This is a genomic window from Mucilaginibacter sp. GW821-FHT07G05 (assembly GCF_059418565.1).
On record NZ_JBWKQC010000002.1, the window covers coordinates 115,344 to 230,686 of the forward strand.

The following is a 115,343-nucleotide window of genomic DNA, read 5'->3' on the forward strand; positions in this document are numbered from 1 at the left end:
AGCAGCCAATCCTGGAAAAAATCTGAATTAATGAAAGTTAAGTTTTTAAAAGAGCAGAATTATCCCAATTGTTTCCAAATTGCTTTCAGAAACTGATGATCATTTAAAAATGTATAGTAAATTGATGAGCATTATCAATATACCTGTAACCCACTTCCATTTTCATGAGATCGGTGATCTGCCTTACAATTGCCAGCCCTAAACCTACGCCGTATTTACTTGCTTTATTTTTACCGAAACGGGTAAAAAGAATTTCTTCATTAAAATTCAACGGAGCGCCTGAGTTTTGTATATGCAACGAGGCATTAGTAAGAATAATTGCTATAGTTCCTTTTGCAGGCGTATGGTTAACAGCGTTGCTTAATAAATTGGAAAGGCATATTTCGATCAGCATGGGGTTTCCGTTCAGCACTTTATCCGTATAATATGATTTGACCACGACGATCTCTTTTTCTTTAATAGCCTCTTCAAGGTGCTCTAATATTTTATCTACCAGTTCTTGTAAGGGTATTATTGAAATTTCATCAAATTGATGGTTTTCAATTTGTGAAAGGAGCAACAAACTTTTGTTCAGGTGGTTCAAACGTTCTATCGCCTCATATTGCGATTGCAGATAACGGGCTTGTTCAGCGGTAAGGCCTTCAGATACGATAAGCAGGTCAAGTTTGGATTGTAATATAGCCACCGGGGTTTGCATCTCATGGGAGGCATTTTCGATAAAATTCTTCTGCTGAATAAAAATTCCGTGGTTTTTTTGGATCAGATCGTTTACCACTTCATTTAGCGTGTCAAACTCTGAAATGCCGGATGATGGAATACCTGAATTAGGATCTTTACCCATCTCATAACGTTTCAACCAATCAATGATCCTGTCAAAAGGGCGCCAGATGCTGCGTGAGGTTTGCCTGTTAATGATAATCCAGCCCCCAAAAAGAACGATCAATAGTATCGCCTGGGCTTCGGCAATTCCCACAATAAGATCCTCACTTTCTACCAACGAACGCCTGATGGTTGCCTGGTAGGTTATATTGTTAATTTTCAGGGTTGTCCGAAGTTCCCTGTACGGCTCCATTTCCTTAGCCAGCGTATCGAGATATACTTTTGCATAAATTGTATCCTTTTGTATTCCTGCCGCCGGTAATGGATATAACCTGACTTCCTGATCAATCCCCAGCCATATTTTTAGATCATGGTCGTTATTCAACTTTTGGGTGCGGATCAGTAATTCACTTTTTTTTAGCCTAAGCGCGTCGTCAACATCCTGGTAATAAAGCTGCTCAATAATAAAATAAAAAACAGGAATACTAATCAACAGCACCACACAAGCATATCCTAAAAGGTTACGGGAGGTTTTAGTGAGCAGTTTCATACAATTCAAATTTGTAACCTACACCGTAAACCGTTTTTATATAATCTTTACCGCCAGCTTCTGATATTTTCTTTTTTAGGTTTTTCATGTGCGCATATACCACATCCTGACCCCGGTAATAGCCGGATTCATTTTGGGACAGATGTTCTGAAATAGCTGATTTTGAAACAATTCGATTTTTGTTGGAAACCAGGAAAAGCAATAGATCGAGTTCTTTTTTATTTAGCACCAATGGCTTACCATGTACCAACACCGTTTTGTCATCAACGCTCACTTGTAATTCATTGAACACAAATGTGCTGGATCCCTGAAAATTGCGGCGACGGATCACAGAGTTCAAACGGGCGCTTAGTTCAGGAAGGTGAAATGGTTTTGCTAAATAGTCATCCGCGCCAAGATTTAAACCTATTAATTTATCATTTAGTGCGCTATTGGCAGAAATAACAATGATTCCATCGTTTCTTTTCATGCTTTTGATCAGTTTAATTAGTTCCAGACCGCTACCACCAGGCAATCCAATATCGATGATAACGCAGTCGTATTGAAAATCAATGATCATAGTTTCTGCCGCGAAAAAATCGGCCGCAACTTCACAGCGGTAATTTTCCTTTAGCAAATAAGAAGCAATACTGCCTGACAACTCGGACTCGTCTTCCACAATTAAGATCTTCATTTCACGTTGTTAGTTTTCTTTAATAAAACCTTAGCAATGCTCCCGTTAAATTCTGAAATAAATCTGAAATAGTGTTATTAATTTAAAATCCAATTGTATCGTAGTTTTTCAAATGCCAATGCTGCTAATTCAAAACACAGTGCATGATATCTAATCTTACATGAGTAGAGTGTTTAATCATGTAAGATCTTTCCATTTACGATAAAATCCTGCAATTATTCGAACTGCTCGGTAACGATAGCATCAAGTAGAGAATAAACATTGTTAACGGCATCCAAAAAAGGAACAATTAAATATCAGCGCAATATTTATTGCCATCCCCCGCCCAAAGCACGATATAAATAAACTATGGATTGCAGCTGCTGTAACCTGTCGTTTACGCTATTCAATTGCGCGGTTAGCAAGCTTTGCTGGGCGGTTAGTACTTCGGTATAATTGGCTGAGCCATACCGTACCAATTGTTGTGTATAATTAACCGATTTGGCCAGGTTATCTAACTGGCTGATTCTTGTTGTTGCCTTTTCGCCGGCTGTTTGGTATGACATTAACGCGTTTGATACTTCCTGCCCTGCATTTAAAACGGTATACCTGAAATTGAGTAAGGCCTGCTGCTGTTGTTCGCGGGCTGCTTTTAAGCGGGCTTTATTGGCACCTTGCGCAAATATGGGTTGGGTAATACCTGCCGCTAAATTACCAATAAGCGAACCCGCTCCAAAAAAAGAAGTATAGCTCGAATAGCTGCCTGTGCCGCTCAATGTAAAAGAGGGGTAAAAGTAGGTACGTGCTACGTTGGTTAATTCAAAGGCATTTTTAAAACTATATTCGACGGCCATTACATCCGGCCTGTTAGCTACCATTTGCGCGGGTATGCCGGGTGTTAAAACAGAGAGTGGTTGCTGCTGATCTATTTTTGCCCTGTTAACCGGCCCCGGTACACGGCCTAATAACAGGTTAATGATGTTTTCGGTTTGCCAAATGGATTGCTTCAAATCGGGTATGGTTACCTGAACCGCGTATTTACTGGCTTCGCTTTGCACAACGGCAGCGCCGGTTACCACATCAGCAATTTTTAACGATTTCATGGTGTTAACGGTAGTCTGCCAGTTTTTTACACTTTCTTCGGTAATAAGCAACTGTTGATCAAGCGCCATCAGGTTATAGTAATTATTGGCGATATCGGCAATCAATTGGGTTTGCACAGCACCGGCATTGGCCGATGATTGCAGTAAAGCGGCCAGTTGCGCTTTTTTCGCGCTTCGTAGTTTCCCCCAAATATCGGCTTCCCAACTTGCGGTTAACTGCGCGCTGTATACCCGGCTTTTGGTGGTGCCACTAAAGTTTTTCGGGTTAGATGATCCGGCTAAAGAAATATCAGCCCCTGCATCAACAGCGGGATAAAATGCCAGCTTGCTTTGATCAAAGTAGGCCTGTGCCTGGCGTGTTACCGAATAGGCCTTCTGAAGATCGATGTTGTTATTGATCCCTTCCGTTATCAGGTGTTGTAAAATTGTGTCGGTAAAGATCTGGTTCCAGTGGAGCTTGGCTATAGAAGCCGTATCGGCACTGTTTACATCTCTGAATAGTTTCAAATTGGTAACATCCGGTTTTTGATAGGGCTTAACTACATGGCAGGCGGCTAATAATGCGAGCGCGCCTGTTAAAAATATATTTTTTATGATGGTTTTCATGTTAATCTCTTTTAATTTCAGTACTCAGGTGTGCGGCCAAGCCGCTGTGAGCCGACGTTAATTTGTTATTCGTCTTTTTAACTTTTTCCTGAAGTGTTTGGAAAATGATGAAAAGCACCGGGGTAACAAAAATGCCGAACACTGTACCGATAAGCATACCGCCTACCGCGCCCGTACCTATAGACCGGTTACCGTTAGCGCCTGCGCCTGTGGCCAGCATCAGCGGCAGCAGCCCGAGTATAAAGGCAAACGAGGTCATTAATATTGGCCTTAACCTGGCTTGGGCTCCATGCATGGCGGATTCGGGTATGCTCATGCCGTCTCTTCGCCGCTCAACCGCGAATTCTACTATCAGAATAGCATTTTTAGCCAGCAGGCCTATCAACATAATTAGCGTTATCTGTAAATAAATGTTATTGGCAATGCCGAAAAAATAGGCGAAGATGAATGCGCCTGCTATACCTATAGGTATGGTAAGCAAAATAGCGAGCGGCAGTATATAACTTTCGTACTGACCACTCAATATGAGGTATACAAACACCAAACAAAGCAAAAAGATATAAATGGTTTGGCTATTGCCTGAAAGCTCCTGCCGGGTGATGCCTGAATATTCGTAACCGTACCCCTGCGGCAACTGTTGCGCGGCCACTTGCTGAACCGCGGTAACGGCCTGCCCCGAGCTGAAACCGGCGTTTGGCGTACCGTTTATATTAATGGAGTTGAATAGGTTGAAACGGGTGATGGCTTGTGGGCCGTAATCTTTATTCAGGGTTACAAACTCCGTTATAGGCACCATATCGCCTGTGGCATTTCGCACAAAAACCGAATTAAGGCTTTCGGGCGTTGTTCTGAACTCGGGCGAAGCCTGTACCATTACCCGGTATTGCTGGCCAAACTGCGTTATATTAGAGGCGTAAAGGCCACCAAAATAACCCTGCATAGCGCCTGTAATATCAGTGACGTTAAGCCCGGCTTCCTTTATCTTCGGTACATTGACGGTCATCATGTACTGAGGGAAATTGGGATTGAAAGAAGTGGTAGCAAATTGTATTTCGGGCCTATCACTTAATGCCGACAAAAAATCCTTACTTACCTTATAAAACTGGGCTATATCCCCGCCGGTTTTATCCTGTAACTGAAACGCGAAACCACTGGTAGCGCCGAAACCCTGTATAGTTGGCGGAGTGGTAAATTTTATTTCGGCTTCGGTAATGCCTGCCGCCTTTGTATTGAGTTCTGCTACAATGGCCTGTATATCTCTTTTGCGCTGGTCCCAGGGAATAAGGCGCGATATTACCATGCCATAGTTACTGCCGCTGCCCGATAGTGGGTTACGGCCGTTCACCCCTAAAATATTATTAACCTCGGGAATAGTACGGGCTATGGCTTCAACTTTTCGGGTAACTTTATCGGTACGGTCAAGCGATGCCCCCGGCGGTAAAGAGATGCTGCAGGTAATAGCGCCAAGATCTTCGCTGGGTACAAAGCCGGTAGGCGTTGCTTTGGATATAAAATAGAGCAATGCCCCAAAAACTAAGAGCATTGAAATCGGGATCCATTTTTTGCGGTTAAAAAAGTCTATAGCCTGTACATAGCGCTTACTCATCCGCTCGAACCCGGTATTAAAGGCGAGATAAAACCGCTGGATAAAATTTAACTTTTTGTTCTCTTTATCATGCCCTCTTAAAAATAACGCGCACAAAGCAGGACTAAGTGTAAGCGCGTTTATAGCCGATAAAATAATGGCTATTGCCAGCGTTAAACCAAACTGCTTGTAAAAAACACCGGATGAGCCACCGATAAAGCTTACCGGGATGAACACTGCCGACATAACCAGCGTGATTGACATGATTGCTCCCGATATTTCGCTCAGGGCATCAATACTGGCCTCTTTGGCCGAGTGGTACCCCGCATCAAGTTTGGCGTGTACTGCTTCAACCACTACAATGGCATCATCAACCACTATACCGATGGCCAGTATAATGGCAAACAGCGTAAGCAGGTTAATGGTAAAGCCAAACAACTCCAGAAAAAAGAAGGTGCCTACAATGGCTACCGGTACGGATATAGCCGGAATAAGCGTCGACCGGAAATCTTGCAGAAAAATAAATACAACGATGAAAACCAGTATAAATGCTTCCAGCAGGGTGTGCAAAACCTTGTCGATAGAGGCATTCAGAAAATCATCGGTGTTTTGGAGTGTAACGTATTTAATGCCCGGCGGAAAGCTTTTCGATGCTGTTTCCATGGCTTTAACTGTTTCCTGTATTACCTGGTGCGCGTTTGAACCCGCAATTTGTGATACATCTATTGATATGGCCGGGTGTCCGTTCATACGGGTTGAATTAAAATAGTTGAGCGCGCCCAGCTCTATGCGGGCTACATCGCGCAGGCGAAGCACCCGGCTGCGATCGTTAGCTCGTACCACAATATTTCCAAACTGTGTGGTATCGGTAAGCGTACCGGGGTATTTGATCACATATTGAAAGGCCTGCCCGCCGCGCTCTCCGAACTGGCCGGGTGCTGCCTGGATATTCTGATCGGCAAGAGCGGCTGTAATATCCGCTGGTACCAGGCCGTATGAAGCCATTACCTGGGTATTAAGCCAAATACGCATTGAGTAATCCATTTGGCTGGGCAGGGATGCATCGCCCACACCTTGTATCCGTTTTATAACCGGCAGTATATTGATATCGGCATAGTTTTGTAAAAAGGTTTGATCGTAAGCCGGGCTTTCACTATAAACCGAATAGGTAAGCAAACTGCTGGTTTGCTTTTTTTGTACGGTTACCCCGGCCTTGGTTACCTCCTGCGGTAACAGGGATGAGGCTCTCGAAACCGCGTTCTGTACGTTAACGGCGGCCAGGTTAGGATCGCTGCCTACCTTAAAGCTTACGGTAATGTTGGCTGTTCCGTCATTCCCGGCGGTTGAGGTAAGGTAGTCCATATTCTCAACGCCGTTAATTTGTTGTTCCAGCGGGATGATAACGGTTTTTAAAACCACATCGGCACTGGCACCGCTGTAGGTAGCCTGTACCTGCACGGTAGGAGGGGCAATGTCGGGATATTGAGAGATGGGCAGCGTAAATAAACCAACCAGCCCGATAGTTACTATAATGATAGAGACAACCGTTGATAACACCGGCCGCTCAATGAATTTTTTTAACATGATTTTTAGTTTTAAGTCAGGGCTTAAGGATTACGGTATACCGAATCAGCATTTAGCATTTGTGGTTTTATCTGTAAACCTTCCCGCAGCGAGGCAATGCCGTCAACCACTATTTGCTGGCCGATTTTAAGTCCGTGGCTTACTACGTAAAATTGACCCGGACTTGCACTGATAACCAACTCCTGCGATTTTACCTTACCGGCTCCATCAACCACGTAAACAAATATTTTACCCTGTATCTGGTATGTCGATTTTTGGGGTACCATTACGGCATTTGTAACGGTTTGCGGTATACGTACAATAGCGCTGCTGCCGCTGTGTACCAACGCACCGGGGTTTTTAAACGTTGCCCGCAGGTTTATAGAACCGGTTTGCGAATTGATGAGGCCGCTGGCCGTTTCAACTTTACCTTTATCGGCCAGTTGCGTGCCGTTTGCCAGTACTAATGCCACCGGCGGTAAGGTGCCAAGCTTTTGCTGCATGGTAGTGCCTTTAGCTGCCGAAAAAAAATCGAGCCCCTGCTTTTCATTGATGGAAAAATAGGCGTAAATGCTTTCAATATTTGAAACTGTTGTAAGCGGGTTTACTGTTGTACTGGTGATCAGGCTGCCAATTTTATAGGGTAGCATGCCTATTACGCCATCAGCCGGACTGTAAATAGTAGTGTAACTTAAATTAGTACGCGCGTTGTTCAACGCGGCTTTGGCCTGCGCCAGCGCGGCTTGTTTTGATTGTAAGGTGTATTGGGCCGATTTTAACTCGTACGCGCTTACAATATCCTGTTCAACAATGGGCCTCACCTTATCAACCTGCATTTGGGCGGCATTCACATCGGCTACGGCAATTTTAATGTTGGCTTGGGCCGTATTAACGTTCTGCTCATATTGAGGCGCGTTGATCTTAAACAGCAATTGCCCGCGTTTAACGGTAGCGCCCTCATCTACGTAAATGTTCTCAACGTACCCATCAATTTTGGGGCGTATTTCAATGTTTTGTATCCCTAATACAGAAGCAGGGTAATCTGAATTTACCTCCGCTTTTTGCGGAATAAGCTTCATTACCGGAAAAGCTTTAGCCGGTGGCGTAGTTACAGTTGTATTGTTACCGCCGCATGCCGCTAATATGGTTATACCTAAGAACAGCACGGGCGAAATAAATTTAATAGAATTCATAAAAATGAAAAATGATGTTGGCAATAGCAAAGTGTAAGCTTACATAGGTTCCTGAAAGGGAACTTTAGCCTAACTATATGCTTATTTAAAAAACAGAATCTGAAAGTGGTTTAGATAAAAGCCGGCGGGCCTCTTAAAAAGAAAATACTATGTGCATTAGCGCAAAGTAGAGGTGTGTCAAAACTGTAATGTTTGGATAGGGGGAGGTTGAGCAAAGGCCTGTTAAAAACAAAATACTGCTGCAGGGGCAACCCTACCGGGTGGAGCTTTTTGGTAAAGCATTGCAGTTTTACCAGTTGCTGTTGTTCGGCAGTTTTTTTTGTGAGGATTAAATGATGTGACGCGTTCTTCGACCGGAAGATCTGCGCGTAACGCATGATCACTTCGCCCTGGAGGGAAAAGAAGATCAGCGCTACCAAACTTAGCCTGGCTGCGCGATTGAACAAATTTATCCGGTTACACTCTGTCATTAACTATCAAGTATCAATAACAAAATTGCGCGGCAAATCTGTAGAAACTTTGGAGTTGTGTTTTGATATGTTCAGAAAAATGGGTTTACAACCGTTATAGCGAAATGGAATTATATTTTTTTTCTTAAATCTCTAAAAATCAGAATCTAAACAGAATTCGGTCATAGTTTCAAATTATGAACAGCCCGGTTAATTATAAAAGGGTAACATAAAAATGAACTAACATGACAATGATTTTTGAATTTATTGAACAGCACAAAGAAGCGGCGCAAATTTTCTTATTCGCCATAGTTATCACATCAATATGGCTTGCCGAAGTTGTAATATCCGGCTGGAAACCGAATGGAAAACTAAGGCACAACGCGGTTAACTTTTTGTTTATTAGCACTGCCTTGCCGTTGCAACTCTTTTTCTCGGGTATTGTTATTGTTGTTTCGGTTTGGGCCACAAGCCATCATTGGGGTTTGATCAACTTTATTCCCTTCCACAAAAATTTGTGGGTTTACTATATCACGCTTTTCTTATTGCTTGATTTGGGTGAGTATACCTATCATGTTATAATGCATAAAACCCATGTACTATGGCGTTTTCATCTGGTGCATCATAGCGATATGCATGTTGATGTATCAACCACCGTTAGGGAGCATCCGGGGGAAACCTGTATCCGCTTGTCTTTTTTAATAGTATGGGTATTTATTTACGGTCCGCTGGCCAGCGTTATTGTATTGAGGCAAACTTTTCAGTCTGTTTTTAACTTGCTGTCGCATGCCGAATTCCGCTTGCCTTCAAAGTTGAACCGTGTACTGTCGCTTGTTTTTATAACACCCAACCTGCACCATGTGCATCATCATTACCAATTGCCCTATACCGATAAAAACTACGGCGATGTATTGAGCATTTGGGACCGCTTGTTTGGTACCTACGCCGAATTAAATGAAACCGAAACCCGGTTTGGGATTGATACACACATGGATAAAGCGGTTACCGGCAAGTTTATCAATGCTGTTAAAATACCTTTTATGCCTTTTCGCAAACAGAATTAATAATAGGTATATGAGATACAGATATATGATTGTGCCGTTTTTATGCTGCTTGTTTGCAAAGCATGCCATGGCACAAAACGAAGGTTTTTTTACAAGGCTTTACTTGCCGGCAACTATAGGTATTGATGTCCCTTTCAAGCAAAATAATTTATCGGTAAAAAGCGGTATTATATTTAATACGGCAATGGAGTACCGCCCACAGTTTAATCCCAATCTTTTTTACAGGCTGAATTATGATGCGGTTACCTATGCCTATAATACCTTAAAAAGCGAAGTGCCGGTAAACGTAACGCAAGGTAAACTGCATTTGGCTGATATTGTTGGCGGGGCAGGCTACCGTACCTTTGGCCGGCATACAGCGTTGTATGGGCTGCTGCAAACAGGGGTAGCCATAAGTAGTTTTGATAATGTGCAGTCAAATGCATCATCGGTAATAGTAACAAACGTAGCCAAGCAAAATATTTGCGTTAAACTAACCGGCGGTTTTGAGTATTATATTAAACCGCATTTTGCTTTAACTTTTGAACAGGCCTGGTTGTTTATACCTAAAAACAACCAGTATAAGCCTGTTAATGTAAATAATATGAGCTTTAGCGCAGGTATTATAACTATGCTTTTTTAGTTGAGCCCGCGGTTAATTAACCGCGAGCGATATGGTTTTGGTTGCGCCTATTATCACTTTGCCTGTTGGGTTTGATGGGGTTGTGTTCCAAAGGCACTCCCGTACGGTAAGCAACTGTTTCCCGGCATCTAACGAGATCAGCTGGAATGATAATTTCTTTTCGTCAACAGATGAATATTTTCCCTTCATAGGCGAATCAACCCTGAATACATTCAGGTTTACATCATTATCGGGACCGTGGTATTGATAATATTCGTTCCAATTACTATTGCCATGAAAATAGGCCTTAATGTTGGGATGTTGCTTTAAAAACGAAACCCAGCCACGTTGTTCTATATCTGTAGACGCGTTTTTCGCTGCCGCGGAATTGCCTTCTTTATAATATTCGGTTGTGAGGTTTTCAAATTTGGTATCGGCGGTTATATGGTGGGGAGGTACCGGGTTGGTAAAATGTTTTGCCTCGCAGGTAGGTTGGTCATGTGTAAAAAGTATTACCGGTGTGGTGTTTTTAACAGCCTGCAAGTCGGCCTTCATCCATACACGTTCGGCCGAATCGGGCCACAAGCTAACAAACATAAAATGGATACCCTGTATATTGTAGGAGTAGTGTATCTTGTTTTTTGCAAAATTGTAGGTGTTATTGTTTACGGGCTTAGCCGGTTTAAGCATCAGGTTGTAAATATTAACCATTGCCGTAGGGTCTGTTGCGGGTTTCATGGGTTTGCCGTAACCAATAGCGTTTGATATATCATGGTTGCCTGCCAGCAATAATAGTTTGGCCGGTTTATGATTGCTGCCGGTGAGTTTAAGGTTGCGCGTAAAATCCTTCTGAAACTGTGTCCACGAGGAGGAGGCCGATTGCACAGGCGGTTCCATCCTGTTACCTATATCTCCCGATACCATAACGTAGTCAACCGGGCCTGTTAAATTGCCACCGTTAACACCCGAATCAGCAGGTAACCGCAATTGCTGTATGGTGTTCATTTGAGCTACCATGGCCGCGTTTACCAGGTTAGCGTTCACATTGCTGTCGCCCCTGAAAGTGTGGCGCTTGATGCCATAATGCGTATCAGAGGTGTAAACGAATTGTACAATTTTATCAGTTGATTTTTTTTGGGCGGATACAAGGCCTGTGGTTAACCCTAAAGTAAGGAGTGCTAACACAAGCGATCTGGTAAATAACATAGCGTTCTTTTTATTGATAAATGAAATATTTGATAAGTGCGATAAGGTGATCGGTATCAATTTCTTTTATAAAAAGTAAGGGTGTTTAAGGCTCCGGCATAGCCCTTTATTTCTGATACGGTAAAATAACCGGAACCATCAGCCGCGAAATCGACAGCTTCGCCCTGGCGTTCATTTTGTATGTAAGGGGCATCCTGCGGCGCACGCAGCAGCATGTGTTGTATGGTTTCACCGGCGGCGCGTTTCCAATACCATATTTGCCCTGTATTTCTAAACAGCATTTCGCTGCCATCCGGCGAAATACTACCGGCTGTAAGTAAATCAAACGGCAATCGGGCTACCGGCTTTAAAGTAGTTGCAGCCGATGTTACCTGTGGAAACGGAGCCGTATACACGGTGCTTTGTCCTGATTGTTTTGTAGCGATATAAAGGTCTTTTGTTAAAGCGTCTATTAGTAACGTTTCGGCATTAACCGGTCCATCAGGGTATTTTAGTTCAATTTTATCAATAGCGGTAATATGTATGGCGGTTTGCGCGTTTGCTGTTGGCAAATCGGGCTCCAAAAAGCGGTAAACAAATACCGATGAGCTTTTGGCATTGTTATCACCTATGTTGGCTACATAAATATAATGTTTGCCATCAACCGGGCCGGGACCGGTAGCAATGTCTTCCCAGTCGCGGTTGGTTACACCATCTAAAATCAGCTTGCCCATATCGGCTCCGTTGGTATCGGTGATATATACTTCGTTGCTGTTGCCGCTGTCTTCATGAACATATAACCTGCCCGGATAGCTGAGGCTTGACGCTATGCCCGATATTTCCAAATACTGCTGGTTGGTCATAACAGTGCTTACACCCTGATTGGCAAAAAATGGACAAGGCGATAATAAACTTAAATTATAACCTGCAACCGGCACACTATCCGGCTTTACCGTTGGTGGTTTAACGGTATCGGTAACGGGGGGCTTTATAGCATCAGTAGTATTTTTCTTGCAGGAAAATTGCAGGGTACAGGCGGTAAATATTGCAAGCCATAACAAGCGTGCTTTCATAATAACGGGGGTATTAAATTTACTGTTAAAATTGAAAAGCCCATGCGGGCATGGGCTTTTCAATTATTTAATGTGTAATAATTAGTATTTGTGTTGGTTACCTGAACCATCAGTTGGAAACGCGCCCAGATCCTTATTAGGAGGGGTGATGTTTGCACCGAAGGTAGGATCGGTAGATACCCTTTTTTGAGGGAAACCATATTGCGTTAACAGCGGCGCGCTTGCTTTTGCAGGCAATGCGTTTTTACCTGAACCACCCTGGTAAACACCTGCGCCAATTGCCGGCGAACCTGCTTTTAAATGGAAGTCGGCACCTGCCGGTATAACCGAGTTACGGTAGTTGCGGCTTGTACTGTTAGTTGCAAGATTGTAGTTAACAAATTGAGGGTCGTATTTTAATGAATCGTTACCGTTATTTGAACCCGCGTTAGTGCCGTTAGCAGCAATTACACCGTTAGTGTAACCGTTAAGATCGGTAGGTTGTTTAAGCGTAAACTGGTTTGGCTCAATAAATATCATGTATTGTTGCGCCCCGCCCATTGGCGTACCACGGCCAATATAGGTAAGGTTATTACCGTACGATGTATTTAATGTATCGCTTGGTTTACCTTTTTCAGATTGGTATGATATGCGCAAACCTGCTTTGCTGTTAGCAATAATGTTATTATAAATATAACCGCCAGCGTTGGTTTCGGTATTGATAGAACCGTTACGGGTAGCTTTTAACTGTCTGAAACCGCAATTGATCACCGTGTTATTATAAATGTTAACCAAACAAACTTTACCTGCGGCGCCAGATGTTTTTAAACCGTTGGTGGCAATACCATAAGTTAGGTTGTAGGCCATATCGCCATACACACCATCCTTGATATTGGTTGCCTCGCCGCCTATGCCGCCCATTTTTGAAAATGTATTGCGCATAAGGCTCATGTAAGCATTTTGCGGCCTGATACCGTCATCTTTACTGCCCAAAAACCATGAATCTTCAACAATCAGGCTGCCCAATGTATTGTTAACACTGTTCATGTAGATAGAAAAACGCGGATCGCCTTCAACAGCGCCGTAATCAGCAGCGTTTGATCCCCATGGACCGCCGGTGTATTCAACATGCGTCCAGCGCAGCAATAATAATTTAGCAGTTGGGCCGCACTGAAAACCACCCCAATAGCCTTTGTAAGCAGGGTCGTTAGCCGGATCATCAGTATAAGTAGCATTTGTTTTTGGTACACCCGCAGTTTCAAATACGGTAAACCAGTTAGGGGCATCTTTTGAACCGTTGCTTACTAACGCGCCGTTCACATAAAATGCAGGGCTGGTAAGGGCCGATTTACCATCGCCATGTATAAGTACTTTAGCGCCCGGTTGCAGGTACAAGGTATCGCCGGCGTTAATGGTAACATCAGACATGATGTGGTAAGTTTTGCCCGCAAGCATAGTACCCTTTAACGGGATTGCGTTGCCGCTGGCGTCTTTTTTAGGCAATATAGTGTCACTGATAGACTGGCCTACTACTAACAGTGGTTTTGAGATCTCTACTTTTTCTGTGCCGTTTTTTTTGCACGAGTAAAACGTAGTGGTTGCTGCTATAAGTAAGCAACCTAACAATGTAACCTTTTTCATGATGGGGAACTATTAAATTATTGTTTGTATTTTATTTTTAAAGTATGTAGCGTAAACCAAGCTGATAGTTTTGCCCGTAAACGGTACGTTCGGCAAGAGTTTTACCTGCTGAAACATCCTGGAAAGGAACCGGTATGCTGTTAACAGGCGGCTTGTTGATATACACCTCGTATTTAGCATTCAGCAGGTTTTGAATTTTGGTGAATACAGCGAAACGTTTGGCGAATTTTTTCTCGGCAGAAAAATCAAATAAACTGGCTCCCTTTTGCCAATAGTCGAACCCGTAATAAGGGGCTACCAGCACAATACGCTTGCCTGTGTATTGCCATGTTAACTGCATATCCAAGCCTAAACCAATGTTTTTGTATAACAAAGCGGCATTGGCAATATGGGCCGACTGACCTTGCAGCGGTCGTTTTTCATCAATATAAACAGTGGTTGGGCTGCCGTTTTCTACCGTTGATGTAAATTTGCTTGTAGTAATAGATGAGTGCGTGTAGGTGTAGTTGGCCCTGAAACCAAAGTTGCGGATGTATTTTTCATACACAAACTCAAAGCCATAGTTGGTGGCATCGCCAAAGTTGTTTGGCTGGTAAATGGTTTGGCTTTGTACACCGGTAAACTGAAAACCGTATTCGATAGGGTTATGTATTTTTTTGTAAAAAGCGCCAACCAATATTTCCTCATTGGCATTCGGGAAAAACTCGTACCTGAAATCAACATTATTGGCAGTGGTATGCAATAATTCGGGGTTACCTCTTTCCGACCAGTTTTCGCCCTGAAAGTTATATGGCACAATTTCAAAGAAACCCGGGCGGCTGATAGACGCGAAATAGGATAACCTGAGATTGGTTTTATCGTTCAGTAGGTATTTAAAGTGCACGCTTGGCAACTGATCAAGGTAACTGATAGAGCCTGTTTTAGCTGCCTGGGTAACGGGTACGTCGGTATCAAAATTCTGGTTGGTATTTTCTAAGCGTAAACCGATAGTGGTTTCCAATTTTTGCACCTGGAACTTGATCATTGCATAGCCCGCCGTTATCTTCTCGTTAGCACGATAGTTGTTTGCCGCGCTCGGTGTTCCGGTCGGGTTAAATACCGACCAGTTAAAGTTGTCGATACCTGTCCACTCGGGGTTATTACCACCTGCATCGGGCACCGGCCTTAACTCATAATTTTCGTAGTAATTATCGCGGTGTTTATCGCGGTACATGCCACCCACTGTAACAGTGTAGGGTACCGATGCTACATTACCACCGTAAGCCAGGTTACCGTAACCTGCAAGGTCGCGATCGTTATTCTTCCACCAGGTGCGGTTAAAACTTTGGGTTACATTAGGATGCTGGTATGGCGCGGCATTTGGCGTTGCCGGTTCGCGGTAAAAGCCACCGTCATATTCATACTCTGCCCAATCGGGGATAAGGTTTGTAGCTTTTGAATACACGCCCGACCATGTAAACTTTAGTTTTTGAGGGATGATCTGATGCTCACCCTGTAAAGTACTGTTATAAATGGTTTGCCTTTGAAACCGCGAACGGGCGAAATAATTTACCTGTCCTGTTCCCTGCTCGGTTCTTGGCGCGGTTTGCAGCGAGTCGATCGTCATCCTGGTTTGGGTTTCATCCAGTATCGCGTAAAAGTTGTACAGGCTTATCTTGTTATTGTTGTTAAAACGATAATCAATTTTCGCGTTAAGGCCGGTACGGGTTAACTGGGTAGAGTAGTCGCGGATGTTGGAATGTTTAACATACAGTGATCCGCCTTCCTGAAACTCGGCAGGGTTAAAAATATTCTGATAGCCCCTGTACGTGTTTTGGTATGAGCCGCTTAGCATTACGCCCAAGCGGTTGTGAAAAAAACGATTGCCTATTGATAAGGAGGCCAGCATGTTAGGCTGCGCGTTTTTGTGGGTGTATTTGAGGTTGTCGCGGGTAAAATCGGCAGGTTGTGCCAGGTACGATGGGCCGTTTAGTTCGTAAGGCGATTTGCGGTTTATAGCGCTCGACGGAAAGTAATCGTAACCCTTGTCCAGCAATGTTTGGCTAACACCGGTTGACGCGCTTGCATTAATATACAACTTATCGGGCGCGTTCTTCATCACCATGTTTACAGAACCGCCTATGGCATCGGCTTCCATATCAGGCGTAAGGGTTTTGTTCACCTCAATACGCTCTACCAGTTCGGCCGGGAAAATATCCAGTGGCACATAGCGGTAGCGGTTATCGGGGCTCGGTATCTTAATGCCGTTTATGAGTGTATAATTGTAACGCTGATCCATTCCGCGGATAATAGCGTAACGTCCGTCGCCGCTGCCGCTTCTTTCAACCGATACACCTGAAACCCTTTGTAAAACGTTAGCCACGGTAATATCAGGCGATAACTGGATAGCCTTTGCCGATATGATGTTAACCACATTGGTTGAAAGCTGCTCGGATTTTTTAGCGGCCGATTCAGACTCGGCATTGCGCTTACCCGAAATTTGTACCGTGGTTAATGATGAGTACGACTGGCTTAATTGAAAATTTACCCTTGTATCGCCGGTAATGGTAACCGTTGTATCTTTTGATGTGTAACCAACAAAACTGCAATGTAACGTGTAGGTACCTGCCGGCAGGTTCTTTAAGGTATATGAACCATCAAGCGCTACACCGGCTCCGCGCGAAAGTTGTTTGTTGAAAATTGTAGCCCCGGTTAAAGGGGTTTTTGTTTCCGGATCAATTACCGATCCTCTGATAGAATACCCCCCGGACTGGGCATTCGCAGAGAGGCCGAATAAAAAGAAAATGTAAATAAAATATAAACTCCGTTGCATGTTATTGTTAAAATATGGTGCAAAAGAGTTTATAAATTGATGAAAAAAACAGGCTTGCAAGCAAGTTTAACTGAATGATAACATTAGGATAATATCATGAAAATTTAATGTTAAGCATTGATTATTAATTAGTTATAAAATTCATTTTTTATAAAAAATCCTAAATCTCTCCAGAATTGGTGCCGTAATTAGCATTTAGCAGATGCTGTGCACTGATCATCCTCATAAATCTCCTGGTGGTAATGGGGGCAATGGTCAAAAGATTATTCGGTTCCTGATTGAATTGACTAAAGAGTTCTAAAACCTGCTTCTATGCATCGCCACAATTTGCAAATCTTTATCAGTATATATGCCATTTCATGTCTATGCCAACGTGACCCAATGCTACAGCTACATGATCAACATTCATTTTGCATTTATTTCTCGCCACTGGAATCCATAAATTTTCTTTCCCCCTTGCGGTAGACGACATACTTCACATTGAAGGTGCCGTCAGATTTTTCATGGTGCGAATAAATTCTTGCACTTACGGTCGTAGCCATAATTTACATTAATTATGACGCCAAATCCCGTTACATATTTGTTACATGGAGGCGTCAAGTTCAACAAAAAACTATGTAAATCCCGTAACAAATATGTAACGGTCACGGTGCCGCGGGTGATCCTAACCCACTTTTGCAAGACAAAAAAACCCGCCCTACGTGCTGTAAAGCGGGTTTTTAACGATGTGCGCCCACCTGGCGCGAAAAGCATATTCATTATCAATTATTTAGAATGATGTAGCGAACCAATTATGATGTTTTAGATCGATCGATTTTAGAAAAATAACTCTGTATTCCAACTTCTACTTGTTTTAAAGTGTAATCACTTTTATGTACTGAATTAATTACTTTTGTGATTTTTTCGATATCATTTAATGCAGATTCGCGATCTATATTTTTATGGTTTAAATAACTATCCAACTTTGAACGCAGTCCCCCATATTCAACACCTGCTTGCATCGCATTTCTGACAAGTGATTTTGTAGATAATGATCGCATATAATTTTCTTCCATCGCACCAATCCATCGATCATAATCAGTACCAGGGTTGTTCAATTGTCTTACAATGCTCAGAATTTCATCCAATACATCCTCGTTTGACCGCTGTTCAATTACTTTGTCTATTTCGGGTGTGGCCTTTAATTCTTTTTCTAAAGAGGGCCAGTGAATGTCAATGTTCCTCGATAACAGTTTTTCATTAAGGTGCACTTCACCTTGATCTTTTAATAAATTATTAATATTATCTATTAGTTTAAAAATATCATCCTTTTCAAATTTCGTATTCTGAAATGCGGAAAGAGGGTTTGTAATATCCCGATCCGCTACATCATATAAAAAAATACAATTTCGGGACGAGTCATTGCTACTAATTGCCCCTGCTTCATAATGAATATATTGAGATTGAATATTGTCTTTGGTTAGACATATAATGCAGACCTTAGAGGATTTAAGTGCGTTTGAAAGTTCATCATTCCACTTTTGGCCTTTTTCGATATCAACTGATATCCATGGCTCCACGGCTTGTAATACTAATGGGAGCCAATCTCTTAATGTCGTTGCTATGTGCTTACTCCGATTACCGGACCAGCTTAAAAATACTTTCATAGTTTAGGTTATTTCAATATAAATCCGTGCTTAATAGCTTCCCCTTTGAAAGACGCAATCAAATCGCTCAATTTGCTAAGATCGTCCTGATCTGCATTAATCTTTAATGAAAGCGATAGCTCGATTGTATTTGTTGCTTTATCCAAGGTGCCAATCGGCTCCAGCGGCTTGTTTATTGTATTTAGGTCAACGTACCTTTTGCTTTTAGGCTCGAATACATAATTTGTATAGTCAAGTCCGGTAGCGTTTTTAAGTTTTTGTAAAAACTCTAAATCAAACGATTTTCTAAGATCAATTTGATTTATCGTTTGACGCGGTACTCCCATTCGCTCGGCCACTTTAGATTGGGCAATACCCGTTTCCTTTATAGCTTTTTTAATTATTTCTCCTAATGGGTGGACTGATCTACTTGACATTGAGTAAAAATATTGTACTGAATGTCAATTAATTAAGTCTTAATGTTAATCTATACATTGCATTTGTAATGCAAATGCTTGCATTTGTTAATCATTTGTATGACATTTGTAATGCACGAAGTTGTCATTTGTGCCTCATTTATACAATAACCTAATAGTGGTATGAACTGGACTAAAGAGGAATTACAAAAAATTAGAGAAAATCTGCCTTCCAGCGCAAGAAAGGAATTAGCTAATAAATTCAATATCAAGGCAGGAAGCCTCCGCAATATTTTATCTGGTATGGCCGCGAACGACGAAGTTATTTTGGAAGCGGTATCGATGGTAGAAGCCCATAAGCAAGCAATTCAGGCAAAAAAGCAATCATTGGCTTCACTATGATAACTCGGAATATACCTGCCGGCCTTTTAAATGATGATATTGAGTTTTTCAATAACCCTTTAGATCAGGAAAAGTGCTATTGCTTAACAGGCGGCAATGTGTATAGGATTAATGAGGCGCCGGAACCTATTAAGGTCCTAATTGATCATGACATGGCGGCAAATCCATTGAAGCTGGAGGCACTGGTAAATTTAGGCTACGAAACTCAAGACGAATTAAGAGAAAAGTACTGCAGCTGCTGCTTCGGTGCTTTTGATGGCGAGGCGGACGTTGTGAACGGCGTTTTTCGCCACACTGAATATTGGCCATGTCCTTTACGTGGCATCTGCCCTGCCGAAGGAAAGCTATGTGATGGCTTGAAAGTAGGAGAGGGCAGGGTATTAACGCGTAGGGAGATAGATGTATTGGCATGTGTAGGCAAGTGCCTTTACGATAAAGAGATCGCGAGTGAGCTTGCAATCAGTGAAGAAACAGTAAAAGTTCACCTCAAACATATCCGTGAGAAGTCCGGCTTGATGAACAAGCAAGACCTGGTAAAACTGGCCATTCAAAAAAACCTTATATGATTTACGCAGAAGCTACACCCATCGATCAATTCCATTTGCAATTGGTAATTAATTATCCCGACGGCCATAAAATTGACCCGGTGACTGTTGCAGATAAAAGCGAGGCGTTACGCCTGGTCTATTTCTACAATCGCTTGTATATAGCAGATACGCTTAAAAACTGGATCGGCCAAAGGATCAATGTTTTTAACCATGTGGGTGACAGTAGATCTATTGCTGCTGAAGCTTTAAAAGAGCGTATCGATAGCTACAGTAAAACCTCGCTAAAGCAAGTCTGCACTTTGGTTTTGCAAATCGAAGACCAAATCCGGCAGATTGCACCGAGCCAACGCTCAAGGCATCATAGCACCTATGTTAACCTAATCAGGCCAATTATTTATTTCTGTCATGAAATGAAAGGGGTGCCGCATGAATGAGTTATGGTTTGTGATCAACGGCTTGTTGCTACAACGCCGTGAGATACAAATGGTCTATTGCTATCGTTTCCCCGGATTGCGCACTCGGAGCCAGTACAAAGCCATAATCATTTACTCGAAAGGCCTTACCTATTGGAAAGACATAATGATTAAACACGGTGGTTTTACAGATGATCAGTTAAAAGCCCGGTTAGATCAAATAGAAATTGAGCTCGATGATGTGCTCGACCGCATTTATAAATATTATTAAGATACAGGTACTTGTTCTTTATTCATTAGATGTGATAAGGTTTAGGTTTAAAAGCCGGTTTGGTGCCGCCGGTATTCTATGGAAAGCGAACAGTGTGGAGGTTTTCCTACAGGGCGGGAGTGGTGGCCCGCCCTTGTTTAAGGCAAAATGACTGATGGGTAGTCATTCAAAGGGTTCGATTCCCATTTTGCCTCAACCCTTTCATTAGGGTTATGTGATAAGGTTTAGGTTTAAGCCGCTGCGGCGCAAGGCAACAGCGGCTTTATTTAAAGCGCTAATTAATTTAAACTATATATGGATTTTACTCAATTAAGCCCTAATGAACGTATTTACTATTCCGGTGAGGTACGTGCTGAAAGCTGGGAAGATTATCAGACAAGAAAATCTGCAAGTGCACCGGAAAGTTCTAAAAGACCGGCTAAAAGAATTGTACCTGACAGTACACCTGAGCCATTGTTTGCTAAAAAACGCAGGGCTGGTCGTAAAAAGTTAGATGCTGAAGCAATAAGGGCACGAGACGCGCGGCAGGAACAACGTAAAGTGCAGCAATTAAAAAAACGCCAACTACAAGCAAAAGCAAGGGCTGAAAAAAACGAGCAGCTGGCGGTATTGAAAGCAAATAAGCAGCGTAAGGCGCAACGAGAGGCATTTGAGAAAGAAGAAGCCCAACGCCGTTTAAATCGAATCTTAAATGCGGTAACGGTACCCGAAAATGTTTCATCTCGCATTACTACGTCGCTTAAACCTGCTGGCGTTCCTGCAATGGTTGGTAAGGTAGCAGTACGGGTAGATCATAAAACTGTGATCTACATTAAACAAGGCCGTGATCCGCAGGAAGCAATAGCAAATTATAAACTCCGCCATGGAATAGATAACTAAAGTTATGACACCACTTCTGATGATCATTATACTGGTAATAGTTGATGCGCTGGCTATAACTGTTACCGAGATAAACAGGCGGCAACGAAATCGCCATTTAAAAAAAGAGTACCAGAATTATAAAAACAACTGTAAGTAGTTATGTCCAAAACAGCCTTTAAAGCAATCGACAAGCGTAGATTCTTTTTTCGTTTTATTTTTATGATTGGCATCGGCCATGAGCGGTCTATCTTCAATAAGGATGGTTACATGATAACTGAAGTGGTGTATATCTATATTCCTTTTTGTGTGATAACTGTGGTGCAGCGCTTTCGACGAGTTGTTGGATAACTCGTAAATCTCCCCCCTCTAAACTAACCAAATTAAACCCAACTAACCCCATGCAGGGCAGTAACTATATTGATGCTAAAGATATTTTGAACGCTACCAATGGCGGATTGGATATAATATTTGCATTGTATCCCCAAGCCATAGGCAGCGATGTACAACGTTCACGAAAATTTAAGATACATGAAGAAAAAACGGCTTCGGCAAGCCTGAAAAAAGCTGATGATGGTAACTGGTTAGTGACTGACTTTGGTGACGACCAGGAGCCACGTAATGGTATTGGCTGCTATATGAAAGAAAAAGGCCTTGATTTTTTGGAGGCAATAAGGGAGCTGGCAGCCATTTACAATATCATCCCAATCGAAAAACAAGCAGAATTGTTCAGGGCTGAATATTCCGAAGCACCGGCGGCGCCCGAGGATCAGGAAGGAAAATGGAGTTGGGAAATCCGTGATAAAAGCCAATTTACTGATTTTGAAGTAGAGACAATTGTCAGTAAAAAAGTGCTCAGCAAATTGGGCTGGAAGAGCCATGACGAAAAATCGGCGAATTGGTCGGCTACTAAGATTGACGAGACTTTTAGAGAATACCACTGGCATCCGCTCGTAAGCTACTCACTTGTGAAAGACCGGCGTAAAATGACCTTTTCCGCTACGGATGCTTACCCTATGTTTTTGATCGATGAAGGTAGCCATCAAAAAATATATCAACCCAAACACCCGGATAAAGGTCGCCGCTTTATGTACGCCGGCGAAAAACCAAAAGATTTTATACATGGCCTGACTCAACTAAATAAAGTTTTTGATGAACGTAAAAAGCTGATTGACGAAGAACAAAATTCTGACGCTGAAGATGAAGATCGCGGAAATAGCAAATCAGATAAAAAGAAGAAAGACCCCAAACTTCCCGAGGTAATTTTATGCACCGGCGGATCAGACGCGATTAACGTTGCCTTGCTCGGCTATCGTGTTATATGGCTAAACAGCGAGACTGCTAAGCTTCAGCAATATCAGTTTGATAAGATCTCTATCATGGTAGAGAAGTTTTTTCAATTGCCTGATATTGACGCTACCGGCAAACGTGCCGCCCATGAGTTAAATATGCTTTACCTCGATATGTATTGTATTGAGCTACCGGAGGAGTTGAAAAAATATAAGGATGCCCGCGGTAGCTCTTGCAAAGATGTACGTGACTACCTCAATCATTACAAAGCTAAAGAGTTTAAAAAATTGGTGGAGGTGGCCTTGCCGTATCGCTTTTGGGAAAAACGGGCCGAATATGAAGGTAAGGGCGAAAACCGTTTTTTTGCCGGCTATAAATACGATTTTGATAACGTTCAGGCTTATAACTTTTTGGCTAAAAATGGGTTTGGCCGTTTGGCTTATGGTGATAAAAAAACCGATTGGGTATACATCAGGCAGATGGGAAATATTATTTATGAAACCGATGGTGATCAGATACAAGATTTCATACATGATTTTTTAGAAGATCGTTATTTCGATAAGGCCTTGCGAAACTCGATGATGAACACGAGCCGGCTTAATAACACCTCACTTACCAGGTTAAAATTCCGCAATATCAATTTTAATGATTTTACCCGCGAGAGCCAATTTATATTTTTTACTAATCTCACCGTGGAGGTAACGGCTGATCAGCTCATCTATCATAAACCCGGCGCTGTTGAAAGATATATTTGGGAGGAGGAATTACTGAAGCATCGCCTGGAGAAACACGTCGAAGAGCCTTTTACTATTACCCGTGATGAATTGGGTACTTATGATATTGTTATAAACGATAAAAAATGTGCTTTCCTTCAGTACCTGGTACAAACAAGTCGTGTTCACTGGAGGGAAGAGCTGGAGTATCGTATGGGCAACCTTTCACCCAAAGATCAGGAACAATACCTGATTGATCATAAATTCTCTATTGATGGGCCAAACCTTAATCCGGACGAAATTGAGGAGCAAAAGCAACATCTGGTCAATAAAATTTTTGCTATTGGCTTTTTGCTACATCGTTTCAAGGCACGCAACAAAGGTTGGTTTGTATGGGCACAGGATAATAAAATTAATGATGACGGCAAAAGCCATGGTGGCTCAGGTAAGTCGATTTTATTTGATATGGCCATGCGTACGATGTTGCCTAAAAACTTTTACATCAATGGTCGTAACCCCAAACTAACGGATGATCCGCACAAATTTGATGGCGCCTCGGAGCACCATCGCTATTATCTGGTCGATGATGCTCATGAATACCTGAAAATCGATTCTTTCTACACTGATATTACCGGTGACATGAATGTTAATCCGAAGGGTAAAAAGCCTTTTTCTATTCCGTTTGAAAAGTCGGGAAAATTTGCCTTTACTACTAATTACACGCCGCGCGACCTCGGCCCCAGTACCGAGCGCCGGATGGTTTATACTGTTTTCAGCGATTATTACCATAACAAAGGCGAAACAGATGACTATAAGGAGCTGCGTGATCCTACTACTGATTTGGGCATGACCTTGTTTACCGACTTTGATCATTGCCAGTGGAATAGTTATTACCTGGTGATGCTGCATTGCTTAAAGTTCTTTTTGGGTACCGACGAGAAAATACGGCCGGCAATGGGCAATGTCAACAAACGCAACCTGCTCTCGGTAATGGGCAACTTCCACGATTGGGCACTGGTATACTTCAGCGAAGAGAGCGGCCGCCTCGATACCTTTTTTGTTCGTGAAGAGGCGTATCGAGATTACCAGAAGTTCAACGGTAATAAGGTGACGCCGCAAACTTTCATGACGAAGGCAAAGGCATTTTGTAGGTATTACACCTATGTGCTTAATCCTAAGCAATACCAAAATACAAGTGGTAAGATCATTAAAAAGGTTGAGACAAAAATGTACGTGGAAGCTACTAACTCCTGGGAAGCTGTTCCGGGCGCGCAAAAAGTCACTAAAGAAATGTTTTTTATCCAAACTCGTAATGAGCTGCCGGCAGAGCAGGAAGTATCTGCCAATACAAATAACGAAGACGAATTACCCTTTTAACATAAACAAATGAGTACAAAATCTTTTACCGTTAATTATGGCCCTACCTGGTGGAAGTGCCAAGTATCTATCAACTTCGATTACGTAATCAAGGACGGTGATAAAATTTATAGCATCAAAGAGTTGATGCGAGAAATGATCATGTTTTGGGACGGTGGCAATGAGCGACTTAATGAAAATAACAACGATGTTGTAATCGCTTTTCTCAAACAGTTGGCCCGGGAAATTAATTACATCCAGGTAAACTCCACTGTTAACCTTGAAGGGCTTAAAAGTGCCTTCAAAAATAGAGAAGGCTGGTGGCCAATGGATGGTACTTGCGGAATAGAAATATTAGATGCCGACCTGTTTGTTTTTGAGTATGAAGATTATGAAGCTTTGGAGGATCCGCGATAATGGCACAAAAAGAACGACACAATTGGAAAGATAAAAGCCGCAGTAATTGGGGCTCAATGCTTGAACCAGGCGAAACTTTGTCTACAGATTATCTACAAACAGGTGCCATCATGCGTATCGCTGACGCGATTGAACTAATGGCGAAGGATCGGCAGGAAATGGAGACTAAGCTTAAATATAACCTTGATTATGCTAAGCGTTTGCGTGAAGAGCGGGATGCGTTGTTAAAGGAATTAAAAAGCCTGAAAGCCTCCCGAACCCGTTATAAATTAAATTATAACGCTGTGAAATTTGAATTAGATGAATTAAAGAAAACAATAAATGCCGGATAAGCCTATACCAACGCCTAATTGGTCGTCAATATTTCGAAAATATTCTTGGTGGCATGATTCAGTTAAGGGTAGGGATTTTGTGATTATACAGCGTTGGTTTAACGAAATAGGAGATTTGGAAAGTATCGAGCTTCTTGAAAAAAATACTGAATGGCCTCGATTAGTTAAAATCAATGAGATGGTTGGATTTTTTGAAAAAGAACTACTCTTGGTCGCAAGCTCGATTTCTATGGAACAAATAAAAGCCAGCTGAATAGTTGGCTTTTATTTGATTAACATCTGAGTCTTAATAATCAATCAGATGTTAGCTCGTCTCCATTGTCTTTCAGCAAATCTTTTAATTTCTTAATATCCTCAGGTGACATTGATTTTAGGAAATCACTTGGTGAACGTGGTTCTTCACCTATCTCTGTCTTGTAAGGAGAATTAGTACTAATAAGTTTTTGTTCTGGTGCCATAAGTTGTCTCGGACTATTTGTAGCATAGGTTTCCAATTCTGGGATAATAGCACCAGCCGATAAAAACTTGTCTACTCCATTTAGGACACCTCGTTTTAATAGCTCACAACTTTCAGGACTGAGCTTTCTCTCATTTTGCATTTCATGTATTCTATCAATTACTGGTAAAGATTTTGTAATTAATTCAATTCTCTCGGAAAATTGTCTTTCCCGATAGAAAACCACACGATCCCATAACGTTATAATTAGTTCCTTTACTTCTTGAATCAGTTTGGCTGCACCCAAAAAGTCAAAAGATTTGTCGCTTCCCGAATCAATTGCCACAACAGTCAAATCACTGTTATTTAGATCTAATATTGTTGCAAATACTTTGTAAAATTCTTCTACGGCTGTGAGCACATTTGTTAACCGGGCCGGTGTGGATTGTTCTGCTTCATTTTCAGGTAAAATCACCGTTAACATAATCTTACCTTCAATATCTGAACTTTCCTTAAGAACGTCATTGATTTCATTGTATTTAACATTATGCTGCTTCAGCAGCTCTACCACAGTTGGAAGGTATTCGATTAAAAATCTTAAACGTCTAAACACAGGAACAGGCCCGTTTTTATCTTGCATCAAATAACTACTCCAATTTCTTAATTCAAGGAGTTGGCCTAAATCCAACGCAATCATTACTTCAATTTCATTACGCCCAAATTTTGAAGTATGCATTTGGAAAGTCTGAAAACATTGAAGGAAAGACTCAATTGTAGGTTTCTCAGTGGAAATGACTTTTAATAAATCAGAATCTTTAATTGCGTGTGTTACCCGATTCACTGCATTGATAAGGTCAAGTCTTCTCATTATTTGAGGTTTAATAGTTATATGTTTAAGGTTCAAAACCAAATGTATAAACTTACTCCCATAACTTAAAATGAGTTGGTAGATTACAATTTAAAATAATGTTCATTTATATTATCCACACCGCTTGCAAATGCTAATATAATTAGCATGAATTTGTAATAAAATTATCATGCAATGGATTCGATAAAAAACATTAGCCCGCCTTTGTGCAGTAAAAAGGAAACTACCGGCAAGCCTTTTTATCCGCAATATGAAGAAGATCTTACCGAAGTGAATTGCTCCTTTGAACTTTGGGAACACCTTAGTCCAAAGGGTGATAGCAACGATAAATTGCCATTCTAATGATTATAAAAAAGTATCTAAAAGGTGAGTTGAAGAGGCCATTGGCAGGATTTTGGATACATGCAGCGTTTGAAAGCCCTGGCACCGATTATGAGGAGGATAGAATCAGCCTGGACGAATACGTGTCAAATCATCCCGAAGCGACATTTTACGTGCGGGTAACCGGTGATTGCATGCAATATTCCGGCATCGAGTCGCATGATCTCTTAGTGGTTGATAGGAGCTTAACGCCTTTACCTGGTGATATCATTGTGGCTGTTTTAAACGGACAACACATATTAGCTTGCTATATCGAGCATTTAGGTAAGGTTTATCTAATGCCTGATAACCCGAAGTATGGCCCGCACGTTGTCAAGTTTCGGCGAGAAAACCGATAGCTATAACATTATTGAAGATGCTTTATGCGCCTTTGTACAAAACTCCGCGCCCAAGCTTAGGGAGCAGGGTTCACTATGCGGGCAGATCCAAGTTTTTTTAATGACCAGTCAATTCGAGGTAGTAGATAAACTTAAAAGTGCAGCTCACACTATCGATTTTGCAATACCCTCTAATTTAACCCAGGATCTTATTCATTATGCTGTGCAATGCCTGAAGCGTATTTACAAGCCAGGATATCCATATCAAAAGGTTGGCGTATTTATGACAAAGTTAACACCCGCTGCTGCCGGGCAATTATACTTACTTGAAGACAATAATAAGCGCGAAAAGATGCTTAAGGCATCTAAACTGGCAGATAAGATTAATAAGGTAATGGGTAAAGACACTTTACGCTTTGCAGCTATGGGTTACGAAAAACCCTGGATGATGCGGCAAGGGTTTCTAAGTAAACGTTATACAACAAGAATAGAAGAGTTATTGACAATTGGTAGTTAGATCAATTATCTTCCTGAGATTTAATATTTAAGACAACGGGCAAGCTCACTTTGTTTTATGCTATTCTCAGGGCCTCCAAAACACCTTTCAGGTCGATTTAATACACACATCGTACTAAACTAACTGTGAAACGGCAGCGCCGTTAAACACCTTATACATTGCTGGGCGGCTTGGCCGCTTTTTGCCCCTTGCAACCCCTTGATTAAAGATGCAACTAAATTTATTAACTTCTTAACCGAAATGTAATTTCTATTTTAAACTACTGAAATCAAGGAGTTTAAAAGTTAAAGAGTTAATTAAATTTTATTAACTTTTTTAAAGAGTTAAAGAAATTTCTTAACTGAAAAGCCGGTTAATAAATCGAATGTTACCAGTTAATGATTTTTTTTGCTCCGGTTAATGAATTAACTGATTGTAAATCAGTATGATTTGTGCCGGTTAATAAGTTAAAGAATTGTATTAGGTTCAGGTTGTTACAGGGCTGGGAAAAGTTCTTAGAATGGCCTGATTAGTAGGTCTTGAGTGTATTTTTTTGTAATAAATATTATAATATATTTAAGTCCCTTTTAAGCAAGCTATGTACACTATCTCCGTACCGGTTAAACCGTATGTAAAGAAATTTATTGCCGCAAGATATCAGGAGGATGTCTGGCAGATAAGCAAGGAGGATCGTATTGGTAAGATCCTGTTTTGTCTCCTCGACAGGATGCCTGTCATCTACCAAAAAAGTAACCTTAACTACGGCGCTGTTCTAACGGTCGGGATCTGCCGTGACTATGCTTTTCGCAAAGGCCTATACCTGTCCAATAGTTCTATCGTGGAATTTAACGAGATGATCAAGCTCGAGCTGATTGAGGAGATCGCCATGTATTCGTGGCAAATCAAAAATCGAATCGGTTTAAAGAAATACCGGGAACTTTATATTAAGCAGAAAACTTCCAGCCGGCAGCGCATACAGGTGCTGCAAGATCCTGACCTGTATCAATACTTTGAAAAAAGGGAGATAATTTATGATATTTTAAAGGTTTATGATATCACTGAAGACGATCTTCCCTATGAAACGGTTTACAAAGCGTGCCAGCGTTTAAAGTTGCCACTGTTAAGCGCCTGATTTTATGCATTTTATACAGGTTTTGCGCAATTTGTCCGCTAATACAACCAATTTTAGCCCCCAACAGTAGGCTTCGGTCACTGTCCTTTATTACAAACCATAGCCATGGCACCTTTACACCATGGCAATTAACCGTTTCCTTGGTGAGAACTACGGCTCGCTCGTATCGATTGATTACGTGCCCTCATGGCAGGTAAAAGTATTCGCTCCTACTTCTGAATTAAAAATATCAGCAGCAGCTATTGAATTGTACAACGGCTACAGCTGGCAAAACATCTACTGCTCCCAGGATACAATGGGCCACCGGCAGCAGCAGGTAAATGATGTAAACGGCGAATATCAAAATCAATCGGTCGTTGGTTTTGTCCCTGGTGATGAGGACGAGATCGAAGAAGGCCTGCAGGATCTGCACACCAGGCAGCGCTATATACTTCGTGTTACCAGGCCTAACGGAATGGTTCGGATTGTAGGTACCCCAGAACAGCCATTAGATATAGGTATTGATAGTAATACCCAAAGTACCGTACCCGGGCGGAATGGAACTGCCATCAGTTTTGCCGGCAAAACAAGTAAAAGAGCCCTCCGGCTAATCCCATAGCTGTCCTTTTACGCAATTCAATACCCGGTATAATTGTACTATCCATGAGACTTAATAAACTCGCAATAACCCTTCACCGCAGCACCTGGTTACTTGATGACCGTGTTACCGGCTCTTTATACCAAATGGCGGAGCGTTTTTTAAACGGAGATCGCGTTGCCTGGTTCGAAGAAAATAAAAAAGCCGAGCGGGATGTTTTCGAAGCGCTGGGCTTCACTAAGGAAGGGGAAAAATTTGTTTTAAAAGCTGAAAATAGCCTGATATCAAATCAAGGCATATATAATGACGCTCCTGAAGGCTCTATAGCGGTAATCAATATCGAAGGCCCGATGATGATGGACGATTATTGCGGATCCCCCGGCACCGACAGTATTGGCGCCTGGATCAACGATGCAATGATGTCGCCAAGCATTATCGGCGTGATGTTAAAAATGAATACGCCGGGCGGTACGGTAGAGGGCACTAATGAGCTGTTCGATATCGTGCTGGCCGCGTCGTTACTTAAGCCTGTAGAAGTTTTAGTGACCGGAATGCTCTGCTCTGCCGGATATTGGGTAGCCTGCCCTTGCCGGATCACAGCCAGTTCAGGTACGGTCGAGATAGGAAGTATCGGTACTGCTGTAAATTATAAAGATTACAGCAAGGGAAGCCCGGTTGTTACCCATTACATCCCGGCGGATACATCACCCCATAAAAACGCTGATCAAATTGAGGCCCTGAAAGGCAATTATATCCCTATCAAAACCAATATAGTAAACCCTACCAATGAAATATTCATGGCCAAGGTGAGAGAATTGCGTGGAGATAAGCTGCAGCTCACCGAGCATAAAAATGATGCCGGCGAAACCTACGCCACCGAACCAATATCAGGCCAGGTCTATTTAGCACAAAAAGCCATAGATCTCGGCCTGATTGACGCGATCGGAAATCAGCAATCAGTACTTGATAGCATCAGGTCCCGCGCTGAAAGCGAAGAATTTGCAAATCAACAAAATTTAAATATGTCATTATTCGGATCAAAATTTAAGAAACTGACCGCAATAAAAACTAAGAAAGCCGAGGAGATCACCAAAGAGGAGATTGAAGGGGTTAACGAAGAATTTAAGGCGGAAGGACACGATAATGTGGTAGTGATCAGTACTGCCCATTTCGAGGAGGCAAATAACAATGCCGACGCTTTAGAAACCGGCTTAACTGCCATCAATGCTGCCCTTGGTAAAGGCAACGAAAAAACCACACTGGCCGAGGCCATCACCGCTTTAGTTGCTGATCGCAACAAAGAAGCCACAGCTCGTACAGCTGCTGAAAAATTAGCTGCTGAGTACGGTGATCAGCCCGGCGAAAAACCTACAAAACCAACATCTAAAAACCAATCTGAAGGTAAACCGATCGTAAAAGATAATAGCAATGCAGCTTTTATGAGCGATTACGATCGTGAGCTGGAAGCTGAATTTGAAGGGAGCGAAGAATAATGGCAAAAAATCCAAACGTAGCTGCATTGGCAGCGTGGGCAGGCACTTATCAAAAAGACCTGTTCGGTAAGCTTTACCGTGGTATAACCGCTGCAAAAGACCTTACCCTGGTTGAGGACGTAAAAAACAAGGTAAACCTCACCAAATTAACGATCGGCAATGGTGTTAAACCTGCAACCGGCGTTTTTAAACCTAAAGCGAACGATATCAACTATACTCCAAGGGTATTACAAGTTGAGGAGTTTCAGCGTGATATTCAGATATTCCCCAAAGATTATCGCAATACCTTTATGGCTGAAATGCGCGGTCGTGGTGAAGGTGCCAAGAATAAGCGTATACCTTTCGCTGATTATACGTGGGCTCAGGTTATCGCGCAGATGTCTTCGCAAATTAACCGTAAAACTATCTATTTCGGCGTTGGTAAAGCCGGTTTCAATGCGTACAACGCTGCTACGGTATACCAAATAGGTGACAAAATTAGCATTGCCAACCCGGATGACGGCGAGATTGAATACTGGCAATGTACTGCTGTAACTACAGCCGGGCAAACACCGTACTCAACTTCGGCAAAATGGTCAAACGCCAATATGCTTGCCATCTGTGAAGGATTCGCTCCAAAAATCGCAGCCGGTATCTCTGCAGGCGATTTAGTGCCGGTAACTACTGGTGTTATTAATTCCGGCTCAGGCGCATACGCGCAATTTAAAAAATTGTGGCGTGCACAGGACGAGGAGCTGCGAGACGGTGAAGTTCCAGTTCCTACATTCTGCTCCTGGACAGATTTTGACCTTTTGGTTGATGACCGTGAAGAAAAAGTGGGCAAATACACTGAGCGTGATCTTGAAACCGGTATCTATTACCTTAAAGACACCAACCGCATGAACCCAATTGTTCCTGCTTTATGGTTGGGTGGTAGCCGCAGATTAATCAACGCTCCGCGCGCAGAGATGTTGGTAGGTACTGATTTGTTGAATGACATCAACGAGATCAACACAATCGAGCAAATGTATCACCTGGATGCAGGTATAACCGGCCTGATCGGTACCCAGATCCGTGATTTTGATAAAGTAAGGGTTTCTGACCAGTTATAAAAATGGCAAACACTAAAATTTTAACGATCGGTGCCCTGGGGGCATCGATCGCTGCTCTGATCGCCAAAGCGGATGGTGATCAAAAAACCGGTCTCGAAAAGTTTTTAAAAGATCTGGAAGCATTTGGAGAGCAGCCGGTGCCAGCCGATCCCGCTATCGCGGTGCTCGAAAAAGCAAAATCGGATTTGGAAGCCAAACTTGTCGTTGTAAATAACGACATCGTGCTAAAGGATAGTCAAATTAAAACTTTGACTGATAACCTTGCCAGTTTCAAATCAGAAAGTACTTCGACCATCAAGGAATTGAAAGATAAGCTTAAAAAGGCTATCGAAGCAAAGGTTGAGAAATCAGAACGTCCAACGGTTGAGGTTGATGGCGTTGAGTACGAGGTGCATCACGGATCATGGCCGCATTCGGCAGCAGCATTGGCAGAAAACCCTGATCTCGCCAAAGAAGTACTCTTAATTTCAGGGCAAAACGCACTTAAACCGTTGTAAACATGCCATTAGATTTAGTTGATATGTTACACCAGGACGGGGTTGAGAATCCCTCCGGTTTAGCCACAATGCACGGAATAGCTTTAATGAGCTATTTTTCGCCTGCAGGTATCAAAAAACCTGTCGCCATAAATGATGCAGCTGCAACAGCCATCACCGCAGGATCAATAGCCACTACTCACACATTTGCAACCGGTAAATGCATGAAAAAAGTTTACGGTACCGAAAATAAGGGCGAGGCTAAAGATGACGTTGTTGGTGATACTGACAGCCAAAGCACAAAAGGCAGTGTTACGATCATGTGCCCTGGTTTAAAAGCGGAATACATATCTGCAAAAAGGATGTACAATGCTTCTACCGGTATCTTGTTCGTGTCAATGGCTGATGGCCAGGTTATGCAATATGGTTCTGAGCTATTCCCTTGTCACTTTAAGGTGAGCTGGGCCAGTGGTAATAACGAGGGCTACCGTGGTTATACAATAACCGCTTCTTGTTACGGTGATGGTATCTTATACACGCCCGGCCTGAACTTTACACCTGCTGCGTAATGGAAACGCCACTTAAACAATTATCCGCCGATATAAGCGGCAAATACCAGGTACTGGACGGCCACGGCGTTGGTGAGTACCATTGGAACGGCAATATAGTCCATCTCGACTATTTATCGCTGGACGAAGCTGATCGGCTTGTGGCCGGTGACTTTCCGTACCTGGTACCTATTGCCGCCAAAAAGGTAAGAGCATAAAGATCCTGTTAATTTAATTTTTGGTTTACTCATCATTAATCCCTGGCGCGAGGCCGGGGATTTTGTTTACTAATATTTTATAATATTATCTTTGGTAAACGAGCAATTATGAACATCCTAAATGAGTATCAGGAAAATGAGCGAATTGTAATCACTTCTGAAGAATTTATCAAAATTTGGCTTGGACATTACAAGTTAGATAGAAATTATGAATTGTTTTACGAGTTATACCCTGTTGATGAACAAGATCCTGATCTATTATTCAACATTTACAACGATGATTTTGTCAAATTCAAAAATTGTGACATAATTGGTGAGGTGAAAATTGAAGAACCGCTAATTGAATATCCAAAAGCCTTCATTTTAGATTGTAATTTTGAACTGCCACTTATTATATCTGGTGGGATTTTTAATGACATATTTATTAGGACTAATGACAGCTCTCAATTTGAATTAAGCATTTTCGAAGGTGATTTTCAGAAAATCACTTACGATTCTTCGAACTTCTCGCAAGTTAACATTGTTAGAATAAATGGAGGAAAGTTTAATCAAACTCTTAGTGTTTATGGACAATATAAAGGTTTAGAGATTGCCGGAGGCTCGTTTCTTGCAGGCTGTAAAGTGTCAGGAACGTACATTTATATTCTCATAACTGGCGGTATTTTCTTTCAAACTTTCGATTTTAGCTATATTTATTGTCGGGAAGAATTGCAAATCCTTGGAACCGGAGCGCAACGTTATTTTGAAGAAGGTAATTTCATTGATCATGATGCCTTAGATGCAAATACAGATTTGAAGGATGCAACTTTAGTGTTTCAAAATACTTTTTTTATTTCTGGAAATATGCTCATTTCTAATATTGAGCCAAAAGTTATACAATTTATGATATCAAGCACGCAAATGGATAATCACTTTTTCATTAATGCGCTTACTATTGTTAGCTTCTCAAATTCATTAATTTTCAACTCCCTAAGCAAACAACATTTTATAATAAACAATTTTATTATTGAAGATTGTGTGATTGCCAAAGATAAAATTTACAATTTTTATAAAGTGATTACTAACCAACTGACTTTTCTTAATCTGATAAATAATGGGGCAATATTTTTCAAAGCTATCAGATGTGTTTATAACGTATTTAGCTTTAGTTTTGAAAGCTTTTCCGTAGAATTTATTGAGCAAACACCCGAAAATGGTAGGAAAGTATTTACAAAGCCAGTATTAACTATACGTAACACAGATTTTGGAAAAGCAACTTTTATTGATTGCATATTCAATGGTTGTAAGTTTATATTTTATAATTCAAAAATTGTTGATGTTTTTTTAGCAGGAACTGGTATGCCTCAGAAAATTGAAGTTCTTGATAAGCGCGATATAGGTCAGGCCAGATTGGGCTATGGTCAGCTTCGTAAAATTTATGAAGCAAAAGGCGACTTGGTTACAGCTAACAAATACTTTGCCCGTGATATGGACGAATACATTAACGAGTTAAAATGGCAGCGAGAGAACTGGTCTGCTGACGATTCTGAATTACTGAATTTATATTTAAACAAACTAACGAATAACCATGGTCAAGATTGGGTTCGTGCTTTATGTTGTATTTTACTGTTAACTTTACCAGCCTATATCCTTTTTTGTTTATCGTTTGGCTTTAAAATATCCTTCGATAAAGCTTCGATGGCTAATTTTATTAGGCTGGTAGCATTATTTTTTGACTTCTTAAATCCTGTTCATCGTCCTGACTTTTTTACAGCTGTCACAAAAGACCATATATCATCTTTCGCACTTTTAATTGAGAATGTCTTTAGAGTTGTAAATGCGTATCTAATCTATCAGTTTATTCAAGCGTTTAGAAAACACGGCCGTTCATCAAGATAGCCGTAATCCTTATTCGTCTTTTAATACAAGCTTTACCTGCCTAATTTTGGACATTATTATTGAGTAACAAAGCCAGTTAACTCAAATAAATTATGTCTAAAATTCACTTAAAAACGCCGATTAGCTACTACGGCGGTAAACAAAAATTAGCAACAAAAATCCTTTCACTTATCCCTGATCACATTTTGTATTGCGAGCCATTTGTTGGCGGCGCTGCTGTCTTCTTTGCTAAGCCTCCTTCAACTATCGAAGTTTTGAACGATACAAATAAAGAGCTGATTAATTTTTACCGGGTGGTGCAGAACAAATATGTAGACCTGGAGAAAATGATCAGGGTAACACTGCATAGCCGGGATTTACACAAGAATGCCTCGGTAATATATAATTACCCGCATTTATTTGATGAAGTTTCCAGGGCCTGGGCAGTATGGGTATTAAGCACGCAAAGTTTCAGCGCTCAGCTCGGCGGTACTTTTGGCTATGACCGCACTGATCAAACTACAACTAAGAAGATCATTAATAATCGCGACCGGTTTACTGAAGACTATGCAATAAGATTGCAGAATGTCCAACTGGAGAGCGCCGATGCCCTATATGTAATTGGCAGCAGGGATTCGGAAAAATCATTTTTCTATTTGGATCCGCCTTATTTCAACAGCGATTGCGGCCACTATGATGGCTATTCTGAACAGGACTTTGAAAACTTGCTGGTTAAGATTGGTAATATAAAAGGTAAGTTCCTATTATCATCTTATCCTTCGCCAATATTATTGCGATACGCAAAACAGCACAATTGGAATATGTGGTCGGTCGAACAAAATGTGACTGTAAATAATAAAAGTGGATATTTGAAGCGGAAGATTGAAGTACTTACGGCTAATTATCCTATTTAAAAATAAAGCCCGGACGATATTGATATTGTTTTGCGAACGTTAACCACTACCAGGTGAAAAAACACCCATGTCCGGGCTTGTCTCTATTGAGGGTAACAAAGCCCAAATTCATGGATGTAGCAGTAAACGTTCGCGATGTAAAGTTAAGAATATTTTAAAATTTGTATGTTTATAATCTAAACTTATTACTATGACTAATTCTACTATTTCCCAAGACAGCCTTACTACGGCATTTCTAAATCTTGAAAGAATCAGTGCTTATAAAAAAGATATTGATGAACATAAAGTGCGTAAGATTTTCTACGCTACGTTGGCATTAGCATTATTGTTTGATTCAATCGACCCTACAATGCGAAATGAACATAGTCAAAATGCGGACTTCATGATTAATAATATTAGACAACTTTTCGAAAAAATTGCAAATGAGTATCGTGGTCCGAATCGCCCAAATAGCGCATTAATCAGCAGTCACCACTCGGAGGTTGATCAATATTACGGTCGATTGGTCGATGATGGAAGTGAATTTAAACATTTGTATCACCAGCTGCATCAAATGGGTGATGCAAATACTGCGTTAATTGATGCTGTCGCTGCTAAACAAGCTTATGAGGACTTACAGAGAAAAACTGAAAACGTAATTAAAGCTTATGAAGATATCAATGCTACAGAGGCTACTCAAAGATATAGTAAAGTGTTTTTGCAGGAAGCAAATTATAATTTATATCAATCAGTATTTTGGATAATCTCAATAATATTAAGCTTAATCGCCTTTTCTTTATTTATACCAAAAGAGAATGATTTTATAAAAATTGATACAAGTCACGGTCCAACGGTAATTACTTTAGAGTACCTTAAACGATTACTTATTATCAGTTTTTTCATTTTTATAATCACTTTTTTAATAAAGCAATTTAACGTTAGCCGCCATCTGCATACGCTAAACCGTCATAGGGCAAATACACTAAACTCCTTCGATTTATTTATTAATAGTATTGGAAGTTCGGACACTGAAGTGAAAAATACATTAATGATGGAAGTTGCAAAAGCGATTTATGAAAGTGGACAGACAGGATATTTAAATATTAAAGATTCAGATTCCGGCTCGTCAATAAGTGCAATAACTAATGTTTTAAAACCGGATAGTAAGTAAAATATTTTATGGTACTCATAGAGCGATGTTTATCTTCCAATGACTTTTTGAACTGGACATTAGGCGTATTACAATTTGTTGTTCTAATAATTACATTAATTTATAAGGGTGACTATTATGACCGGCGAAAAAAAATCTATCGTAGACTTCACTGGACAGTTTATTTAATTCTTTTTGTGACCTTTGTTCAAGTATTGCTGCTTATTAGGAAAGATAACAACGCTCAGGACGTCAATTTATCGGTTAATAAGAGTAAACAAGAAATATTGCGAGCTATTGAAAGAAAAGGTTATACTTATGATCCCAATTACAAAAGCCTGAACAAATTTTTAATCGAAAATTTGTCGAAGGATACGATTATAAAATACAAGTCGAGAGGAAACCCTCTTATAAGTAATCATTCCATCTCTCCATATTTTAAGGATACCGCTAACAAGGCTTCTCAAATAGTTTTTGCGATCTATAATTCAGGGCTTGGCCCCGCCATTAATGTGGAAATTAGAACGCATGTTATCGCTAAATTAGTAGATGAAGTTAGGAAAAGTAACTCAGTGATGAAAGTTGATAATGCTATTGACCCTGGGAAAGGAAATTCCATTTATTGTAATATGCCTTTTAGAAGAAGCCTTATACCACAAGATACCATTTTCATGCGATTTGATGTTATTTATGCAAATAGCTCGGGCAAAGCCATGCCAGTCTCCAAGTTATATTATTTCTATACAAAGGATTTTGGCATCGAATGGCGGATGCCAGGTGACATTAAGAAAAAATATATAGAAGATCAATTACCATAACTAATAAAAATGCTTTAAAGCATTGATGTCCTTTATTGCAATCTTATTTCATGGCATTTTTATACCATGGAAATTACCGCAACATCCTGGTTAAAAAGCAACCGTGATTACCAAGCAGGCCTGCAGATACTCATCGGCAGCGGGGCCTCTGAATTCTTGATCGACCTGTTATCTTCCGGACCGGATGAATACAACACGCCACGCCTGGTAAAGGAAATAGCGCAACTACCTGTCACCATTCCGGCGGCGGAAACATTCGTGCCGTCTGTCAAAGCCTCACCCGCTCTTCCCGAGGCGCCCACTTACAGCCCGGATGCTAACCTTGAGAAAACGCTCCGGATGAAAGAACAGATCAAGCAGTTGTTCAAAGAAATTTCCCACCTCAAAGCTCAACTTCCACTGATACCTGAAGGGCAAGCCCTTTTTGAATGCGCAAAGCAGATCGTGCTTAAAGACTTAAAAAAACAGGATTTATGGGAACAGCTCCATTATTATGAAACCCACGGGGTATGGTTTAACGATCTTCCCGAGAACCAACCTAAACCTTTTAATCTGGAGCGATCCATTAAGAACGCTATGGCAAATCGCTCGAAGGCAAATGCCAACCTAAAACGACCTCTGCCAGTGGTAAAGAAAAAATATTATGAGGGCGTAGTGGCCAAATGGGAGAAAATAATTGCGGACTTAATACAGCAGCGCGATGGCAGGTAAAAGACGCGCATTAAGAGTTGTGCCGGCCTATGATTCTGAAAACAATATAGGCGCCGTCGATCGCGTACGGTTCTGCCTTATCAATGGCCGGATGAATGATCTCACTCAATCAGAGCTCGAGCAAATCGATCGCTGGCGACAGATAGATGCCTGGATTAGATCTAACCGGTATAAAACGGTTAATTATGAGGGTAAAGAGATTGAAGCAGCTGTGCATGGCCATGCCGCTATTCGTGCCCTGGCTATGAGTTATTTCCGCATCTCATGGGATACAGCAGAACGGGACATTGCCAATACAAAAAACTTTTGTACCGCAGCCTATGATGATCAGGAATTCTACCGGTCGGTCTATATAGAAAAATATGAACGCATGGCCGACGAAGCCCAGGCATGCGGTAAGTATGCTGCGGCTGAGCGATTATTGTTCCGTGCCTCAGAACTGCGTGGTCACTTTGATGATGTGCAGGAGGAGATCCCGAATGATAAGATTGAGGCCTTCCAACTGCTTATTGATTATAATCCTGAAGCGGTCGGCCTTAAAACCGTTCCAGACAAAGAGGCCCATTTCGAGCGCTGGAGAAAAAAACGTAAAACAATTTCTGAGTCATTAAGTAAGGACGCGGAGGATATCGATTCGGAATAATGGATATCAAGCAGAAAATTATTCACTTCAATTACCCGCAGCAGCGCAGCTGGATAGTTAATGCAAATACCACCGTCGCAGTAATAGGGCGTGCAGGTGGCAAGGATCATGGTTTCGTGACACCTACTATACTCCGAAATGTAAAAGGCATGCCAAGGGGCGCTACAGCATTCGTTTCGCCAACTTTTATTAAAGCCAAAACGGATATGATCCCCGCGCTTATTAAGGCCCTGGAGAAGTTTGGTTTTTATGAAGAAATAGATTTTTGGGTGTTCAAAGAACCAAAGAACTCTTCCGACAAGTCAAAGCAGAAAATTAATTTTGTCAAGGCCTATGAACATCCCAGGGATGCGCAATATTCGATCTTCTTTAGGAATGGTCATGTGATCAGGGTGATCGGCCTCGATAATAAAAAAACGGCAAATGGCCAGTCCAATGATTACCTGCTGCTGAACGAAGCAAGGTTTATTAAGTACGAAGATTTTATCAGCCGGGTAAAACCAACCAACCGCGGTAATGAGGATACGGCGTTTGTAGATCTGCACTACCATCACGGTACCGGTATCTTCACCGATATGCCCAGGAGCGCTGCGTCCCAATGGATACTGGATTACGAAAAGAATGTAGACCAAGATCAGATTGATCTTATCGTTTCTTTTGATCACGAACAAAGGGAGTTGTTAAAAACCATAGCAGCACAGCTTGAGGCCATTGATCCAAAACAAGCGCAACAAATCCGCCACGATAAAGAAAGGCTGCTGGCCACGATGCGTGACCTGGTTGTTAAGGGTAAATTAACCGAAGCGCTGGAGAGGAGATTCCGTAAAGAGATCAAGCGTCTCGACGATTATCTTTTTGAGCTACGCAGGGAAGCCGTCTTTACTATCAGGGCGTCAACCCTGGATAACATAGACGCGGTGGGTGTTCGCTTCATTAACGAAATGAAGCGTGACCTGAGCGATAATGAGTTTGACGCTTCCATTCTTAATGAAGAGGTTAATGCAACTGATGAACCATTCTATAGCACATTCAATGATGAGAGCCATTGCTATGAAGCTATTAATTATGCGTACGTAGAGCAATTCGAGAACCCGCTCGAGATGCCGCGGCCCTGGAAGAAAGATGAAGATTTAGATCCTACCCGGCCACTTCATGCCGGCTGCGACTGGAACAAGAAAATAACCTGTACTGCATTTGGACAGGAGTTCCAGCGAGCTGTTAAAATGGTAAACAGCTTGTATGTGAAAGATCCTAAACGTATCAAGCACTTGGCTAAAGCTATTGATGATTATTACCAGGGATTCCCCACAAAAAAAATCATACACCATTTTGACTCAACGGCCATCGGCGAAGATGCGAGTCGAGAGATTCCTTATTATGTCGAGTTTCGGCTGGAGCTAAATGCCCTGGGCTGGGAAGTCGAGGATCACTACATCGGAGCAGCTTCTACTCACCGCTCCCGAAACAAATTATTTCTGCGCGTATATGCCCAGGACGATCCGGATACTAAACCGTTCTTAATTAACCGGACTAACTGCCCTGATATGATCACCTCGATATCCAATGCAGGATCGTATCAAAACGATAAGGGAATACAAAAGGATAAGAAGCCCGAGCTATCAAAAACGGTTAAGCCGGAGCATGCCACCCACTTATCTGATGCACACGACACTTTATACATCGGTATGATGCATGATCGTCTTGGTGCCGGAGACTATGAACCTGACGCAATTATGTAAAGTTGCCATATAATTAGTAATTGATTTTTTACTGATTTTATCTCCGCATCCATTTTTAGCTCTTCGGTTGATTTATACCATTTTAAGGGTCGCAGTTTGAGCAAAAAGTTTTTCCGTGTGCGAGTTGACCCCGCCACACGCTGTGGGCAACCGCAACTTTTCGAGATCGATTTCGATGATATATGAAAACGCACCCGGCCTCGTTGGCCGGTGTCGGGGCTGTGTCCTTTAATACAAGCCCTCCCGATGGCAACTTTGAATTAATGAATACAATCTCGTTAGATGAATTGCGAAAGGTGCTTAAGCAGACCGATGCCGATGGCAACTACCTGCCCTGCTCGCTCACAGTGGTAACGTGTGACCTTAATCGCAAGATCGGTGGGCAACGCATCACCTACAACAATGCAGTATTGGTCGATGCCGGCCGCGCTTCTTTCAAGATTAGAGCTAAAGGCAACCAGGAGATCCGCACTATCAATCCCTTACTCATAACACACTGCAATGGCAAACAAGTTACCACCTGAAGATAATGTGATATCACTGAGCGGCGGCGTAGACTTCCTGTCAGGCTCGAGTGTGATGCTGGTTGATCAGGACACGCCTGCTGGTAAACCAACGGTGCCGATCAAGCGGGACTATAGCAACCGCGAGGTGTTGAGCTGGAGCCCGTCCAATGATCTTCCGCAACAGGTAATAGCTCAGGCTATGCAATCACCTGAGTTGCTATCGCTGATAGAATTCATGGTTACCGTTATCTATGGCAGCGGCGTTGGTTATGAGGTATACGACGGACTCGATGAGAAAGGTAACCATAAGTTCAAGACTGGCTTTGATAAAGAGGTCGAGAGCTTTATGCGTAAGAACAAGATCCAAAAGTATGTTTACGAAAACGTACTCGATTTGGTATGGTTCAGTCACGCATTCCCTGAGCTGATCAAAAATAAGAGAGGCGACAAGATCGTACAGGTGACCCATCAGGAAGCTGCCTTTTGCCGGTTCAATGTACAAAATGTTAAAAGCGGTTATAACGACAAAGTATTTATCAGTGCCAACTGGCCGCATGCTTGTCCCGGAGATGAGTATACAACAGAAGTAGCGGCAATTAATCCCCGCGATATCAATGCTGCCGATTCAGCCAGGCTGGCAACTTATGATAAATTTATTTACCCGGTAAGCTTTCCATTTCCCGGAAACCTCGTTTATCAGCACTCTACATGGCATAGCCTTTTCGAATCAAAATGGTTTGATATCAACCGGCTAATCCCGATCCTGAAGCATGCATTAATGAAATTCCAGATGACCATCAAGTACATTATGGAAGTTCCGGAAGCATTTTGGGAGATACAGGCCCGCGACCGCAATAAAACATGGGAGACCATGACCCCGGCGGATAAAGCAGCGCTTAAGAAGGCTGTCAAAAAAGAGATGGACGAGTTCCTTACGGGTGCAGAAAATACCGGAAAAACCTTAATGACCACTTTCGGCTGGGATAAGATCAATAAAGTTAAAATCCCCGGTGTGTCGATAGTGGTGCTTGATGACAAACTACAGGATGGTAAATACATCATGGATAGCAAGGAAACATCAGGACAATTCACCAGGGCCTTCGGTGTTCCGTTGCCATTGATGGGGCCGATATCCGCCGGCGATATGGGCGCAGGCTCCGGTACCGATGTGCGTATGCATTGGAATACGCTCAATGCAAGGCTTCGGGCACGCAAGGATCAGGCTATCGAGGAGCTCAATTTTATTGCAGAATACAACGGCTGGACAGAACGCATGCCAGGCTTCCGCTTTATTCTTAAAGATATCGTGCTTGATACACTGGATGTCAATCACAGCACAAGCAATCCATCACCAACTTCACAACCGAGCAACTAATGGCAACTCTGATCAACGATAAAGAAACTCTAAAAGCTAATATTGGCGCCGTCGATGCCAACTTTAATTGGGACTCGATTAAAAGCTTCATTGAAGACGTTGAACGTGATGTAATCTGCGATAGCATTGGTGATGACGCGGTGGCATATTTTATAGATCACCCGACCGGCTTAACCGGTGTACAGGCAAAAGTGTTGCAGTTGCTGCAAAGGGCTGAAGCTTATATCGGAATTTATACCTGGAGCCAAACGGCGTTATACCGCTTTACAGATAAAGCGCTCTATGTCGCGAAAAGCAGCGATGGCGTAGTGATCAGCGACAAAAAGCTGCGGGATCTGCGTACCTACTGTGAAGAGACCGGCTTTAATTTTTTGGATAAAGCCATCAGTTTAATGGAAGTTGACCTGGATGAATTCCCTGCTTATGCGGAGAGCGGAACCCGGCAATCCATGATCACCGGCTTTATTAAAACAGCTGCCGATTTCAACAAGCAAAGAAGTATCGATAATAGCCGGCTCACCTTCCTGAGTATGCATGCCATGATGCTCGAGGTGCAGGATGATCAGCTGAGCGCTACTATGGGAAAAGCCTACTACGAAATATTCAAGGAAAAATACCTCGATAACGAGCTAAGTACCGCTGAAAAGGAACTGTTGCCGGTGATCAAAAAAGCAGTTGCCTACCTCACTATCGCGCAGGCCTGCAAAGAGCTACCGGTTAAAATCGGGAAAAAAGGTTTGCTGATCAATAAGTATAGTAATACTTCGGAATATGAGCAGGCAGATCCTGCGGAGGAGCAACGTGCGGAAAATATGAGTAAAGACAGCCGCGAAAAAGGCGACGCAAAATTACTCGAACTTTTGAATATCCTCAATGCTAACCCCCAATTGTATCCGGGCTATATCAAGCCTGTTGATACCGAAATCACAATTAACTGCCAGGATAGTGGCTTATTCATAATGTAAAATGGAAAATTGGAATTTAACGCTGTACCGCAAATGGTACACCAACAAAACTACTACCGGCGAGCTGTGGATCAATGGAACATTCTTTTGCTATGTGCTGGAGGATTTTTGCCGCGACCTAAACCACGATGGTGACCTTAATGATCCGGGCGAAGCGAAAGTATACGGTAAAACCTGCATCCCTTCAGGCCGCTACCAGGTGATCATTGACATGAGCACCCGGTTCAAAAAACTAATGCCTCACATTTTGAATGTACCAGGTTTCGCCGGCATCAGGATGCATCCGGGCAATTATGCCGAAGATACCGATGGTTGCCTGTTGGTAGGTTCATCCAGAGCGGTTGACTTCGTCGGCAATTCGAGGGATACCTATGCCCGCTTTATGATCCGCCTGGAGGCGCTGCTTAAAAACGGCAAAGTTTATTTAACCATCCACGATCAAGCTGTTACCAAGGCAGCATAACACCAAAATAATGTCTGCAAGCGAACAAGAAAAAGAGTTTACAACTTTCGGCTTTTTAGATAAGCGTTTAAGATCCGGCTTTATCATCGGGATCATAGTGGTATTGTTGATCACGATCAGTGTATTGTTCAAGCTACTGATCAATAGCCAGGATGAGAAAGCAGCGTTAACTAAAGAACTCTATCAGCAAATGCTCGATCGTGTCGATCAAAAGGTTGACGAAAAGCTTGATCAACCCGTAAGGGATATCAACGAAAGTGTTAGAAAAGTAAACAGCAGCGCAAGTAAGGTCGATTCGGTTGCCGACAGCGCAAGTGACCTGACCAATTCAATTAAAGAAAAACTCAAAAAGAAGTCATGAAAAAGGTATTAATTCTCGGCGGTATCATGCTGGTGTGTGGTGTCCGCGCCTCAAATCCAAAATCTACCTACATCGTTGCCGGCAAGGTTACGATGCCGGCAACCGTGGACAGCTTAAGTGCGGCTTCCAAAAAATTACAGCAAAGCACAGAGCGGTTAAATATTACACTATCTAAAATCAACTAATGAAAAACCTTATCATAATAGCTGCAGGCCTGATGTTCCTATCCGCCTGCAGCATATTTCGTTCCAGTAAGAGCACGAAGCAAACCTTTCAGCGCGATTCCGTTAGTGAAATAAAATCTAAGGTCACTACCGTAGACACCGGCAGCGTTATTACCACAGAAACTACGGATTACAACTTTATTTCACCAGGGTTTAAAGCACGCAGTGAAACGTTTATTGCCCCGGCAGATCTGCTGAATAGTTTAAGCAAAGGATTTTACCGGCTCGATACGGCAATGGAAGTAGTAGCGGTTAGCTATGACACCTTAAAAAAGTCGCTGATCATTGATTTAAATAAACGCCCTGAAAATGGAAATGTTCATCACACGAAAACCGTAATTGAGAAAAAGGGATCATCGACAACAGCAGCTACCACCATCAAACAGCAAACAACAATAAAAACAACTACGGCATCCGAACAAAAAAAGCCTGAGTATGGCTGGATATGGCCTGTGGGGGCCTTTGTCATTATTTACCTTGTAATAGCATACATTGTTCGGCCTAAATCTAAACTGCCGCGGTTATGATCGATTCACAATATTTTAATGGAGTAGTAATCGTCTGTACATTAATCATTATCGCTTTTATCGTGTATTGTTACTTTAAGCGCAAACCTGGTTACGATTTTTCTGAAATTGATAAACTTCCGGCATCATTTCCGCAAACCAAAGGATACATCGCATTACCTGGAGAGGGATATCAACCGGTCAATGATGTTAGCTCAAAAGCCCCCGGTTCCGATCGTTATCCGGATACACCGGTAGAACGACCGCAGCCGCGCTGTTAATGTCCTTTAATACAACCTTCGTGCATGGCAACTTCGTAATGTCATGCACAAAATCAAGCTAAAAGATCGCGTATTTACCGGCCCTTCAAAATGGGAAGAGCTGAATGCTGAAGGCCTGCTGCGCCTCACCGCTTGCCTGCACAACAGTAAACACCCGCACCTCATGCAGGATTACCTGATCAAAACACTTTTTAAAATACCGGTATCGCTATACATAAAATTGATCCTTGTCCAGCGCATTCAGCTGGTACCGCTTATACAATGGGCATTTACCGAAACCAAGATCCAAAACTGGCTGATCAAAACGATCAGACTGAGGGGCAGAAAATGGTATGGCCCGGCTGATCGGCTCGCAGATCTTACGGCCGAAGAGTTTGTTCAGGCCGAGCGCGTCTACGAGCGATACATAGATAAGCCTGGTCCCGAGCTGCTCGATAACCTTGTTGCAATTCTTTATAGGCCCAAACGGTGGTTTGCCATTAAGCGCCTGCCTTTCGATGAAAAGAAGCTGGCCGGCTATGAAAAAAAATTAGGTCGCTTAAATAGCTGCCTGAAGAAAGCCATCGCCATCAATTACGCTGGTTGCCGCAATTTGATAATTGCCAAGCATCCGGATATATGGAAAAAGTATCATCCGGACGAACACCCGAAATCACCGCCTAAACCGGGCGCCGCAAAATTTACCAATTGGGTGGGGATCATCATTGACCTGTCAGGCGACAAATTCGGCTGGTATGAACAGACCCAAAAGACTCCCATTTGGCTACTACTGGCCGATATGAACCAAAAAGCGAAACGAGCTGCGGAAATGGACTCAAAATTAAACAGTACGAAATGACAGAGCAGTTCCTGGAAGACTATTTTAAAGATTGTGCCGCGAAGCTCAAAGAGATCCGGCATACCGATGAGCAAAAGGCATTCTACCGAATGGCTGATGCTAACGATCTCGATGAGTTTGATAATGCGGTTAGAAATATGGTAAAGGGTGTTTGCCTTATACTGGAGATTGGATCGGGCAATATCGGCAACTGGGACAGTCAGCGGGATGAGCCACGCATTGGTTTGCATGCCCTGGTAAAAACTACCGAAGAAAGAAGCGCCATCAATGCTGCGCGGGATCAGGCCAAAGCCATACTGCTCAAAATTGTATCAAGGATGCGCCGGGACAGTAAAATATATGCCCCGGGAACACAGGTTATCACTGGTGTTTTAAAAGCGGCGGGCGTATCATTTGACAGCGCCGTAAAGTTCTCAAACATGACCGCGATCGACGGCAACTGGTATGGCAAATCATTCTATTTTGATTTTAAGTCGCCCATCAATGTAGAGTTTAACGAAAACGATTGGATCGAATAATATGGCAGTAACATTAACAATACCGCCGCCTAAAATTGCATTCAGTCGCAATCATCTTTTAGTGCAGGTAAATAGCGATGATTTTCGGGACGTTTATGGCAGCCCGGCAGTTAATTTTTTACGCTTTAGCGGGGCTGTAACTGCAGGTGCTGTTTTTAAGCTCACCTGGGCCGGCGTGGATATCACTTTCACGGCCGCTGCGGTTCCCAACAATTCCGGTACCCAGTTTCCTACCGGTGATGGTGGTGCTGCTTACGTGCAATCGCTGATATCGGTGGTTAAGGCAAATTATTATGTGAGGCGTGATTTTACGGTAACCTACAGTTTTTACCTCGGTCAACATACATTGGTTTTTACCTCTATAGCCTATGGCACCAGGTACAATATGAACACCTACCTGGGCTCGATATCATTAAACCGAACTAATGGGCTTGATGAAATAATAAAATCAAATTTCGCGCACGCCCTGCAGGTTTGGTTTTTGGGCGTAGGCGAAGAGAATATCTATCAACGGAATTTAAATCTTGATTTTCCGGTAACCGGTACAACGACAAAAGATATCGCCGATATCCTTAACACTTACCTCGATTATGATATCCCTGAGCTTAATAAGGCTTGGCAGTACTGCCCTAAATCAGTACGCAATTACTTCCTGATCTACGGACAGTATTATGGCGACATCCCTGATTTTAAAAAGATGTACCAAAGTGAGGTGTATACAATATGCCTTGGCGGGTACAGCAATAAAGCGCTTTCACAAATTAGCGATGTCAATCACCTGGGCAATTATTTGCTGCCGGATCAGTCGCTTTACAAATATCAAAATTGGTTCGAGAGTTATCCAATGGATGATTTTGAGGTGAATACCAATCAACAGCAGTTCCTCTATTTCATGAACATGCGCAATGTGGCTGAGCAATTGGCCATAAAAGTTAATGTTGTTTATAGCGACCTGAGTGAAGGATCGTTAACCTTAGCCGGCGGCCTTGTTAAATCATACGAGAAAGTTTGTATTGGTTGTGGTTACAAGCAGTTAGGCCTGCATAATTTGACCAACGCTTCCAGGTTTGTAAGCGGGTATACCTTACAGATCATCGAAAGCCTCACCGGTGAAACACGGTCTAAGATCAAAACTTTTACAGTCAACAGGCAGCAGGAACTGTATTCCAGGTCAATTATCTACAGCGGCAGCGCAGGTGGCTTTAAGACATTAATTACTAATGGCAGGTCACAGGTTACTGCCGAAGTATCGAGCAGCCAGGGCGACCGTTTTGACGGCATCAACACGCCGAAAACTGGTAACCTCACCCGATATGATATCAAGATAATAGAAAATGATGAATTGAACAGCGGGTACATTAACGGAAACGTGGATGAGCTGCAGGAATTATTGCTTGCCAAATATGCCTTCAGGGTTTTCGGCGATACCCTCATACCCATTTTCATAACCGGCAAAAAGATGGTTCTTGCCGCCGATGGCCAAAACCTCAATGCCCTCAAAATAGAATACCGACTCGCATTTGACGAGCAAAATTATACAGGCAGCACCGGCGCGCTGATCGTCCCGGAACTAAATAAAATTCAAAAAGCAATCAACGATTTGTAGTATGAGCGATCTTATTGATGAATTAAAAGAAATTTTCCCAACCCGCGCAGAGACTTACGACAAAGAAGAAATAGGTGACCTGGTAGCTGATCTTGGTAATGGTGGTAAAGGCCCTGCTACAGTGGCTACGAATCCGGATGCAGATCCTGCAAATCCTTCAAAGGTCGGCGACCGGTGGGATGTAACCGCCGGTACCGGACCGTACCCATACTTCGGTGGGTTAAGCATACCTGTTAAAGACACTGCCGACGCTACTAAATACGTGACTGTTCCTTATTTTATAAAAGGATCCTCAGGATGGGAAGCTAAGTGGACGCCTATGCCGGCCCCTGACAATACTGCGGCAATTCAGGCACAGATAGATAAAAATGCGCTACCACTTGACGGGTACTTTGTCGATGTTTTGGTGGGAGATTCACCGATCGATGGCGTGGCCATTCCTTCAACCTACGTTCGCAGTAACGGCAACGTAATTGGTGAAGCCGGTAATGCACGCTTATTCGAGGCTTTTGCTAAAGCAGCCGGTACCGGTAAAATAAAATTCTACACCCAGGATGCCAGTTTTTTTTGGACAAAGGTTGGGGAAACGGCATCATTTGCTGTACCTGCAGCAGGCGCCTTTAGCGTCCCGATCAATATTGATGTCCAAGCCAACTGGGTTGCGGCCTTTTATCCAACCGGTGGTGCATCATTAGCGGGATCAGGAGCAAACGGCAGACGTAGTACTAACTCAACTGGAGAAGGTACAAATATTGGCACCAATACCGGCGACGCGGCATTCCCATATATGCGCCTTACTATTAAGGCCAGTAAGACGGTTAAAGCTGATATCTTAAATTTACAAGCCGGTATTGATGCCAACACTTCTAAGATCGGCTCGCCACTAAAAACCCGGATCATTGGCAACCCAAATCCGGTTTCTGCATCCGCTCCGAGTGATTCGCCATATTGCTTTGCAGACAGGGCGGGCAACACAGGTGTGGTTGCTGCTGTTACCGTTTATGGCCGCTCAGCAGGTAATATATACATTAAGGTTTTCGATCGTACTTATAGCAAGTTTGCCCAAAGCGGAGCCGACTACGTGTTACCTATCAAAGCAGGGCTTGGCACTTACCCCTTACTTATTCCCATAAAGAAAAATCAACATATTGGTGTTTATGGCGCCGGCAGGATCGGGTACACAGCAGGTGGCGTTGTGGGCTCACCAATATTCGGTGGCGGATCGGGTAACGTGTCCTCATTTACGGATAATGGCAACGGCAACGCCGGCAGGTATGAGATCGGGTTCACGATCATTGAGTTCAATAAGGATACCCGGTTAATAGATATAAGCACTTCTGATCTCATCTCAATCCTTGGAGATAGCTACAGCGCGTTTGCATTTGGCATACGAGGCAACAGCTGGCCCGCTATAGTTTCCGCCTGGACAGATTACTTGTTTGAAAATTTCTCGCAGTCCGGAGATGCGATTTATCAGCGCCTTAACGCGATCAGAAGCAAGTCTATACAGTTTGGCAATTTATCATATCGTGATTACGGTGCTGTTCGCGCATTCATTAAATGTGGCGAAAACGATGATGCATCCCGTACTCTCGCACAGTTTTTAGAAGATTTGCGACAAATTATTGAGACTACCAAAGGGCTTGGCGCAATACCGACGCTGATTAATGAGCACACTGTCACCTACGGCAATGGCGGTCAAAACTTATTTAAAAAGATGGCCGATGAGCAGGGAGTAGATTTTGTTAATCAGCTTCCCGATGCGGTACGCTATGATCCTACACCTAAATATGCACCATTTCACAATGGCGAACATAAAGGCACCCGTTCGATACAACTGCTTGCTCAAACTATGGAGCAATATGTTAATACCCTGCCCAGGGCTTCGCAGCTGATCAAAATATTCCGTAAACGGGAAAGTGTTGTTGTGGGGACTATTGCCGATCTATTGTTTGACTCGAACTGGGAGCGCAATCAACGCTTTAAAGAGGCGCAAATAGGTGAAACCGCCTTAACAGTTGCCAATGAAAACAGGTATGACGCTGCGAACACTATTAACGCATCCCATTATGAGAATGTGGCCAGTGAGTACCTGATGCTTAAAAATGGCATTGCCGTCACTTTTGGCGAGTATGCGCTGGTTGAAATAATATTTCCGGTACTGTCAAAGCATATTGATTGGGCGGAATTCAGGTTGTCTACTACCGGTGTGACCGTTTATGCGCGCAACATATTTGGTTCAATAGGAACTGATAAGCCTACCGGTGATTGGTATGAATTATTCGGAAGTGTCACCGGTGAATACCGTATTTGTAAAGATCACCTTAACCGGTCTGTAAAAGAGGATAAGATTAGCTTATTACTTTACAAAGCAGGTGGTTTTACCCTTACGCAAAGCCCGGTTATGGAATGGGGTGGCCAGCTCGTCCTTAAACCAAGGATGGAGCGCCCGGCATTAGCGCTACCGGAAGGAAACGAAATGCTGGCCGAAACATTAGTGGGTACAGCTGGCCAGCTCGCCAACTGGACGGTTATCGGTGCGCTGGCACAGGAAGTGCCGGTCGATACACCATTCCCTGGTACTACCGGCTTTGTTACAGTCGATGCGGTTAATAAACTCAAACAGACATTTAATTTTATTGCCGATCCTATTGAAGATCGCGAGATCGAGATTAGCGGAGTGTACCGGTATTTTCCGACTCCTTTTCCTTCTAACGGAAACTACCCGACAGCTGCTCCAATTAACCAGGATACCTTTAACTACCGCCGGGCTGTTATCTCACTGGAGACGGTAGCCGGTACGGTTGACATTAAACGCAAAGTGGGTACCTGGTTCAAAGCGGTGCGTGTCCGGGCTTTGCTGCCTGCAGGCGCTAATAGTCTGAACGTAATCTTTGGGGCCGAGGCTGGCCTCCAGTTTTGGTTAGGCTCGGTAAAACAGGTTAAGAAGCCATGATCAGGATCGTAAACAGTGCCGGCAGGACATTGGAACCTACGCCTGATCAGACCATCACCATTGAAAAACATAATCCGCTGTTTAACGACGCGGATAGTTTTTTTTCGGATATCAGCTACCCTTTTAATGCAGGTTTAAATGAAAATAACAAAGCATTCTTTAGTCTTGGGCATTTGCTCGAGTCGAGTAATTCGCTTTACGTGATCCCGGTGCAATTTTACGCGGAGGAGATCCTGATGGTTACCGGTAATATCCGGTACCGGATCAGCGCAAGTGGTTTTGAATGTAACCTGGAGCCCGATCAAACCGCGATAAACTACCTGATGAAAAATATCAGGCTGGCAGACGTTCGTACACTTGATCCGGATTTTACCACCGGTGACACCCCGGAAAAGCTTGATGCGCTGATGCTGAATACCTGCCAGTTCCCTGAGCGGTATAATTATATTTTTATGCCGATCAGGAATATCCATTTGGGCACAGATGGGGTTCCCAGCCGCGCGTATGTCAATTATTTCGATTATGGTGAACAGCGGTTTCTGAGCGGCCGGCCTTCGTCACCCTACTCTGTATCTAACTCGCCATTCTTTAAACTAAAATACATTCTTAAAAATGTAGCTGAATATTTAGGATTTACCGCCGAGGGTGCCTTTTTTACAGATCCTTATTACGACAACCTGTATATATTCACCTGGCTGGCATTTGAGGCGGGTATTATTTACCCATCAATGCGCTACATGCCCTATATGTTGTTGGCTGACTTTTTTAAACAGATCAGGCAGCGCTTTTATTTGGCAATTGATTTTAATCTTTCCACCGGAAAAATGAAAGTGGCAAGCTTCCGCAATATTAGTCGAAGCACGAATGTAACTGATCTTACTCCCTTTATTACCAACCTAATTGAACACGAGCTGCCGGAAAGCAAAGGCTACACGGTGAGCTTAAAAGTTGACGAGTTGGACGATGCCTTTGCTATTGGTACGGAGAGTAAGACATACCCGCCATTATACTACCTGGTCGTAAATGACGGAGCCACCAAAATAGAAATGGAAGCCGGCGCCCTCAAAGTTGAACAAACGATGAATGGAAGTCAGCCCGGTCCTGTACTGGCCTATGCCGACGGCTTGATGTCTAATTACAACACTGAAGATTTTATACCGGAAGATCCAACTAATCTTAATTCCGGTCATAAATGGCTGCTTCGTTTTTTCAGGTATGCTGGCATGGTTGAAAAAGAACCCGGCAAATTTTGGCCGGATGCCGCGAGTGCAGACCTTAATCAGGATGATATCGACTATTACCGTTTTCTTAATGATAGCAAGAAAATAACGGTCAATGCACTGATTCCACCCTATGTACTTGCACAAATGAGTACTACGGAGAAATTCTGCTTTCGCACCCAGGACGGCAATTTTGTTTACCTGATCATCGATCAGATCGCCTATGACAAAAAGGAAAATGAAGATTTTACGCCGACCAAGATCTATTGCCGTGTACTCAATAACGATTTGATCACTAAAGCAGAGATCATCGAAAATGATGCCGCGGTTTCAGAGAATCAGCTTTTAAAGCTATTTCGCTTCAAATCATACTTTGAATTCGAAAAGCATGGGTTTAATGAACTGCCAATAGAAATTTATGTAGGCCCCGCCGGATCCGGATACACGGTGCAACTGCCGAATATCGTAAAGCCAACAACTTTTAAGGGAACAGGCGGATCTATCGTATCGCTTTATGAGCGCCAAGCGCACCTTCAAACCCTTTTTGAACTAAGGATCAGGGTTGGCCAGCCTCAATATATTGAGTTTCTCGGTCTGCGATCTTATTTCACTTATGATGGTGCCGGCTATTACAAGGTTACCCTGGCCTTGGCCAGTTACCCACTCACAGATTTTTACTGGATAAAATTTTAGGCCATGGCAGATCTGAACGAACTACAAAAGCTCGAACTGGAGGGTGTGCTGCGCAAATGGTCAGAGATCACCATTGAACGGTTTCAAACCGCAATGGACAGGCTGAACGTCGGTGCTTCTGGATCACTATATCGAAGCTTTGTAAAAGAGCTGGTTAAAGTCGGTGGCGATGTCGAGGCGGTAATGATGAAATTCTTAAAGTATGGCCGCTTCGCTGATATGGGCGTCGGGAACGGTGTAAGCCTGAACGAGCTGTCACTTATGCGCCGTTTCGACCGGTACCGAGACACCCAGGGCCGCATGATCAACCCGATCAGACGGCGCGCAAAAAAATGGTATTCCAAGATCCTTTACAAACGAATCGCTGAATTAAGGTACATCCTGCCGCCTGAAATGGCTGATCAGGTAGGGTTTGCTATCCGTGAACAATTACAAAGCTTAAACTAATGGCAATAAGAGAAAGAGATACCGCTGTCATTAACCTGGTGATCAATGATCAGCAGGCAAGAACATCGTTAAGGGAAATGACCGGCGCATTTAATGCGGTAAGATCTGCACGCGCCCGGATGAACCAGGAAGAAAATCCGCAACGGTACCAGGAACTACTTAACCAGGAACGGGCCTTGACAGCTGCCATCCGGGCGAGGCGTGATGAAGTAAACCAGGGCACGAACGCACAGCGCGAATTTAGTAATGAATTTCAACGCGGCTGGTCGCAAATCAAACAGCAGATCGCCAACTTCTCGATCGGCGCAATGATCGTTGGCGGAATCACTGCAGGTATTGCTGCTTTCAAATCGCTGATGAGCGCAGTCATCGAAACTTATTCGGAATTTCAAAAATTCGACGCGGTGTTGACCAACACCCTGGGCGATAAAGGAAGCAGCAGGCGTGCACTGAATGGTTTATCGAAGTTTGCGGCCGAGACAAATTACGGATTGGCCGAGTTAACGGAAAGCTTCGTAAAACTGGCAAACCGTGGTATTATTCCAACCATGGAGGAGATGCGGAAGGCGGGAGATCTTGCCGCCTCCCAGGGTAAATCTTTCGATCAACTTACCGAAGCCATTCTTGATGCTACAACAGGTGAATTTGAACGATTAAAAGAATTCGGCATACGAGCTCAAAAAGACGGCGATGTGGTGCGGCTTTCGTTTAAGGGTATCACCACAGAGGTGCAAAATTCTGAAGAGGCCATTAAGAATGCTATTCTCAGCTTCGGTGATATGGAAGGCGTTGCCGGCGGCATGGAAAAAATTAGCAAAACCGTTGGTGGCGGAGTTGCCAATATGGGTGACAACTGGGATAGGTTGTTAACCACCATAGGTACAAATACCGGCGGTATGATCTATAACGCGGTTGGTAAAATAAATGAATATCTCGACTTTTTGGTTGAGGCCTTTAAGTCAACAGAACAGCGTATCCAGGAAGCAGCTGATCGTTATGCTGAAAAGGCTTTGGTGAGCTATAACAATAAGTCAGCCTCCGATCGCTTAGCGCTATATGAAGGCAGCAAGCTGGAGATCAAATATCTTGAAGACGAGCTGGACAAATCGCAAAAGCTGATGGATAAGCTAAAAACCATGCGCGGTACCGGTTCCCAAAGAGAAGATCTTCAGAAAACTATCGATGATTATACTTTAAGGATTGCAGAGGAGACATCATTTGTTGAAGCGGTTGATGCCGACCGTAAACAGAAAGAGGATAACGAAAAGAAAAAAGCTGAGCAGGAGCGTTTAAAAAAATTGGATGACGAGAAAAAAAATTCGGAAAAGTATAAAAGAGAAGCCGAGAAAGCAGCCCGCGAGTTTGATAAATATAAAAGTGACCTGCAGCAGCTGCTTGATCAGACCGATCAACTGATCGCTAACGCCAAAAAAGGAACTGCAGACGAAATTACCGCTCAACTGAAGGTTATCGATGACAAGTACGAAAGAATCATTGAAAAAGCCCAAAAACTTAGGAATGATAAAAATGCTTCGCCTGATGACGTTGCTAAGTTAGATCAGTCTATTGCTCAAAATCAGGACAATCGTTTGATAGAGCGTGCGAATTTTGAGGACGCAGCCGGCTTTAAAAATGACAACGGTGTGCTGAGCGATCAATATGCGGCCGAGCAAACCGCGCTTAAGGAAAAATACGCACAGCAGCTGATCACCGAAGCCGAATATAACCAGGCTAAAAATGACCTGGAAGCAAAGCAGCTCGAAGATGAATATTATCTCCGGATTGCCTGGTATCAAAATACTGCAGATATCGAAGCCAAGATGGCAGATAACAAGATCAAGCAGGAAAAGAAGGTTGCCGATGCCAAAATTAAATATATTCAGGATCAGCAAAAAGCAGAAAAGGACTACCTGCGTATACAACAGGATATCACCTCACAGCGAAACGAGCTTGCAGTTACCGGTGTTAATTTGCTGGGCACCTTATTGGGCAAAAGTAAAGGCCTGATCTTGGCTCAACTCGTTTTGGAAAAAGCCATAGCTGTCGGCCGGATCGTGGCGAACGAAGGTGTAGAGATCGCCGGATACTGGGCCTCCAATGCGATGCTCGGCCCCGCCGGTTGGGCAACCGCAGCGGCCATGACCACGGCGGCTAAGATCCGCGCCGGCTTATCGATTGTAAATATCGTCGGTCAGGGAATTGTTGAGGGCGCCAGCGCAATGAAATCTGATACCAGGGCGGCAAAAGGTGCTATGATCCCGCAAGGCCCGTCACATAGTGAAGGTGGAATAGATCTTTACAACAATGTCACCGGTGAGCATATTGCAGAGATGGAAGGCGGCGAACCAATATTTATTTACAGCAAGGAAACTTACCGCAATAACAAAGGTGTTATAGATCAACTGCTATTTAATAGCCTATATCGCAATGGCGCTTCTGTAGATGTTCCCATGGTCACCAAAGGTATTCAAATGGCAAAATCGGGCGGGGTATTTAACAGCGGCGCAAGCGGATCATCAGTGGGTTCAAGTCCTGCTGCACCTGGTGAAGCAGCTGAAGGATTTTCACTACATGATACAAATCGGTTGTTGGAGCTATTGATCGCAAAAACCGAAGACGTGGCAAGCCGGCCCATTGAATGGAATGATCGGGCTTACCAGGAGCGAAAAGATCGTATTGCAGAAATCCACAACCGGGCTAAAGCATCTTAACCTATAAATTGACTTTAATGTAATTAAATAGGTTGATGATGTCTCCTTTAAAAATAAAATCGTGGATCACGTTTTCGGTACCATGCAGTGCGCTGGTTATTTCAAGAGAGCCAAATTTAGCCGGTAGCTTTGGCTCTCCATTTAATAAATTAAATCGATTACCATGCCCCATTGCGTTTCGCAAATGTCTTAAAAATTCAAATTCGGGAGTCTTTTTATTATAATTGGAGTTTTTAATCATATCATGAATAAAAATTATAGCTAAAATTGGAGCGTTGTACATGAGCTTCAAATTGTTACGCTTATCACTTTTATATTTATCAATAAGAGTTTGTACGTTATAATCTACCATTCCCTTGTGTGAGGCAACGCCAACTGAATGGAATTCACGGCCAGTAACGATTTTTTCAATTTCGCTCCGGTTCTCATACAATAAAAAGGGCAACTGGTAGCCTTGTAACATGCAAAACATGATTTGCAGATCGATCGCTTCAATAATTTCTTCTTTTGTGACCATGGATGTTGAATAGGGTTAGTAATACAAATGTATTTAAAAGAGTTATTCGGTCACGACTCAAACAATGTGTCAAAATTATTCATGAGAGTAGCCTTCCTTGTATCGCTCATTTTTACATATATCATTGTTGTTTTGGTGCTCGAATGCCCCATTAGCTCGCTAAGGGATTTTACATCGCCATTCATTTCAATGAACATCGTTCCAAATGTATCGCGTGCGCAATGATACGTAAGTCGTTTATAAATGCCTGCACGAGCAGCAAGTAGTTTTAAAGTTTCATTAATGTATGGGTGACTGAACTGTTCAAATAACAATCCCTTTCGGCCTTCTATTAAACTTTTTGCAATGTTTGATAGTGGAATTTTTAATCGTTTACCTTTATCTCGTCCTTTATAGGCTACAAAAATAAGTACACCGTCAACTATCATTTGGCTATGAACAAGTGAACTATCCGATATCCTTAAGCCAGTTACACAGCTAAAAAGGAACCTTCGGCAAATTTCCCTTTCATTATCTGCAACCAAAGGATCTTTAAATACTTTATACAAACATGCTAATTCATCCTTGTTTAGGGCTTGCCTGTCACCATCAACATATTTGAATTTAAAAGTATCATAAGGACTTTTGGCGATATAGCATTTCCTTACAGCAATTCCGAGGTATTTTTTGATGTCCTTATGATAACCGGCAATAGTGTTGGGCTGCTTCTTTTTAACCTTAAGTGCCCAGGCATCAAATCGCTTTATAAAATCTACATCCATTTTGTTGATTGGAAGAACGAGGCCTCGGTAATAAGCTTTTAAAACATTGAGTGAAGCCTTATGGCGGTTCCAAGTTTCATACACAATTATATTGTCGTTGTAAAGTTCCTTTGCACGTTCCTCCATAAAAGTGAAGAAATCGCGGCCCTTACCAACGTCTTTAAATTCCTTAACTAAATCATCAATTGCAACATCGTCCTCTCTTAGGTAACCACTCAATTGGAGCCTGTGGGCAACAGCTTTATATTCATTTAACCTAAGATTGAAGGGAATCACATCAGGATCATCCCCAGCTCTGGGTATAAGCTGCTGGTTTTTATTATCGAAAAATTCACGCGGCCACCTGATGCCAGTGAAAAGATCACGCTTAACCCTGTTTTCCTTTATACGAAATATAATTTTTGATAAACCTGCCGGATTTACCCTGCTGTCAATAACAACATTGCATGAAATGCCTGATATCGCTTTTTTCATTGTTGCGAACCAATAAGAAAATGAAACAAAAAACTGCGAACAAAAGCGGTTGAATTACCCGATTTGCGAACTAAAAGAAGTGAGATGTGATGATTTGCGAACCATAAATGTGCCTTAACGATATCGTTAAGGCACTTTATGTGGTTTCGAGTGCGCCCACCTGGGCTCGAACCAGGGACCAAAAGATTATGAGTCTTCTACTCTAACCAACTGAGCTATAGGCGCCGGAAAACTTTGTTGTTTTTCGAGGCGCAATATTACATATTTGCCTTCAATTAACAAAAGCTAATTATGAAAAATATTAAAAATATAATCTTCGACTATGGTAACGTCATCTTCAGTATTGATTTTGCCAGGGCACAGCAGGCATGGAGTGCGCTGGGTATCAGTAACTCCGATCAGTTTTTTGGCCATTTACAGCAGGACGCCGTATTTGATGCTTTTGATAGGGGAGAGATCACTGCCGAAGCCTTTCGCGACAAAATAAGGGCTATAACCGGTAATAATACCCTCACCGACGAGCAAATTAACACCGCCTGGAACAGCATGCTGCTCGGAATTGCCGATGGCAACCACGAATTATTGTTAAAATTGAAGGCTAAGTACCGTACGTTTTTGCTCAGCAACATCAACGCCATCCACTACGATCATATTATGGATTACCTGAAACGGGAGTTTGGTTTTGATGGTAACGATCACCTGTTCGAGAAAACGTATTACTCGCACCTTACGGGCAAGCGCAAACCCGAGGCGGCCATATTTGAGCAAGTGTTGCAGGAGAACAATCTGGATCCGGCAGAAACATTGTTTATCGACGATAGTCCGCAGCATTTGGCGGGTGCAGAGAAACTCGGGATACAAACCTTTTTAATGACACAGCCCGATACCTTGCAGGCTTACTTTGAACGCAACGGTTTACTGTAGCATAAAACAACAGAGGGACTGTACCACAATTAATGCGGTACAGTCCCTCTTATTTATGTTGTGTGCTTATTATTTAATTTCTTCGGCAATAACAGCAGGCGCGGCAGCTTTAGTTTTAGCCGGTGCTTTTACTTTCTTGGGCTTGCTTTCTTTAATGGCAGCTTCGGTAATTACAGCTGCTTCGGGCTCAATAGCCTTATCTGCCGGGGCAGCAAGGGCTGTTTCGTCTATGATAACCTCTTTTGAAATTTCTTTTGCCAGTTTTTTGGCGCTTAGTTTAATTTTTTTATCCAGCTTGTCTGAATCTTTGGCTACTTTGGCGGCTACTTCTTTAAGGTTCTTGATTAAAATGGTCTGTATATCTCTTTTTGCGCTTTTACGTGCAGTTTTAATAAGTGATTTCAGTTTATGTTTTTTCATATCTCGCTGATTTATTGAGCAAAGATAGGTTATCTAATGGTTAATTCAATGTTATCTTTATGTTAACAACATAAAGGTGTATTAACAATTCTTACTGAAAATCTACTAACAGGGCATAAAAAAAGAGCACCTTGCAGTACTCTTAATTCTTTAACTATTTAACTGACCTCATTTATTGTATAAAGAACGGGTTGCAAGCGCAATAAATATGGCGCAAAGGTAACGGGGATACATCACGTCATTGTTAATAAATGGTTATTTCAATAGCAATGTGTATTATGTTGAAAAAATTAATAGCTGCAATGCTAAAAAGTACAACCGCGGTATACAAACATTGCCATTTGTACAAATTGCCCAAATAAACCCATTTAGCATTTGTTAAGGGTACAATTATGCAGCACTAAACCAAGGTGACATTTAAGCCGAAAACCGCAATTAAAGGCCATATAATGCTATTTTAATGCTTGATAAACCATACATTCCATTAAATTTGTTGCAATTATAGATCTGTACCCCGCATTTTCTTTCGCAGCCTTATCTTTTTAAAACTAAAAGACAGAGGCCTTTTTTACTATAGGCGTGTGTGGCAGGTTTTAAAAGCGTTTAGCGTACTAATGAGATCAAGGCACTATCTAATTCTTATATACACATTACTTTTAGGCTGTTTTATTACACCCGCTGAATTGTTGGCACAATCATACGGACTGGGCTTCTCATCTCATGAAACCGTGCAGGATAAACGTACCGGGTTTGATCTTAGTCCGGATAAAACGCTGTGCTTTAAGAGTGATTTTGAGATCGCGTTCGATTTTGCCTTTCTACCCAATCACGATAATTACTTTGGCTATATTTTCAGGCTGATTGATAACGACAAACAAAATATCGATCTGCTGTATGATCGCCGGCTGGAGGGCAATCATTTTAAACTGGTTATCGGCGATAAGTTTTCAAACATATCTTTCAATATCGATGAAAAGAAACTGCTTACCGGCTGGACGCGCCTGCGTTTAAAGTTCGACTTGCGCAACCGCATGCTAACCGTGTTTGTAAATAATGCGCCCTATAGTCAGCGTATCCAGGTGAATAAGAACGATTGCTTCAAAATACTGTTCGGCTCAAACGATTACCTCGATTTTAAAACCAACGATGTGCCGCCCATGAAGCTGCGCAACATCACCATCACCGAAGGGCAAAAACTTACTTACAACTGGTTGCTTAATGAGGGCGACGGCAATACCGCGCGCGATGAGGTGAACGGCAGCATTGCCAAAGTGGTTAACCCGTTATGGATTAAAAAGCTGCACTGTATATGGCAACCGGTAAAATCGTTCACGGTTAACGGGCCTGCGAGTATAGCGTTTAACCCCGATAGCGAGTCGGTTTACATTGTATCTAAAGATTCGCTGATCAATTATTCGGTAACGCTTTCAAAAACTAAATCATACGGATATTATTCGGGTAACCAGTTTCTGATCCGTGGTAACCAGTCGCTTTATAATACCGTGTTAAAAAAGCTGTATAACATCAATACCGACCGTAAACAGGTTGCCACCTTCAATTTCAAAACCCAAACCTGGGATTTGAAACATAATAACCTCGATTTTGAAACCAATTATTGGCACACCAATAAATTTTATCACCCTGCCGATTCTTCGCTGTATGTTATAGGTGGTTACGGGCAGTTCTTTTATAAGAACGAAGTGCAGCGTTATGACACACACAGCAAAATATGGGATAAGATAGACGTAGCGGGCGAAACGCTGGTACCCCGTTACCTTGCCGCTTTGGGCGTAACTGATAAGGGCGCTTATATTTTAGGCGGATACGGCAGCACTACCGGCCAGCAGATATTGAACCCGCGTAACCTGTACGATCTGCTTTATTTTGATGTAAAGGCCCGTACCTTTAAAAAGATATACGAGCTGAATATTAAGGGCGAAGATTTTGTTTTCGCCAATTCAATGGTGATCAATAAAGATCAGGATTCATATTACGCGCTTATCTTCCCCAAACATAAGTACAACTCGCGCCTGCAACTTATTTCGGGTTCGTTAACCAAGCCCGAGTTTAAAATGCTGGGGAATGGCATTCCTTATACTTTCCACGATATCAGCTCTTATGCCGATCTGTTTTACTGCCCGCTGAGCAAAAAGTTTATAGCCGTAACGCTGTTCTTTAATGGTAAAGGGCAAACGCGGGTAAATATGTATTCGCTGTATAGCCCGCCAATTGCAAATGAAGTGCCCGCGGTTAAGGCCAAATCGTACGTGGCTTATTGGCTGTATGGTATAATAACTTTATTGATCTTGTTAGCAGCCATAGTATTCTATCGTCGCAACAGAAAGCCTAAAGCCCCGACTGTAACACCTGAAAGTCACTCGCCCCAACTTCAACCTACAATACTTGCCGAAGTAATTGCACCGCCTGTATTGCCGGTAATTGAGGAAGAAGAGGAAGTGACCGACAACCGGAATTCCATTTACCTGTTTGGCGATCTGCAATTGTTTGACAGCGAGGGTACCGACATTACCCGCCACTTAACGCCGCTCACTAAAGAGCTCTTCCTGATCATTATACTCTATACCATCAGGTGGGGCAGGGGTATCACGTCAGAGAAACTGAAGGAGATACTTTGGTTTGATAAATCGGCCGAAAGCGCGCGTAATAACCGTTCGGTAAATATAGCCAAGCTTAAAAACGTGCTGGATAAGGTTACTTCCTGCCAAATCACTAAAGAAAGCGGTCACTGGAAAATAAGCATCGACCCGCAGGTGGTTAAAATAGATTATAAGGATTACCTTGATGTGGTGAAGGATAAGCGCCGCCTGGATAAACAAAAGATCTCGGGACTGGCAAAGATCATTCAGCGCGGTAACTTCCTGGCCGATGTAGAGTACGAGTGGTTGGATACCTTTAAATCAGAGATCTCGAACGAGATAATCGATACCTACCTGCACTTCGCAAGTTCTATCAATATTAATGACGACCCGGAGTTTTTGATAAAACTGGCCAACTACATCTTTTATTTCGACCCGGTGAATGAAGAAGCCATGGTACTGAAATGCAAATCGCTTATTATTTTGGGTAAGCACTCCATTGCTAAAAACGCTTACGACTCCTTTTGTAAAGAATATAAAACCATTTACGGCGAAGACTACGATAAGGATTTTAATACCTTTTTAGAGTAGAAGGTAAAAATTTTACCAATATTTTCAATAAATAATAGCTTAATGCGGCAGATAAATTGATTTTACCTGCCGCATTAATAGTTTATTAAGCAATTATTAATAGCACAACGGCAAATTTGGCGATAGTTATAAACCATAACAACACTGCCTCATTTTGTAAACACACCGGCATTCACCGTAATGCCGTAACACCGTTTTGTTGATTTAATAAGCGTATGAAAATAAAATTTACTTTAATTATTCTGTTATCAGTATGTATGGCCCCGGGTAGTTATGCCCAGCTAAAGCATAGTAAACAAACCCTGTATCCCGAATACAAAGGGTTGGTAATGGCCGGTTACCAGGGATGGTTCAGGGCTGAGGGCGATGGTTCAGGCGCTAAGCGATATGCTTACGGCAACGAAAACCACACTGGTATTGATATGTGGCCCGATGTTACCGAATACGAAAAAACCTACGATACGCCTTTCAAATTGTCTAACGGACAAACGGCTAAGTTTTTCAGTTCGTACGATAAAAGCACTGTCGACCTGCATTTTAAGTGGATGCAGCAATATGGGGTAGATGGTGTATTTATGCAGCGCTTTTTCGGCAACGCCAAAAATCATGATAAAGAATCACTTACCGTATTACAGAACGCCTTTGAGGCGGCCTCAAAATATGAGCGCGCCATTGGGGTGATGTATGACCTGTCGGGATTGAGCGGCGCTAATGAGGACTGTTCAGCGTTGATCGAAGACTGGAAATACCTGGTTGACCAATTGAAGGTAACCAACCAGCCCGGCAAAAAAACATATATCCATCATAATGGTAAGCCACTGGTAACTATATGGGGTGTTGGCTTCCCTGACAGGCCGTATAACATTCGTAATATTGGTTTGGAGCGGTTGATCGATTTTTTGAAGAACGACCCTGTTTATGGCGGCTGTACCGTAATGCTGGGCGTACCAACCAACTGGCGCAACCTCAATGCCGATTGCATTAACGACCCCTACCTGCACACCCTTATCAAAAAAGCCGACATTGTACTACCATGGACGGTACAACGCTATTCGCCATTACTGCATAACGATATGGACAGGCTGCGCGATAACACCATAGATGATATGAAATGGTGTGCCGATAACAACATTGCCTACGTACCCTGCGTGTATCCGGGTTTTAGCTGGCACAATTTGAGCCGCTATGAGTTTCCGGATGATGTGAAACCTGTTAACTCTATACCAAGGCAGGGCGGCCGTTTTTACTGGCAGCAAATAGCCACTACGCTTAACGCGGGCGCTACCATGTTATATGTTGCCATGTTTGATGAAGTGAACGAAGGTACCGCCATTTTCAAAGGGAGCGACAACCCGCCGGTGAGCACCGTAACTTCCTTTATTAATATGGATGGCAAACCATCCGACCATTATTTATGGCTCACGGGCGAGGCCGCCAAAGCGCTGCGTAACCAAACACCGCTCACTATTAAAATGCCCGAGCGAAAGCCTTAGCCGGTGTGGCAGCCGCCACTCCATTTATGGAGCTGAATAGCGGTAAAGCGTTTGTTTGACAGTTATAAGCCACTCATTATCAATCAGGAGAAAAAAAATAAAAAAATTTAACTTTTTATGCAATCGATTGCATAAAAATGAATTAATCATCGGTTTTTAACTGTTTTCAAGCTGAAATTAATGTTTTGTTAATGTTTTATTAGTTGCCTCCACGTTTAATTGCATCATATTATAAACCCCGTACAATCCAATATTCGCCTGCCTTAGTGCAATAAGGAGTGTATATCAAATAACCAATTGAAATATGTATAACTACGAAAATATTCCGCCGTGAATATGCTGCCGCTTACGCTAACTATTACCCTAACCAGGTAACCAAACAATTTAAACTTAAACATAAAAGAGAAACAGTATGAAAATATTTAAATACTTACTTATTATAATTCTTCTTTACCCGCTCAGTTTGCTCGCCCAGCAACCTGTAGTTGTTACAGGTAAAGTAACTGACGCGGCCGACGGCTCGGCCCTGCCGGGGGTAACCGTTTTAAGTAACGGTACCGGCGCAACCGCCGTAGTTACCAGCGTTACTGGCGAGTACAAAGTAACATTGCCGGCCAACGCCACCCAAATTACCTACACCTTTGTAGGCATGGGCACCGTTACCGAAAAGCTGAACGGTCGCTCGGTAATTAACGTTACGTTATCATCGGCCCAATCGGCTCTTAGCGAGGTGGTGGTAGTAGGTTACGCCACGCAAAAGCGCGAAACCATAACCGGTTCGGTATCTACCATAAAAGGTAAGGATATCGTAGTCACCAAAAACGAAAGCGTTGTAAACATGATGACCGGTAAAATACCCGGTGTACGCATTGTACAGCGAACATCAGAACCGGGTGGTTTTGCTAATGACTTGAACATCCGTGGTTTTCAAACCGCGCCCCTTATTGTAATTGACGGAGTGATCAGCGGTACCGATCAATCGGTATTAGGCCGTATGGACCCTAACGAGATCGAGAGCTTATCGATATTGAAAGATGCCGCGGCTTCTATTTACGGTATCAGGGCATCGGGCGGTGTTGTGCTGGTAACCACTAAAAAAGGCGATAAGAACGGCAAGTTCGATATCAACTATTCGGTTAACCAGGCTTTCCAACAATTTGTGGGCATGCCCGAAGGTGTTAACGCGATCGACTTTATGATGCTTACTAACGAAAAGAACAAACATAATTTTGATAATAACTTTGTAAGCGTACAACCGCCAACTTATACCTATGCTAACTTTAAACCATACCTGGATGGTACTTATAAATCATCCGACTGGATAGGGCTGGCCTTTAAGGATTGGGCACCGCAAATACAGCATAACCTCAACATTAACGGCGGTACCGAAAAGATAACCTATTTCTTTAACTTCGGTTACCAAAAGCAGGATGGTGTATTTAAAAGCGGTGATATCAACTACAACAAATACAATTTCCGCTCAAACGTAACGGTTAACATTACCAAAGGCTTAAGGGCACAGATACTGGCATCGGGCTGGATCGACGAAAAGAACCAACCTTACCAGGATCAATGGACCATTTACAAATACGCCTGGAACCAGATTCCGATCAAGCAGATCTTCGCTAATGATAACCCATTATACCCGGCTGTTATTGATGATAACATGAACCCGGATGTGGTTACTTATGCCGATAAAGGTGGTTTCAGAAAATTCAAGAAAAAGAACTTTACAGGCCAGTTAAACCTGCAATATGAAATACCGGGCATAAAAGGTTTAACTGCTAAAGCGTTGTTCAACTTTGATACGGGTAATGATGATAACGCTGTAATCAGGCGTGCCTACACGTTGTATAACTATAATGCCGAAAACGACACTTACATGCCAACAGTTGCGCAAAGCCCTAACAGGATTTACCGCGACTACTATACAAGGCAAAATACCCAAAGCCAGTTATCATTAAGTTATGCCAATACCTTCTTTAAAGATCATAACGTAGCGGCAACGTTGGTATACGAGCAAAGTCACCAAACCGGCGACGATTTCTTTGCACAGAGGGATGCTGAATTACCTATCGATTACCTGTTTGGCGGTTTGGCCAATAATCAGCAACAAGGCGGTATGTATACCGGTGGTTTGTATGATGTTGGTTTCCGTAGTATCATAGGCAGGTTCAATTACGATTATAAAGGTAAATACCTTGCCGAGTTCATCTTCCGTCGTGATGGTTCTAACAGGTATCAACCGGGGCCTGATCAGTGGGGCTTCTTCCCGGGCTTGTCGTTAGGCTGGGTGGTTACCAAAGAGTCGTTCTTCCGTGAGCTGGTTCCGGAGAATATATTAACCAGCCTGAAATTCAGAGGATCATGGGGCCAAACCGGTGATGAGCGCGGCTCGCCGTTTAACTACATCAATGGTTATAACTACCCTGTTGGCTCATACATATTTGGCAGCGGCGCGGTAAACGGTTCTACTCAAAAATTGGGTAACCCGGGTTTAAGCTGGGCTATCAACACCAAAAAGAACTTAGCGTTAGATTATGTTTTGTTTAACGGTACCGTTGATGGTAGCGTGGAGATATTCAGAAGCGACCGTACCGGTTTGGAAGCAACTCCTGCAACAGCCTTACCAGGAACAGTAGGTGCAGATGTGCCACAGATCAACTATAACAGTGATAGGGTACAGGGTTTAGATTTCAACATAGCCTATCATAAAAAAATTGGCGAGGTTGGCCTGAACTTGAATGGTAACGTAAGCGCAACCCGCGCGCAAAGAAGGATCATTCTTCAGGGGCAGTTTGGTAACGAAATGGAAAACTGGAGAAACAACCAGGCCAACAGGTATACCAACATCTGGTGGGGGCCAACTTATGCCGGTCAGTTCACTACTTACGATCAGATCTATAACTACCCGGTTAATACGGGCGGCGGTAACAACGGTGTAATACCGGGCGATTACTACTATGAAGACTGGAACGAAGACGGCGTGATAGACGGTAAAGATGACCACCCTATAGCAACGCAGGACATCCCGCTGTATAACTACGGTTTAAATATCGGTGTTACTTATAAATCGTTTGATTTGAGCGTGCTTTTGCAAGGAGCATCAGGTGTTTACGTACAATACGGCGAGCAGTTTGCCGAACCGCTGATGTACAACCGCAGCGCCTTAACCCGTTTCCTCGATAGCTGGCACACCGTTAACCCAAGCGATAATATTTACGACCCTAACACACAATGGGTACCGGGCTTTTACCCGGCAATGGGTTCGCCGGTGGCAAAGGGTACAAAAGCGATACAAAACGCGAGCTACCTGCGTGTAAAAACACTGGAGTTAGGTTACAGCTTACCAGCCTCGCTGCTACAAAAAATAGGTGTTAAAAGATGCAGGGTTTATGCCAACGGCTATAACCTGTTAACCTTCACCGGTCTTAAGAATTACGATCCCGAACATCAGGGGCCAAGGCCGGGTCAGGATTTTGGTGTAGCCCTGGGCGGTTATACCTATCCAATGAACAGAACTTTTAACATAGGAGCTAACGTTTCCTTTTAACTTATTGAAACATGAAAAGATTACATAAATTAATTATAGCGTTATCTGTTACGGTTGGGGCAAGTATTACCTCATGCCAGCGGTTAGATATACCTCCAACCAACATTGTTGGCCCCGATGTAATATTTGGTACCGAGGCGGGTGTAACGTCGTTTTTAGCCAATATTTATACCGGCCTGCCCATTGAGGATTTTAAATACAGGCCCGATGGCGGTTTCAGAACCGGCGGTAACGATTGGGAGAACTTTTATAATTCGGCCTCGGTTACCGGCGAAGAAGTTGGTCCGTTTGGTGGTATGGATATAGGCGGCGGCTTCGGCTACTGGCCTTATGGCGATATCCGTAAGGTAAATATCCTGTTAGATGAACTGCCTAAACACACTGCCGAACTTACCCAGGTAAAGGTTGACCAGCTGATTGGTGAAGGACACTTTTTAAGAGCCTACTATTACTTCGGTTTGGCTAAACGTTACGGCGGCGTGCCAATTATCAAGGTAGCGCAAGATCCGGGCGCTCCGTTAGAAGAGTTACAGGTACATCGTGATAAAGAAGAAGATGTATGGAACTTTATTGGCGAAGAGCTCGATTTAGGTTACCAGATGATGCCCGAAACCAGTCCGGCCGGTCGTGCTAATAAATATGTGGCAGCAGCCTTAAAATCAAGGGCTATGTTATATGCCGCTACCATTGCCAAATACGGTTCGGTAAATTTTGTTGACGGACCTGCCCGTGCCGAAGGTTTTGTAGGTATAGGTGCCGATAAAGCCAATGGCTTTTTTACCAAAGCTTATGATGCCGCCAAACTGCTGGAAGGCCACTATTCATTATATGAAAGAAACCCGGACAAGCTGCAAAACTATATCGACCTGTTTTTGAAAACAGGTGACAGCCCGGAAGCCATATTTGTAAAACAATATTCAATATTAAACCAAACCGCGCATAGCTGGGATGCTACCATGTCGCCGCGTTATTTCACCGCGAACGCGCTTTCACGTTCCTACCCAACGCTTGACCTGGTGCAGCTTTGGGGCGATTTACCGGTAACCAATGGCGATGGTACACCGAAACGCTTTAACGATCGTGCCGAACTGATGCAGGGCCTTGAGCCAAGATTATTGGCAACGGTATATTTTCCGGGTGCTACGTTGAGAGGCTTAACCTTTGATATGCAAAGGGGCATCTATCCATCATTCAGCGGTACGGCTGCTGCCGAGGTTGCCAAGCCTAACAATTCCAGGAGCTTTATCCTTTCGGGCGATGTGAAAACCCTATACCAGGGCAAACAGATCATTGGTTTTACCGGCCCCTGGACCGGTGGCGACGAACTTACCCGTACCGGTTTCTACGTGCGTAAATATGTTGACTATAATAAACCACAGGCATCTGTTGACCTGAACAGGAGCGAGCAGCCATGGATGGACCTGCGTTATGCCGAAGTATTGCTGAATAGGGCCGAAGCCGCTGTTGAGTTAGGTAATACAGGCGATGCCTTAACCGATATCAACCTGATCAGGGTAAGGGCAGGTGCAACGCCTTATGCTTCTATCGACCTTGAAAAAGTACGTAAAGAAAGACGCATGGAACTGGCTTTTGAAAACCACTACTACTGGGATTTGAAAAGATGGAGAACTGCCGACATCGTGCTGAACAACGCGAGGTTTAAAGGCCTGATGCCATACTTCGTGTTCAACGAAAACAAATTCATCTTTTTGGCCGAGCCGGAATTGTTTCAGCGTAACTACAACTTCGATAAGCGGTTTTACTACGAGCCTATACCGGGCGGCGAGCTGGGCAAAAACCCTAACCTGTATCCTAATAACCCTAATTACTAACAATATAAACGTATAGAGACATGAAAAAACAGATTAGTAGAATGTTGTTAGGCCTAACCATACTGGCAAGTTCTGCATGTACCAAAATAGATAACTACCCGGAGCCCGATGCTTCATTTGAAGGTAACCTGATATCAACCGAAGGCGGCAACCTGCTTACATCGCAAGGCAGCAGCCAGATAAGGCTGGAGCAGATCAGCTGGAGTGCTACGCCATCTCCGCAGGAGATACCAACCAAGTTTGACGGTACTTTTAAAGATAGCAAACTGTTCAAAGGCAAATACAAGGTGATACCTAAAGGCGGAGCTTTCTGGCCAATTTATGATACCATTACGGTTGATATAAACAAAGGCACCAAGCACGATTTTACCGTAACACCGTACCTGCTTATCAAAAACTTTACGGCTACGCTAAACGGCACTACCTTAACGCTAACCTATGATATTGAGGCGCCTATTTCGGCAGGCCTGCCAACCATACTGGAAACGCAGCCATTCATCAATACCACTAAACTGGTGGGCGCGGGCGCTTCAATCAGGGATTACTCTGATGCATACCTCAAACGCATCAACAAAGAGTATGTGGACATGACGGATGCCGAAAAAACCATCAGCATTGATGTGGCGAATATGGTGCCCGGCCGCAAATTCTTCGCGAGGGTAGGTGTGCGCCTCAACGATAGCTTTAAAAGCTACAATTTTTCCGACATCATAGAAATAGATATCCCCAAACCATAATCAACAACGGGCATGCATACGTATTTTCGTGTGCATGCCTTAAAAAACAATTTTGCGGGCTACCACACCGCGTAATCTTTAAAAAGATAAATATATGCTGATGAAAAAGTTTAGGATACTCGTTTTGCCGGTTTTATTAACCGCGGCACTTATATCATGCTCAAAAAGCAAAGGCGAAGCCGAAATAAAACCGCCTGTTGAACCGCCGGTAACCAATCCGGGTAAAGTGTACGATACTACGGGCTTACTGTATAAATCATACACCGGTTTGGTAATGGCCGGTTACCAGGGTTGGTTTGCTGCCGAGGGCGATGGCTCACAACGCGGCTGGTACCATTACCAGGGTAACGGGGGCTTTTATCCGGGCAATACCAATGTTGATTTTTGGCCTGATATTACCGAGTACACCAAGCGCTATAAATCGCCATTTAAGTTCGCTAACGGCGATAATGCTTATTTGTACAGTCCGTACGATGAGGAGAGCGTGGATCTGCACTTTAAATGGATGAAAGATTACGGTATTGACGGTGTGCACATGCAGCGTTTCGTAGGCGAAATAAAATCAAGCAACGCGTCGGGCAAAAGGCACTTTAATAAGGTGCTGGCCAACGCGCTAAAGGCAGCCAAAAAGTATGGCCGTGCTATCAGCGTAATGTACGATTTGAGTGGCTGTTCAAGTGCCGATGTAGCCTACCTGGAGCAGGACTGGAACGAGTTGCAAACCCTTTTCAAACTGGCCGATAACAAGGTTAACCCAACCTATTTGTACCACAATGGCAAACCGCTGGTAACCATTTGGGGCGTAGGGTTTAACGATAACAGGCGATACACCATTGAGGATGTAAACAAGCTGGTTGACAAAATAAAGGGAACCAACAACAAGTTTTCGGTAATGCTGGGTGTGCCTTTCTACTGGCGTACACTGGGTAACGATACCGAAAAATCACCTGCCCTGCACGCGCTTATCAAAAAGTGCGATATCATAATGCCATGGGCTGTGGGTAGGTTCGATTCGAAAGGATACAACCAGCAGGTGGTGTATGATGATATACAATGGTGTAAAGCCAATAAGGTTGATTACGTGCCGCTGGTATTTCCCGGTTTTACATGGGGTAATATGCACAAGGATCCAAGTATTTATTACGCTATACCACGCCTTAAAGGCGACTTTTTATGGCAGCAGATCGCCGGGGCCAAAACGGTAGGTGCAAAATCATTATACGTAGCCATGTTTGATGAGATTGATGAAGGTACCGCCATTTTTAAAGCCGCTTTAGAGAAAAATACACCACTGAACGGCGATGCAGGTTTACGGTTTGTAGGGATCGAGAATGATCTTACATCCGATTATTACCTGTGGTTAACCGGGCAGGGGGCTAAGTGGTTTCACGGTGCAACAGGGTATACCCGTAATAAACCGGCACGGTAGGCTATGCTATACTAATACCAAATAAGAAATAAGGGCGCTTTACAGCATCCTAACCCAATTTTAAACTTTAAAAACTTAAAGGAAATGAGATTAATGAAATTGATGATGGTATGTTCCATCGCTGTAGCCGCGCTTACTATGGCCGGCTGCAAAAAAGAGAAGTTCAAATCAAGGGACACCAGCCAGATAGTACCTCCGCCCGATGTACCTGTTGATACGGTAGTGGTTGATCCTTCTTTGGTACTGTTCGCCAGTGCCGATGACGCGGCCGATTGGTCAACCGTTGGCGCGGTAAATATCGAAACCGAAAATAAAAAAGAAGGTACCGGTTATATCAAAAATACCATCACTAATGGTAACGATTTTATGCAGTTCATTTACAAACCTGCTACCCCGCTTGATACTAAACTGACAGCAACCAACGGTCAGTTCATGTTTTGGTGGTACCTTTCAGATCCTTCATTGGTTAAGGCCGATGGCCAGATAGAAATAAATAGTGTCGGCGACTTTGATAAGGAAGAGTATGGCTGGTCTATAGCCGCCCTTAAGCCAACCCTTAAGGCAGGCTGGAACGAGATCAAGCTAAACTTTAGCGCTGCCGACAAAGCCGGAGGCGATTTTAACCCGGCAAGTGTTAAGCAATTCCGTATCTTCTTTTTCACCGAAGGTAAAGATCATGCCGATCTCATCAGCGGTGTTGATGGCCTAAAGTTCCGGATTGCTCCGCCAATGCCCGATGTAAGCTTTGATAAAGCCGACCTGCCTGATGGCTGGGAAACTGTTGGTACGCCAACTATTGAAACCAATGGTAAAAAAGAGGGTATAGGTTATCTTAAAAATACCATCGCCAACGGCGGCGATTTTATGCAGTTCATCAAACAATTACCTGCCCCGCTTAACACCACTTTTACCGAAAATAACGGCCAGTTCAAGTTTTGGTGGTATATCTCTGATGTATCCTTACTTAAGGCTGATGGCTCTATCGAGATGACCAGTTCGGGTAAATCAGACGCTTTTGAGTCTGCCTGGGATATCGCGCCGTTGTTGCCAACACTTAAAAACGGCTGGAACGAAATTAAGCTCGACTTTAGCACGGCCATAAAAACCGGCGACGGTGGCGCCAATTACGCGGCTGTTGATCACTTCCGTATCTTCTTTTTCACCACGGGTAAAGATCACGGCGACCTCATCACCGGTATCGACGACCTGCGTTTCGGTCAAAAACCATAAGCCCCTATATTTTAACAACAAGTATGGCAGCAGTGTAAGCTGCCGCCATACTTAAAAACTACTGCAATGAATATCTGTAACTTATTAAGAACATCGGCCGCGCTGGTAATGAGTGTGTGTATGCTGCCGTGCGCTGCCCAAACTAAAAAAACGGATACCGTTCCGTCAAACCCTATCATCCGCAATATGTATACTGCCGATCCATCGGCACATGTATGGAAAGACGGTCGTTTATATATTTATGCTTCGCACGATATTGCCCCGCCACGCGGCTGCGATTTGATGGATCAGTATCACGTATTTTCAACCGACGATATGGTACACTGGAAAGACCATGGTGAAATACTGCGTGCCAGCCAGGTAGAGTGGGGCAGGCCCGAAGGCGGTTTTATGTGGGCGCCTGATTGCGCTTACAAAAACGGAACTTACTATTTCTATTTTCCGCACCCAAGCGGCACCGAGTGGAATGCCACCTGGAAAATTGGGGTAGCCACGAGTAAAGATCCGGCAAGTGGTTTTAAATCTCAGGGTTATATTAAAGGGTTAGAATCAATGATTGATCCATCAGTATTTGTTGACGATGACGGTCAGGCCTACTTCTATTACGGTGGCGGCGGTACCTGCAAAGGCGGCAAGCTAAAAGGTAATATGGTTGAAATTGATGGCGAAATGAAAAAGATGGAAGGTTTGGAAGATTTTCATGAGGCCAGCTGGGTACACAAACGCAACGGTATCTACTACCTGTCGTACTCTGATAACCATGATGTAGCGGGCAAGCACAACCAAATGCGCTATGCCACCAGTAAAAGCCCGCTTGGCCCGTGGACGTCAAAAGGTGTTTATATCGACCCTACAGATAGCTTCACCAACCATGGTTCTATAGTTAAATTTAAAGGGCAATGGTATGCTTTTTACCACAACAGCGCCCTCTCCAATCACGATTGGCTACGATCAGTTTGTGTTGATAAACTGTATTACAATGCCGATGGTACTATAAAAAAGGTTGTTCAAACCGGCGCTGTCAAAAAGTAAGCGCTTAAAAATACAAAGGAAGGAAAAAGGTAAATTGGTTACATGGCGGTTTTTGAAACGGGCCGTCATGCCTTCCTTTTGCCTGTACTTTTTGCCAATTACTACCAATTATGAAGAAGATATTGATCAATACCCTGCTTATTTGCGTGCTTGCCATGATGGCCGGCAGCTGCTCAAAAAAGAGCAGTAAGCCCGAAGCTGATAAGCCGGATAATACGGTAAAGGAAGAACCCGATACACTGGTTAATCCATTCATTACCCACATGTACACGGCCGATCCATCGGCGCATGTATGGGCCGACGGACGTTTGTATGTGTACGCTTCGCACGATATTGCCCCGCCACGCGGTTGCGACCTGATGGATCAGTACCACGTATTTTCAACCGACGATATGGTGCACTGGAAAGATCATGGCGAAATACTCCGCGCCAGCGATGTAGAGTGGGGCAGGCCCGATGGTGGTTTTATGTGGGCGCCTGATTGCGCTTTTAAAAACGGCATGTACTACTTCTATTTTCCGCACCCAAGCGGTACCGAGTGGAACACTACCTGGAAGATAGGTGTAGCCACGAGTAAAAGCCCGGCAAGCGGTTTTAAATCGCAGGGCTACATCAAAGGCCTCGAATCGCTTATAGACCCATGTGTTTTTGTGGATGATGACGGGCAGGCCTACCTGTACTATGGCGGCGGCAACGTTTGCAAAGGCGGTAAGCTGAAAGATAACATGATGGAAATTGACGGCGAAATGAAACCCATGCAGGGCCTGTTTGATTTTCATGAGGCCAGTTGGGTACATAAAAAAGATGGGGTGTATTACCTGTCGTACGCCGATAATTTCGACCAGGTGGGCAAGCACAACCGCATGAGGTATGCAACAAGTAATAGTCCGCTGGGGCCGTGGACGGCGAAGGGCATATACATCGACCCTACCGACAGCTTTACCAATCACGGCTCTATAGTGAAGTTTAAAAATGAATGGTACGCTTTTTACCACAATAGCGCCCTCTCGCATAACGATTGGCTGCGGTCTATCTGTGTAAATAAGCTGTATTATAATGCTGATGGTACCATTAAAAAAGTAGTGCAAACAGGTATGGCAAAAAAATAAAGGGTATGTAGGGTGATGGGGGCTTTTCAGGGAAGTATTTAAGAATATTGCACAACGGAATTGTGCGATTCCCCTCTTGAGAGCAAGCTGTCAACTTGAGGGCTAAAGCAAGGCGCATAGCTAACTCACCCGGTCTACGCTTCGCTGGACCACCCTCTCTGCTTCGCAAAGAGGGTGAAAAAAAAGCAAAGTCCCTCTTTCCGCTTGCGGAGAGAGGGGTGACGAGCGAAGCGAAGTCGGGGTGAGTTGATAAGCGGACATTTCATCGATCAATACTTAAGTCGACGGCTATGTTCTCAATAGAGCAATAAAACTTTAAAAAGTGATCTCCCGGCGAACCCTTGCAATACCTGCTTAATAATTTGTAACAGATTTTAAAACAGGTGGATATGAACGCAAACATTGTATTAGGTATTGATATTGGCGGCTCGCACATTACCGCCGCGCTGGTTGATATAACCAGGCGAAGTATTATTCAGGATTCGTACAAGCGGCAGCACATTAATTCGCGGGGAAACCGCGAGGAGATCATCAATAGCTGGTGTGCCGTAATAGGCGATGCTTTCAGGGGTACCTCATCAAAAGAAGAGAAGAAGATCGGCATTGGTATGCCCGGCCCGTTCGATTACAGTACCGGTATATCATACATCCAAAATACTGAAAAGTACGATGCCCTGTACGGCGTGAACGTAAAAAAGCTACTGGCCGAACGCCTGGGCATCTACGTTAACGATATCCGGATGATGAACGACGCGGCCTGCTTTCTGCAAGGCGAAGTTTTTGGCGGCGCGGCGCAAGGCTGTAAAACAGCCATCGGTATTACGCTGGGTACGGGCCTGGGCACTTCCTATTACTGTGACGGTGTAGCCAAAGACGTTAACCTTTGGAAGATGCCCTTTAAGGAAAGCATAGCCGAAGATTACATCTCTACCCGCTGGTTCCTGAAAATGTACCGGGCTCTATCGGGCAATACGGTAAACAATGTAAAAGATCTTACCGCCCTGCACAATACCGATTCAACCGTGCGCGAAATATTCAGCGAGTTTGCCCATAACCTGGCGCAGTTTATCAGCCTGTTTGTAAAAGATACCAATCCGGAAGTAATTGTACTTGGCGGAAACATAGCCAACGCGCATGCTTTGTTTTTTCACTACCTCAGCATCTACCTAAAAACAAATAAAATAAATATACCCGTTAAGCTGGCACAACTTAATGAGGAGGCTGCCATTGTGGGTGCTGCAAGCTGTTTTGAAATATAAATGCATTAATATCAATTTATTGTTGCGTATTGCTACCCGCATTAATGTTTTATTAAGCTTTTCTTAACTGTGCAGGCCTTTATTTGCCTTTAACCAATTGTACTGGCAGTGCTTTTAAATGTGCCGCAATACCAATATGATTAAATGAATAACACACTTTTAACGGTTCTCCGCAGAAGATGATGACGCGAAGACACTCAAAATATTATCCCCTAACCCCTTGATCAATTTAAACACCATCGGCTGTAATAATGCCGGTGGTTTTACAAAAACTTAAACCTAAAATCCTATTGTAAATGAAGGTAAGCATACGTTTTTTCAGCATAATACTTCTGTTCAGTTGTAGTATGGCATCCGCCCAAAAGCTCAACAATAAATGGACACCTCTTTTAACTGCCGACCTAAAATACTGGGACAAGTTTATCGGTGTACCGCACACCAGTCTTACATTGGAAGGTTACCCCAAAGGCGACGGAATGAACGGCACGCCGCTGGGTTTAAATAACGATCCGCTGAAAGTTTTTACGGTAGAAATGGTAGACGGGCAGCCGGTATTGCACATCAGCGGACAAATATATGGCGGCCTAAGCACCAAAGCCGAGTTTGAAAATTACCACCTGAAACTGGAGTTTAAATGGGGCGAAAACAAGTACCAACCCCGCCTGAAAGATAAGCGCGATAACGGTATCATTTATCACGCCACCGGTCCGCATGGTGTGTTTTGGAATGTATGGATGCGCGGCCACGAGTTCCAGATACAGGAGGGCGATATGGGCGACTACTATTCGCTATCAGGCGTAGGGATGGATATTCACGCGGGTTTAAAGCCCGGTACCACAAGGCCCGAGTGGATCTACGATCCGGCTGGTCCGCTGGTGCAGTTTACGTCAGACAGAACTCCCGCCAGCACCTGTACCCATCTTGGAAATTACGAAAAACCCAATGGTGAGTGGAATACTTTAGAGTTGTATTGCTATGGCGATAAAAGTATCCACGTAGTTAACGGGCATGTGGTAATGGTGCTGCAAAACTCGCGCCTGTCGCCTCATGAAGGTGCTGAAACAGGCTTTACCAAAGGGAAGATCCAGCTGCAATCTGAAGGGGCCGAAGCCTATTACCGCAACATCAGCATTAAAAAATTAGATAAACTGCCCGCGTTATAAGCAGGCATCATAACCGAAGTAAAACCAATTAAATACCCTAAATAATATATGAGAAATATAAACAAACTTTTACTGATGGGCTTGTTCGCCCTGGCAAGTTGCTCAAAAGGAGGCGGTAAGCAAGAACCTACGCCTGATAACCCCGACAACCCTAATAATGGGGGTGTTGATTTAACCCCTTCGCCCGTTGGTGATGTGGTGGGCAAGGTAGTAGTAGGCTACCAGGGCTGGTTTGCCGCCATTGGCGATGGTTCGCCGATAAACAGGTACTGGCATTGGTCGCACACGTGGGAGCAGCAGCCATCGCCAACCAATACCGCTATTAAATCGTGGCCGGATGTGCGCGATTATACCAGCACTTTCCCAACCGCGTACGCCAATTTGGGTAACGGGCAACCTGCTAATGTGTTTTCGTCCTTTACTGATCAATCCGTTGATGTACAGTTTAAATGGATGAAAGATTATGGCATTGACGGTGCAGCGCTGCAGCGCTTTAACCCCGATCCTAACGGACTGGAAGGCCCGGTTCGGGATGCCATGGCTGCCAAAGTAAAGGTAGCTGCCGAGCACAATGGTGTTAAGTTTTACATTATGTATGATGTAAGCGGCTGGACCAATATGCAATCGGAAATTAAAATGGACTGGACAAACAAGATGTCTAAGTACATTACCTCATCGGCCTATGCCAAGCAAAATGGCAAACCCGTGGTGTGTATATGGGGCTTCGGGTTTAACGATAGCAACCACCCATGGAGTGCCGATGTTTGCCTGGATGTGATCAACTGGTTTAAAGATAAAGGGTGCTATGTAATTGGCGGTGTACCTACCAACTGGCGTAAGCAGGAGAGCGATTCGCGCCCCAATTTTATTAAGGCTTACAAGGCCCTGGATATGATTTCGCCCTGGATGGTGGGCCGTATAGGCAATGCTAACCAGTCCGACGGCTTTTTTGTGAACATTAATAAACCCGATCAGGCGTATTGCAATGCCAACGGTATTGATTACCAGCCATGTGTTTTGCCCGGCGATTTGCAGGAACGCCAGCGTGCCCACGGCGATTTTATGTGGCGCCAATTTTACAACATGAAAAGGGTAGGCGCGCAAGGGCTATACATATCTATGTTTGATGAATATAACGAGGGCAACCAGATAGCCAAAACCGCCGAAAGCCAGGAGTTTGCCCCGGCAGGGCAGGGTTTTATCACGCTGGATGAAGATGGCACCAAGTGCTCGTCCGACTATTACCTGCGCCTCACCGGCGATGGCGGCAAAATGTTTAAAGGCCAGATACCACTTACCGCAACACGCCCTACACCACCTATGTAACGTTTTGTAATAAATAAATTGCTTAGCTGCAAGTAATTGTAAATTATACTACTTTTAATGTAACCTATACATCATGAGAAATTTACCTTTACTTGCAGCTTTTTTGTGCCTGTTTTGCGGCAGCGTGTTCGCTCAAACGGGCAAAGGTATTCGATAATCAATCGGTACCGAGTAAAATATTGAAGATGGACCGTAAGTACGCGGTATACCTGCCGCCCGATTATGAAACTTCATCGCGCAGTTACCCGGTACTTTACCTGTTGCACGGCGCGGGCGACGACCATACCGGCTGGGTGCAGTTTGGCGAGGTGTTGAACATTACCGATGCCGCCATTAAAAACGGCACCGCCACCCCTATGATCATCATTATGCCTGATGCGGATTCGGGTAGGCGCGGCTATTTCAACGATGTAAAAGGCGACTGGAACTATGAGGACTTCTTTTTTAACGAACTGGTGCCTTACGTAGAAAAGAAATACCGCATTAAGGCTCAAAAGCGTTTTCGTGCCATAGCAGGGTTATCTATGGGTGGCGGTGGCAGCTTTGTTTACGCGTTGCATCACCCCGAAATGTTTTCGTCGGTATGCCCGTTAAGCGCGGCTACCGGGGCATTTACTTTGGAGGATGCCAAACAAAACCTAAGTAAAGCCAATCCGGGAATTGCGGACAGTGCTGTAAGTAACTACTTTAACCGTTACAGTGTGCTGGCGCTTATCAATAACATGTCGGCAGATCAGCTGAAATCGCTTCGCTGGTATATTGATATCGGTGATGACGACTTTTTATACGAGGGTAACGACTTAGTACACATCGCCCTCCGCAAAAAGAACATCCCCCACGAATTCCGCATCCGCGATGGCGCCCACAACTGGACCTACTGGCGAACTTCATTACCCATGGTGTTGGGGTTTGTGAGTGATGCTTTTCATCAGTACTGATAGTGAGTTGTAGGTTATAAGGGGAGCTGTTTTGTTGTAGTAGGCTTGTAGCCCGTGGCTTTTCATGTTCGCAGTTTTCAATTGTCGGTAAGCTGAAAGCTTACCCCATGTTGGGTCACGAGTTACGCTATGCTAAACTCGCGACAGCGCGTGTCCATTATTCAAAAGCACAACCCTAACATAACCGGAAAAAATGCGGCATCGTAAGGGACGGATAGCCCAAGCCCTGCCCAAGCACAAACTTTAATAGTTCCTTGCGCAGCCGCGACTTTTCTTTTTTGGTACTTTTTTCTTTTGAGAGAAAAGAAAAAAGTACATCCACTAAAGTTCAATAAAGCACAACCATTCCTAACAAGGCACTAACTAACTAACTAACTAACTAACTAACCTATGTGCAAATAAGATGCTTCGCACCTCAGCATGACAGTGAGGGATATACGAACACCAATTAATAAATAAAACTACCATCACCTCTGCGCTGCAACGATCTTCCATTACGTTTTGGTGAGCCGCTCCATTTTTGCAGGTTAACCCTTGCGCTGAACATAAAATAGCGGCTCAGGGCATTGGTTAATGTATTGGTAACCGAGTTTTCGGTAATCACCTGGTTAACAAAGTTGTTCTGCTTTAAAATATCAAACACCTGGAAACTCAATGTAAGGTTTCTGCGGGCGAAAAATTCCTTTTCAACACGGGCATTTATAACCAGCGGATTACGGGTAATATTATTGGCAATACCGGTTACAAAATTTTTGCTGGCATTGTATCCAAACCGCAGGGTGCGTTCTTTCAGAAAGAAGAATTGTCCGTCAATAGCCAGCGCGGTAGTTCTTACATCTGTGCTTTTTGAGCGGGCAAGGGTAAAGAATGACCGGGCTACATCGTAGGATACATACGGGTTAACCTCAATATTTTCATTAGGATTTATCCTCGGGCCAAAACGTTCGTTAAAGCGCCATTGCGTAGTGTAATTGGTTTCGTTATTACTCATAGATACCCCATGCCCGTAGGAGATACTACCATTTAAAGCAAGGTTGTATTTGCGGTCGGCCAGTTGTTTGGAGATGCTGTAATTACCATTGATGTTGTAGTTACCATCAATGTTTACAAAACGACGCTCGTTAATATAAGTACCCAGGCTATCGCGGATCTGTACCGTGTTACCCACAATTTGGTTTTTTACGATGGAAGTATTGATATTGGCCGAAAAATTAAGACGCGAATTGGTAATGTAGTTATTGTATCGCAGGTTAACGTTGTGCGTAAAGGCCGGGCGCAGGTTTGGGTTACCAATAACCGGGTTCTGCGGGTTCGACTCATCACGCACCGGTTGTATCTGGTCGAAAGATGGTTCGTTTGGATAGCCCGAGTAATTGACGGAAAAGCGTTCCTGCCGCGACCATGCGTATTCAAAACGCGCTATCGGGATTAGGTTGAAGTTGGTACGGTGTGTGGTTACATTGCCAAGGCTAACCTTGGTGCCCTCCAGTAAAGTTGGTACGGCAGTTACCCCTAATGATAGGTTATATTTCTTCTGATTAAGGCGATAATTAACCGCGAAACGTGCCTCTGTAAATGCATAGTTGAATATATTGCTCAGCGAATCTATCAAGTGTCGACCGCCCAACGAATCGATATTGCTGCTCAATGCCTCGTTACTATAACTCCTTCGGTTCACCTGCGCGTTAAATTCCAGTTGTGACAGCGAATCCAGTGGCTCTACATAAGTCATGCTGGTGCGGTAGTTTTTGGTAAGGTTGGTACGGCTGATGTAGCGGTGCACCAACGAATCTTTCAATACCGTATCGCTCGCGTTCTTATAATAGATCAGGTTATTATCCTGCTCGTTGATATTCTCCTGGTCATTTGTTGAGTAGTTTAACTGGATGGAAAAGTTACGACGTTTCTTTTTAAATAAATGCTGATAAAACACGAAGCCGCCATAATTAGGTGCCGTATTATTGCTGCTGTTAGAGCCTAATATATCCTGGTGGATCAAACCTGTTCGGAAATTCCGCGATATATTACTGTTATCCGACCCCGAATAGTTGTAATACGGACTAACCTTTAAATAATTGGCACTGTCGATATTATACTCCAGTTCAAAATTGAGGTTATGGCCTTTGTTACGGTTTTTTGATTCACTCCGGTTCATGAAGTTGGTGGTCCCCAGCGTACTGAACTGTTGCCCTTCGCTTTGGTTAAGCGAGTTAACGTTAGTGAAGTTGTAGTGATACGAAGTATTGATCTGCACCTTTTTACTCAACTGGTCGCGATAGCTTAAATTTGGACCGCCTGATTTGGTGGTACCGCCGCTGCCGCCCCCGCCGCTACCCACGCCGTTTACAGTGTTACGCAGGTTACCATCAATAACCATTACCTGGTTACCGTTAATACGGTTGGCGTTTACATTGCTTTCCACGCGTTTCTGGCTACCTACGCCCACATTAGCCCGCACAAAATGCCCAACCGATCTATCCGGTTTAGTAGTAATGTTCAATATCTTTTGCGGGTCGCCGTCTTTAATGCCCGTACGTGCGGCCTGATCGCCGTAATCATCCACAACCTGTATCTTTTCTACTATATCGGCAGGCAAACTTTGGATGGCCTTCGCCAGATCGCCGCCTGCATAATCCTTACCATTCAGCTTGGCTTTGGTCAGTTTCTGTCCCTGGTGGGTTACAGATCCGTCGGAACCTACCTCCATGCCTTCCATCTTTTTCAGCAGTTCATCAACGGTAGCATTGGGGCGCACCTTATAATCGCTGGCGCGGTACTCAACGGTATCGGTTTTGTAGGTGATGCTGGGCGTACCGTTTACGGTAACACCTTCGAGGGTATGTTCTTCGCTTTTTAGTATAAATGGGTCAAGCACCAGGCGTGGCAACACGTCGTTGTTCAGCATTTTTTTTACAACGGTTTTGTAGCCGATGCTGCTGATGGTAACCACAAACGTGGCCGATTTTACATTCGGGATGATAAAAACACCATCCTCATTAGTAGTGGTTGATATACTATCGTTAGCCGATATTTTTAGCTTTACTGTAGCGCCTATAAGGCCATTATCGGCAGTATCTTTAATAATGCCGCTTACCTCGCGAAAGGGTAAGGGAGGCTTGGTTTCATTTTGCGGACGGCCTGTTTGTTGTTGACGGTTAGGATTGTTTTGCCTGTCGGTAGTGGTGGTGCGTGTGCCGCCCCCACCGCCCTGCCTGCCGCCGCCTCCACCTCCGCCACCCGTTCGTTGGGCAAATGTGGTACCGGCATATATGGTGATCAATAATAAAAGTAATAATTTCTTCATGGATAAGGTTTAAATGGCCGGTTACTTTAAAGCGATTTTATACTTGCCCCAAAAATCAGAGGGCGAAGTCATTTCAGGATCACCGCCGCCGAAAAAGCCACCACGGCCTCCGTTCATTTTTTCGGGGTCGATGCCGTTTATTTTCACATGGTAAGCAATTTGTTTTGCTTCGGTAGCGGTGAGGCCGAGCAGGGTTAAGGGCACAGCAAGTTCGTATTGAAAATCCCCTTTATCATCAAAGCTAACCACTGTTTTAATGCCGTAGGTGTTGTATATGGAAACCACGGTATCGGTTATGGCTTTAATGTTGATCACGCTAAACTCTTTCATGGTTTTGGCTACATCTTTACGCGACGCGATCATGGTTGAATCGGGCGCGCCATTCGGACCCGGTCCACGGCCACCGCTGAAACGGCCACGGTTGCTGCCATCATTCTTTAAATACGGGTAAGTGATCTGCGGAGCACCTTTGTCGTTCTTTTTACCTTCGGTATTAATAGTTACGGTAATACCACCGGCAAATATTTTACCTATATGGCGCTGGTCGCTGCATTTAAGTACGATATACAGGTTGTTATCATTATTAGCCAATGTGTAATTGAGCAGGGTAGCGCTGTTGAAAGGTTTAAGGTTCCACTCGGTAAGTTTGCCATCAACCTTAACGGCATCAGGGGCACGTAAGCCATCAGACGGATCTGTTTTTTGAGCGAATGCGGCGGCCGAAAAACCCATTAACAGCACAATATTATAGCAGCGTTTTAATAATATGTTTTTTAATAGCATAAGTAGATCATTAACGGTTATTAGAAATTAATATCTGTAATCAGAAAAAAAATTGGTCAGTGCCCGGCAGTACAACACCTATCAGGAGCCGGATTTTTAAGGCAGTTAAAAACAAGCGTGTGATAAGCGGCGCCGGTTTGTTAAATGCCTTACTGTTAGCTGGTCAAAATTAGTGCTAACAATGTTACCCCCGAAAAATTGAAAGTAATAAATCCAATACAAAGCGCCCGGTTTTGCCATAAACAGCCTATATGCACAAACATTTTACAATTGCCGCAAGCATAAATGTTACGGCCGTTTAAAATATTATAATATGTGTGAGTAAGGGGATGTAATTAGTGAGTGGGGGTTGATGAGTAGTGAGTGTTTCTTTTATCCTAACCTGCGCTCGTTGAAAACGAGCGCAAGTGGAAAGAATGCTTTTATCCAAAAAAAACCTATTTAGCCGGCGGAAACAACTGCATGAACCTTACAATGCTACTGGCTTCGTACGATTGCATGTCCCCTTCAGGGGCGGGTACATTGTAATTGCGGAAAGTGAGATCGCGTTTTTTGTCGCGGTTTTGCCAGCCGGTGTTAATGTTCTTGTAAATCCATGGCAGGTATTGTTTTTGGCCGCAATCTTTAACCAAACGGTATATATAATCCGCGAATATCGATTTTAATATACCCTGCTCGTTGAAATCACCTTCGGCGGGTAGTATGCCGTTGGTGCCCATGTGGTTCATGGTATAATCGGCGGTTAACTTGGCATCTTCGAGGTAAGTGGCATCCTTGGTGGTTTTATATAATAATATAGCCGCACCAATGCAGGTACCCTGGTTGTAGGTATAATCGCTGTAGCCTACATGTTTGCCTATTTTATTATCGGCCACACGGCCATTGTTAAACAGGTTGTTTTTTGCCCATCCGTATACCAATTTCGCTTTGTTAAGGTACGCGGTATCGCCGGTAATATTGTACAGGCGCACGGCTGCAATGGCAGTAGGGTAGTTGATACAGGCGTTTTTACCGGTATGTTTAAAGTCCCAAAACATGCCACCATCCGATGGATCGTGCGAGCCTTCCCAAACATGGTTAAAACCTTCTATCGATTTTTTAAGATACTCCGGGTTACCGGTGATCTGGTGCGCGCGTGCCAGCGAAGCTATCCACCACATCATATCATCATAAATAAACCATACTACGTGGTTGCTCCAGTTGTAGGCATCGTAATGTTTATAGTTACCTTCGTAAATGTCGGTTACAAATTTTAGCTGGGCCGGTTTTTTATCACGTTCATAAATATCCATGGCCTGGTCCCAGTAAATGGCCTGCACCCATATAGCGGCAACACCTTCGTGCTTGGTGGTGCCATCGTATAGTTTGGCTTTGCTGTCGTAAAAATATTTGTTGAAAGCCTCGAAAGCCTTAGCGGCATCAGCCTTGGTATAAGCGGGTTTGTCTTGCGCCCTGCCTAAAGCGGTAATAAAAAGCAGGACTATAATAATACGGTAAGCGTACTTATTCATACTTGTTTTGGTTAAATTAATATAGGGTGATCAATTGTGCCCGAAATATAACTGATTCCTGTAAATAAGCCGTTAAACGGCGCTGCAAATATCATTTTTGTTACGATGGCAGGGTGTAAAAACAAAAGCACCTGTACGCATGGCATACAAGTGCTTTGTTATAGTAAGTAAGTGAAGTGCAGTTTACTCAGTAGGTACCAGTACCGATAATATATTACCGGCCGGATCTTTAAACCAGGCAATATCAGGCCCCATGCCGTTGGCGCGGCAAATACCTTTTTCATCGGTTTTCAAATCGGGCATATTATAATGTTCAAATTTTACGCCCCGTTTGGTCAGCTCGTCAACGGCTTCGTCAATGTTCTCCACCGGGAAATTGAGTATGGTGAAAGTGGCCGGTTGGTGGTTGGGCTTTGGATAAATCATTACCGGGTTGCTACCTGCAATGTTGAGCTGTATCAGGTGCTCCATTATTGTTTCCACATCTAAACCGAGCGTATCCTGGTAAAATTCTTTGGCTTTCGGAATATCATTTACCGAAAAACCGCTGAACGCTTTTGTGTTCCTGAACATAATACTGTTATTTAGGGTTATTAAATGATATCGATTGCAATTAGCACAGCCGATAATTTACTTATGTAACAATAATATTAACATTGCAGCAGGCTAAAAGTTGTAACTTTCTCAATATAAGATGCTTGGTATTGGTTAGATATAGCAATCTTTACGCCGCTAACGCTATTCAATAACAGTCAAACTAACAGTAAATAAAAATCAACAAGCCCAATTAATGAAATATTAGTGTTTTATTAATGAACGCACTTAATATTGGCAATACAATTACAACCTAAATAAAAACCAATTAAACAATTAGCCATAAATGACTAAGCTTTATACGTTCATTTTTTTGCCGGTACTGGTGTTGGCCTCGGTATGTGCCAAAGCGCAAAGCAATACCAATTTAAAACTTTGGTATGATCATGCCGCCGGTAACACCTGGACGGATGCCCTGCCCGTTGGGAACGGAAGACTGGGCGCCATGGTTTACGGCAACCCCGAAAAGGAAGTGCTTAAACTCAACGAAACCACGGTGTGGACAGGCGGCCCGTCTGACAATAATAACCCCGACGCGATAAAGGGTTTGCCCGAGGTACGCAAGCTGCTGTTTGAAGGCCATTACAAAGATGCCCAGCGCCTGGCCGAAAAAACCATACAAGCCAAAGAGAATAACGGGATGATGTACATGCCGGTAGGCAACCTCTATCTTGATTTCCCCGGCCATGCACAACCCGAAAATTATTACCGCGAACTTAACCTCGAAGATGCCGTAGCCCGCACATCATACACGGTTAACGGTGTGAAATTTCAGCGCGAGGTATTCGCGTCGGTACCGGGGCAGGTAATTGCGGTTAGGCTTACGGCAAGCAAGGCTGCCGCGCTCAACTTTAGCGCGTATATGCTATCGCCCCAAAAAACTACCATTAAGATTAACAACCAAAACGAATTGGAACTATCGGGCACCACGTCCGACCATGAAGGTGTAAAAGGACAGGTTAACTTTGTATCGCTGGTGAAAATTAAAACCGAAGGCGGTGAGGTTACTCATTCAGATACCAGCTTCAATATAAAAGGAGCTACATCGGCAACGGTATATATTTCTATCGCTACCAACTTTGTTAATTACCATGATGTGAGCGCTAACGCGGCTCAACGTGCTTCGGCTTACCTGCAAGCGGCTTTAAAAATACCCTACGCGGGCCTTTTAACAGCGCACAAGGCGGCGTATCAAAAATATTTTAATCGGGTAAAGCTTGATCTGGGGAGTACGGATGCTATTAAAAAGCCTACCGATGTGCGCCTGAAAGAGTTTGCGCAGGGCAACGACCCTCAATTGGTGTCCTTATATTTCGCCTTCGGCCGATACCTGCTTATTTCTGCCTCGCAACCGGGCGGGCAACCGGCCAACCTGCAAGGGATATGGAATGACAGGATGGACCCGCCTTGGGATAGCAAGTATACCATCAACATTAATACCGAAATGAACTACTGGCCTGCCGAAAATACCAACCTTACTGAACTGCACGAGCCTTTGGTAAGCATGGTGAAAGACCTTTCGGTAACGGGGCATAAAACAGCCGAAGTAATGTACGGAGCCAAAGGCTGGCTGGCGCACCATAATACCGACTTGTGGCGTATTACCGGCCCGGTTGATAATATATTTTACGCCATGTGGCCAATGGGTGGTGCATGGTTGAGTCAGCATGTGTGGGAGAAATACCTGTACAGTGGCGATAAAAAATATTTGGCCACGGTATACCCCGCGTTGAAAGGCGCGTCGGAATTCTTTTTAGATTTCCTAATAGAAGAGCCTACCCACAAATGGCTGGTGGTTTCGCCGGGGATTTCGCCCGAAAATTCACCAAAATCACACGAAGGTTCGTCGCTTACCTATGGCGCTACTATGGATAACCAAATCGTGTTCGACCTGTTATCAAACACCATTAGGGCGGCCGAAGCATTGGGGAATGATAACGCATTTGTTGAAAAGCTGAAAGCTACCCGTAAACGCTTGCCGCCAATGCAAATTGGGCAGCACAGCCAGTTGCAGGAATGGCTGGATGACCTGGACGATCCGAAAGATCAGCACCGCCATGTATCGCACTTGTTTGGGTTGTACCCGGGCAAGCAGATTTCGCCTTTTCAAACGCCCGAGCTGTTTGATGCCGCCCGTACTTCGCTCATTTACCGTGGCGATGTATCAACCGGCTGGAGCATGGGCTGGAAGGTGAACTTTTGGGCCCGCTTTCAGGATGGTAACCACGCTTACGAACTCATCAGGAAACAACTTACCCCGCTGGGCATAAACGCCGGTGGCGGCGGTACCTATAATAACTTGTTCGACGCGCACCCGCCTTTTCAAATAGATGGCAATTTTGGCTGCATAGCCGGTATTGCCGAAATGCTGATGCAAAGCCACGATGGTACTTTGCAGTTATTACCAGCCCTGCCCGATGTATGGAAAAACGGCAGCATCAGCGGTTTAAGGGCACGCGGTGGTTTTGAAATTGTAAACCTGCAATGGAAGGATGGCAAGGTAGCAAGCATCAGCATAAAATCTACACTGGGTGGTAACTGCCGCTTACGGGTGCCTAATGCCATTAAATTGGCTACCAAGGGTACATTGAAAAAGGCCACTGGTGCCAACACCAATGTTTTTTACCAAACAGATGAGGTGGCAAAACCTATCATATCGCCGAAGGCAAACTTAAAACCTACCGGTATACAAAACACCCTGGTTTATGATATGCCTACACAAAAAGGAGCCGTTTATACGCTGGTAGCGCAATAAGATAAGCATAGCTGATAAAACGTTTAATTAACGGCGCCTATACGGCATAGCGGGTTATATAGAAATAGTATATTGTGCCCACTAAAAGCATTTTATAAAAAGACAGATTTATAGAGGAAATATGATAAAAAACAAAATGGTCATTAAAGCGGCCGTACTATGCATGCTCATCAGCTGCGGCGTAATAACAGCGCAGGCACAGGAGAACAACGATGGGAAAGGGAATTTAAAATACGTTGATACGCGTATAGGTAACGTAGGCCAGCTGCTGGAACCTACCCGCCCTACGGTGCAGCTTCCCAACCAAATGATGCGGATGTTCCCGATACGTAAAGATTACCTGGACGATCAGATCTCCAGCTTCCCGCTGCTGATTGTATCGCACCGTTTGGGTGAAGCCTTTTCTATCAAGCCATCAGTTAAAGAAGTAAGCGCAGGCAGCTACCGCGCCAGGATGACGTACGACCACGATCTGGAAGTGCTTCGCCCATGGTATTACTCAACTTATTTGGTTGATGATGATATTACGGTACAGTACGCGCCGGGTAAAAAGGTAGGTATCTACAATTTCGAGTTTCCGGCGAGCGCCACAAAAAGTATTTTGTTCGATACCTATAACGACGGACAAGTGCAGTGGAAAATGATTTCAGACAAAGAGCTTACCGCTGTTGAAACCTATCACGATGATATAAAGATCTACATGTATGGCGTGTTCAGCGAAAAGGGGACATTCGGAATCATATCGAACAACCAGGTATCGGCAGGCAGTGAGGTTTCGGGCAAACGTGCCCGGGCGTATATCAGCTTTCCTAATGCCGCTTCAAAAAATATCGAGTTCAGGTACGCGGTATCTTTTGTAAGTGCCGAACAAGCTAAAAAGAACTATGATAATGAATTAACCGGCACCACGTTCGCCCAGCTTAAAACCTCCGGCGAAAATGCCTGGGATAAGGTAATAGGCCAGATAAAGGTTGACGGTGGTACCGAAGCGCAAAAACGCAGCTTTTACTCGGCATTATACCGTTGCTACGAGCGCCCTGTTGATATAACCGAAGATGGTAAATATTACAGCGGTTACGATAAAAAGGTGCACGACACTAAACGCCCGTTTTTGGTTGACGACTGGATGTGGGATACTTATTTAGCGCATCACCCGCTGAGAACCATATTGAACCCTAAGCAGGAAGAAGATATACTGAACTCATTCGTAAACATGTACGAGCAAAGCGGCTGGATGCCTACTTTCCCTGTGGTGTTTGGCGATCATGCCTGTATGAATGGTTTCCACTCAACGGTAGTATTTACCGATGCGCTTAATAAAGGCCTCAAAAACTTCGATGCCAATAAAGCTTACGAAGGTATGCTGAAAAACGCCACACAGGCCACCATGCTGCCATGGCAGAACGGCCCTAAAGGCACACTGGAGGATTTTTATTACAAAAACGGATACTTCCCTGCCCTGCATCCGGGCGAAAAAGAAACCCATCCCGAAGTACACTCATGGGAAAAACGCCAGGCGGTGGCCATTACTTTGGGCCATAGCTATGACGATTGGGCACTGGCGCAGTTCGCTAAAAAACTGGGCAAAACCGCCGATTTTGAAACATTCAGCAAACGGGCATTGAACTACAAAAACCTTTGGAATAGCAAAGAAATGTTCTTTTTGCCTAAAGACGAAAAGGGTAATTGGATCGACATCGACCCTAAGTTTGATGGTGGTATGGGCGGTCGTGATTATTACGATGAAAACAACGGCTGGACCTACATGTGGCAGGTACAGCAGGATATCCCCGGCCTTGTTGGCCTGATGGGCGGTAAAGATAAGTTTGAGGCCCGTTTAGATCTATTGTTCCGCGAAGGTCTTGGTCGCAGTAAATACGAATTCCAGGCTAAATTTCCGGATGTTACAGGTATAGTAGGGCAGTACTCTATGGGTAACGAGCCAAGCTTCCATATTCCGTACCTGTACAACTATGTAGGCGCGCCATGGAAAACTCAAAAACGCATTCGTTTCCTGCTTGATGTATGGTATAAAGATAACATCTTCGGTATTCCCGGTGATGAAGACGGCGGCGGTATGACGGCCTTCGTGGTGTTCTCATCAATGGGCTTTTACCCGGTAACACCAGGTACGCCGGTGTATACCATTGGCAGTCCGCTGTTTGAGCAGGTAACTATCGACCTTACCAATGGCAAGCAATTTAAAATGGTAGCCAAAAACTGCTCGGTAACCAACAAATACATACAAAGCGCCACCATGAACGGTAAAACGCTGGATACACCATGGTTCAGCCACGAGCAACTAATGAACGGCGGCGAACTGGTACTGGTAATGGGGCCAAAGCCTAACAAACAGTGGGGCGTTAAATAGACATTTGTATTTGTAAAGAAAATGCGCTGTTCGATTTAGCAAATGCCAATATCGGCAACCCAAAAATTGAACAGACTGATTCTATAACAAGTATGCTTAAGTAAGATATAGTGTTGATAATAGCAAATATTTAGCAGATATAGTAAACGCTCAAAACAAGAAACACAGGTAAGCGAAGTTCATATATGCTTTAAATACCTTAAATTAATTGTGATGCGAAGATTTGTGACCCGGCATATTCGCGGTTTTGTCCTATTGATATTCGCTAAAAGTAAATGGCTTTAAGCCATGCTAAATTATTTTAATAAAATGCCCCTTTTTGAGGGGCATTTTATTTATTCTCATTATCTTTCGACACTAATTATACATAAAACATACTTTACAATGGAAAGAAGAAAATTTATTGCAAGTACTGCATTGCTGGGGGCCGGGGTTTTTGTTAGCAAGTTCCCAGTAAAAGCCGGGGTGTTAGAGTACCCTGTTGTACGTACTGCTGCAGCTTCAAGAAATTTTACCAGCAAAGCCGTTGAGGCAGCTATTAAAGAGTTTAAAGCAAAAGTTAAAGACAAAGAGCTGGGCTGGTTGTTTGAAAACTGCTTTCCTAATACCTTAGATACCACTGTTACTTACAAACTAAAAGATAACCGCCCGGATACTTATGTAATTACCGGCGATATTGATGCTATGTGGCTGCGCGATAGCAGCGCGCAGGTTTGGCCGTACCTGAGCATGATCAAAAAAGACGCTGCCTTGCAGCAACTGATAGCTGGTATTGTAAACCGCCAGGTAGTTAATATTTTAAGAGATCCTTATGCAAATGCTTTTTACGATGATCCTGCCAAGGTAGGTGAGTGGAAAGATGATGTTACCGATATGAAACCCGGTTTGCACGAACGCAAATGGGAAATTGATTCGCTTTGCTACCCTATCCGTTTAGCTTACAATTACTGGAAACTAACCGGTGATGTAAAACCTTTTGATGGTGAGTGGAAAAAAGCTATTCAAACCATACTGAAAACCTTTAAAGAGCAGCAACGTAAAGATAACGACGGGCCATATTCTTTTCAGCGTAAAACCGCCTGGGCTACTGATGGCGTACCAATGAATGGTTACGGTTACCCGGTTAAGCCTGTTGGTTTGATCTGCTCATCGTTCAGGCCGAGTGACGATGCTACCATCTACTCATATCTTATCCCGTCGAATTTCTTCGCGGTGATCAGCCTGAAACAAGCGGCAGAAATGTCGACTCAAATACTTAAGGATGATGCACTGGCCGGCGAACTTACAGCGCTTGCAACCGAAGTAGACGCAGCCTTGCAAAAACACGCGGTAATTGATCACCCTGATTACGGTAAGATCTATGCCTATGAAGTGAACGGTTTCGGTAGCTATAACCTGATGGATGACGCTAACGTACCAAGCTTACTATCGCTGCCATATTTAGGCGCTTTAAAGAATACCGACCCGGTATATCAAAACACCCGTAAAATGCTGTTATCAACCAATAACCCTTTCTTCTTTAAAGGTACAGCTGCCGAAGGTATTGGCGGTCCGCACATTGGTAAAGATATGATTTGGCCAATGAGCATTATTATGCGTGCTATAACCAGTAATGATGATGAAGAGATCAGAACCTGTATCCAGGTGTTAAAGAAAACGCACGGCAACACCGGTTTTATGCACGAATCATTCCATAAAAACGACCCGACCAAATTTACCCGTAAATGGTTTGCATGGGCAAATACCCTGTTTGGCGAGCTGTTATGGGAAACCTACCAGGCTAAGCCTCAACTATTAGGTTAATAGCCTGTATAAATAGCTTTAAGTTGGGATATCACTGTTATCCATTAAACCTAAATACTGAATAAAACATAAGTAATTGATTATTAAGCCCTGCTGATGAAAAATCAGCAGGGCTTTTTGTTTTGCGGTAATTTAATACGCTATCCTCCCGAAAAACTTTAAAAAAGCGTTAAAATAATACTTGTTGAGTTGACACTAATCGCCGTTTGGAGGCTGTGAGGGCATTTTTTCTTAAAAAAATATGTTAAAAATGTATATGGAACAAAGCGTATCACTTTTTAATTTATTTACTAACTGAAAACCACGTTTAGTGCTGATAATTAGGCATATTATCAATTTTTATTTTGTTATCTAAGCGTTTCAAAATTAAGTTAAGTAACTAAAAATCAGATATTTATGAAAAAAATATTTGTTTTTATGTTTTTTACTTTGATACCTTTGATTCACAAACAAGGCCAAATACATCCTCGTATAAGCCTTTTTGCATAACCAATTATTGCTTACTTAACCAATTAACTATGACGTATAAGTTTTACTTCTATTTAATTTCCTATGGCTAAATATTGGCCAAAATCTTAAAAACGGAACCCAACCAATTTCCGCAACACCCAATACACAATTATTAAACTTTATTATCCATGAGAAAAAAAATTACTTTATTTATCTTCCTGCTGTTGGCAGGATTCTCAGCCGCCTTTGCCCAGGACCTAACCGTAAAAGGTAAAGTGGTTGATCAGAGCGCGCAACCTTTGCCGGGCGTATCGGTAGTGGTTAAAGGCTCACCATCAGGTACCCAAACCGATGTAAACGGTAACTACAGCATAACAGCTCCATCAAGCGGTACACTTGTATTTTCATTTATAGGCTACGCTAACCAGGAAGTTAGGATTGGTGGCCAATCTACCATCAACATCAACATGAGCGATGATGTGAAAAAACTTGAAGAAGTAGTGGTAATTGGTTACGGTACGCAAAAAAAGAGCGTAGTAACCGGTTCTATATCACGCGTAAAATCAAGCGATTTCCAGGATCAGCAGGTGGTTAACATTACCGACGTGCTTAAGGGCCGTACAGCCGGTGTTGCCGGTGTGCAAAGTTCGGGTGCGCCGGGTTCAACCGCTTCTATCCGTATCCGCGGTATAACTTCAATCAACAACTCTGAGCCTCTTTATGTTGTTGACGGTGTTATTGGTTTGAACGGTGGTTTAGAGAATATCAACCCTAATGATATCGAATCAATCGAGGTACTTAAAGATGCCTCGGCTGCCATATATGGTTCACGTGCATCTGCCGGTGTAATTTTGGTTACAACCAAAAAAGGTAAGATCGGTTCAAGCTCAATAAGCTACAATGGCTACATCGGTATTCAAAATGTGGTTAAAAAGATCGATATGGCCAATGCATCTGAATATGCAACCTTGCGTAACCAGGCATTAACCAATGATGGCGTAGCTACAACCGATCCGAGATATTTTGACGGTCACGATGCATTTCACCCAACCCCGGCCAATGCAGGCGTAGGTACCAACTGGCAAAACCAGATCTTCGGTGATAACGCTAAGATCCAAAATCACTCATTATCAGTTCAGGGTGGTAACGATAAATCAAATTACTATACCTCATTCGGTTACCTTAATCAGCAAGGTATCATCTTCCCCGAAATATCTAACTACAAACGTTATAACTTTACTGTAAACAGCAGTACTAAAGTTAAATGGTTAACAGTAGGCGAAAACTTTCAGTATGCTTACACACACAGTCAGGGTGGTGTTAATACCAACAGTGAGTTTGGTGGCCCGTTAAGTTCGGCCCTGAACCTTGACCCGCTTACCCCGGTAGTGGTAACAGGTGATATCCCTAACGTTGCAGATTATCAAAACAACCTTGATTTCCTGATCCGCGATCCGCAGGGGCGTCCTTATGGATTATCGCAACTGGTACGTAATGAGCTTACTAACCCGGTAGCTTTTGTACAAACCCAATTGGGTAACTACGGCTGGTCGCACAACGCGCTTGGTAACGCCTTTGCCGAAATTTCACCAATAAAAGGTTTAAAGATCCGTACGCAGATAGGTGGTAAGCAGTCATTCTATGGCAGCCAGTCATTCTCTCCGTTATATTACCTGAACGTATTGGTTAACAACAAAACAAACCCGAACGGTTACAGGGCAACCAACCGTAATGTTACCTGGAACTGGGATAACACCGCGAGCTATACCCGCACTATAGGCGATCATAACTTCAGTGCCTTGATCGGTACCAGCGCGCAATCGCAAAGCGCTGTTGGTTTGGGTGCACAATACAACAACCTGCCAATAACTTCGTATCAGCAATTATCATTCAACTTTGATTTGCCAAACGCTCAGCGTATTGCCAACTCAAACGAAGATCAGCCGTACACGGTTAGTTCTTTATTCGGTCGTTTAACTTATGATTATAAAGAGAAATACCTGTTTACCGGTATTATCCGTCGTGATGGTTCATCACGTTTCGGTTCAAATAACGTATATGGTGTGTTCCCTTCGGCATCAGTGGGCTGGGTAGTGAGTAAAGAAGATTTCTTCCCTAAAGATATTTTCCTGAACAGTTTCAAACTGCGTGCATCATATGGCGCGGTAGGTAACGAGCAATCGTTAGGCGCGTTCTTCTACACCTCGGTAGTAGGTGGCGGCCGTAACTATGTATTCGGTCAGGACCAGTTGATCATTGGTAACTCTCCGCTTGCACCGGCTAACCCTGATTTGAAATGGGAATCGGTACATACTACCGATATCGGTTTCGACGCGGTATTATTTGATAACCTAAGTCTGACTGTTGATGTTTATCGTAAGTTAACCAAAGGAATGCTGCAAAGTGTTGATCTGCCGGCTTATGCAGGTTTTGATAACGCTTACCGCGCAAACGTTGGTAACCTCGAAAACAAAGGTATTGAGGTTGAATTAGGATATACCAAGAAAGTAGGCCAGGTGAACATGAACTTTAACGGTAATATATCTTACAACAAAAACAATGTTACCTATTTAGGTTTAACTAAATTTTTAGATGGCGGTAACTTCCAGTCAACCAGCTTTGCTATATACCGTACACAAGTTGGCCAGCCGGTATCATCTTTTTACGGCTTTAAAGAGTTAGGCACATTTAAATCACAAGCAGAAATTGACGCTTACACAGCTAATGGCGCTAAAATTCAACCAAATGCCAAACCGGGCGATTTCAAATGGCAGGATACTAACGGCGATGGCAAAATAGGCGAAGATGACCGCGTATTTTTAGGCAATCAATTACCAAAATGGACTTACGGCTTTAACATTGGTGCCAATTACAAAGGCTTTGACCTGAAGGTATTCGGACAGGGCGTTTGGGGCAACCTACTATACCAGGGTTACCGCCGTTTAGATATTGGTGATGCTAATTATCAAAGATCGGCCCTGCAAGCCTGGACACCACAAAATGCAAATAGTAATTATCCACGTTTAACAGTTGCTGACCCCAACCATAATTTCTCTTATCCATCAAACTTTAACCTGCAAAGCGGCGCGTACTTCCGTATCAAAACCGCTCAAATAGGTTATAGCTTACCGGCCGCAGTGCTTAGTAAGTTGGATGTGAACAGGTTGCGGGTATATGTAAGTAGCAACAACTTAGCAACAATCACAAAGTATGATGGTTTCGATCCCGAAATTCAGGGCGGTATTGACAGAGGTATCTATCCTCAGTCGCGCACTTTCCTGTTGGGCTTAGATATCACTTTGTAAACAATTTAATTACATAAAAAAATGAAAAGAAAATACATCAGTTACAGTACCGCAGCAGTGTTGTTGAGTGTGGCCGTGTTTGCCAGCTGTAAAAAATCGTTCCTTGAACTGCAACCAGCAGGCCAAACTTTAGAAGTAAATTATTATAAAACTCCTGCCGAAGCATTTGCAGGTTTGGTTGCCGCGTATGATCCGTTATCAACAGAAACAGGCGGTATAGATAATACCTATTCGGGTGTGCTTGGTCCGCTAAATTCAGCGTCTGACGATTGCGTTACCGGTGGCGGTAGCTCAACGGATATGACCACCTGGCAGGTTTGGAATAATTATACCTTGACACCTGCACAGGGCCCTCAGGGTGAATACTGGGGATTGGATTTTAAAGGTGTGAGCAGGGCTAATATCATTCTTTCAAAATTAGATGGAGTGGTAGGCCTGGATGCCGCTACCAAGGCACGTTATGCTGCCGAGGCAAAGTTTTTGCGGGCGCATTACTACTTCGATCTGGAAAGATTGTTTAAGAACATTCCGTTATTTACAACGCCTATTCAGCCTACCGAAGCCTATAATCAGCCACAGGCCGACCCGGCTGCTGTATATGCGCAAATTGAAGCGGATTTGAATGCCGCTATCCCTGATCTGCCTGCAAGTGTAGCTGCCGCCGAGAACGGGCGTGCTACTAAAGGCGCTGCTATTGCCTTATTGGGTAAAGTATTATTGTACGAGAAAAAATGGGCCGAAGCTGCCGCGCAATTTAAACTGGTGAACGGTACACCGGGTGGCACAGGGCCTTTCGGTAATAAACTGCTTACCAATTATGCAGAGATATTCAGTCCTGATCATAAATTCAATTCAGAAGCTATCTTCGAAATAGCGCACACCGGTTCACAAGCTTACAGCTGGAATAACTGGGGTTCGTTCAAATCAAATGTATACACACAAATGATTGGCGCACGCTCATACAACGGCCCTGTATTTATGCAGGGATGGGGCTTTAACCCGGTAACCAAGAGCCTGGTTGATGCTTTTAAGGCTGATAACGACCCTCGTTATGGTTATACTGTAGTGAATATGGACAGCCTTTCGGCAGCTTCAAATTCATCGTACGAGCATAGCTACGAAAACACCGGTTATTTTATGAAGAAATTTGCACCGCTTATCAAATATAAAGCTGGTACAGGTACTACAGAGCTTAACTATCCTAACGATTATATTGAGATCCGTTTGGCCGATACTTACCTGATGGAAGCTGAAGCCTTGGTGCAAAGTGGTGGCGATGCAAACCGTGCAAAAGATTTAGTTGATGCTGTACGTGCACGTGTAGGTTTAGAGAGCGTTCCGGCAACTTTGGCCAATATTTACAAAGAGCGCCGTTTAGAGCTTGCTACCGAAGGACACCGTTGGTTTGACCTGGTACGTACCGGGCAGGCAGCTGCTGTACTTGGTGGTTCAGGTTTCAAAACCGGAACTCATGAACTATTGCCAATTCCGTTGAAAGAACTGAACAATACTCAGTTAAAACAAAATCCAGGCTATTAATTAACCCCTGCAATACCCTGCCGGCATAGCCGGCAGGGTTATTAAATAACCCTATAAAGCAAAACTTATGAAAATGAATACAGGCCTGTTGATGTGTGCTTTTACGGGCTTGATGCTGGTAGCTTGCGGCGGCAAAAAAAAGGACGCTACGCCCTATGTACCTGTAACGGTAAAACCACCCGAAGATAAAGGCTGGAAGTTTGAAACCACACCATCATTTGCCGATGAGTTTGATAATACCGGTTTACCGCTTGCCGATAACTGGATGTATGATACCGGTGGCAGCGGCTGGGGTAATAACGAACTGCAATACTATACCAACACCACCAATAATGCCGAGGTGAAAAATGGCATGTTAACCATCACGGCCAAAAAAGAAACTATGGCGGGTATGGGGTATACTTCATCGCGCATGGTATCAAAATTTGAGCATAGCCTGCTTTACGGCAGGGTTGAGGTACGTGCCAAATTGCCTTCGGGACGTGGTACATGGCCTGCAATATGGATGCTGCCTGATGGATATGTGTATGGCGCATGGCCAAAAAGCGGTGAAATTGATATTATGGAGCATGTAGGTTACGATCCTAACGCGGTACACTTTAGTACCCATACCGAAGTGAACAACGGCGGTAACTCAAAAACCAGCACCAGGATGATCGAAACCGCCATGACCGATTTTCATAACTACCGTATGGACTGGACACCTTATGCCGTGCGCGGGTATTATGATGATGACCTGGTATTCACTTATATCAACACAGGTAAGGGTTCGTCGTTATGGCCGTTTGATCAAAAGTTTCACCTGTTGCTTAACATAGCCGTTGGCGGTAATTGGGGTGGTATAAAGGGAGTGGATGATACCGTTTTTCCAGCCACCATGCAGGTTGACTATGTGCATTTTTACAAAATGATACCTCAATAATTTGAACAGGCTTTCGCAAGCCATTTTTGACCCGTTTTTCTGATATCTAATCACTTAATTTTTATATGAAGTTAAAGCCGACCCTTTTAACTGCTGCTATTGCTTTGCTTATAAATAACGGCGGAGCTATGGCCCAATCCGCTAAAAAACAGCCGGATAATGTTGATGCTAAGGTGAAAACCCTGCTGGCGAAAATGACATTGGAAGAAAAGATAGGGCAGCTGAATCAATATACCGGTGATAATGACGCTACCGGGCCGGTGAGCAAAAACAATAACAAGCTGGAGCAGATAAAGCAGGGTAAGGTAGGCTCTATGCTGAATGTACGCGGCGCTAAAGATACCCGCCAGATACAGGAAGCGGCCATGCAATCGAGGTTAAAAATTCCGCTGTTGTTTGGGCAGGATGTGATACATGGTTATCGTGTAACGTTCCCGGTTCCGCTGGCCGAGGCCGCGAGTTGGGATTTAGGCGCTATTGAACTATCGGCAAGGATAGCTGCCAAAGAAGCGGCGGCATCGGGCCTGCACTGGACGTTTGCGCCTATGGTTGATATTGCCCGCGACCCACGCTGGGGCAGGGTGATGGAAGGTGCCGGTGAAGACCCGTACCTGGGTTCGCTGATCGCAAAAGCACGTGTACATGGCTTTCAGGGCAAAAGCCTTGGCGACCTGGACGCTATAATGGCCTGTGCCAAGCACTTCGCGGCCTATGGTGCCGCTATAGCCGGGCGCGATTATAATTCGGTTGATATGAGCGACCGCCTGCTGTGGGAGGTATACCTGCCGCCGTTTAAAGCCGCCGTTGATGCGGGAGCCGCCACGTTCATGAACTCTTTTAACGATTTGAACGGCATCCCGGCAACGGGAAACAGTTACCTGCAACGTGATATTTTGAAAGGCAAATGGGGCTTTACAGGTTTTGTAGTAAGTGACTGGGGATCGATAGGTGAAATGATAGCCCACGGCTATGTAAAGGATAGTTATGATGCTGCCAATGCCGCCATTACCGCGGGAAGCGATATGGATATGGAGAGCCGTGCCTATATCGGTAACCTGCAACAATTAGTGAAGGATGGCAAGGTGCCGGTAAAACTGATTGATGATGCCGTAAGCCGGATATTAAGAAAGAAATTTGAATTAGGCTTATTTGACGATCCGTACCGTTTCAGTAACGAGGAGCGCGAAAAATCAGTGCTTAATTCGGCAGAGAACAAACAAGCCGCTAAAGAAGTGGCAGAGAAGAGCATCGTCCTCTTAAAAAACGATAAGCAATTATTGCCGCTGTCAAAAAACGTGAAAAGCATAGCGGTGATTGGTCCGCTGGCAAAATCTAAAAAAGATATGAAAGGCTTTTGGTCGATAGACTGGGCCGGTGCCGACGAAAACGACCTGGTATCATTATACGATGGTATCCAGCACAAATTGGGAAACAACACAAAATTATTATATGCCCAAGGCTGTGCTATTCAGGATAGCAGCCGCGCCGGGTTTGATGAAGCCGTAAAAGCAGCCAAAGATGCCGATGTGGTAATTATGGCCATTGGCGAAGCGGGTGATATGAGCGGCGAGGCCAAAAGCCGGTCGAATATCCACATCCCCGGTGTGCAGGAAGAATTGGTGAAAGCCATACAAGCTACCGGCAAGCCTGTTGTGGTACTGGTAATGGGCGGTCGTCCGCTGATATTTAACTGGACTGCCGATAACGTGCCCGCCATACTATATACCTGGTGGCTCGGCAGCGAAGCCGGTAATGCCATGGCCGATGTTTTATTCGGCGATTACAACCCCGGAGGGAAATTGCCTATCAGCTTCCCGAGATCGGAAGGGCAGATCCCGGTATTCTACGCGCAAAAAAGTACCGGCAGGCCGTCTATGAATGATAAGGATATCATCTATAAATCGGCCTACCTCGATTTGCCTAACAGTCCGCGATTTGCATTTGGTTATGGGTTGAGTTATACGAGTTTCAAGTACAGCGATCTTAAATTATCTAAAACCAAACTAAAAAATACCGAGACGCTGACTGCCAGCTTTACCCTTACCAATACAGGTAAATATGCCGGGGAAGAAGTAGCCCAACTGTACCTGCACGATATAGTAGCCAGCGCGGTACGCCCTGTAAAAGAGCTGAAAGATTTTAAGAAAGTAATGCTGAAACCGGGCGAATCGGTAACTATCAGCTTCGCGATAGGGAAGGATAAGCTGTCCTTTTATAACTCAAAAATGGTGTGGACAACCGAGCCGGGCAAGTTTGAACTGATGATAGGCAGCGCGAGCGACGATGTACGGCTGAAGAGTGATTTTGAATTAGTTGATTGATCAATACAGAAAGATAAGATGAAAAAGATTACTGATTATACGTTTACCGCTTTAATAATACTGGCACTTGGCATAACGGCAGGCTGCGGCAAAAAATCATCCGGAACGGTTACGCCTCCACCGGTTGATCCGCCTGTGGTACCCCCGTCGGTTACGCCCACAAAAACCGATGTGGCCATGTGGCTCACCAATGCGGATCAATCGGTACTGTTTAAAAAACAGAATGTGAGTTTGCTGTTTAGTACGGCTACCAACCAAAACCCTACTATTGAGGTTGATACTACGCAAACTTATCAAAGTATTGATGGCTTCGGCTTCGCGTTAACGGGTGGCAGCGCATCGCTGATCAACAGCCTGCCATCGGCCCAAAAGGACGCGCTCATTAAAGAACTTTTCGCAACCGATACCAATAACATCGGTATCAGCTATATCAGGCTTACACTGGGCGCGTCAGACCTGAGCGCGGCTCCGTTCTCTTATGATGAACCGGTGCTAAGCACTACCGACGAGGATATGAAAGAGTTCACCATAGATATGGAGAAGAAAGACCTTATCCCCGTGATAAAAAGCATATTGGCTATTAACCCTAATATTAAAATACTGGCTTGCCCATGGAGCGCGCCAACATGGATGAAGGATAACAAAAGCTTTTACGGCGGTAGCCTGAAGCCCGAGTATTTTGGCGCCTTTGCCAAATACTTTGTAAAATACATACAAGCCATGAAGGCCCAAGGCATTACTATTGATGCTATTACCCCGCAAAACGAACCGCTGAATGCTTACAATAACCCAAGTATGCTGATGCTTTCGGCAGATCAGGGTAAGTTTATCAAGAACAACCTTGGTCCGGCGTTTAGGGCGGCCAATATCAACACCAAGATCATTATTTACGATCATAACCTCGATCATCCCGAATACGCTACCGATATTTTAAAGGATGCCGACGCGGCCGCTTACATTGATGGTTCGGCGTTTCACCTGTACGCGGGTAATATCAGCACGCTAAACTCGGTACATAATGCAGCACCAACCAAAAACGTGTATTTCACCGAGCAGGCCACCTTTGGCGATGGCAACTTTGGCAGCGATCTTTCATGGCATGTGAGTAACCTCATTGTGGGTGCTACCCGCAACTGGAGCCGCAACGTTATCGAGTGGAATCTGGCTTCCGATCCGCAATTTAAGCCGCATACTACCGGGGGCTGCGGTACCTGCCAGGGCGCTATTACAGTTGGTGCATCGGTAGCGCGTAACGTATCGTACTATATTATAGCCCATGCCGCCAAGTTTGTAAGGCCGGGTTCGGTACGCATCGCCTCAAACATTGTAAATAATTTGCAAAACGTAGCCTTTAAAACACCCGATGGCAAAAAGGCGCTCATTGTACTCAACAGCAACAATGCGCAGGCAACTTTCAATATAAAATTTAAGGGTAAAATGACTACCACTACGCTTAACGCGGGAGCGGTGGCAACTTATGTATGGTAACTAATCAAGCACAATTTATAAATATATTATATGCAAAAGATCTATAAGTTCGCTATAATGCTGTTATGCTCGCAGCAGGTATGGCAGCAGGCCGGGGCGCAGTCGGCGGTAAAAAGCAGCAGCTTTTCGTCAGGGGCCAAAACGGTAAAGGTGTATACCACAGCCAAAAATACCGACTATCGCCTGTCACAAACCGAAACGCTGAAGTTTGCCAAACACGGCCAGCCTTTTGAAACCGAGGCCTGCATATTTGTTGATCCGTCAAAAACATTCCAAACCTTTTTGGGGGTAGGCGCCGCGCTTACAGATGCTTCTGCCGAAACATTTTACAAGCTGCCCAAGGATAAGCAGAAACAGCTATTGCAGGATTTTTACGATCCGCAAAAGGGGATAGGCTATACACTGGCCCGTACCAATATTCAAAGCTGCGATTTTTCGAGCGATAGCTATGCCTACGTTAAAGAAGGCGACGGCGCGCTGAAAACCTTTAATGTTGAGCACGATAAAAAATACCGCATCCCTTTTATAAAAGAAGCTATAGCAGCTGCCGGTGGCAAGTTAACCATGTATGTTAGTCCGTGGAGCCCACCTGCATTTATGAAGGATAATAACGATATGTTGCACGGCGGAAAGTTGAAAGCCGAATACCGCCAGTCGTGGGCGAATATGTATGTGAAGTTCATCAAAACCTACCAGGCGCTGGGTATCCCTATCTGGGGTTTATCGGTACAAAATGAACCAATGGCTAAGCAAACCTGGGAATCGTGTATGTATACTGCCGAAGAAGAACGCGATTTTGTAAAGTACTTTTTAGGCCCAACGCTGCACAAGCAAGGCCTGGCCGATAAAAAACTGATTATTTGGGATCATAACCGCGATTTGATCTATCAGCGTGCCAGCACCGTACTGGAAGATCCCGCGGCTGCCAAATACGTTTGGGGAACCGGTTTCCACTGGTATGTACATGATGTGTTTGAGAACGTAAAACGTGTAAAGGAAGCCTTCCCTGATAAGAACCTCATTTTTACCGAAGGTTGCAGTGAGCGCTTTAACCTCGAAAAAATTAACGAATGGCAATGGGGCGAACTGTACGGAAAATCAATGGTGAACGATTTTAACAACGGTGTAGTAGCCTGGACAGACTGGAACATCTTTTTAGATGAAACCGGAGGACCAAACCATGTGGGTAACTTTTGCTATGCCCCGGTGCATGCCAATGTTAAAACCAACGAGATAACTTACATGAACTCATACTATTATATAGGCCACTTTTCAAAATTTGTAAAACCGGGTGCTAAACGCATCATCAGTTCATCAAACCGCGATAAACTGCAAACAACTGCCTTTATCAATAAAGATAACAAGCTGGTGGTAGTAGTGCTTAACCTAAGCGATGATGAATTGCCTTATAGCATATGGATTGCCGGTAATGCTGCAAAAACAAAAAGTTTACCTCACTCTATAACAACACTTGTGGTACAATAATCGTATTATTATGGTATAAACCATTATAACCTGTTTTTGAAATAAACGGATATCATTGCGGGGCTAAGGCATTGCTTCGTGCCTCGCGATGACAAGTTTTTAAACACTATTTAAGCATTATACTTATCACGATGAAGCGCAAAAGAATATTATTATTGTGTTCAATATTCATGATACCGCTCGTTCTGATATTTTCTCAATGCGATAAACTTAATAAAAAAGATGATCCACGGGGGGAGTTGTATGCAGGCTCGGCAACCTGCATACGCTGCCACAAAGATGTATACGCTAATTATTTACATACCGCTCATTTTAAAAGTACGCGCGAGGCCGAAGCAACAACTACCCACGGCGACTTTGCGCGCAATAACACCTTTGTGTTTAACGCGCATAGCAAGGTGGTGATGGAAAAACGCGCTGGGGGCTTATACCAGGTGGGCTATACCGATGGTAAAAAGACCGATGAGCAGCGTTTTGATATTACGTTTGGCGGTGTAAAGGCCGAAACCTATTTGTACTGGAAAAACAACCAGATCTACCAGTTGCCGGTATCGTACTTCAGTAAATTGCATGGCTGGGCTAATAGTCCGGGGTATGATACTACGCAGGTTAACTTTACGCGCATTATCGGCAAGCGTTGTTTTGAGTGCCATGCATCGTACATAAAAGAGCTGCCTGCTGAAACGCAAAGCTTAAGCCAAACGGTAGAGTTTGATAAGGCATCGCTGATCAATGGCGTTGATTGCGAACGTTGCCATGGCCCTGCGGCAAATCATGTTAATTTTCATACGGATTTTCCGGAGGAGAAGAAACCCAAGTACATTGCCCGCTATGCTGAACTAACCCGCGGACAAAAAATTGATATGTGCGCGGTTTGCCATTCGGGTAATAAGAACATGATCATTACCACCACCTTCAACTTTAAACCCGGCGATAAGCTGGCCAATTTTGTGGAACCCGATTTCGCGGTGGATCGTAATGATAATACGCTGCTTGATGTACATGGCAACCAAAGCCAGTTACTTGCGCTAAGCCAATGTTTTATTAAGAGTAAAATGGATTGCGCCACCTGCCATAATACGCATGTGAACGAGGAAGCAAATCTATCCCTCGACTCTAAAAAATGTATGAGCTGCCATAGCGATGCAGGCCATAATTTTTGTAAAATGGCCGATAAGATTGGCCCGGCCATTAAAAATAATTGTATTGATTGCCACATGCCCGAACGTCCGTCAAACATCATAGCGGTAGAAACGGCAGGCGCCGGCAAAACCAATCCGTACATGGTACGCACGCACCGGATAGCGGTATATCCCGATCAAACAGAAAAAGTTTTGGCTTATTTAAAAAGTAGTAAAAATTTAAGTAAAAATTAACATATTAAAGGTCTACAAACCGATCTAAATTATGAAGAAGAAATTATCGGGGCTGTTTTTGCTAACGGCCTTATTTTCAATGCCTCTGCTTGCGCAAAATAAATTTATAAGCGTTAAGGGAAAAGAGATCATCGGCACAGATAACAAGCCTTTTTTAATTAAAGGTACCAATTTAGGTAACTGGCTGGTGCCCGAAGGCTATATGTTTAAGCTGAAGGGTATTAACTCGCCCAAGTTGATCAACCAGGCATTTTCGGAGATCATCGGCCCGGATGATATGAAGATTTTTTGGAAGCAGTTTTTGGATACCTACATTACCGAAGCCGATATCCATTACCTTAAAACTACGGGTATTAATTCTATCCGTATCCCGTTCAATTACAAACTGTTCACCAATGAAGATTACATGGGCGCCAATGACTCAACCCGCGGTATCAAGCTGCTGGATAAAGTGATTGGCTGGTGTAAAAAAGAGAACCTGTACGTGATATTGGATATGCACTGCGCGCCGGGCGGCCAAACCGGCGATAATATTGATGATGGTTATGGCTACCCCTTCCTGTTTGAGAGCAGGCCGAGCCAGTTGCTTACCATGCGGATTTGGAAAGACATCGCGAAGCATTACAAAAATGAACCGATCATTTTAGGTTATGATCTGCTGAACGAGCCCATCGCTCATTACTTTAAAGCAGATTATTTTAACCCGCACCTGGAGCCATTGTACAAGGAAATTACTGCGGCCGTGCGTTCAGTTGATAAAAACCACCTGATATTTTTAGGCGGCGCGCAGTGGGATAGCAACTTTAAACCATTCGGTACCCCGTTTGATGATAAACTGGTATACACTTTTCATAAGTACTGGACGGATGCCACCGTTGCCGTAATACAGGATTACATCGACTTCCGTAATAAATACAATGTGCCTATTTACGTAGGTGAAACCGGCGAAAATACTGACGAATGGGTGCGCGATTTCAGGATAGTGCTGGAGAAAAACAACATTGGCTGGCATTACTGGCCATACAAAAAAATGGATAACCTGCGTGGTTTCCGTACGTTTGATGAGCCTGCCGGTTATGCCAAAATACTGGAATACACCGAAAAGCCCCGCCAAACTTTTGAGGATATCCGCAAGGCTACCCCCGAAGACCGTAAGGCACTTAAAGAGATATTATTTAAAGTATTGGAGAACAGTAAGTTTGTTAACACCAAATCCAACAAAGGCTACATTGAAGCGCTGGGTATGGTAGCCGGACAGTAGTGACTGATAGAATTTAAGAAATATAGTATATTGCGAGCTTATAAATAAACCTGAATGCCATGCCAATTGGGCGTAAACAACGTTTAAAAGATCTGTGTGAGTATGCTGAAAACCTTCATAAAGCGGTTAGCCGTTATTGTGTGTTTTGTAGGTATGGCCTTAAGCGCTTTGGCGCAAAAGGCCGTTCCATTAAATGATGATATCAATCAGCATATATTTGCCTACGCCGAAATTGAGAGTTTTAAAGATACTACCAATACGCTTAGTTTTGAGCAGGTTAGGAGTGCCGCTTACACCACCAAATTTAAATCGAGCAGTATTTATACCCCCAAGGCTTTAAGTCCGGCGGCTACTTACTGGTACCGTATAGTGATTGATCATACGGCATCAAAAAAGAACTGGCTGCTGGAGTTTATGGATCAAACCATCGACAGTATTACCACTTACACGCCCGATAATAATAACCGGTACAAAATAGCCGTTTTCGGTGCCGCGTACCCGTTTTCGCAACGGTTGTATCGCCATAAAAACTTTACGCTCAATATTGATGGTAATGTTAGGGGGCAGCATGTGTATTACATACGTGTGCGGTCGCACCAGCAGGTAAACGTTATTATAGCACTGCGTTCGGTGGGCTGGTTTGTGCATTACGCGCTGGATGAGTATTTCTTTTTCGGTAGTTTTTATGGTATGCTGATGGTTTTCGGGTTGTATAACCTGATGATGTTTTTTGCCATAAAGCAAAAGCAGTACCTGTACTATGTAATGTACAACCTAAGTATAGGTTTCTACGAAATGTGTACCGATGGTATCGCCTACCAATACCTGTGGACTGATTCGCCAATATGGAACCAGTACGCGTATGGTGTGGCACTTTTTTTTGCCAGCGTTTTTGGCATGCGGTTTACCCAAAGCCTGCTGCATATTAAAGCCCGTGCGCCAAAACTGAACAAGCTGATATGGGCGGTAATTGGTTTGCGCACTATCTTTTTTATAGTATGCTTAACGGTTGATAGAAACTGGTTCAATTATAAAATTGTGGAGATAGTGCCACTACTACTGGCTTGTTATGCAGGTTTTTATGTAATGAGCAAAGGCTACTGGCCGGCGCGTTTCTTTGTGGTGGGCTACAGCTTTTTGTTTGTAGGCTTTATTATCAAGATCCTCATAGCGTTTGATGTGCCTTGGTTACCCTTTGGGCCGGTTACACATTACAGCTTAAGTTTTTGCTTTATTATGGAAATGCTCTTTATCTCCTTCGCGATAGGTGAAAAGGTGCGGGCATTGAAGAAAAAGAAAGATTATGTGCAGCGCCGCATCATCAGGCAGATGAAGCAAAACGAGGAACTGAAGGATAACATCAATCGCCAGCTGGAAGAGCAGGTAAGGGAGCGCACCAAGGAGCTGATTGAAAAATCGGAAGTGATTGCCCAGCAGAACGACGAGCTTAAATCGGTAAACCTGCTGCTGAAAGAACAGGCCGAAGAAATATCGCGGATCAATGTATTATTAGAGAACGATAACATCACCCTGCATACCAATATTGAAAAGGTAACGCACGACAGGGTAATGTCGGCCGAGGTAGATTTTGAAGAGTTCAGCCGCATTTACCCCGACAGGGAAACCTGCTTCAAGTTCCTGTCGGACTTGAAATGGGAAAACGGTTACCATTGCCGTAAATGCACGCACACCCATTATAGCGGCGGCCATTTGCCATACAGCAGGCGTTGCTCAAAATGCGGGTACGAAGAATCGGTTATCGCCTACACCATTCTGCAAAACACGCGGATCCCTATCAATAAGGCATTTTATATGATCTTTTTGATGTACTCTACCAAAGGCAAAATCTCGTCGCACAAGCTCTCCGAAATTGTGGAGATCCGTCAAAGCACCTGCTGGGCCTACAGTTCGCGCATCAAAAAACTCATGGAAAGCAAAAAGAAAGAACTCCGCAATGCAGGGCATAAAGGCTGGAGTAAACTGGTACTGGAGGTAATAGAGGAGTAAGGAGAGGAGATTGTTTACCTCTTTAAGTTATCCCACAAAGCCAAGGCTAAAGGGTTTTTGCGGCATAAACTCACAAATCTTTCATGCCCCTGATGATTTATTCAACTGGCTTTGGGTAAACTTGCCATTGCGACTTATGGTTGTAATCTTCATGAAATGTAATATATAATTTTTACGTCATCACCATAAAAATAGGCGCTATTTTCCTTTTTTGTGAATACGATTTCTTTGTCGTAGGATATTTCCAATGTATGACTGTCTATCCATCTTGCATCTATGTTTTTTTCTTGGTTTGTATAGTATAAAACTCCACTGCCGCCATCGGCCCAATTTAACGAACCACCTGTATGGATATAGTTTTTATTTACGAATTCTTGATTTACAACAAAAGTTTTTTTATTATCTGGTGAAGAAATATTTATGATTTTTCGTACTTCAAATTCAAATTTTTGCTTTACTCTTCGTTTCGGTTTGTCCTTTTCTATCGAAATTTGAGAAAGGAATTTTTTAAGTACAGCTTCTCTTTTTTTTAATGTTTTAGTATCAGCTCCTAATTCTTTCCAAATTTCAAGATCATTGCCAGTTTCAATAATGATTTTTACTTGATTAAAAATTATTGGATCTGTTGATTTGGTTTCCCATTGCGCAAATGCCAGTGCAAAAAATGAATTGTTTTTATCATCTCTATCGATAAATAGTTCTTGATAACTCTCAAGAATTTGTGTAGATATTTCATCAGGGTGCTTTCCTTGGTTATATTGATCGATAAATGTTGAATATATATCAAGAAATGCATCGTTGCCATTAATAGCTGTATTCCACGTTCCCATTTAAGTATTAAATTTCGCTTAAATAAAAGCATTAAAATTAATTATTCTATAAAACCTTGTTAAGTTTTAAATAACGAAATGAATAGCAATTATTTTATTTTTCACCAACTAATTTTAATCGCCATAAGAGTATACTGCTACCATACCAAAGCAACCTTTAAATTATCGTCAGTAGGGCCATTTTAATAGTTCTTTGGCTTCTTTAAATAAAAAAGTAAGCTGAAGTTAGTTTTCATAATATCCGATATTAAAAGCTTAATAAAATTAAGATCGAAATCAGGTCTGTACAAGATGTTCAACTGCTGAATGGTTTGACAGTCAAAATGATATGTAGGTATTGGTGAATAAGTGTTTAATGAATAAAAAACTCAAAAACCTCCGTGCAAACCTCTGTGTACTTTGTGGTTAAATTTTCGATCTACTTTATCGTCGTCCCAACATCTTTTGACTTCCGCCTGAAAGCCGGGAAATTCATCGGGCTTTTCTCCGGGCGTTCATCGCCCAGCAGTACGCCCCATTGTTTAAACTGTTCCGATCTGTCGAATACGATCTTCAGCACCGCTATCACCGGCAAGGCCAAAAACATAGCCGATATGCCCGCCATTGTTCCGGCTATAATAATGCCCACAATAGCGGTAAGGGCATTTATCTTCACCTTTGAACCCACAATGCGCGGCATCAGTATATTATTATCTAAAAACTGCACTACCGATATGGCTGCCAGTACTATAATGATATCAAAAATATCCTCGGAAGAGGATAGCGTAATAAGTACGCCCAAAATGTTACCGATCAGCGCGCCCAAGTAGGGGATGAGGTTTAAAAAAGCGAATATGATGCCTATCAGCAAAGCATGTTTTATATCGAACAGGAACAGGATACCACCTAACAAAACGGTGATGTAAGTAATTTGAATAAGCAGACCGATGAGGTAACTTTTGATGATACCTTCGGTTTCGCGCATGGCCTCTTCTACCTGGTTATGTTGTTTGGGTTCAAACCACATAAAAACAAACTTAACAAACAGGTTTTTATACATCAGTATCAGGTAGATGTAGATGGGCAGTAAGCCAAAGAAAAGCAGTACACCGGTAACCGAACCGGCCGCCCCGCTAATAATACTACCCGCCGAATTGAATAGTTTATTGCTTTGTTCGCTGATGAAGCGCAACTGCTCATCGGGCGAAAAATTGAAACTTTCGTTGATCCACTTGCTAAGCGCGCCAAGGTGCTTGCTCATGTTCTGTTTAATCTGCGGAAAATCGTTCACCAGCGAACCTATCTGCGATGAAAAGAGCCAAACAATCAATCCTGCGAATACGGTAAGCCCCAGTATAGGCAGAAAGATAGCCAAGGCCTCCGGGAAATTGATCCGCCGGAAAAAGCGGAAGATGGGCAACAGCATCAGGCTCACAAAAAAAGCCATCAGCAAAGGCATTAGTATGGTTTGACCAATAACGATAACTGCTCCTACCAAAAACAGGCCGAGTAATTCAATTGAGCGTTTTACTGTGACAGGCATTTCTTTCATACTATATAAATACTTATCGCCTGCATATTGTTTACATAATACTGTTCGATCTATTATAAACTCAACTAAAAAAACGTGTCATTGCGAGGAACGAAGCAATCGCGAACTATGCAGGCACGATTTGCATGCGTAGAGATTGCTTTGTCGTACCTCCGAGCAATGACGGTTTGGGGTTTGTGTTTTATAAAACAGCTTCTGACAGTAACATGTAATAATTGTTTAATTTTAAAGTATTAACCATATACGCTGTTAGCTTTGTAAGCTGATACAATAATACTGATGCCCGAGGCCAACGACATACTTACGCTTGATGATATAAAGCAACTGGTTGATACCTTTTACAATAAGGTACAGCAGGATGCCTTGCTTGCGCCTGTTTTTAACGAACGCATACAAAACCGCTGGCCCGAACACCTCGAAAAAATGTACAAATTTTGGCAAACCGTATTGCTGGAAGAATACACTTATTTCGGCCGCCCTTTTCCGCCGCATGCACAATTACCGGTAGATCATACCCACTTTGCCGAATGGCTGCAACTGTTTAACCAAACCATCGACGAACTTTTTGCCGGCGACAAAGCCACCGAAGCCAAATGGCGCGCCGCCAAAATGGCCGAAATGTTCCAGATTAAAATCGCCCATTTCAGGGGCAATCAGCATAATATTATATAGGCTGTTCGTAACGCTTTCTCAATCCCTCCTTGAGGAGGGGTGTGTTGGGAACTGTAGTGACAGGGAGGTGTTTATGCGGCATTTAATTGAAAAACTTAACGATGAAACCCCTCCCTACGCCCTCCCAAGGGAAGGATTCGCACATGCCCCCACTATCTTACTCATAACACCGACTATAGCCTGTACTCTTCTTTACCTAACAAACAACTCACAACATACAACCCACAACATAATAAATAACCCGAAAAAAATATATCTTGTACCCAATTTAGTGTTGCTGCAATTGTGCACCGACCTCCGCGTTTACCATTACCTATTTTTTATGAAGAAAACCTTTACGCTCATTCTTTTTATTGCCTTGCAAATAAATGCTTTTAGTCAAACGGTTGATTTGGCTACAGGCGTAAAAAAGATAACATCAGGCACGGCCGATAAATTTACCCCTTACAGTTTTTGTACTGAAAAGCCGATGACCGCCGCGCTTGACAAGCTGCCTGCGGGGAAACTGCCGTTTAACATCAGCGATATCCGAATCAATATTAACGAGCGGGGAGTAGTGGTTGAAATTCCGCTGGATGATAGCGAACAGCTATACGGTTTCGGGTTGCAGATGGGCTCTTTTAACCAGCGTGGATTAAGGAAACGCCCTATTGTGAACGATAACCCGCTAAACGATTTGGGCTATACTCACGGACCAACCACCTTTTACGTATCAAATAAAGGCTATGGTATCTTAATAAATACAGCCCGCTATACCACTTTTTATTGCGGCACTACCGACAAGTTGAAAAATAAAGCCAATACAAAAGCCGATGGTAAGGGCGGTAATTCGGTAGAGGAATTGTATAAGAATGATAATGCGGCGGCCGGTAATGTAACGGTAGATATCCCCGGCGCGAAAGGCATTGAGGTATTTGTATTTGAAGGGCCGGATGTAAAGAGCGTGATACAGCGTTACAACCTGTTTTCGGGCGGCGGGGCTTTGCCTGCCATTTGGGGCCTGGGAGTAAAGTATCGTGTTAAGGCCGATTTTACGCAGAGCCAGGTTAACAAAATGGCCGACTATTTTCGTGTTAACCATATACCTTGCGATGTACTGGGGATTGAGCCACGCTGGCAAACCGCTTCTTACTCATGTTCTTACGTGTGGAATAAAGATTTCTTTCCATCTCCGCAAGGCTTTATCGATACCATGAAAGCCAAGGGTTTCCGTGTTAACCTGTGGGAGCATGCCTTTGTGTCGCCGAGTTCGCCATTGTATGAACCGCTAAAAAATAAAGCGGGCAATTACCTGGTATGGAACGGCTTGGTGCCCGATTTTGCCGATACCGCTGCCAGTAACATCTTCGCTGCTTACCATAAAAAAACGTTTGTTGACGAAGGTATTTCCGGCTTTAAAATGGATGAGTGCGATAATTCCAATATCGCTTTCGGTAATGCTACCTGGAGTTTCCCGGAGTTGAGCCGGTTCCCGTCGGGTATTGATGGCGAGCAGATGCACCAGGTGTTTGGCGTGGTGTATCAAAAATCCATTTACAATATTTATAAAGAGTTGAACCAGCGTACTTACCTGGATGTACGCGCGTCGAACGCTTTCGCCTCATCGTACCCGGCTGCTTTGTATAGCGATACTTACGAGCATGATGAATATATCCGCATGATACTTAATTCGGGCTTTTCGGGGATGATTTGGTCGCCGGAGGTGCGGGAGTCAAATACCATTAAAGATTTTATGCGTCGCAGCCAAACCGCGGTGCTATCGGCCCAAACCCTGTATAACTCATGGTACCTGCAAAACCCGCCATGGTTGCAAATCAATAAAGAAAAGAATAACAAAAACGAGTTGATGGATAATGCGAAGGAGATAGAGGCTGACGTGCGCACGCTGCTCAACTTCCGCATGAGTTTGGTACCTTACCTGTACAATGCCTTTGCCGATTACAGGCTGAAGGGAACCCCGCCGTTCAGGGCTTTGGTGATGGATTATCCGCAAGATAAAAACACCTTTAACCTGTCCGACGAGTACATGATAGGCGACGGTATACTCGCAGCCCCGCTAACCGAAAAGCAGGACGAACGGAAAGTATACCTGCCTGCCGGTACCTGGTACGATTATAATACCAACCAAAAGTACGAAGGCGGCAAACACTACACCATAAAACCAAGCCTTACCCAGCTGCCCATCTTTATAAAAGAGGGTACTATTTTACCGCTGGCCAAACCGGTAGAACACGTAGCGGCCGATACCAAATTCGAGATCACCTGCTACGTATATGGCAATGCCACCGCTGCCACCTTATTTGAGGATGACGGGCTTACCTTTAACTATGAAAAGGGCAATTACAATACTGTAAACCTGTTATGGAACAATGGCAAAGGCGCGGTAAAACGTAGTGGTAAATTTAAAAACACCCGTTACATTATAAAAAAATGGCAGGTAATTAATTAACCTGCCATGCCAAAATACATTATGCAATGGCCAAAATGGTAAAATGATAAGCCGCGCCTGCTGATAGTTTAATAGTTATTTTAACGGTTTATTTCACCAATAAATAACAATCGATTGGCGCGTTAATGTATATACAAGTATTTGACAGGTTAAAAGGTGATGCTTGCTGCT

General features: G+C 43.5%; 94 protein-coding genes and 1 tRNA gene. 72 read left to right on the forward strand and 23 right to left on the reverse strand.

Features of this window, described 5'->3' with window-relative positions:
- Window positions 1-103: 103 nt before the first annotated feature.
- From AC07NA_RS04870 to AC07NA_RS04895, 6 genes are all read right to left on the reverse strand, one after another.
- Window positions 104-1,369 (reverse strand): sensor histidine kinase, encoded by a 1,266-nt coding sequence (locus AC07NA_RS04870; RefSeq protein WP_494896163.1) that lies wholly within the window; start codon window positions 1,367-1,369, stop codon window positions 104-106.
- Entirely contained in the window at window positions 1,353-2,042 is a 690-nt protein-coding gene (locus AC07NA_RS04875) for a response regulator transcription factor (protein WP_494896165.1), read from the reverse strand. Before AC07NA_RS04875 ends, AC07NA_RS04870 begins: the two co-directional genes overlap by 17 nt.
- 308 nt (window positions 2,043-2,350) lie before the next feature.
- Window positions 2,351-3,730: a TolC family protein gene (locus AC07NA_RS04880; RefSeq protein ID WP_494896167.1), complete on the reverse strand. Its 1,380-nt coding sequence runs from the start codon at window positions 3,728-3,730 to the stop codon at window positions 2,351-2,353.
- Window position 3,731: 1 nt separating this feature from the next.
- Window positions 3,732-6,899 carry an efflux RND transporter permease subunit gene (locus AC07NA_RS04885; protein ID WP_494896169.1) on the reverse strand — a complete coding sequence of 1,056 codons (3,168 nt, stop codon included), beginning with the start codon at window positions 6,897-6,899 and terminating at the stop codon, window positions 3,732-3,734.
- Between the two features lie 23 nt (window positions 6,900-6,922).
- A complete protein-coding gene (locus tag AC07NA_RS04890) occupies window positions 6,923-8,071 on the reverse strand; it encodes an efflux RND transporter periplasmic adaptor subunit (RefSeq protein WP_494896171.1) in 1,149 nt (382 codons plus the stop codon).
- A gap of 110 nt (window positions 8,072-8,181) precedes the next feature.
- On the reverse strand, window positions 8,182-8,541 hold the full coding sequence (locus AC07NA_RS04895) for a hypothetical protein (protein WP_494896173.1): 360 nt from the start codon (window positions 8,539-8,541) through the stop codon (window positions 8,182-8,184).
- Between the two features lie 224 nt (window positions 8,542-8,765).
- Here AC07NA_RS04895 and AC07NA_RS04900 point away from each other — a divergent pair, with 224 nt between their 5' ends.
- Complete coding sequence (locus tag AC07NA_RS04900) at window positions 8,766-9,584, forward strand: sterol desaturase family protein (protein WP_494896175.1); 819 nt, start codon at window positions 8,766-8,768, stop codon at window positions 9,582-9,584.
- Between the two features lie 10 nt (window positions 9,585-9,594).
- Window positions 9,595-10,206, forward strand: coding sequence for a hypothetical protein (locus AC07NA_RS04905; RefSeq protein ID WP_494896177.1), 612 nt, complete (start codon window positions 9,595-9,597; stop codon window positions 10,204-10,206).
- A 12-nt stretch (window positions 10,207-10,218) separates the two neighbouring features.
- Here the strand turns inward: AC07NA_RS04905 and AC07NA_RS04910 are convergent, their stop codons facing one another.
- From AC07NA_RS04910 to AC07NA_RS04935, 6 genes are all read right to left on the reverse strand, one after another.
- Window positions 10,219-11,391 (reverse strand): metallophosphoesterase family protein, encoded by a 1,173-nt coding sequence (locus AC07NA_RS04910; RefSeq protein WP_494896179.1) that lies wholly within the window; start codon window positions 11,389-11,391, stop codon window positions 10,219-10,221.
- Between the two features lie 56 nt (window positions 11,392-11,447).
- A complete protein-coding gene (locus AC07NA_RS04915) occupies window positions 11,448-12,443 on the reverse strand; it encodes a hypothetical protein (RefSeq protein ID WP_494896181.1) in 996 nt (331 codons plus the stop codon).
- 81 nt (window positions 12,444-12,524) lie between these two features.
- Entirely contained in the window at window positions 12,525-14,063 is a 1,539-nt protein-coding gene (locus AC07NA_RS04920) for a hypothetical protein (RefSeq protein ID WP_494896183.1), read from the reverse strand.
- A gap of 37 nt (window positions 14,064-14,100) precedes the next feature.
- Window positions 14,101-16,875, reverse strand: a complete 2,775-nt coding sequence (locus tag AC07NA_RS04925) for a TonB-dependent receptor (protein WP_494896185.1) — start codon at window positions 16,873-16,875, stop codon at window positions 14,101-14,103.
- 791 nt (window positions 16,876-17,666) lie between these two features.
- Window positions 17,667-18,521, reverse strand: a complete 855-nt coding sequence (locus tag AC07NA_RS04930) for a TIR domain-containing protein (RefSeq protein ID WP_494896187.1) — start codon at window positions 18,519-18,521, stop codon at window positions 17,667-17,669.
- A gap of 8 nt (window positions 18,522-18,529) precedes the next feature.
- Entirely contained in the window at window positions 18,530-18,937 is a 408-nt protein-coding gene (locus AC07NA_RS04935) for a helix-turn-helix transcriptional regulator (protein ID WP_494896189.1), read from the reverse strand.
- Window positions 18,938-19,099: 162 nt separating this feature from the next.
- Here AC07NA_RS04935 and AC07NA_RS04940 point away from each other — a divergent pair, with 162 nt between their 5' ends.
- From AC07NA_RS04940 to AC07NA_RS04985, 10 genes are all read left to right on the forward strand, one after another.
- On the forward strand, window positions 19,100-19,318 hold the full coding sequence (locus tag AC07NA_RS04940) for a hypothetical protein (RefSeq protein ID WP_494896191.1): 219 nt from the start codon (window positions 19,100-19,102) through the stop codon (window positions 19,316-19,318).
- Window positions 19,315-19,884: a response regulator transcription factor gene (locus AC07NA_RS04945; RefSeq protein WP_494896193.1), complete on the forward strand. Its 570-nt coding sequence runs from the start codon at window positions 19,315-19,317 to the stop codon at window positions 19,882-19,884. Before AC07NA_RS04940 ends, AC07NA_RS04945 begins: the two co-directional genes overlap by 4 nt.
- Complete coding sequence (locus AC07NA_RS04950; protein ID WP_494896195.1) at window positions 19,881-20,300, forward strand: hypothetical protein; 420 nt, start codon at window positions 19,881-19,883, stop codon at window positions 20,298-20,300. Before AC07NA_RS04945 ends, AC07NA_RS04950 begins: the two co-directional genes overlap by 4 nt.
- Complete coding sequence (locus AC07NA_RS04955) at window positions 20,293-20,550, forward strand: hypothetical protein (RefSeq protein WP_494896197.1); 258 nt, start codon at window positions 20,293-20,295, stop codon at window positions 20,548-20,550. The genes AC07NA_RS04950 and AC07NA_RS04955 overlap by 8 nt, the downstream gene beginning before the upstream one ends.
- Window positions 20,551-20,844: 294 nt before the next feature.
- The gene (locus AC07NA_RS04960) at window positions 20,845-21,429 is read left to right on the forward strand and encodes a hypothetical protein (RefSeq protein ID WP_494896199.1); all 585 of its coding nucleotides are present in this window, start codon (window positions 20,845-20,847) and stop codon (window positions 21,427-21,429) included.
- Window positions 21,430-21,433: 4 nt separating this feature from the next.
- Window positions 21,434-21,568 (forward strand): hypothetical protein, encoded by a 135-nt coding sequence (locus AC07NA_RS04965; protein WP_494896201.1) that lies wholly within the window; start codon window positions 21,434-21,436, stop codon window positions 21,566-21,568.
- 241 nt (window positions 21,569-21,809) lie between these two features.
- Window positions 21,810-24,788: a primase-helicase family protein gene (locus tag AC07NA_RS04970; protein WP_494896203.1), complete on the forward strand. Its 2,979-nt coding sequence runs from the start codon at window positions 21,810-21,812 to the stop codon at window positions 24,786-24,788.
- A 9-nt stretch (window positions 24,789-24,797) separates the two neighbouring features.
- A complete protein-coding gene (locus AC07NA_RS04975; RefSeq protein WP_494896205.1) occupies window positions 24,798-25,184 on the forward strand; it encodes a DUF2528 family protein in 387 nt (128 codons plus the stop codon).
- Window positions 25,184-25,516, forward strand: a complete 333-nt coding sequence (locus tag AC07NA_RS04980) for a hypothetical protein (RefSeq protein WP_494896207.1) — start codon at window positions 25,184-25,186, stop codon at window positions 25,514-25,516. The genes AC07NA_RS04975 and AC07NA_RS04980 overlap by 1 nt, the downstream gene beginning before the upstream one ends.
- Window positions 25,506-25,769, forward strand: coding sequence for a hypothetical protein (locus AC07NA_RS04985; RefSeq protein WP_494896209.1), 264 nt, complete (start codon window positions 25,506-25,508; stop codon window positions 25,767-25,769). The genes AC07NA_RS04980 and AC07NA_RS04985 overlap by 11 nt, the downstream gene beginning before the upstream one ends.
- Window positions 25,770-25,809: 40 nt before the next feature.
- Here the strand turns inward: AC07NA_RS04985 and AC07NA_RS04990 are convergent, their stop codons facing one another.
- A complete protein-coding gene (locus AC07NA_RS04990) occupies window positions 25,810-26,820 on the reverse strand; it encodes a hypothetical protein (RefSeq protein WP_494896211.1) in 1,011 nt (336 codons plus the stop codon).
- Window positions 26,821-26,994: 174 nt separating this feature from the next.
- Between AC07NA_RS04990 and AC07NA_RS04995 the strand changes: the two genes are divergently transcribed.
- The 32 genes from AC07NA_RS04995 to AC07NA_RS05150 all read left to right on the forward strand — a co-directional run bounded on the left by AC07NA_RS04995 (window position 26,995) and on the right by AC07NA_RS05150 (window position 57,030).
- Entirely contained in the window at window positions 26,995-27,162 is a 168-nt protein-coding gene (locus AC07NA_RS04995) for a hypothetical protein (RefSeq protein WP_494896213.1), read from the forward strand.
- Window positions 27,162-27,539 carry a LexA family protein gene (locus AC07NA_RS05000; RefSeq protein ID WP_494896215.1) on the forward strand — a complete coding sequence of 126 codons (378 nt, stop codon included), beginning with the start codon at window positions 27,162-27,164 and terminating at the stop codon, window positions 27,537-27,539. Before AC07NA_RS04995 ends, AC07NA_RS05000 begins: the two co-directional genes overlap by 1 nt.
- Window positions 27,499-28,035 carry a DinB/UmuC family translesion DNA polymerase gene (locus AC07NA_RS05005; protein ID WP_494896217.1) on the forward strand — a complete coding sequence of 179 codons (537 nt, stop codon included), beginning with the start codon at window positions 27,499-27,501 and terminating at the stop codon, window positions 28,033-28,035. Before AC07NA_RS05000 ends, AC07NA_RS05005 begins: the two co-directional genes overlap by 41 nt.
- 577 nt (window positions 28,036-28,612) lie before the next feature.
- Complete coding sequence (locus tag AC07NA_RS05010) at window positions 28,613-29,146, forward strand: hypothetical protein (protein WP_494896219.1); 534 nt, start codon at window positions 28,613-28,615, stop codon at window positions 29,144-29,146.
- A 121-nt stretch (window positions 29,147-29,267) separates the two neighbouring features.
- Window positions 29,268-29,744 carry a hypothetical protein gene (locus AC07NA_RS05015; protein ID WP_494896221.1) on the forward strand — a complete coding sequence of 159 codons (477 nt, stop codon included), beginning with the start codon at window positions 29,268-29,270 and terminating at the stop codon, window positions 29,742-29,744.
- A gap of 44 nt (window positions 29,745-29,788) precedes the next feature.
- Window positions 29,789-31,216: a S49 family peptidase gene (locus AC07NA_RS05020; RefSeq protein ID WP_494896223.1), complete on the forward strand. Its 1,428-nt coding sequence runs from the start codon at window positions 29,789-29,791 to the stop codon at window positions 31,214-31,216.
- Window positions 31,216-32,307: a hypothetical protein gene (locus tag AC07NA_RS05025; RefSeq protein ID WP_494896225.1), complete on the forward strand. Its 1,092-nt coding sequence runs from the start codon at window positions 31,216-31,218 to the stop codon at window positions 32,305-32,307. Before AC07NA_RS05020 ends, AC07NA_RS05025 begins: the two co-directional genes overlap by 1 nt.
- A gap of 2 nt (window positions 32,308-32,309) precedes the next feature.
- Window positions 32,310-32,804 (forward strand): hypothetical protein, encoded by a 495-nt coding sequence (locus AC07NA_RS05030; RefSeq protein ID WP_494896227.1) that lies wholly within the window; start codon window positions 32,310-32,312, stop codon window positions 32,802-32,804.
- A 2-nt stretch (window positions 32,805-32,806) separates the two neighbouring features.
- A complete protein-coding gene (locus AC07NA_RS05035; protein ID WP_494896229.1) occupies window positions 32,807-33,352 on the forward strand; it encodes a hypothetical protein in 546 nt (181 codons plus the stop codon).
- Complete coding sequence (locus AC07NA_RS05040; RefSeq protein WP_494896231.1) at window positions 33,352-33,549, forward strand: hypothetical protein; 198 nt, start codon at window positions 33,352-33,354, stop codon at window positions 33,547-33,549. The genes AC07NA_RS05035 and AC07NA_RS05040 overlap by 1 nt, the downstream gene beginning before the upstream one ends.
- A 108-nt stretch (window positions 33,550-33,657) precedes the next feature.
- The gene (locus AC07NA_RS05045; protein ID WP_494896232.1) at window positions 33,658-35,427 is read left to right on the forward strand and encodes a hypothetical protein; all 1,770 of its coding nucleotides are present in this window, start codon (window positions 33,658-33,660) and stop codon (window positions 35,425-35,427) included.
- Window positions 35,428-35,519: 92 nt separating this feature from the next.
- Window positions 35,520-36,320, forward strand: a complete 801-nt coding sequence (locus tag AC07NA_RS05050; protein ID WP_494896234.1) for a DNA adenine methylase — start codon at window positions 35,520-35,522, stop codon at window positions 36,318-36,320.
- A 190-nt stretch (window positions 36,321-36,510) separates the two neighbouring features.
- A complete protein-coding gene (locus AC07NA_RS05055; protein WP_494896236.1) occupies window positions 36,511-37,470 on the forward strand; it encodes a hypothetical protein in 960 nt (319 codons plus the stop codon).
- A 47-nt stretch (window positions 37,471-37,517) separates the two neighbouring features.
- Window positions 37,518-38,267, forward strand: coding sequence for a hypothetical protein (locus AC07NA_RS05060; protein ID WP_494896238.1), 750 nt, complete (start codon window positions 37,518-37,520; stop codon window positions 38,265-38,267).
- A 66-nt stretch (window positions 38,268-38,333) separates the two neighbouring features.
- Complete coding sequence (locus AC07NA_RS05065; RefSeq protein ID WP_494896240.1) at window positions 38,334-38,978, forward strand: hypothetical protein; 645 nt, start codon at window positions 38,334-38,336, stop codon at window positions 38,976-38,978.
- On the forward strand, window positions 38,968-39,621 hold the full coding sequence (locus AC07NA_RS05070; protein ID WP_494896248.1) for a hypothetical protein: 654 nt from the start codon (window positions 38,968-38,970) through the stop codon (window positions 39,619-39,621). Before AC07NA_RS05065 ends, AC07NA_RS05070 begins: the two co-directional genes overlap by 11 nt.
- Window positions 39,621-41,360 (forward strand): hypothetical protein, encoded by a 1,740-nt coding sequence (locus AC07NA_RS05075; protein ID WP_494896250.1) that lies wholly within the window; start codon window positions 39,621-39,623, stop codon window positions 41,358-41,360. Before AC07NA_RS05070 ends, AC07NA_RS05075 begins: the two co-directional genes overlap by 1 nt.
- Window positions 41,361-41,623: 263 nt before the next feature.
- A complete protein-coding gene (locus AC07NA_RS05080) occupies window positions 41,624-41,884 on the forward strand; it encodes a hypothetical protein (RefSeq protein ID WP_494896252.1) in 261 nt (86 codons plus the stop codon).
- Window positions 41,862-43,241: a hypothetical protein gene (locus AC07NA_RS05085; protein WP_494896254.1), complete on the forward strand. Its 1,380-nt coding sequence runs from the start codon at window positions 41,862-41,864 to the stop codon at window positions 43,239-43,241. Before AC07NA_RS05080 ends, AC07NA_RS05085 begins: the two co-directional genes overlap by 23 nt.
- On the forward strand, window positions 43,241-44,206 hold the full coding sequence (locus AC07NA_RS05090; protein WP_494896255.1) for a DUF6712 family protein: 966 nt from the start codon (window positions 43,241-43,243) through the stop codon (window positions 44,204-44,206). Before AC07NA_RS05085 ends, AC07NA_RS05090 begins: the two co-directional genes overlap by 1 nt.
- Window position 44,207: 1 nt before the next feature.
- Window positions 44,208-44,669 carry a DUF5675 family protein gene (locus AC07NA_RS05095; RefSeq protein WP_494896256.1) on the forward strand — a complete coding sequence of 154 codons (462 nt, stop codon included), beginning with the start codon at window positions 44,208-44,210 and terminating at the stop codon, window positions 44,667-44,669.
- A gap of 10 nt (window positions 44,670-44,679) precedes the next feature.
- The gene (locus tag AC07NA_RS05100) at window positions 44,680-45,030 is read left to right on the forward strand and encodes a hypothetical protein (RefSeq protein ID WP_494896257.1); all 351 of its coding nucleotides are present in this window, start codon (window positions 44,680-44,682) and stop codon (window positions 45,028-45,030) included.
- Window positions 45,027-45,215, forward strand: coding sequence for a hypothetical protein (locus AC07NA_RS05105; protein WP_494896259.1), 189 nt, complete (start codon window positions 45,027-45,029; stop codon window positions 45,213-45,215). The genes AC07NA_RS05100 and AC07NA_RS05105 overlap by 4 nt, the downstream gene beginning before the upstream one ends.
- A complete protein-coding gene (locus tag AC07NA_RS05110) occupies window positions 45,215-45,781 on the forward strand; it encodes a hypothetical protein (protein ID WP_494896260.1) in 567 nt (188 codons plus the stop codon). The genes AC07NA_RS05105 and AC07NA_RS05110 overlap by 1 nt, the downstream gene beginning before the upstream one ends.
- A complete protein-coding gene (locus AC07NA_RS05115) occupies window positions 45,778-46,041 on the forward strand; it encodes a hypothetical protein (protein WP_494896261.1) in 264 nt (87 codons plus the stop codon). Before AC07NA_RS05110 ends, AC07NA_RS05115 begins: the two co-directional genes overlap by 4 nt.
- 43 nt (window positions 46,042-46,084) lie before the next feature.
- Window positions 46,085-46,879 (forward strand): hypothetical protein, encoded by a 795-nt coding sequence (locus tag AC07NA_RS05120; RefSeq protein WP_494896262.1) that lies wholly within the window; start codon window positions 46,085-46,087, stop codon window positions 46,877-46,879.
- Window positions 46,876-47,397, forward strand: a complete 522-nt coding sequence (locus AC07NA_RS05125) for a hypothetical protein (RefSeq protein ID WP_494896263.1) — start codon at window positions 46,876-46,878, stop codon at window positions 47,395-47,397. The genes AC07NA_RS05120 and AC07NA_RS05125 overlap by 4 nt, the downstream gene beginning before the upstream one ends.
- 1 nt (window position 47,398) lies before the next feature.
- Entirely contained in the window at window positions 47,399-49,003 is a 1,605-nt protein-coding gene (locus AC07NA_RS05130; protein ID WP_494896265.1) for a hypothetical protein, read from the forward strand.
- A gap of 1 nt (window position 49,004) precedes the next feature.
- The gene (locus AC07NA_RS05135) at window positions 49,005-51,959 is read left to right on the forward strand and encodes an SGNH/GDSL hydrolase family protein (RefSeq protein ID WP_494896267.1); all 2,955 of its coding nucleotides are present in this window, start codon (window positions 49,005-49,007) and stop codon (window positions 51,957-51,959) included.
- Window positions 51,956-53,872: a hypothetical protein gene (locus tag AC07NA_RS05140; protein ID WP_494896268.1), complete on the forward strand. Its 1,917-nt coding sequence runs from the start codon at window positions 51,956-51,958 to the stop codon at window positions 53,870-53,872. The genes AC07NA_RS05135 and AC07NA_RS05140 overlap by 4 nt, the downstream gene beginning before the upstream one ends.
- Before the next feature lie 3 nt (window positions 53,873-53,875).
- Window positions 53,876-54,319: a hypothetical protein gene (locus tag AC07NA_RS05145; RefSeq protein WP_494896269.1), complete on the forward strand. Its 444-nt coding sequence runs from the start codon at window positions 53,876-53,878 to the stop codon at window positions 54,317-54,319.
- Window positions 54,319-57,030, forward strand: a complete 2,712-nt coding sequence (locus AC07NA_RS05150) for a hypothetical protein (protein ID WP_494896271.1) — start codon at window positions 54,319-54,321, stop codon at window positions 57,028-57,030. Before AC07NA_RS05145 ends, AC07NA_RS05150 begins: the two co-directional genes overlap by 1 nt.
- Window position 57,031: 1 nt before the next feature.
- On the opposite strand, the gene AC07NA_RS05155 is transcribed toward AC07NA_RS05150, so the two are convergent.
- The 3 genes from AC07NA_RS05155 to AC07NA_RS05165 all read right to left on the reverse strand — a co-directional run bounded on the left by AC07NA_RS05155 (window position 57,032) and on the right by AC07NA_RS05165 (window position 59,007).
- On the reverse strand, window positions 57,032-57,547 hold the full coding sequence (locus tag AC07NA_RS05155) for a hypothetical protein (protein WP_494896272.1): 516 nt from the start codon (window positions 57,545-57,547) through the stop codon (window positions 57,032-57,034).
- Window positions 57,548-57,597: 50 nt separating this feature from the next.
- Window positions 57,598-58,782: a tyrosine-type recombinase/integrase gene (locus tag AC07NA_RS05160; protein WP_494896273.1), complete on the reverse strand. Its 1,185-nt coding sequence runs from the start codon at window positions 58,780-58,782 to the stop codon at window positions 57,598-57,600.
- Between the two features lie 151 nt (window positions 58,783-58,933).
- Window positions 58,934-59,007, reverse strand: a tRNA-Ile gene (locus AC07NA_RS05165).
- A gap of 66 nt (window positions 59,008-59,073) precedes the next feature.
- Between AC07NA_RS05165 and AC07NA_RS05170 the strand changes: the two genes are divergently transcribed.
- Window positions 59,074-59,706 (forward strand): HAD family hydrolase, encoded by a 633-nt coding sequence (locus AC07NA_RS05170; protein WP_494896274.1) that lies wholly within the window; start codon window positions 59,074-59,076, stop codon window positions 59,704-59,706.
- A gap of 69 nt (window positions 59,707-59,775) precedes the next feature.
- On the opposite strand, the gene AC07NA_RS05175 is transcribed toward AC07NA_RS05170, so the two are convergent.
- Window positions 59,776-60,126, reverse strand: a complete 351-nt coding sequence (locus tag AC07NA_RS05175) for a hypothetical protein (protein WP_494896276.1) — start codon at window positions 60,124-60,126, stop codon at window positions 59,776-59,778.
- A gap of 686 nt (window positions 60,127-60,812) precedes the next feature.
- Here AC07NA_RS05175 and AC07NA_RS05180 point away from each other — a divergent pair.
- The 13 genes from AC07NA_RS05180 to AC07NA_RS05240 all read left to right on the forward strand — a co-directional run bounded on the left by AC07NA_RS05180 (window position 60,813) and on the right by AC07NA_RS05240 (window position 80,415).
- Entirely contained in the window at window positions 60,813-63,314 is a 2,502-nt protein-coding gene (locus AC07NA_RS05180) for a galactose oxidase (RefSeq protein WP_494896278.1), read from the forward strand.
- 215 nt (window positions 63,315-63,529) lie between these two features.
- Complete coding sequence (locus tag AC07NA_RS05185) at window positions 63,530-64,807, forward strand: glycoside hydrolase family 99 protein (RefSeq protein WP_494896280.1); 1,278 nt, start codon at window positions 63,530-63,532, stop codon at window positions 64,805-64,807.
- 412 nt (window positions 64,808-65,219) lie between these two features.
- Window positions 65,220-68,360, forward strand: coding sequence for a SusC/RagA family TonB-linked outer membrane protein (locus tag AC07NA_RS05190; RefSeq protein ID WP_494896282.1), 3,141 nt, complete (start codon window positions 65,220-65,222; stop codon window positions 68,358-68,360).
- An 11-nt stretch (window positions 68,361-68,371) separates the two neighbouring features.
- Window positions 68,372-70,192, forward strand: coding sequence for a RagB/SusD family nutrient uptake outer membrane protein (locus AC07NA_RS05195; RefSeq protein WP_494896284.1), 1,821 nt, complete (start codon window positions 68,372-68,374; stop codon window positions 70,190-70,192).
- Window positions 70,193-70,212: 20 nt separating this feature from the next.
- Window positions 70,213-70,929: a DUF3823 domain-containing protein gene (locus tag AC07NA_RS05200; protein WP_494896286.1), complete on the forward strand. Its 717-nt coding sequence runs from the start codon at window positions 70,213-70,215 to the stop codon at window positions 70,927-70,929.
- Window positions 70,930-71,029: 100 nt separating this feature from the next.
- A complete protein-coding gene (locus AC07NA_RS05205; protein WP_494896288.1) occupies window positions 71,030-72,358 on the forward strand; it encodes a glycoside hydrolase family 99 protein in 1,329 nt (442 codons plus the stop codon).
- An 84-nt stretch (window positions 72,359-72,442) separates the two neighbouring features.
- Window positions 72,443-73,588 carry a hypothetical protein gene (locus AC07NA_RS05210; RefSeq protein WP_494896290.1) on the forward strand — a complete coding sequence of 382 codons (1,146 nt, stop codon included), beginning with the start codon at window positions 72,443-72,445 and terminating at the stop codon, window positions 73,586-73,588.
- A 66-nt stretch (window positions 73,589-73,654) separates the two neighbouring features.
- The gene (locus AC07NA_RS05215; protein ID WP_494896292.1) at window positions 73,655-74,620 is read left to right on the forward strand and encodes a family 43 glycosylhydrolase; all 966 of its coding nucleotides are present in this window, start codon (window positions 73,655-73,657) and stop codon (window positions 74,618-74,620) included.
- Between the two features lie 110 nt (window positions 74,621-74,730).
- Entirely contained in the window at window positions 74,731-75,729 is a 999-nt protein-coding gene (locus AC07NA_RS05220; protein WP_494896293.1) for a family 43 glycosylhydrolase, read from the forward strand.
- Between the two features lie 389 nt (window positions 75,730-76,118).
- Window positions 76,119-76,988, forward strand: a complete 870-nt coding sequence (locus AC07NA_RS05225) for an ROK family protein (protein ID WP_494896295.1) — start codon at window positions 76,119-76,121, stop codon at window positions 76,986-76,988.
- A gap of 296 nt (window positions 76,989-77,284) precedes the next feature.
- Window positions 77,285-78,151 (forward strand): 3-keto-disaccharide hydrolase, encoded by an 867-nt coding sequence (locus AC07NA_RS05230; protein ID WP_494896296.1) that lies wholly within the window; start codon window positions 77,285-77,287, stop codon window positions 78,149-78,151.
- 48 nt (window positions 78,152-78,199) lie between these two features.
- Window positions 78,200-79,477, forward strand: a complete 1,278-nt coding sequence (locus AC07NA_RS05235; protein WP_494896297.1) for a glycoside hydrolase family 99 protein — start codon at window positions 78,200-78,202, stop codon at window positions 79,475-79,477.
- A 179-nt stretch (window positions 79,478-79,656) separates the two neighbouring features.
- Window positions 79,657-80,415 (forward strand): alpha/beta hydrolase, encoded by a 759-nt coding sequence (locus AC07NA_RS05240; RefSeq protein WP_494896298.1) that lies wholly within the window; start codon window positions 79,657-79,659, stop codon window positions 80,413-80,415.
- 448 nt (window positions 80,416-80,863) lie between these two features.
- Here AC07NA_RS05240 and AC07NA_RS05245 read toward each other — a convergent pair whose 3' ends face one another.
- The 4 genes from AC07NA_RS05245 to AC07NA_RS05260 all read right to left on the reverse strand — a co-directional run bounded on the left by AC07NA_RS05245 (window position 80,864) and on the right by AC07NA_RS05260 (window position 86,586).
- Window positions 80,864-83,719: an outer membrane beta-barrel protein gene (locus tag AC07NA_RS05245; RefSeq protein ID WP_494896299.1), complete on the reverse strand. Its 2,856-nt coding sequence runs from the start codon at window positions 83,717-83,719 to the stop codon at window positions 80,864-80,866.
- Between the two features lie 21 nt (window positions 83,720-83,740).
- Complete coding sequence (locus tag AC07NA_RS05250; protein WP_494896301.1) at window positions 83,741-84,502, reverse strand: hypothetical protein; 762 nt, start codon at window positions 84,500-84,502, stop codon at window positions 83,741-83,743.
- Window positions 84,503-84,939: 437 nt separating this feature from the next.
- Entirely contained in the window at window positions 84,940-86,013 is a 1,074-nt protein-coding gene (locus tag AC07NA_RS05255; RefSeq protein ID WP_494896302.1) for a glycoside hydrolase family 76 protein, read from the reverse strand.
- A 183-nt stretch (window positions 86,014-86,196) separates the two neighbouring features.
- Window positions 86,197-86,586, reverse strand: a complete 390-nt coding sequence (locus AC07NA_RS05260) for a VOC family protein (RefSeq protein ID WP_494896304.1) — start codon at window positions 86,584-86,586, stop codon at window positions 86,197-86,199.
- 307 nt (window positions 86,587-86,893) lie between these two features.
- On the opposite strand from AC07NA_RS05260, the gene AC07NA_RS05265 reads away from it, so the two are divergent.
- From AC07NA_RS05265 to AC07NA_RS05320, 12 genes are all read left to right on the forward strand, one after another.
- Window positions 86,894-89,362 (forward strand): glycosyl hydrolase family 95 catalytic domain-containing protein, encoded by a 2,469-nt coding sequence (locus AC07NA_RS05265; protein WP_494896306.1) that lies wholly within the window; start codon window positions 86,894-86,896, stop codon window positions 89,360-89,362.
- 121 nt (window positions 89,363-89,483) lie between these two features.
- Window positions 89,484-91,733 (forward strand): GH92 family glycosyl hydrolase, encoded by a 2,250-nt coding sequence (locus AC07NA_RS05270; RefSeq protein WP_494896308.1) that lies wholly within the window; start codon window positions 89,484-89,486, stop codon window positions 91,731-91,733.
- Window positions 91,734-92,117: 384 nt separating this feature from the next.
- The gene (locus AC07NA_RS05275) at window positions 92,118-93,536 is read left to right on the forward strand and encodes a glycoside hydrolase family 125 protein (RefSeq protein WP_494896310.1); all 1,419 of its coding nucleotides are present in this window, start codon (window positions 92,118-92,120) and stop codon (window positions 93,534-93,536) included.
- Between the two features lie 638 nt (window positions 93,537-94,174).
- Window positions 94,175-97,291, forward strand: coding sequence for a SusC/RagA family TonB-linked outer membrane protein (locus AC07NA_RS05280; protein ID WP_494896312.1), 3,117 nt, complete (start codon window positions 94,175-94,177; stop codon window positions 97,289-97,291).
- A 21-nt stretch (window positions 97,292-97,312) separates the two neighbouring features.
- Complete coding sequence (locus tag AC07NA_RS05285) at window positions 97,313-98,830, forward strand: RagB/SusD family nutrient uptake outer membrane protein (protein WP_494896314.1); 1,518 nt, start codon at window positions 97,313-97,315, stop codon at window positions 98,828-98,830.
- A 67-nt stretch (window positions 98,831-98,897) separates the two neighbouring features.
- Window positions 98,898-99,752: a glycoside hydrolase family 16 protein gene (locus AC07NA_RS05290; RefSeq protein ID WP_494896316.1), complete on the forward strand. Its 855-nt coding sequence runs from the start codon at window positions 98,898-98,900 to the stop codon at window positions 99,750-99,752.
- A gap of 65 nt (window positions 99,753-99,817) precedes the next feature.
- Window positions 99,818-102,073, forward strand: coding sequence for a beta-glucosidase BglX (gene bglX, locus AC07NA_RS05295; RefSeq protein ID WP_494896318.1), 2,256 nt, complete (start codon window positions 99,818-99,820; stop codon window positions 102,071-102,073).
- 18 nt (window positions 102,074-102,091) lie between these two features.
- Window positions 102,092-103,561, forward strand: a complete 1,470-nt coding sequence (locus AC07NA_RS05300; RefSeq protein WP_494896320.1) for a glycoside hydrolase family 30 protein — start codon at window positions 102,092-102,094, stop codon at window positions 103,559-103,561.
- Window positions 103,562-103,591: 30 nt separating this feature from the next.
- Entirely contained in the window at window positions 103,592-105,046 is a 1,455-nt protein-coding gene (locus tag AC07NA_RS05305) for a glycoside hydrolase family 30 protein (protein WP_494896322.1), read from the forward strand.
- Between the two features lie 131 nt (window positions 105,047-105,177).
- Window positions 105,178-106,422 carry a cytochrome c3 family protein gene (locus AC07NA_RS05310; RefSeq protein ID WP_494896324.1) on the forward strand — a complete coding sequence of 415 codons (1,245 nt, stop codon included), beginning with the start codon at window positions 105,178-105,180 and terminating at the stop codon, window positions 106,420-106,422.
- Between the two features lie 31 nt (window positions 106,423-106,453).
- Complete coding sequence (locus AC07NA_RS05315) at window positions 106,454-107,683, forward strand: glycoside hydrolase family 5 protein (RefSeq protein ID WP_494896326.1); 1,230 nt, start codon at window positions 106,454-106,456, stop codon at window positions 107,681-107,683.
- 102 nt (window positions 107,684-107,785) lie between these two features.
- Window positions 107,786-109,690 (forward strand): 7TM diverse intracellular signaling domain-containing protein, encoded by a 1,905-nt coding sequence (locus tag AC07NA_RS05320; RefSeq protein ID WP_494896328.1) that lies wholly within the window; start codon window positions 107,786-107,788, stop codon window positions 109,688-109,690.
- 149 nt (window positions 109,691-109,839) lie between these two features.
- Here the strand turns inward: AC07NA_RS05320 and AC07NA_RS05325 are convergent, their stop codons facing one another.
- Window positions 109,840-110,520, reverse strand: coding sequence for a hypothetical protein (locus tag AC07NA_RS05325; protein WP_494896330.1), 681 nt, complete (start codon window positions 110,518-110,520; stop codon window positions 109,840-109,842).
- A 418-nt stretch (window positions 110,521-110,938) separates the two neighbouring features.
- Entirely contained in the window at window positions 110,939-112,042 is a 1,104-nt protein-coding gene (locus AC07NA_RS05330; RefSeq protein WP_494896332.1) for an AI-2E family transporter, read from the reverse strand.
- 288 nt (window positions 112,043-112,330) lie between these two features.
- Here AC07NA_RS05330 and AC07NA_RS05335 point away from each other — a divergent pair, with 288 nt between their 5' ends.
- Both AC07NA_RS05335 and AC07NA_RS05340 read left to right on the forward strand, forming a co-directional pair.
- On the forward strand, window positions 112,331-112,723 hold the full coding sequence (locus tag AC07NA_RS05335) for a group III truncated hemoglobin (RefSeq protein ID WP_494896334.1): 393 nt from the start codon (window positions 112,331-112,333) through the stop codon (window positions 112,721-112,723).
- Between the two features lie 322 nt (window positions 112,724-113,045).
- Window positions 113,046-115,172: a glycoside hydrolase family 31 protein gene (locus AC07NA_RS05340; RefSeq protein WP_494896336.1), complete on the forward strand. Its 2,127-nt coding sequence runs from the start codon at window positions 113,046-113,048 to the stop codon at window positions 115,170-115,172.
- The last annotated feature ends 171 nt before the right edge of the window (window positions 115,173-115,343 follow it).

What these genes read in the sequence shown, in the direction of transcription:
- AC07NA_RS05260 (WP_494896304.1), bottom strand. Translation starts at nt 86,586, where the DNA reads ATGTTCAGGAACACAAAAGCGTTCAGCGGTTTTTCGGTAAATGATATT.
- AC07NA_RS05090 (WP_494896255.1), top strand. Translation starts at nt 43,241, where the DNA reads ATGGCAACTCTGATCAACGATAAAGAAACTCTAAAAGCTAATATTGGC.
- AC07NA_RS05040 (WP_494896231.1), top strand. Translation starts at nt 33,352, where the DNA reads ATGGAAACGCCACTTAAACAATTATCCGCCGATATAAGCGGCAAATAC.
- AC07NA_RS04890 (WP_494896171.1), bottom strand. Translation starts at nt 8,071, where the DNA reads ATGAATTCTATTAAATTTATTTCGCCCGTGCTGTTCTTAGGTATAACC.
- AC07NA_RS05075 (WP_494896250.1), top strand. Translation starts at nt 39,621, where the DNA reads ATGGATATCAAGCAGAAAATTATTCACTTCAATTACCCGCAGCAGCGC.
- AC07NA_RS05315 (WP_494896326.1), top strand. Translation starts at nt 106,454, where the DNA reads ATGAAGAAGAAATTATCGGGGCTGTTTTTGCTAACGGCCTTATTTTCA.
- AC07NA_RS05020 (WP_494896223.1), top strand. Translation starts at nt 29,789, where the DNA reads ATGAGACTTAATAAACTCGCAATAACCCTTCACCGCAGCACCTGGTTA.
- AC07NA_RS05320 (WP_494896328.1), top strand. Translation starts at nt 107,786, where the DNA reads ATGCTGAAAACCTTCATAAAGCGGTTAGCCGTTATTGTGTGTTTTGTA.
- AC07NA_RS05170 (WP_494896274.1), top strand. Translation starts at nt 59,074, where the DNA reads ATGAAAAATATTAAAAATATAATCTTCGACTATGGTAACGTCATCTTC.
- AC07NA_RS04925 (WP_494896185.1), bottom strand. Translation starts at nt 16,875, where the DNA reads ATGCAACGGAGTTTATATTTTATTTACATTTTCTTTTTATTCGGCCTC.
- AC07NA_RS05140 (WP_494896268.1), top strand. Translation starts at nt 51,956, where the DNA reads ATGATCAGGATCGTAAACAGTGCCGGCAGGACATTGGAACCTACGCCT.
- AC07NA_RS04875 (WP_494896165.1), bottom strand. Translation starts at nt 2,042, where the DNA reads ATGAAGATCTTAATTGTGGAAGACGAGTCCGAGTTGTCAGGCAGTATT.
- AC07NA_RS05310 (WP_494896324.1), top strand. Translation starts at nt 105,178, where the DNA reads ATGAAGCGCAAAAGAATATTATTATTGTGTTCAATATTCATGATACCG.
- AC07NA_RS05145 (WP_494896269.1), top strand. Translation starts at nt 53,876, where the DNA reads ATGGCAGATCTGAACGAACTACAAAAGCTCGAACTGGAGGGTGTGCTG.
- AC07NA_RS05185 (WP_494896280.1), top strand. Translation starts at nt 63,530, where the DNA reads ATGAAAATAAAATTTACTTTAATTATTCTGTTATCAGTATGTATGGCC.
- AC07NA_RS05205 (WP_494896288.1), top strand. Translation starts at nt 71,030, where the DNA reads ATGAAAAAGTTTAGGATACTCGTTTTGCCGGTTTTATTAACCGCGGCA.
- AC07NA_RS05130 (WP_494896265.1), top strand. Translation starts at nt 47,399, where the DNA reads ATGGCAGTAACATTAACAATACCGCCGCCTAAAATTGCATTCAGTCGC.
- AC07NA_RS04880 (WP_494896167.1), bottom strand. Translation starts at nt 3,730, where the DNA reads ATGAAAACCATCATAAAAAATATATTTTTAACAGGCGCGCTCGCATTA.
- AC07NA_RS05335 (WP_494896334.1), top strand. Translation starts at nt 112,331, where the DNA reads ATGCCCGAGGCCAACGACATACTTACGCTTGATGATATAAAGCAACTG.
- AC07NA_RS04905 (WP_494896177.1), top strand. Translation starts at nt 9,595, where the DNA reads ATGAGATACAGATATATGATTGTGCCGTTTTTATGCTGCTTGTTTGCA.
- AC07NA_RS04940 (WP_494896191.1), top strand. Translation starts at nt 19,100, where the DNA reads ATGAACTGGACTAAAGAGGAATTACAAAAAATTAGAGAAAATCTGCCT.
- AC07NA_RS04950 (WP_494896195.1), top strand. Translation starts at nt 19,881, where the DNA reads ATGATTTACGCAGAAGCTACACCCATCGATCAATTCCATTTGCAATTG.
- AC07NA_RS05215 (WP_494896292.1), top strand. Translation starts at nt 73,655, where the DNA reads ATGAATATCTGTAACTTATTAAGAACATCGGCCGCGCTGGTAATGAGT.
- AC07NA_RS05245 (WP_494896299.1), bottom strand. Translation starts at nt 83,719, where the DNA reads ATGAAGAAATTATTACTTTTATTATTGATCACCATATATGCCGGTACC.
- AC07NA_RS05105 (WP_494896259.1), top strand. Translation starts at nt 45,027, where the DNA reads ATGAAAAAGGTATTAATTCTCGGCGGTATCATGCTGGTGTGTGGTGTC.
- AC07NA_RS04870 (WP_494896163.1), bottom strand. Translation starts at nt 1,369, where the DNA reads ATGAAACTGCTCACTAAAACCTCCCGTAACCTTTTAGGATATGCTTGT.
- AC07NA_RS05120 (WP_494896262.1), top strand. Translation starts at nt 46,085, where the DNA reads ATGCACAAAATCAAGCTAAAAGATCGCGTATTTACCGGCCCTTCAAAA.
- AC07NA_RS04995 (WP_494896213.1), top strand. Translation starts at nt 26,995, where the DNA reads ATGGATTCGATAAAAAACATTAGCCCGCCTTTGTGCAGTAAAAAGGAA.
- AC07NA_RS05175 (WP_494896276.1), bottom strand. Translation starts at nt 60,126, where the DNA reads ATGAAAAAACATAAACTGAAATCACTTATTAAAACTGCACGTAAAAGC.
- AC07NA_RS04935 (WP_494896189.1), bottom strand. Translation starts at nt 18,937, where the DNA reads ATGTCAAGTAGATCAGTCCACCCATTAGGAGAAATAATTAAAAAAGCT.
- AC07NA_RS05200 (WP_494896286.1), top strand. Translation starts at nt 70,213, where the DNA reads ATGAAAAAACAGATTAGTAGAATGTTGTTAGGCCTAACCATACTGGCA.
- AC07NA_RS05045 (WP_494896232.1), top strand. Translation starts at nt 33,658, where the DNA reads ATGAACATCCTAAATGAGTATCAGGAAAATGAGCGAATTGTAATCACT.
- AC07NA_RS05030 (WP_494896227.1), top strand. Translation starts at nt 32,310, where the DNA reads ATGGCAAACACTAAAATTTTAACGATCGGTGCCCTGGGGGCATCGATC.
- AC07NA_RS04920 (WP_494896183.1), bottom strand. Translation starts at nt 14,063, where the DNA reads ATGAAAAAGGTTACATTGTTAGGTTGCTTACTTATAGCAGCAACCACT.
- AC07NA_RS05265 (WP_494896306.1), top strand. Translation starts at nt 86,894, where the DNA reads ATGACTAAGCTTTATACGTTCATTTTTTTGCCGGTACTGGTGTTGGCC.
- AC07NA_RS04915 (WP_494896181.1), bottom strand. Translation starts at nt 12,443, where the DNA reads ATGAAAGCACGCTTGTTATGGCTTGCAATATTTACCGCCTGTACCCTG.
- AC07NA_RS05080 (WP_494896252.1), top strand. Translation starts at nt 41,624, where the DNA reads ATGAATACAATCTCGTTAGATGAATTGCGAAAGGTGCTTAAGCAGACC.
- AC07NA_RS05035 (WP_494896229.1), top strand. Translation starts at nt 32,807, where the DNA reads ATGCCATTAGATTTAGTTGATATGTTACACCAGGACGGGGTTGAGAAT.
- AC07NA_RS05010 (WP_494896219.1), top strand. Translation starts at nt 28,613, where the DNA reads ATGTACACTATCTCCGTACCGGTTAAACCGTATGTAAAGAAATTTATT.
- AC07NA_RS05290 (WP_494896316.1), top strand. Translation starts at nt 98,898, where the DNA reads ATGAAAATGAATACAGGCCTGTTGATGTGTGCTTTTACGGGCTTGATG.
- AC07NA_RS05285 (WP_494896314.1), top strand. Translation starts at nt 97,313, where the DNA reads ATGAAAAGAAAATACATCAGTTACAGTACCGCAGCAGTGTTGTTGAGT.
- AC07NA_RS05115 (WP_494896261.1), top strand. Translation starts at nt 45,778, where the DNA reads ATGATCGATTCACAATATTTTAATGGAGTAGTAATCGTCTGTACATTA.
- AC07NA_RS05325 (WP_494896330.1), bottom strand. Translation starts at nt 110,520, where the DNA reads ATGGGAACGTGGAATACAGCTATTAATGGCAACGATGCATTTCTTGAT.
- AC07NA_RS04980 (WP_494896207.1), top strand. Translation starts at nt 25,184, where the DNA reads ATGGCACAAAAAGAACGACACAATTGGAAAGATAAAAGCCGCAGTAAT.
- AC07NA_RS05065 (WP_494896240.1), top strand. Translation starts at nt 38,334, where the DNA reads ATGGAAATTACCGCAACATCCTGGTTAAAAAGCAACCGTGATTACCAA.
- AC07NA_RS05050 (WP_494896234.1), top strand. Translation starts at nt 35,520, where the DNA reads ATGTCTAAAATTCACTTAAAAACGCCGATTAGCTACTACGGCGGTAAA.
- AC07NA_RS04990 (WP_494896211.1), bottom strand. Translation starts at nt 26,820, where the DNA reads ATGAGAAGACTTGACCTTATCAATGCAGTGAATCGGGTAACACACGCA.
- AC07NA_RS05160 (WP_494896273.1), bottom strand. Translation starts at nt 58,782, where the DNA reads ATGAAAAAAGCGATATCAGGCATTTCATGCAATGTTGTTATTGACAGC.
- AC07NA_RS05340 (WP_494896336.1), top strand. Translation starts at nt 113,046, where the DNA reads ATGAAGAAAACCTTTACGCTCATTCTTTTTATTGCCTTGCAAATAAAT.
- AC07NA_RS05135 (WP_494896267.1), top strand. Translation starts at nt 49,005, where the DNA reads ATGAGCGATCTTATTGATGAATTAAAAGAAATTTTCCCAACCCGCGCA.
- AC07NA_RS05220 (WP_494896293.1), top strand. Translation starts at nt 74,731, where the DNA reads ATGAAGAAGATATTGATCAATACCCTGCTTATTTGCGTGCTTGCCATG.
- AC07NA_RS05070 (WP_494896248.1), top strand. Translation starts at nt 38,968, where the DNA reads ATGGCAGGTAAAAGACGCGCATTAAGAGTTGTGCCGGCCTATGATTCT.
- AC07NA_RS04970 (WP_494896203.1), top strand. Translation starts at nt 21,810, where the DNA reads ATGCAGGGCAGTAACTATATTGATGCTAAAGATATTTTGAACGCTACC.
- AC07NA_RS05225 (WP_494896295.1), top strand. Translation starts at nt 76,119, where the DNA reads ATGAACGCAAACATTGTATTAGGTATTGATATTGGCGGCTCGCACATT.
- AC07NA_RS05085 (WP_494896254.1), top strand. Translation starts at nt 41,862, where the DNA reads ATGGCAAACAAGTTACCACCTGAAGATAATGTGATATCACTGAGCGGC.
- AC07NA_RS05255 (WP_494896302.1), bottom strand. Translation starts at nt 86,013, where the DNA reads ATGAATAAGTACGCTTACCGTATTATTATAGTCCTGCTTTTTATTACC.
- AC07NA_RS05005 (WP_494896217.1), top strand. Translation starts at nt 27,499, where the DNA reads ATGGCCCGCACGTTGTCAAGTTTCGGCGAGAAAACCGATAGCTATAAC.
- AC07NA_RS04960 (WP_494896199.1), top strand. Translation starts at nt 20,845, where the DNA reads ATGGATTTTACTCAATTAAGCCCTAATGAACGTATTTACTATTCCGGT.
- AC07NA_RS05300 (WP_494896320.1), top strand. Translation starts at nt 102,092, where the DNA reads ATGAAAAAGATTACTGATTATACGTTTACCGCTTTAATAATACTGGCA.
- bglX (WP_494896318.1), top strand. Translation starts at nt 99,818, where the DNA reads ATGAAGTTAAAGCCGACCCTTTTAACTGCTGCTATTGCTTTGCTTATA.
- AC07NA_RS05015 (WP_494896221.1), top strand. Translation starts at nt 29,268, where the DNA reads ATGGCAATTAACCGTTTCCTTGGTGAGAACTACGGCTCGCTCGTATCG.
- AC07NA_RS05210 (WP_494896290.1), top strand. Translation starts at nt 72,443, where the DNA reads ATGAGATTAATGAAATTGATGATGGTATGTTCCATCGCTGTAGCCGCG.
- AC07NA_RS04930 (WP_494896187.1), bottom strand. Translation starts at nt 18,521, where the DNA reads ATGAAAGTATTTTTAAGCTGGTCCGGTAATCGGAGTAAGCACATAGCA.
- AC07NA_RS05125 (WP_494896263.1), top strand. Translation starts at nt 46,876, where the DNA reads ATGACAGAGCAGTTCCTGGAAGACTATTTTAAAGATTGTGCCGCGAAG.
- AC07NA_RS05330 (WP_494896332.1), bottom strand. Translation starts at nt 112,042, where the DNA reads ATGCCTGTCACAGTAAAACGCTCAATTGAATTACTCGGCCTGTTTTTG.
- AC07NA_RS04965 (WP_494896201.1), top strand. Translation starts at nt 21,434, where the DNA reads ATGACACCACTTCTGATGATCATTATACTGGTAATAGTTGATGCGCTG.
- AC07NA_RS04910 (WP_494896179.1), bottom strand. Translation starts at nt 11,391, where the DNA reads ATGTTATTTACCAGATCGCTTGTGTTAGCACTCCTTACTTTAGGGTTA.
- AC07NA_RS05095 (WP_494896256.1), top strand. Translation starts at nt 44,208, where the DNA reads ATGGAAAATTGGAATTTAACGCTGTACCGCAAATGGTACACCAACAAA.
- AC07NA_RS05150 (WP_494896271.1), top strand. Translation starts at nt 54,319, where the DNA reads ATGGCAATAAGAGAAAGAGATACCGCTGTCATTAACCTGGTGATCAAT.
- AC07NA_RS05275 (WP_494896310.1), top strand. Translation starts at nt 92,118, where the DNA reads ATGGAAAGAAGAAAATTTATTGCAAGTACTGCATTGCTGGGGGCCGGG.
- AC07NA_RS05190 (WP_494896282.1), top strand. Translation starts at nt 65,220, where the DNA reads ATGAAAATATTTAAATACTTACTTATTATAATTCTTCTTTACCCGCTC.
- AC07NA_RS04985 (WP_494896209.1), top strand. Translation starts at nt 25,506, where the DNA reads ATGCCGGATAAGCCTATACCAACGCCTAATTGGTCGTCAATATTTCGA.
- AC07NA_RS04900 (WP_494896175.1), top strand. Translation starts at nt 8,766, where the DNA reads ATGACAATGATTTTTGAATTTATTGAACAGCACAAAGAAGCGGCGCAA.
- AC07NA_RS05055 (WP_494896236.1), top strand. Translation starts at nt 36,511, where the DNA reads ATGACTAATTCTACTATTTCCCAAGACAGCCTTACTACGGCATTTCTA.
- AC07NA_RS04955 (WP_494896197.1), top strand. Translation starts at nt 20,293, where the DNA reads ATGAATGAGTTATGGTTTGTGATCAACGGCTTGTTGCTACAACGCCGT.
- AC07NA_RS05025 (WP_494896225.1), top strand. Translation starts at nt 31,216, where the DNA reads ATGGCAAAAAATCCAAACGTAGCTGCATTGGCAGCGTGGGCAGGCACT.
- AC07NA_RS05280 (WP_494896312.1), top strand. Translation starts at nt 94,175, where the DNA reads ATGAGAAAAAAAATTACTTTATTTATCTTCCTGCTGTTGGCAGGATTC.
- AC07NA_RS05110 (WP_494896260.1), top strand. Translation starts at nt 45,215, where the DNA reads ATGAAAAACCTTATCATAATAGCTGCAGGCCTGATGTTCCTATCCGCC.
- AC07NA_RS05100 (WP_494896257.1), top strand. Translation starts at nt 44,680, where the DNA reads ATGTCTGCAAGCGAACAAGAAAAAGAGTTTACAACTTTCGGCTTTTTA.
- AC07NA_RS04945 (WP_494896193.1), top strand. Translation starts at nt 19,315, where the DNA reads ATGATAACTCGGAATATACCTGCCGGCCTTTTAAATGATGATATTGAG.
- AC07NA_RS05270 (WP_494896308.1), top strand. Translation starts at nt 89,484, where the DNA reads ATGATAAAAAACAAAATGGTCATTAAAGCGGCCGTACTATGCATGCTC.
- AC07NA_RS05235 (WP_494896297.1), top strand. Translation starts at nt 78,200, where the DNA reads ATGAGAAATATAAACAAACTTTTACTGATGGGCTTGTTCGCCCTGGCA.
- AC07NA_RS05250 (WP_494896301.1), bottom strand. Translation starts at nt 84,502, where the DNA reads ATGCTATTAAAAAACATATTATTAAAACGCTGCTATAATATTGTGCTG.
- AC07NA_RS05195 (WP_494896284.1), top strand. Translation starts at nt 68,372, where the DNA reads ATGAAAAGATTACATAAATTAATTATAGCGTTATCTGTTACGGTTGGG.
- AC07NA_RS05305 (WP_494896322.1), top strand. Translation starts at nt 103,592, where the DNA reads ATGCAAAAGATCTATAAGTTCGCTATAATGCTGTTATGCTCGCAGCAG.
- AC07NA_RS05230 (WP_494896296.1), top strand. Translation starts at nt 77,285, where the DNA reads ATGAAGGTAAGCATACGTTTTTTCAGCATAATACTTCTGTTCAGTTGT.
- AC07NA_RS04895 (WP_494896173.1), bottom strand. Translation starts at nt 8,541, where the DNA reads ATGACAGAGTGTAACCGGATAAATTTGTTCAATCGCGCAGCCAGGCTA.
- AC07NA_RS04975 (WP_494896205.1), top strand. Translation starts at nt 24,798, where the DNA reads ATGAGTACAAAATCTTTTACCGTTAATTATGGCCCTACCTGGTGGAAG.
- AC07NA_RS04885 (WP_494896169.1), bottom strand. Translation starts at nt 6,899, where the DNA reads ATGTTAAAAAAATTCATTGAGCGGCCGGTGTTATCAACGGTTGTCTCT.
- AC07NA_RS05155 (WP_494896272.1), bottom strand. Translation starts at nt 57,547, where the DNA reads ATGGTCACAAAAGAAGAAATTATTGAAGCGATCGATCTGCAAATCATG.
- AC07NA_RS05000 (WP_494896215.1), top strand. Translation starts at nt 27,162, where the DNA reads ATGATTATAAAAAAGTATCTAAAAGGTGAGTTGAAGAGGCCATTGGCA.